This is a genomic window from Corallococcus macrosporus, from assembly GCF_017302985.1.
Taxonomy (GTDB): Bacteria; Myxococcota; Myxococcia; order Myxococcales; family Myxococcaceae; genus Corallococcus; species Corallococcus macrosporus_A.
This window is the reverse complement of record NZ_JAFIMU010000017.1, coordinates 342,104-457,446: the sequence shown is the minus strand read 5'-3', so window position 1 is coordinate 457,446 and position 115,343 is coordinate 342,104. Positions and strand designations below refer to the sequence as shown.

Below are 115,343 nucleotides of genomic sequence, written 5' to 3'. Positions count from 1 at the left end.
CGCTCATGCGCGCGGCGAAGCCCCGCAGCGCGTGCGCGTACACGAGGAAGGCCTTGCCGCCGAAGCGCTCGGTCAGGTTCCGCGCGACCACATCCGGCGTGGGCGCGGCGTCCCCTTCCCGGGGCTCCTTGAGCACGACGACGTACTCACCGGAGACCGGCTTCGCGACCGTGAGGAACTTCTCGCGCACCGGTGTCTGGACGGATGCGGTGCCACGGCAGGGTGTGTCATCGGGTGGCGGGATGGGATTGCCCGCGCTCTGGCACGCCGACAGCAGCAACAGCACGCAGGCGGACGCGACCGTCCGCGACAGGAGCTTCAGCGACATGGGTTCCCCCGGGGTGGCACTGACGCGGCCTTCCCAGTGGAGTAACGCCTTCTGACTCAAAGTGATTGATGCCCCGCGGGGCCGCGAAACGTCCGAAACCCCCACCCGAACCGCCGGCGCGCTGGCGCACCCGCCGTCTCTTCAGGGCTTCCGCCCCTGGCTTTCGGCCCAGTCGAGCACCCTGGCAAGCTCGTCCTGCCAGTAGAAGCCGGGAGGCAGGTCCGGCGCGATGACGCCGTCGGCGGTAGCCGCGCTCACATGGAACCGCGCCTGCTCGTAGCCTGGAGTGTGCAGGCGCTGAATCATCCGGATCAGCTCCACCGCGGGGAGGTTGTCCTGGGAGAAGAGTGACAGCAGGTCCGTGAGCCCATCGGCCCCCAGGAAGGACTCCAGCCCCAGGTCCGCCAGGGTCGCGCGGTCGCGCTGGAACTCCTCGCGCGCGTCATACTGACACCCCTCGGGCATGCGCCTCAATCCAGCGGGTGGGCGGCTCCGCGCAGCGTCTCATCGACGAGCGACACGGGAACGGACAGGGCCGCGGCCAGGCCCTGCAGCTCCATGAACTCCTCTTCCGCCACGTTGCCATCCGCGGCCGCCACCAGGGTGAGGTGTTGCAGCAGCCGGGCCCGCTCGGAGGTGGCCGCTTTCTCGCGCACCCGGGCCGCCACGTCCGTCAGCTCCCGCCGGGCGGCGTCGATGGAGGGCAGCACGCCGACGTGCTCGGAGCCGAGGAGCGCCGAGAGCGCCCGCAGCTCCCGCTCGGAAACGCCCTCGTGCGCGTGGGCCACCAGCAGTCCTCCCAGGAAGAGGGCCCGCCGCAGCAGCTCGGCGTGGGGGGACTGCTCTTCGAGGTAGGACGCGTCCATCTCCCGGAAGTCTCGCTCGATGATGGAATCCACTTCTTCGTCCGAGAGGCCCTCGCCCCCAGCGGCGCGGCCCACCAGCGCGCGGTAGGTCTTCGACTTCGAGAAGGCGACGACGGCGCGCACGCGAAGGGGACTGAAGGGGTGGGTGCTGAAGCAGTCCAGCGTGTCGTCGTCCTCGTGCGGCTTCGCGCGGGCCGAGGGCGCGGAGACGAGCGAGTCCACCTGACGCGAATACGCCTCCAGGTCGGGCTTCACGAAGCCGGAGGCAAGCCCGCTGGCCAGCTTGAAGAAGCCGCTGGCGGCGGCGTCAGGGTCCTTGCCACACAGCAGGCCGGCCCGGTCCGCGCTGACCTCGGCCGCCCGGCACCAGAGGTACAGCTTGAGGGCGGTGTGGCGTGGGACGATGACCCCCGCCGCGTCCTCGACGATGGCGGTGGCGGGCATGGGAATGGCGAAGTGCTCGAACGTCAGGTGGCCCAGTTCGTGCCCCATGACGAAGCGCAGCTCCGCCTCGGTGAACACCTCGATGAGCCGCGAGGAGAGGACGATGAGGGGATGACCCGACGGGTTGTAGACCGCCGAGGCGTTGATCATCGGGTCCGGCTTGACGAAGACCTCGACGGGCTTGTCGTAGCCAAGCACCTCCTTGCAGTCGGCCAGGGCCTCGGCGACCGCCGGAGCCATGGAGCGAGTCAGCCGCAGCGAGTTGGCGAGCAGCCGTCGCCGCGCGGTGAAGCCGAGCCCCGTGGTCACCTTGTCCACGCGCTGCAGCGCCCATTTGACGTCCTTGTCGGCCAGCAGTTCGGTGCGCAGCTTGCGGTCGAGGGTGGACTGGAAGGAGCTCGGATTCACGTTCGCCATGGCGCAGCTCCTGTCTAGCGGGCGTACTTCATGGAGAGCACGTCGAGCACCTTCTGCACGGTGCCGTCGTCGATCTCCAGGATACGCTGCATGGCGGTGAGCAGCTCGTCCTCCGTCTCGCTCACGTCCCCCGAGGCCATGGCCAGGTCCGCGGCAAGCACGAACGCCTTCTTGCGCACCCTCTCGCTGGAGAAGCCGGAGAGAGACTTCACGGACTCACGCAGGTTGGAGTAGCGGGCCACGAGCTTCCTGGCCTCGGCGTAGACGTCCTGGAACTGTTTGCCTTCGAACTCCGGCAGTTGGGTGAAGTAGGCCTCGACCGCTTCCACCTCGGCCTGGTCGAGGTACCCGTCGGCGCCAGCCATCAGGAGCATCGTGTGGAGCAACAGCACGTCGTCCGACGCCTTCTTGGCCGGAGCTTCGCTGCGGAACATGCTCAGAAGACCCATGGTTTTTCCCCCCGTTGGTATGGAATCCGCTTCCGGTGTGAAGCGAACGGGGAACAGGCTAATCGCAGCCGCCACGGAAGGTCCATGGGCTGACGGTCGCCACCGTCATTGTCCATGTTCAGTGGACCTTCCACAGACGGAGGGCTTCCTCCGCGATGATGTCTGGGTTCTCCTCCTGGAAGAACAGCTTCCCGCCCGGCACGAAGCGGATCCCCTGGGAGCCGGGGAACATGCGGTCGAGGTAGTGCGCGTCCTCGCTCGAGAAGAAGTCGTCGCTCTCCCCCCAGACGATGCGGACCGGGACGTGGGTGCGACGCAGCTTCGTCTCGATTCCCTCCAGCGGGTTGGGGAGCAGCGCCTTGTGGAAGGCATGGTACTGCGCCTGCCGCTTCGGTGAGCTCACGACGGGCGAGGCGTAGGTCTCGATGACCTCCTGGGTGAGGGTGTTGGGGTCCTGGAAGACAGCCGCGCCGAACGTCGAGCGGGCCATGGCCGGGTCGGTGAGCCACTCCGCGGTGGAGGCCGCGAGCGTCCCAGCGCGAGCCAGCTCAATGGCTGGCATCACCTTGGGCGGAGGGCTGTTCGGCTCGGTGTCGCAGTTCGTCAGGAGGAGCGTCCGGACCCGCCGCGGGAACCTGACCAGGAAGAGCTGGGCGACCGCGCCGCCGCTGTCACTGGCGACGATGTCGACCTGGGAGACGCCGAGCGAGTCGAGCAGGGCCGCGAGCATGTCCACCTGGTCGGCGGCGGCCAGCGACTGGGACTCGGGGACCTCCGAGGAGCCCAGGCCCATGAAGTCGGGAGCGATGCAGCGCCGGACGTCGCACAGCCGGTCGAACGCGCCGCGCCACTGGAAGCCATTGAGGGGCGCTCCGTGGAGGAACAGGGCCGCGTCGCCCGAGCCGCGCTCCACGTAGGCAATCTTTCCGAACGGGAGCGGAGCGAAGCGTCGCGCCGCGCGACAGGCCGCCGCGTCCGTTACCCGGGCCGCGGTGACGCCAGCCGTGGCTCCCGGGCATGAACGGATGATCTTCCGTGTTGCGGCCCGGCAGTCCCAAGGGGAAGGATTTCGCGATGACCGATCGACCCTCGTGCCACCCGAGCCTTCCGGCCGCGCTGGTGACGAGCCTTGGCCGGGGCGCATGCCGTTGCTCGACGTGCTCACGTCTCCGGTTCCGTCCGGGCGGTTCGACTCGCCGGTGGATGACCGCCATGTCCTCTGTCTGCACATGGGGGAACCGGTGCCGGTGACGTATCGCGTGGGGAATGCCGAGCGTCAGGGGGCGCGCCTCCACGGTCAGTTCTGCGTGGTTCCGGCGGGGTCGAGCACGCGGTGGACGTTGTCAGGCCCGGCGCGGTCGTTGCTCCTGCGGCTGACGCCCGCGCTGATGCGGGAGGCCGCGGAGTCCCTGGGGTTGGGGGCGCAAGGGGCGGCACTGGATCCGGCCATCCACATCCGGGACCCGCAGGTCGAGCGCATCGGCTGGATGATGCAGGCCGAGGACCACGATGGCTATCCGGGGGGAAGGCTCTTCGTGGACAGCCTGGCGACGGCGCTCGCCGCGCGGCTGGTCGCGACGCAATCCCACACGGGGGCCTCGGCGCCCAGGCGTCGCCACGCATTGCCGGCGTGGCGGCTGCGGCAGGTGGTCGAGTACATCGAGACGCACCTGGACGAGGACCTGACGCTGGCGGAGCTGGCCGGGGTGGCGGGGTTCAGCCTGTCTCACTTCAAGCCGCTGTTCAAACAGGCCACGGGGATGCCGGTGCATCGGTTCGTGATGGAGCGTCGCGTGGAGCGCGCGCGGCTGCGCTTGATGGAAGGGCGCCAGAGCCTGACGGAGATCGCGATGGAGGCGGGCTTCTCACACCCAAGCCACATGGCCCGCTGCCTGCGCCGCTTGCTGGGCATGAGCCCGACGGAACTCACCCGACGTCACGGAGAGAACGAACGATGAGCGATTCAGACTGTCTTGCCGAAGCGGAGCGGATCCAGCGGCTGCTGGCGGAGCAGGCCGCGCGGCATGACCGGGAGACCTCCCTGCCTGAAGAAGGCTTCGAGGCCATGGCCTCATCCCCGCTGAACACCGCGCTGCTGGAGGGGGCCTCGTGGCTGACCTTCGGGCGAATCGTCAGCATCCTGAGCCGGGGCAGCGCCTCCTTCGGCACGCTCTGGCTGATGCATCAGGGCTCGGGGCTCGCCTTCCTGGCGCTGCCGGAGCCCGCGCTGGTGGCCTCATTCAACGACAGGTTCCGCCAGGGAGCCTGGTTCGGCAACGCCCTGTCCGAGCCCACCAGCGGCAACATGTTCCTCATGCCCCACCAGGAGGCCCGCCGCGTCGAGGGCGGCTGGCGCCTGTCCGGGGCCAAGCGCTTCGTGTCGGGCAGCGAGCGGGCGGGCTACCTGCTCACCAATGCCGTGTGTGATGGCCAGCCCGCCTTCTTCCTCATCGACAAGGACGACTCCATCCGGGTGGAGGATGTCTGGGACACCCTGGGAATGCGGGCCACGCGCAGCCAGCTCCTGCACTTCCAGGACACCCTGCTGCCGGAGTCCCGGCGGCTGCGGCTGGATCCCTCCCAGCCCAACCCCATCGCCCTGGGCCTGCCGTGGATCTCCATCGGCATCGCCGAGGCGGCGCTGGCCTTCGCCATCTCCTACGCCCGGGAGCGCAAGCTGCCTCCAGAGAACCAGGCAATCGCACGGATGCAGTGGGTCCAGTTCTCGGTGGCGGAGATGAGCCTCCGGCTGGAGGCGGCGCGGGCGCTGGCCATGCGCGCGGCCATCGCCACGGATCAGCGCGAGCCGGACTTCCCCGTGCTGCAGATGCAGGCCAAGGCCGTGGCCAATGAGGCCGCCGTGGCCATCACCACCGCGGCCATGGAGCTCGCCGGAGGCTCGGGCTACATGCGGAGCCACCCCATCGAGCGCTACCTGCGCGATGCCATGAGCGGCCCGCTGATGGCCTGGTCTCCAGCGGTGATCCGCGACTTCCTCGGCAAGGCCCTGCTGGGGCTCCAGCCGCCACCGCCCCGGACCTGAGCCTCGGCCCACGACATGGCGGCCGTGGCGACCCCGGGCGCTCTTCGGCTAGGGTGCCCTCCGTCCCGGGAGCCCATGAGATGTCTTTGAAGCCACGTTCACTGTCTGCCTTTCTCGTTTGTTGCTGTCTGCTCATGGGCTTGGGGTGCGAATCCACTCCGGATGAGCCGACGCCCCTGCCGGACGCTGGCACGAGCGTGGATGCGGGAAGCGACGCGGGTCCGGATGCCGGTGTGGACGCGGGCCCGGACGACAACACGCCCGAGGGGCCCCCGCCGCCGGGCGTTCCGGAGGGCCACACGTTCCTGCGCCCGTCCGCGACGCGCGTTCACACCGTGGCGTGGACGGATCCCCAGGTCACGCTCCGCTTCGCCTTCCTGGGCCAGGCCGGGCGGCACTACGACTTCCTCGTCGAGGAGTACCAGCGGTGGATCATCCTGACGTTGAAGGACCCGTCCGGAGCCGTCCTCGAGCGCCGGGAAGGCGGCGTCGCGATTCCCCCCCTGACCACGCACTGGTCGGGGTTCACCCAGGAGGGCTTCTACACGCTGGAGGTCTCGACGGAGCCGTTCGAGTTCCCCCGGGACCTGGTCTTCCGCCTGGTGGATCAAGGGCCGGACGCGCACGGCGACCTGCTCGCCACGGCAGCCCCCTGGGCTCCTTCGGAGCAGCCCCTGATGGGACAGGGAGAGCACCCGGGGGAGCGCGACGTGTTCTCGTTCTCCACCGTGGCGGGCCACGTCTATTCACTGGGCTGCGACTTCTCGCACCCGGGCTGGCGGCTGTCCTTCTTTGATCCGGTCCTGAACTACTTCGTCAGCGAGGTGACCAACGCGAACGCCACGGAGCTGCAGGCCTCCACGGCCTTCAAGGCCCCGGCGGAGCGGTTCCTCGCCATCGTCCAGGCCAACAACTCCCTGGTGGCCCCGTCCCCTTCCGCCTACCAGTGCAGGCTGAAGGACGAAGGAGCGGACGACCACGGTGAGCGCATGGAGACCGCGACCGCGCTCCCCCAGGGGACGACGTCCATCGCGGGGCGGCTCGACTTCCGTGCGGACTTCGACGTCTTCGCGCTGAGCGTCCAGCCCGGACACCACTACCGCGCCACCTGCGACCCCGGCGCCACGCCCCCCGACTGCCGGGTCCTCACGGCGCCGCCGGGCGGCGAGTTCGAGGGGTTCAACGACATCGTCATGGCCTTCAAGGCGGAAGGGGCCTCCTACTACGTGGGGGTGAGGGGGGACGGAGTCCTGCGGGCGCGGTGGACGTCCGCCCCCTACACGCTCCGGTTCGAGGACCTGGGCCTGGACGACCATGGCGACACGCGGCAGACCGCGACGCCGATGACCGGACCGTCGCAGACCGTCACCGTGCACATCTCTGAATTCATCGACGAGGACTACCTCTCCTTCGAGGCCGTCGCCGGGGGGCGCTATCGCCTCAGCGGCGACTGGAGGGACACGTCGACCGGGGAGCAGCTGTTCTCGACGCTCTACGATGCGCAGGGGCGCACCATCCGGGCGCCAGGACAGCACGTCGGCTCGCGCTGGGTGAAGGAGTTCACGCTGCCCACGGCGGGGACCTACTTCTTCCGGATGAGCGTCGGCCTGCGAGAGAACCTCATCGACCACACGGTCCTCTTCGAGGCCCTGGACCCCTGACATGAACATGAATCAGCAGTGGCAATCTGTCCTTCTCCTGTCCGCCGGGCTCGTCCTCGGTGCGGGATGTGATTCCACGCCAGAGCCTCCGCCGCTCGTGCTCGATGCCGGCACGGACGCGGGGGCGGATGCGGGGACGGATGCGGGCGGGGACGCCGGTCCGGATGCGGGGAGTGAGCCGGAGCCTGACGCGGGGAGCTTCGCCTGCGCGGACGATGGGCCGGTCGGGGACGCGGGCGTGCCGGATGGCGCCACGCTGCTGACGCCCTCGGACGAGGTGCACACCCTCACCTGGCCGCCCGGAGGGGGCGTGCCGCTGCACTTCGCCTTCGTCGCCCGCGGATGCCGCCACTACGACTTCACGGTGGAGCCGGGGAGCCTGGGGTACTCGGTGGTCCTGCGGGACGCCGCGCGCACGCGGCTCGACTCCGCCGACCAGTACAGCGACGACCCCAGCTATCCCCCCAGCCCGCTGCACTGGTCCGGGCTGAAGCACGGCGCCGTGCACACGTTCTATCTGCTCCCGAACAACAGCCAGCCTCGCGTGCCGTTCCAGTTCCGCCTGGTGGACCGCGGACCGGACGACCACGGGGACCTGTTCCTCCGGGCGACGCCCTGGACGCCGTCGGAGAAGCCCTTCACGGGCTACAGCGAGCATTGGGGCGAGCGGGACCTGCTGTCGTTCGAGACCACCGTGGACCACGTCTACGCGCTCGGCTGCACCTTCCCGAACCCGTCCTGGGAGCTGCGGATCCTCGACAGCCAGCAGAAGGCCCAGGGCCGCGCGTATGACCCCAACGACCGGGAGACCGAGGGCGAAGCCCGCATCAAGTCCCTGGGAGGCACCTACGTTGCCTCCATCCAGGCCAACGCGTTCCTGGATCCGTCCCAGCCCTACACCTGCGTGCTGAACGACCTGGGGCAGGACGACCACGGGGACACCCCGGAAGCGGCCACCCCGGTGCCGGCGGGTACCGCGTCCGTGCAGGGGAAGATCCAAGCGCCCGGGGACCGCGACGTCTTCGCCCTGTCCGTCCAGCCCGGGCACCACTACCGGGTGTCCTTCACCCTGACGGGGCAGAGCCAGGGCTCGATCCAGGATGCGCCGCCGGGGGGCCCGTTCGGCACCCACCCCGCTTCCGCGGGCATCCCCACCTCGACGTCCTTCAAGGCGTCCCAGGCGACGCACTCCGTGCAGATGACGGGCTCGCCCGCGCTCAACTCGAAGTACGTGACGGGGAACTACACGCTCCAGGTGGAAGACCAGGGCCTGGACGACCATGGGGACACCCTGGACACGGCGACGCCCCTCCCGGACGGTCCCCAGACGCTGTCCTACCGGATCGCCAACGCCATCGACCACGACGTCTACACCTTCCAGGCCATCGCCGGACGGCGCTACCAGCTCGACTGTCCCTGGAAGGTGTCGGGCGCGAAGCACCGTCCGGATGTGGGCTTCCTCGACGCGAAGGGAACGCGCCAGGCGTACACCCTGGAGGAGCGGGACGACGTGCGCTGGCAGGCCGACTTCACCGCGTCCCAGAGCGCCACCTACGCGCTCGATTTCTCGGCGGGCTCCTTCACCTCGCCGGGGACGGTGCTGGGCGACATGGCCTGTCGCTTCGAGCCCCTGGACCCCTGAGGCGCACCCCGTCCCGTCAGCGCGCCTGCCGCAGGGGCAGCTCCACCACGAACGTGGCACCGGCGCCGAGCGCGCTCTCCACGCTGATGGTGCCACCGTGGGCGCGGACCGTCTCACGCGCGAGGTAGAGACCCAGGCCCAGCCCGCCGTAGTTGTACGCGGGCGCGGCCTGCTCGAACCGCTCGAAGATGCGCGCCTGGTCCGCGCGGTCCACCCCGGCTCCTCGGTCCTTCACCTCGAGCCGCGCGAAGTCGCCCGTCACTCGCGCACGCACCGTGATGGGGTGGCCCGCGCCGAACTTCATGGCGTTGAGGAGCAGGCTGGTGACGAGCCGTCCCAGGCGGGCGTGGTCCCACTGCCCCACCACCGCCTCCTCGAAGTCGAGTTCCACGGAACACCCCGTGGCCTTCAGCCGCTCCGCCAGGGCGTCCACCTGCTCCCGCACCAGGGTGCACAGGTCGAACGCGTCCAGCTCCAACGCCAGCGCTCCCTCCTTGAGCCGGGACACCTCGAGCATGTCGTCGGCCAGATAGGCGAGCCTGCTGACCTGACGCTCGAAGGTCCCGAGCAGGGTCACGAGCCGGCCCTCGGCGGGCGCTTCCGGCGCCCGCGTGCCCATCACCTTGCGGATCGACTGCACCTGGAGCCGCATGGCGGTGATGGGGGTCTTGAGCTCGTGGGAGGCAATGGCCAGGAAGTCGTCGCGCACGCGGACCGCTTCCTGGGCCGCCTGGTAGAGGCGGGCGTTCTCCAGGGAGATGACGGCCTGCGCGGCCAGCACCTCCAGGGTGAGGATCCGCTCGGACGTGAACGCCCCCGGGAGCTGGTTGTTCTCCAGGTAGAGCATGCCGGCGAGGTCCGCGTTCCGGACGAGCGGAATGCACAGCACCGAGTGCACGCGCAGCGAGGCGAAGTACGGATCCGAGGAGAAGGGGCTCGGCTGGGAGGCATCGTCCAGCAGGACCGGCTGCCGCATCCGCTGCACGTGCGCCAGGAGCGAGCCCGGAAGCTCGGCGCCGGGCGCGACGGGCTCTCCGAGGACGGAGACCTGGATGCCTGACTCCGTCAGCTGCGCCGTGACCCGCACGAAGGGATGCCCTCCTTCGAGCGTCATCAGGTAGCCCCGCTCCGCGCCCGCCTGCTCCAACGCGCTCCGCAAGAGCTTCTCCAGCAGCCGCGGCAGGACGATCTCCTGGGAGAGGACCTGTGACGCGTGCACCATCGCGCGCGCGTCGAGCTGCGCGGGCTCCGCGTACAGGTGATGCGGAAGCCCACGCGACAGGCGCTCCTTCATGCGCGGGTACAGCTGCTCCAGCTGGCGCAGCTTGGTCTCGGCGCCCCACTCCTGGTACGCGCGCCAGGCTTCCTCGAGGTAGGCGTCCGCGACGGTGCGCAGGCCGCGGGAATGGTAGAAGCGCGCGGCCAGCTCGCCCGCCAGCGCCGCGTATTGGATGAGGCCGCTCTCACGCGCGGCCCGGAGCGCCCGCTCGTAGTGCTCCGCGGCCTCCTCGGTGCGTCCGCTCCGCCGCGCGACCTCCGCCGTCACCAGCGCCTCGAAGGCGAGGAAGTTGGCGGGACAGAAGGCCGCCAGGTTCCCGAGGAAGGCGCGATGGCCTTCGAGCTCCGCCCCCCACTGCGCCTGCTCCTCCGCCGGTGCCACCTCTCCATGGGCCGCCAGGGTCAGGGCGACCAGGAAGACGGCATGGGCCTCACCGTACTGGCCCCGCTGGGCGACGATGAGGCCGGAGAGCTGTCGCGCTTCGGCGAGCGCGGCGGTGCGGTTGCCCAGGACGAGGTGGAGCTCCAGGCGACGGACGCGGTACCAGAAGCTGGCGAACGGCGGCTGGCGGCCCACCCGCTCGGCGAAGGCCGCATCCTCGAGCCGCTCCTGGGAAAGCACCGGAGGGCGGCCGCGCAGCGCCTGGGTGAGGCGCTGGACGACCTCGACACAGATGAGCAGCGGCTCGTTCCCGACGCCGCGGTTGAAGTCGGCGGCGGTGCGCGCCGCGCGGTCGACCTCTTCGAGCCGTTCGCCCGCGGCCAGCGCGAGCATGCAGCGGTGGGTGAGCCCGAGGCAGACGAAGACCACGTCTCCCGCCCGCCTTCCCGCGCGCAGGGCCCGCTCGACATAGGTGTAGAGGGAGCGCGGCGGCTCGACCCAGGAGAGGATCGCGACGCCCGAGACCAGGGACACCTTCGCCTCGTCCGCGACGAAACCGTGCCGCTCCACCAGCGTGAGCGCCACGCGGGCGATGCTGGCCGCCCGGGCGTACTGCTTGTGGGTGATGACCAGCTCGAAGCCGTAGGCGGTGAGCCCCATCGTGGACGCGGAGGTCAGTCCATGCTGGAGCGTGAGGATCACCATCTGGCACGCCACCAGGTGGTGCAGCTGCGGGTTGCTGAAGTAGGCCGTCGGCAGGAAGGAGGCCAGCACGCTCATGGCGGCCTCCATGTCCGGATCCCGCATGGGCGCCAGGCTGAGCAGCGCTTCGATGGCGTGCTCTCCAAGGAGCTGCTCCACGGTGCGATCCGCTTCCTCGAGTTGCTCCAGCGTGGGCTGGGGGCTCAGCGCGATGCCGTACTGGCGGAGGCAGGCACTGGCGCTGTCGATGGCGGAGCCCAGGGCGCCCCGGGTGGTATGAAGGTCGATCCACGCCCGGTAGGCGCTGGCGCGCTCGGTGGGTGTCCGCGCATGGGCCAGCAGGACGGTCAGCAGGCGCTCCGCCGTGTCCAGGTTGCCGGCGGACAGCTCGCTCTCGGCCTCCTCCTGGTGGAGGCCCTGGGCCAGCTCGTGATCCGCCGCCCATGGCTCCGGGGCGAGCAGCGCCTGGCCCGCCTGGAGGTAGCGCATCGCGCCGAGAGCGGAGGCGGTCCTGGCCCGCCTGGCGGCGAGCAGGTTGAGCCGGGCGATGGAGATGCGCTCCTCGCGCGCTTCAATCAGCTCGATGCCCTGGTCGAGCTGGGACACCAGGGTGAACACGCGCTCGGGCAACAGCCGCGGTGAGGTGTGCGCGAGCAGCCGGCGGCCGATGCGCAGGTGCGTGGCGGCGCGTACCTCGGGCGCGAGGAGCGCGTAGGCGGCCTGCTGCACGCGGTCGTGCGAGAAGCGATAGGTGCCGTCGAGGTGCGGGAGCAGCAGTCCCTCGCGCACCGCCTCGTCCAGCGCGACGCGCAGCGCGTCCTCCGCGAAGCCACCCGCCGCGATGAGCGATGGCAGCTCGACGGTCGCGCCCAGGCAGGCCGCGAGCGTGAGCGCTTCCTGCGTGAGGGCGGGGAGGCGCCGCAGCTTGCCGAGCATCAGCTCGATGACGCCTTCGCCCAGCTCCAGCGCGCGGATGCGATGGGCGCTCCACCGCCAGGCGCTCCGTCCGCGGTCGAAGGTGAGCAGGCCGTCGCGATGAAGCGCGGAGAGCAACTGGAGGGTGAAGAAGGGGTTGCCGTGGGTCTTCTCACAGACCAGCGCCGCCAGCGGAGCGAGGGCCCGTGGATCCGCGCCGAGCGTGTCGCCGATGAGCTGCGCGCAGTCCTCGCGCGGCAGCGGGAGCAAGGTGAGCTCCGTCACCCGGGTCTGGCCCTTCTGGAGCGCGTCCAGGGCGAGCGTCAGCGCGGCGGACGGCCCCCGGTCGCGGTCGCGGGAGGCGCCGAGGATGAGGAGGGGATGGGGTGCGGGGTGGGACGCGAGGTGCTGGAGCAGCCGCAGGCTGGCCTCGTCGGCCCACTGGAGGTCGTCGAGGAAGAGCGTCACCGGGTGCTCCTCGGTGAGCGCCTCCAGCAACTGCCGGAACACCTGGAGGAAGCGGCTCTGGGCCTCGGCGGGAGCCAGCGGCGCGACCTCTGGCAGCCGCCCGGTCACCTGGAGCAGCTCGGGGATGACGTCGGCGATCAGCTGCCCGCTCGCGCCGAGCGCTTCATCCAGACGCTCCCGCCACCGGGCCTTCTGGGATGCGTCCTCCGCGGCGAGCTGTAGGAAGAGCGGCTGGAACGCGCGGGTAAACGCGGCGTAGGGAGCCTCCTGCCGCTGGTCGAACTTGCCCGTCAGGAAGAGGCCCCCCTGGTCGAGGACCGTGGACCGGAGCTGGTTCACCAGGGACGACTTGCCAACGCCCCCCTCTCCCATCACCAGGACCAGCTCCGGGAGCTTCGTGGCCACCACCCGCCCGAAGGCCGCGCGCAGTTGCCCGAGCTCGGCCTCGCGAAGCGGGAGCAGCTGCGGTGTCCTCAGCAGTCCCAGCGCGTCGCTGGCGCTGAGGGTGAACGGCGCGATCCGCTGGTTCAGGGTCCATTGCTGGCGGCAGTTCAGCAGGTCAACGAGCAGTCCTTGCGCGGTCGGGTAGCGGTCCTCGGGCGCCTTCGCCAGCAGGCGCATCACCAGGTCCGACACCACGGCCGGGAGGTGGGGCTGAAGCTCCACGAGCGGCCGGGGCGTGCGGGCGAGGTGGCTGTGGATCCACCCGAGCGCGTCCTCGGCATGGAAGGGCAGCTGGCCCGTGAACACCTGATACAGGACGACACCCGCCGAGTAGAGGTCCGTGCGTGCGTCGAGGGGACGGTCCATGCGGCCTGTCTGCTCGGGCGACAGGTAGGGACCGCGCGCGGCGAAGGCGAAGTCGGCAAGCTGGACGCGGCCCGTCTCGGGATCGACGACCAGGTTCTCCGGACAGACGTCCTTGTGGATGACACCGTGGCCGTGGAGGTCGGTGAGCGCTTCGGCGATGCCGACCGCCAGGTTGAGCGCGCGGCCGAACTCCATGGGAGTCCCGAGCAGCTCGTCGAGGAATCGGCCTCCACCGTCCTCGGCCACCAGGGCGAAGTGATCGTCGGAAGTTTCCAGGGACAGCGTGCGCACCACGGCTGGCGAGTCGAGCTCACGCCCGAAGTCGAACGCGTGGCGGAGCTCCGCGAGCTCCCTGGGAGAAGGCTGCTGGGAGCGAAGCAGCGTGACGATCACCCGGCGACCGTCGGTGGACGCGCCCCGGTAGACGACGGCGCGCTCCCCCTGCCGCACGAGCGCGCCCAGGGTGTACCCGGGCAGCACGTCCATCTTCTCGTCCATCCTCACCTTCGCAGTATCGCGGTGTTGGAGGCGGACTGCAGTGATGAATCCCTGCCACTGCGCGTGCGCGACACTTCCGTGGAACGACGGCTGCTCAGGGAGCAGGGGGCCGGCGTCGCAGGGCCTCCGCGAGGCGGAGGTGCCCCTGGAACGCGCCGCTGCCCCCGGGCGTCTCGCCCTTCTCGATGGCATGGGCGAAGCGCACCCCGGCGTCCGCCTCCAGCCGCTCGAAGAGGCCTTGGACCTTTGGGTAGTCGCGGCGGTCCAGCACCTCGTGGTACCGGGTCCAGCGGGCAATGCCGATGAAGTAGGCATCCGCCAGCGTGCGGTGGTCGCCCAGCAGCCACGGCGAGTCGGCCATCAAGGTCTCCAGCTTCGCGTGCGCGGAGACCACCTTGCGCGCTCCCAGCTTCCGCAGCGCCTGCTTCTCGGACTCCGGCAGCTCCGCGTGCTCAAGCGCGTACCAGAGCGGCGAGAAGGCACTGAAGAAGGTCGTGTTCAGGTACGCGAGCATCTGGTTCAACCGGTCGAAGTCCTCGGTGCCCTGGGCGAACGACAGCCCGGTGCCCACGCCGCGCGCGCCCAGGTGGTTGAGGATGGCCATGCTCTCGCTGATGCGAGCCCCCGTCTCCGTCATCAGCGTGGGCGTCTCCGCGACGGGGTTGATCCGGAGGTAGTCCGCGGAGGTGACGTCCTCCGGCATGGCGATGCGGCACAGCTGGTAGGGCCGGCCCAGCCACTCCAGCGCGACGATGGAGCCAAACGAGCAGCCAGAGGGGACACCGTAGAAGAGGATGGGCAATGCCATGGTGAGGCTCCTGTCCGAAGCGGAAGGCGTGATGCCTTCGATGGAGACAAGATGGCCGTGGCAGCGCGCGCCGGGTAGACACTGGAACGCGAACACAAGGTCCACACCCGTGGACGATGAGGCGCGGCGCGTGAATCTCAACGACCTCCATTTCTTCGTCCAGGCAGTGGAGAGCGGTGGCTTCGCCGCGGCGGCACGGCGGCTGGGCATTCCCAAATCCACGGTGAGCAAGCGCGTGGCCGAACTGGAGGACGCGCTGGGCGCGCGGCTGATCCAGCGCACATCGCGGAGCTTCACGCTGACGGACGTGGGGAGGGACTTCCTGGACCATGCCCGCGCCGCCGTGCTGGAGGCGGAGGCCGCGGAGAACGTGGTGCGCCGCAGGCAGGCGGAGCCTGCGGGCGTGGTGCGGATCACCACGTCGGTGCCCACGGCGCAGTTCCGGCTCGCGGACCGTCTGCCATTGCTGGCGCTGGCGCATCCCAAGGTGCACGTGGAGCTTCACGCGACGGACCGCTTCGTGGACCTGGTGCAGGAGGGCTTCGACATCGCCGTGCGCAGCCACTTCGCGCCCCTGCCCGCCTCGGGCCTGGTGCAGCGCCGGCTCGGTGTGGATTCCACCATCCTGGTGGCGTCACCGGGCTACTTGTCCAGCCGGGGCAGGATTCGCAGGCCCGAGGACCTGAGCGAACACGACGGCCTGCTGACCAGCGCCACGGCCACGTCCTGGCGGCTGCGCGGACGGACGGGGGAGACGGTGACGGTGACGCCCCGGGCACGCATGACCGCCGACGAGTCGCAGGTGCTCTTGCAGGCAGTCACGGCCGGGCTGGGCGTCGTCTGTCTGCCGGAGACGTTCACCCGCGTGCACGAGGAGGCCGGGCGGCTGGTGCGGGTGCTTCCCGGCTGGACCGCGGGCACGGTGACGACGACGATCCTGACGCCCCATCGCCGGGGCCAGCTGCCCGCCGTGCGCGCCGTCATCGACTTCCTGATGGAAGGCGCCGGCGACGCGTGAGGGTTGTTACTGGCGGATCAGATCATGGACGGGCTGCCCATCCGGGCCCACGCCATCCAGCCGCACGAAGTCGACCGAGAAGGGCCAGGACGTCTTCACGAAGACGTGCTCCAGCCGGGAGACGCTGCTGCCCAGCTTCGTCCACGCGTGGACCTGGCACTTGCCGTCGACGCGCGCGGTGGTGATCTCGACGGGGCGCGAGGGAAAGGCCCGCAGGCGCACCCGCACCCGCCAGCCCTCCGGGGTGGCCTCCACCTGCTGCGGATCCTCCAGCCCATACACGGGCTGCTCGACCCCCAGCAGCTCCTCCACCTCCGAGGCCCCGCGCTCCAGCATCCGCCAGTACACCTGCACGGGACGCGCCCCCACGGGGCGGCAGGTCTCGTCCAGGCGCAGGGCGTAGTGGACCTGGTTCCGGTTCTCGCTCCGGGTCAGGAAGAAGGCGGACGGCGCTGGGGACGACGGCTCGGCCGCGGAGGCCAGGGTCGCGACGGTCGTCAGCGCGACGGCGGCGAGGTTGCTGAGCCTGGATTGAGAAAACACAGGGATTCCCCCTACATGGCGCGGTGACGCCAGTCCTCCGCGAGGCCGTATGGGGATGACGAACACCCCTGGCCCCCGGAACTGTCACTCACCCGGGACACTTATCACCGAACATGGCGCAGGCCACTTCGAGCCCCCCACGGCCTGGCTCGACCTGGCTGCGGGGCGCCAGACCACATGGCCGCCATCCCACTGCCGCGCATACGCTCCCCGCGATGAGCTCCCACACGCCACCGTCCCCTCCCCTCCGCCTGCCCTTGCCGCCCTTCACCCGCGAGTCCGCGGCGCTCAAGGCGCGCCTCGCGGAGGATGCCTGGAACAGCCGCGACCCCGAGCGGGTGGCCGCCGCGTACACACCCGACAGCCGCTGGCGCAACAGGGCCGAGTTCTTCTCGGGCCGCGAGGCCATCGTGGCCTTCCTGCGGCGCAAGTGGGCGCGCGAGCTGGACTATCGGCTCATCAAGGAGCTGTGGGCCTTCGACGCGCATCGCATCGCGGTCCGGTTCGTCTACGAGTGGCACGACAGCGCCGGGCGCTGGTACCGCTCGCATGGCAACGAGCAGTGGGAGTTCGATGCCAGCGGCTACATGGCCCGCCGGGAGGCGTCCATCAACGACGTGGACATCACCGAGGACGCACGCCTCTTCCACTGGCCCGCGGGGCCTCGGCCCGAGGGCCATCCGGGCCTCACCGAGCTCGGCCTGTAGCGCGAGCCGTCTGGGGCCAGCAGCAGCGTCCCCGAATCCCGGCCGAGGAGTCATGGGGCGCCCTCGCCGCGCTGGCGCCGGAGGTCGTGGGCCCCCGGCCACTGGCGGGGGCCCCGCTTCCTGCCTGATTCAGTCCGCTGAGCGTTGGCTCAGTTGCCGGCGTAGGCGGACATGTTGCTGCCCGGGTAGCCGCCAGTGCCGGACCAGGTGGCGGGCAGCGTCGTCAGGCCTGGCTGGACCTTGTAGGAGCCGGTCCCGCTCGTGTGGCGCCAGTAGATGTCACCGCCGCCGGAGGGACTGAGGACCGCCAGCCAGTACGTCGTGCCCGACGTCACCGCCTGTGACGTGATGGTGCAGGTGTTCCACGCGCCGGGCGTGACGGTCGTGACGGTGCAGGTGCGAAGCTGCGCGCCGGGCGTCCCGCTCCCATTCGCATACAGGCCGAGCCGGAGCGTGGTGGCCGTCGTCTGGGCATCCACGTAGAGGCTCAGCCGCGTGACGTTGCCGGTGGCGCTCGCCGTGTAGTTGAACGCCGCCGCGACGCCAGCGTTCTCGAAGTCGGCCGTCGTCAGCACGGTGCTGTTGCCGACCAGGGCGGTGGGTGCGGCGGGAGTCGTCGCGCTGGCGTTGGCCGTGTAGGCCGAGTTCCCCGCGGCGTTGGTCGCGCGGACCCGGTACCAGTAGCGGGTGCTCGCGGCACGGCCCGTGTCACTGAACGTCGTCACGTTGGCGCCCGGCGTCCCGACCTGGGCGAAGGTGCCCGGCGCCCCGGAGACGTCCGGCGCCCGCTCCACCAGGAAGCCGCTCTCGTTGGTCGAAGCATCCGTCCACGCCAGGTTGATCTGTCCCGACGACACCGCCGTCGCCGTCAGGCCCGTGGGCGCCGCGGGCACGGAGGTGGCGCTGTTCACGGTGATGGAGACCGTGGCGGAGTTGGTGCTGGCGGCGGGATTGCCCGTGTCCACGGCCACGGCGCGCACCGTGTGGCTTCCCTGGGAGGGATTGCTCCAGGTGCAGCCGTAGGGGCTGGTGGTGCTCGAGCAGATGAGCGACGTGCCGTCCGCGTAGAAGTCCACCCGCGCGATGCTCCGGCTGAAACCCACGCTGGCGGTCGCGGCCAGCGGCACGGAAGCCGGCGCCGTGTACGCAGCATTGGCGGAGGGAGACGTGAGGCTCACCGTGGGAGGGGTGGACAGCGTGAGGGGCACCGCGGCGGAGGTGGTGGCCTGGAGCGTGTCGTCAGTGGCCTTCGCCGTCACGCTGTGCGCGCCGTCCAGGAGCGAGCTGACGCCGCAGCTCACGGACGAAGAAGTGGGCGCATTCACCGTGCAGAGCAGCGTGGTGCCGTTGTCGAAGAACTCCACCTTCGTGAGCGTGCGGCCCAAACCCGCCGTGGCGGTGGCCTGGAGGTTCAGGTTCGCGGGCGCGGTGAAGTTGGCGTTGGCGGCCGGCTGGGTGATGGACACGGCCGGTGCGGTGGAGCTGCCCGCGGAGAGCCCATACATCGAAGCGCTGGACGCGCCCGAGTACACCGTGGAGCTGCCGAACGTGGGGCCCGGCAGCGCGGAGAGCCCCGTCGGCGAGTAGCGCATGGAGCCGCTGGGCAGGTCCATGTAGCGGAACACGCCGCCCCCGTTCGCGCCCAGCAGCGCCAGCCAGTAGACGGTGCCCGACGTGAGCGTCACCTGCGGCGAGGCGGTGCAGCCGTACCACTGCCCCGTCACCAGCGGCAGCGGATCCACCACCGAGGTGGTGCAGGAGGACAGCAGCGTGCCCGGAGCGCCCGAGGCATCGCTGTACACGCCAATGGACAGCGACGCATTGGCATTGCCCGGCGCCGCGAAGACCTTGAGCGTCCCCAGGGTCCCCGTGGCGACGGCGGTGTACTGGAAGGCGTTCACCGAGCCGCCGTTGTCGAAGTCGTTCTGCGTCCCCACGGTGTCGACGCCCACCAGCCGCACGCCACCCACGGAGGGGCTCACCGTGAAGCTCACCGGCGCGGAATTCGTGACGAGCGCCGGACTGCCATTGTCCGTCGCGCGGGCAAAGACATTCGAGTACGTGCCGGCCGTCGCGTTCCACGTGCAGGCCGTGCCGGTCGTCGTGAAGCAGAGCGACGTGGTGCCCTGGAAGAACTCCACGCGCGTGAGGGTCCGCCCCGCGCCCGCGCTGGCCGAAGCGCTGAGCGTCGTGCTCCCCGTGGGCAGCGTGGCGCCGGAGGCGGGACTCAGGATGCTGACCGTGGGCGGGCCGGCGACCGTGATGGCCACCGACGCTGAGCCGCTCTCGCCCAGGCTGTCCACCGCCTCCGCGCTCACGGTGTGGCTGCCATTGCCCAGGCTGCTCGTGGCCGTGCAGGTGACGGGGTTGGAGACAGGGGCGTTCACGGTGCAGAGCACGGTGGCGCCCGCGCGGAACGTGACGCTGGCCAGCGTGCGGCCCGAGGTGGGCGTGACCGTGGCGCCCAGGCTGAGCGTCGCGGGCGCGGTGAAGTTCTGCCCGGCGGAGGGCGCGGTGATGGCGACGGAAGGCGCGGTGGGAGGCGCCCCGGAGATGACGATGACCCCGCTGGTCGAATGGCGGATGCGGAGCGCGTTGTTTCCGGTGTCGAAGGTCCATCCGTCCGCGGCCAGGTCCGAGCGCTGCGACAGGGCGGTGCCGCCCGCCGTCACCGCAGAGGGGACGAAGGCGAGGCGCAGCACCTCCGTCGAGCTGGCGTCATAGGTGGTGTAGCGGACCTCGTTGCCGGGCCCGTACGTGACGCTCTTCACCACGGAGGTGGAGCGCAGCAGGTGGTTCTGTCCAGCGGGTGCCCAGTCCGGCTGCGCGCCCATGCCGATGACGAAGTGGCGGATGAAGTCACCCCAACCGTCCGTGAACCAGACGTTGTTGGGATACGGCCCGTCGATGGTGAGCCCGCTGTCACGCACCATGTACGTGGCCCAGTTGAACGCGCGGAAGGCCTTGTCCTTCGCCGTCGCGTCTCCGGTGAGCTCCGCGTAGCGCGCGTTCACGGCGGCGTACCGCGCGGTGTGGCTGCCCATCTTGTAGTGGAAGGCGTACTGCTCCTTGATGGGACGCGCGCCGAACTCCAGCGTGTCGCCGAAGTTCGTCTCGATGAAGGCGATGATGTTCTGCACGTGCGCCTGCCAGCTCGGGTCCAGCCCGGGGTTGTCCATCAGGAACTTGGCGGTCTCCCCGGGGACGAGCTGGTTCAGGTTGTTGGTGGCGTCCGAGCCCACGTCCTCGAAGTACTGGGTCCAGTTCTGCGTCGCGATGGGGCCATTGCTGCCCAGCAGCCACGCGAGGACGGTGGCCTGGGTGCTCTGCCATTGGGCCAGCTGCGTGCTGCTGTAGCCCGGCGCGCCGTTCAGCGCGCCCGCCTGTCCCAGCTTGATGAGTTCCTGGAACAGCTTGAGGGGCTCCACGACGTTGGACGCGTAGTTGTCCACGATGTTCGCGCCGGTACGCACGGCGTTGTCGGAGGCCCGCACGCGGTACGGCCACGGCGACACGGTGGCGGTCGGGGTGCGCAGGTGACTGGTGAGCTGATTGGCCGCGCGGATGGCCATGTCGCGGTAGGCCGTGTTGCCATTGAACTTGAAGGCCTGCACTGCGGCCCAAGCGAGCGCGCCCACCTTCTCCGGCTGGAGGTAGCCCACGCCGTCACCCACACCTACTGAACCGCCCGCCTGCGCGCCCGCGTACGTCAGCGTGCCGCTGGCACCGCTCGCGTAGGGCACATTCGACCAGTGGTCCCCCACGGCCGTCATGCCATGCGCCAGGTGCCAATCCAGCAGCGCCAGCGCGACGTTCCGCAGACGCGGGTCGTTCTTGTAGGGCGAGTACGCAAGGCCGGACTCAATGAGCATCGCGTTCAGGCCCGCGGGGTTGTGCGGCCAGCCCACCGGCTGACCCGCGGGAGAACACCCGGGTGCCGTGCCGCTGCAAACGTACGAGTACGCGTAGTAGGCCGGCTTGGCCACCGACGGGTTCGTGAGGTTGGACAGGTTCGGAAGCGCGAGCAGGTAGTTCTGATTCAGGTCCAGCACATAGTCATACGCGGCGGAGCTGCCCGGGTTCGAGGGAGGCGCCCAGGACAAGAGCTTTCCCGTGCCGTCGCACTGCGCGGCGTGCTGGTCGATGTTGCCACCGCCACTGCAAGCGAGCGCCTGACGCACGGAGGTGGGCTCGGGGGCGTCGGAGGGCGCGACACAGCGGGTTAGCAAAAGGAGGAGCGTGAGCGCTCCGGTGAGGGAGCGAACGGTCCGCTCCGGGAAATGGGCATGCATGGGGTGGGGATCCTTGGTGGGGCGCACAAACAGCACCGGCCCTGGAGATTGCTCTCTCCAGGGCCGGTGCATTATCGCCCGCGTCCGGTCGCCTGTTGCGTCAGGTCCGGGGCTAAACGACCGATCGTGATTCTCGAACGGTCTCAAGCTGCGCGTCGAGCGGAGGCGACGCGCAGCAAGGGGCTGGCGGACTTCTGGGTGTTTCGTGCGTCGAGGTAGGCGTCCACCTCGGTCATGAGCGCCTCCATCTTCTTGCAGCGATGGTTGCGGGTGACGTTGGCGTGCACGTCCCACCACACGCGCTCGATGCGGTTGCCCTCCGGGCAGTACGGCGGCAGGAAGTGCAGCACCAGCCGCTCACCCAGAGCCTCCAGCGCCTTCTGCGTCTTTTTGCTGGAGTGGGTGGCGGCATTGTCGAGGATGAAATGTAGGCGCTTCGCTCTGGGATAGGCGGCGTCCACGGCGCGCACCAGGTCGATGAAGAGCGCACTCGTCTTCTTCTCCCCCTGCACCCAAGTCATCCGGGCCGTGCTCGCATCCAGCGCCCCTGCCACGAAACGCTTCTGGTTGTTGCCGGGAGTGACGACCTCTCTGCGCTGTCCGGGCAACGTCCAGTCGGGGCCGATTTTCGGGTTGAGGTGCACGTCCATTTCATCCTCGAAAAGCACGGGCTCGTCGGGCCGGGCGAAGGCCGCACGGCATTTCAGCTGCCAGAGGCGCCGTCGACGTCGGCGCTCCGGCCAAGGGCAGCGCACCACGGGACGCGGACGCCTTCTGTGGGCTCCCACCGAGGCCAAGGCGCGTCCCATCGTCGCGGGCGAGACGCGTACCCGGCCTCGCCTCTGCACCTCACGCACCAGCAACTCGCGCGTCCACGTCGTGCGCCGCCAACCGGACTGCTGCGGCGTGCCTTCCAGCACCCGGCGCAGCGTCTGCCGAAATCGCTCGTCCACTTTGCGTGGCCCATTCTGAGCGCGCCTGTCCGAGAGGCCTTCTCGGCCTGACTTCTGGAAGCGCTGAACCGCGGACACCACCGTGGACGTGGCGCACAGCAACTGCCGCGCTGCTTGCGCCCGTGACTGACCACTGGCCACCTTCGCTACCGCCAGGCACCGCCGCAGGGTGAGCGGGCAGCCAGTCCTCTCTCCCCAGCGAATCAGCCGCCTGCGGTCAGGACATCGCAGGCGCAGCTGTTGCCTTCCCTGAGGCAGGGCTCGCTTCTTCATCCGGTTCTTGCGCACACAAGGCCGAACGGCGCGAGCTCCTGCCCCTTTCCTTCAGCTCCCAGCGCCTGCCTACCCTCCGAGCCGATCGGGATTCATGCGCGGTCGTTTAGCAGCCCAACTTGTTGCCGGTGCTCACGCAGAGCGGCTGGCGGAAACAACCTCATCATGTGCTCTCAGCGTGCACTACTGGCGCCTTTTGCCCAAAGCGGCGTGCGCCTGCCTTCACACCGCACGCAGGCGAACACGTCGAAGCCGAACGTCCTCCTCACCTGCCTGGGGGAACAGACGCGACCCTTTTGACACTCCAAGCAATACCGGAGAAACTTGAAATATGAGATTTCTAAATTTGTCCACCCTGACTGTGTCCTGCCTCGTTCTCGCCAGCCCTGCCCACGCGGCGCCTACACAGAACAAATTCGTCACCATCTTGTATGAGACGTGGGCGGACTATTGGCTATCGATTTTCGGGCCGACGAATGCGTGGTGCCAACTTCCAGCCCCCTACGACGCGAGCTGTCCTGTAGCGGATCAGTCGGTGGCGGAGTGCCCCTACTCGTCCTACCACTGGTGGGGCTCGCCCGCGCTGTTCAACGGGGACATCAACCAGTACCGATTCCGCAAGGCGGACGGCACCGCGAACAATGCGCTCATCGACAATCACGCGAGCCTCCTTGCCGCTGCCGGAATTGACTTCATCACCATCGACTACTCGAACAGCAACATCGGGGACTCGCGTTTCAACGATGCCACCAGCACATTGCTGATACGCTTTCGAGAACGGCTGGCTGCGGGCCAAGCCACACCAAAGGTGGCCTTCTTCAACTCAGGGGGCTCGCACTCGACCCTCTACAACACGTTCTACACGACATTTCCCGCCAGCCTCTTCTTCCACGTGGGCGGCAAGCCGCTCCTGATGTCCAATGACTGCACCGGAGCAACCCAGTTCACGTGCAAACCCATCGCAGGACTGCGAAACAGCACCGCCACTTGGTCGTTCAAGGAGCAAACGCCGCAGCCGTACTACTCAAACAACGGCTGGCCCGAGGAAATCTCCGTGGTGCCGGCGACCCAGGCGGAATACATGAACAGTTGCCGCGGCAATGCGGTGGGGCGCCGTGGCGGTGCCACCCTGGACGAGCAGTGGTCGAGCGTGACGGGCATCAACCCCACCTACGTCTTCGTGACCGGATGGAACGAGTGGGGCTCGCAGAACGTGAACACCGGCAGCTTGTCCAGCGTGTATCCGCGCCTGCGCCCGCTCCTGACCGACGAGTGGAATCCGGAGTTCTCCTCGGACTTCGAGCCGATGCATGGCGGACACGGCACCTTTTATTACGACCAGCTCAAGGCGAAGGTGAAGCAGTACAAGCGAAATGCTCCGAACTTCGTGCTCCGGAGCATCAGTTCGGGCAACTGGTTGTTCAAGTACTATGGGGGCGGCAACGACCTCGGGGGCTCGAACTTCACCACGACGTTCCCGTGGGCAGCCGGAAGCCAGTATCAGCCCATCACCGGCGACTTCGATAACGATGGATACAGCGACATCGCCGTGCGAGACGTGCGAAACGGCGTGTGGCACTTCGCGCGGCGAATTTCTCCGTATGCGTACTCGAACACGGTGAGCTTCACCTGGGCCGTGGGCGCGCACTTCCAGCCCCTCGTCGCCGACTTCGATAACGACGGGCGCACCGACATCGGCCTGCGTGACACCACAACCGGCGCCTGGCACTTCGCCCGCCAGGTGGGGCCCTACACGTACACGCACAACAACAACTTCACTTGGGCGGCCGGTGGAAACTACCAGCCCTTTATCGGGGACTTCGACCAGAACGGCCATACCGATATCGGGCTGCGCGATACCGCCAATGGCGCGTGGTACCTCGCGCACTGGATCACCCCCTACACCTATTCGAACGCGCTCACTTTCCCCTGGGTACCGGGTTCGAACTACCAGCCCATCACCGGCGATTGGGACGGTGACAACAGGCAGGACATCGGGATGCGTGATTCCACGACGGGATACATCTTCTTGCTCAACAACAGCGGGACGTTCTCCTTCGGGAACCAGGAAATCTACAGAGGACCCTCCGGCGGCGATTACCAGCTTCTCGTCGTGCCGAATTTGCCGAACGGGCCGTGAGCCCCGGCGCTGTCAAAGTGCAGGAGCGAGTTTGCTTGGGGCGCGGCGCTTCCCGAGCGAGGCGGGCGCTCGGTTTTTGGGGTGGAACTCCCAGGGGGCCGCGAGCGGATCACCCCTGGTGAGCCGCATGTGCCCTCAGTGTGCCCCTCCAGCGGGGATGAGAACGGGACCGCGACCTGCTTGGGTCATGCTTCGTCGCCCACTTGGTTTGAGGGAGGGCGTGCCCAAGCAGGGCACGGCACGTCCTCGGGGCCCCCGCTCGGATGCGGGAGCCCCGAGGCACGGCGGCCTACTTGCGCAGCTTGAACAGCAGCACGTCGGAGCGCCGGGACCGCGGCGTGTACCAGGTGCCGTCCATCTCGAGCGCCTCCTGCAGGCTGCCCGCCACCACGACGCCATCCGGGGAGGACGCCAGGTGGAGCGCATACGTGGACGTGAGCCCCAGCACGCGGACCCACCGGGACTCCAGCCCGGGACCGAAGGCCGCCAGCGTGGGCCGGGGCCGTTCATCCTGGCTCCAGCCGACGTCGCCCAACCCGACGAGGTTCCCCGCGCCGGACTGGATCGTCACGATGTTCCCGGCTCCGTCCACCACCATGTCCGTGAACCCGCCGTGCGCGAACTGCCGGAGGGCCACGTCCCCACCCGTAGCGGTGAGCACGCCCACGAGCGCGTCCCGGGTCCCTTCATATTCCTCTGGCTCGCGGCTGACGTACTGCTGCCCTGCGAACGACAGGTACCCATTGAAGTTCCCGGTGAAGGCGATGCGCTGGTCGGGCAGCACGCCCACGGAGGTCACCTCGCCGTACCGCATGCTCATCACCCGCGCCCAGCCGAATTCGCCTCCGACGCCATACCGGGCGACGAAGCCTCCGCGCTCCGCGACGGTGCCGCCACCGAAGTCGGTGTTGCTGGCCGCCTGACCGCCCACGATGACGCCCTCGCTGGCGTCCACGGCGACGCTGTTGGCCCGTGTGCCCACCAGGTTCGTCCCGACCAGCGCGCGCGACCAGAGGTGCGCGCCATCCCACTGGAGCTTCAGCACGTAGGAGTTCGGGTACGTGTCGTCGTACGGGAACGGCTTGCCCGAATACAGCGGCCCGTTGCCGAAGTCCGTGTAGCCCCAGAACGTGCCGACGACCACCGCGCTGCCATGCGCATCCGTGGCCAGGTCGAGCACCTCCATCGGGTTGTCGTAGTAGTTCTCCGGATCGCTCGGGTCACCGAACCAGGCCCGGAAGCCGCGCGTCCAGTCCACAGTGCCGTCAGGCTTGAGCTTCATCACCACCATGCCGGAGCCCTGGGGCAGCGGCCCCTTGCCCAGGTCCGGTGCCCCGTTGTAGCTGCCGGCGACCAGCACGTTGCCCACCGTGGTCACCACCACCTTCTCCAACAGCACCCCTGCCTGCGGGAAGGAGCGCGTCCACGCGATGCTGCCATCCGCACGGTGCAGGGTGACGGTGTGGCCTGACGGGGCGAGCGGGGTCCCCGTGCCGTAGAGCCGGGTGACGACCGCGAACCCGCCATCCGGCGCGGGCGCCACGTGCTGGGGAGTCTCCGCCTGCGCGCCGCCGTCCTGACGCACCCAGGCCGTGGTCCCCGAAGGCTTCGTGCCCCGGTACGAGCAGAACGGGTTGCTCTCATACGTGATGACCAGCCGGGGCGCGCCCCCGAGGATGTGGCGCTCTTCCGCGTCCGTGGAGACGAAGCCCACGCTGTTGGTGCTGTCCGGCAGCAGCGCGAACGCATACGTTCCGGAGGCCGTCACGGTGTTCGTCACGTCCAATTCCACCCACGAATCCCGCGCGACGGCACCCAGGTCCACCAGCGGCTCGCCCACTGTCGCCGGGCGGTGGTTCCAGTCCGTCGTCGCCCCGTCGAACGTCGACGCCCGGTAGAGCCGGGGCCCGTTGCCCGTGCCGTCAATGGCATACAGGCGCAGCGCCACCCGCTGGATGCGCTCCGGCCGCGGCTGGACGTCGAAGCGGAGGAAGGCCTCCGCGCGGGGATCCCCGTCCACCCGCAGCGAGGCGTGGTGCTGGAACTTCTGGTCCGGCGCATCCGCCGCGGCGTAGGTGTCGTGCAGCGCGCTGACGGGGACCTCGACATACTCCGTGCGAGTCAAACACGCGTCCGTCGGGGCCGTCTTCGCCGCGCCCGTCCAGACGAGCAGCCGGGGACGGAGCGACGCATCCGCGCTCTCCCGCGAATAGAACGTCACGCCGTCGCTGGAGGTCGGGTACAGCCCGAACGTCACGTCCCCGTTGCCACGCACCAGGTCCGTCACGTCGTAGTCCACCCAGCTCCCCGTCGCGAGCCCCTGCGCGTCCTCCACCGGGCTGCCCGTGCGGGCCGGCCGCGAGCTCCACGTGACGCTGGCCTCGCTCCACGGCAGCCCCGTCAGCGCGTACACGGCCGGGCCATCATCCGACCCCGAGCTCACGTACAGGCGCAGCACCGCGCGCTGCACGGCCTCCGTCAGCCCCTGCACCGGGAAGCGCAGGTAGGCCTCCTGCATGGGGGCGCTGTCCACCTTGAACGTCGTGGCGCCGCCATACGCCGTCCCTGGACTCTCCGCGTCGACGAACGTGTCGCCGCTCGCGGAGAACAAGACCGGCGCTCCGGAGAGCGTGAGCGGCGCGGGCGGCGGCGGTGGGTTGTCCTCGGCGGACTCCACGGTGAGGACGAGCTGCGGCTTGTACTCGAAGGACTCGCTCGAGCCGAACGTGAGGCTGTCCGTGCCCTTGGCCGACAGGAGCATGTCGACGCTGTAGTAGCGGCTGGGGATGTACATGCCCGACACGTCGAGCTCCACCCAGGTCCCGCTTCGCACGGGCCCCTCGCTCGAGGAGAGCCAGGCGTCGCTCCAGTCCGGCCGGGTGTTCCACGTCACGCTTTCGTCCCAGATGTGCACGCCCGGCGAGTCGTGCACGGTGACGCCCTGGGCCGCGTTGTTCATCGCGAACAGGCGCAGCCTCGCGGACGTCACCGTCCCAGAGACGGGGAGCGCGGCCCCGGAGAAGCGCAGGTACGTCAGCGCCTCGGGAGTTCGTGAGACCTTCAAGGTGGAGGAACCGCCGAAGCTCGTGTTCGGGGACGCGGCCTCCACATGCGCGTCCTCCGTGGGCGTCAGCACGACCGTCCGCGTCGTGAGCGCCGCGCGCTCCGTGCCGGCGGTTTCCGCCCCGGTTTCAGGTGAACCTTCTTCCCCTGTCAGTGGCGCTCCGCACCCACTCAGGGTCGCGAGCACCACTCCCATTCCCCACAACATCCCTGCGATTGTCATTCGTCTCACGCTGACGCTCCCTCTGGGACCACGAAGGGAGGACATGAGCAACGGTTGAGCCAGCCATTGGGGCTGTGGCTGCTCCCGGGGAGATGTTCAATGCCAGCCATTCATCCAGGTCCGCAAGGGGGACATCCTCCGCGGGAGCTGCTGTCGTGGTCCGCCCTCGCATCCCCGGGAGCATCCATGACGCAGTCCAGGACGGCCGTACTTGCGCTGATCATCACCCTCGCGCTCGCCCCCTCGGTGGCCACGGCGGGCCAGAGCGCCTCTACCCGCTGGGCGGCGAGCCGGGGTGACTTCCTCACCTGGCAGCTCAGCGGCGTGGCCCGCGCGGCGGATGGCTCGCTCCAGTTGCTTCCAGGCCAGTCCTGGTCCGGCACCGACCCCTACGGGCCGGGCGGCTACTACGGCGGCACCTATTACAACGGCGGCTCCTTCTTCCAGGGCGAGGCCACGAGCCCTATCGTCTCCAGCGCGTTCGGCTTCCGTGAGGCCATCGCCTCCTGGGAGGCCACCACGCCCACGGGCACCTGGGTGGAGACGCTCGTGCGTGTGCAGGTGGGCGGCGCCTGGACGAAGTGGTTCAGCCTGGGTGTCTGGGCTTCGGACGCCTCCACGGTGCAGCGCCACTCGGCGGACTCGCAGGCGGACACCGTGGCGAGGGTCTCCATCGACACGCTCGTCGTCACCGCGAAGAAGAGCGCCGCGACCGCGTGGCAGGTGAAGGCGCGGCTGTTCAGCGCGAACGGCGTGGCCACGCCCGTGCTGCACGCCAGCGCGCTCACCACCTCCACCTCGCCGGAGACACGGCCCACCGTGCCCGCGGGCAACCCGGCCCGCTGGAACCAGGTGCTCGCGGTGCCGCGGTGCTCGCAGATGGTCTACCCGGACGGCGGCGAGGTCTGGTGCAGCCCCACGTCCACGGCGATGGTGCTCCAGTACTGGACGGCGGACACGCGGGGCTGCGAGGCGAACGTGCGCGCGGCCGTCGCCGGTGTGTATGACTGGTATTACGGCGGTCACGGCAACTGGCCCTTCAACACCGCGTACGCGGCGGGCCAGGGCTTCCAGGCGCACGTGGCGCGCTTCACGAGCTTCGCGCAGTTGGAGCCGTGGCTGTCCGCGGGAGTGCCCGTCATCCTCAGCGTCGCGTGGGGCAAGGGTGAGCTGACCGGCGCGCCCATCCCCTCCACCGCGGGCCACCTCCTCGTGCTCGCGGGCTTCGACGCGGTGGGCAACCCCGTGGTGAACGACCCGGCGGCCGCCAGTGACACCGCCGTGCGGCGCACCTACTACCGCTCGGAGCTGGAGCCGCTGTGGCTCTCGCGCTCCGGAGGCACCGCGTACCTCGTCTACCCCCGGGACTGGCCGGTGCCCGCGCTGTAGGTCTTTCAAGGCGATTCCGCCTCCGAAGGACTTTTGTCGCGGATCCGCGCGCCGGTTCCAATGGCGCGCGTCATTTTATGCCACGCTTATATTTCTGATATTCCAGCTACTTCTGAATTTCCTCATTTAAGCGTGGTCATGGCTAGACTGCGGCCCTCATCCAACGGGGTATCCGCATGGCCATGGCAATGATTCCGGAGCGCGTGGGGAGCCGCGCCACCTTCCTGATGGTGTCGTTCCACGGGAAGGGGAAGATGAAGGGCCACCTGCTGCGGGTGCTGGATCAGGCCCGGGAGCTGGTCGCGCGGGGGCACCGGGTGCTGGTGTTCACGGACGGCGATGCGCGGGAAGAGGTGGAGGCGGCCGGAGCGGAGCTGGTGCCCTACCAGCGCTACCGGGAGATTGGCGAGCGGATGACGCACGCCAGTGGCACCCTGCCCTGGTGGGCGAAGCGCTCGCGGGTGCTGTACATGCAGCACATGCTGCGCAGCTTCCGCAACGCGTGGCTGGACAGCGCTCGCGACTACGCGCAGGAGCTGGAGCCGGTGCTGCGCGACGAGCGCGTGGACTGCGTCGTCTACGACTTCTTCTCCGTGGGCGCGGGCTACGCGGCGGAGCGGGTGGGCATCCCGTCGGCCAGCCTCTGCAATGCGGGAGGCGCCATCGACGCGGCGGGGCTTCCGCTGCTCATGCGCAAGTGGGCCCTGGGCCGGTGGGTGAGGAAGCACGTGCCCGGGCTGGCGCATTGGCTGATGGACCGGGTGCTGCCGCTGAGGCGCGTGCGCAAGGAGTTGGGGTTGCCTCCGCGCGCCACGAAGCAGGCGGAGTTCTTCCAGGCGCTCGCGTCACCCCAGCTCAACATCCCCATGGTCCCCGCGGGCTTCCTGGAGGGCATCCCCCTCCGGGACCACCAGTTGCTCTCCGGGCCCATCGCGTTCGACGGGGGCGCCAGCGAGGACGCGCCGCTGGGGCTGCTGCCCGGCACCGTGCTCGTCAGCACGACGACCGTGGGTGGGGATCGCGGCCTGCTGGGCAAGGTCCTGAAGGCGGTGGACCCCATGGGGGTGCCGGTGCTGGCCACGTCCGGGGACAGCAAGATTCCAGAGGGGCTGGGCGCCCATGTGCGGGTGGAGCGCTTCGTGCCGCACGAGCAGGTGTTCCCGCATGTGGCGGCGGTCATCACCCACGGCGGCTGGGGCACGGTGGGGCGGGCGCTCCGGCACGGCGTGCCGATGCTGATCATCCCGCTCTTCTCCGACCAGCCCCTCAACGCGCACCTGGCCCACGAGCAGGGATTGGCCTACCACCTGCCCTTCGCCCAGGCGACCCCGGAGGCCATCCGCGAGCGGCTGCAAGCGCTGCTGTCGGACCACGCGCTGCACGCGCGGCTGAAGCAGGTGTCCGCGGAGCTGCGGGCACGGCGGACAGAAGCCCCGGCGTCCGATGCGCTGGAACAACTGGCGCTCGGTGAGCGGCGCTTCCTGGCCCCGGCCAGCGTGCCTGCGCCCGCCCCCGACGCCCCGCTGCCAGCGGACTACCTGACGACGCGGACGGCGGGGAACACGCGGCTCACATCGCAGCGGTAACCGTAGGGCGTCGGACCACCATCAGCAGCGCGGGCCCATCCGGGGTGTCCAGCGTCCGCACCGGCTGGAACCCTGCCTTCGCATAGGCCCGGATGGCGCGGGCGTTGTCCGGCGAGGGGTCCGTCTGAACCTTCGTCACCGCCGGGTCCAGGAACAGCTTCGCCACGAACTGAGCCACCAGCCGCGTGCCCAGCCCCCGTCCCAGGTCCTCCGGGTGCGCCAGGTACTGGTCGATGCCGCGCGCCCCCGGGTCCCGCTCCTCGCGCCACCACGCGGGCTCCGCGCGCATGACGTCATAGGCCTGGAGTGACGCGCTCGAACTGGAAGCGCGCATCCGAGGTGGCGTCGGTCGTCATGCGGCCCATTTCTCCCATGCTTTGGAATCGATTATGGAGACCGCATGAGCCCTCCGGACCATCCGCCCCTCGACACCGTGGCCATTGTCGCCAGCGTGAAGACCACTGCTGAAAAGACCTGGAAGGAGTCCGTGGATACGGAGCGGGGAAACCCAGCCGACGCCGGGTTCATCAGCTGGAGTACCCGCCTCAGCGATCCGCTTCCCATGACGTGGCCCCTCGTGGAGCCGGCGTTTGCCTTCTACGCGTACGCCAGGGGCATGAATCCCATGCGCCTGCGGGACGGAGAGTTCGTCGGCCCCACCTGGGCCCGGATCACCTGGTCGGCGAAGGGCCAGAAGCCGGAGCTCACGCGCCTGGACACCCGGCTTGCGTCTCACGGGGTCCAGGGCGTGCGGCCGCTGAAGAAGGAGGAGATGGAGGCGCTGAAGGTGAAGCCGCTCGACTTGCTCCTGGGCCCGCGGACGAAGGCCGCGGATCAGCAGCTCAAGGCCTACTACTGCCTCCAGCGCTCCGTCGGAAACATCCCCCCGGAGGCAGTCACCGCCCATGCCGCGTTCTTCACGTGGCTGGACTGCAAGCCCTAGTCTTTCGCGCGAGTCAGCGCTTCAGCCACATCGGCTCGCCGGGGCACAGCCGGCAGCGCGCTTCACCGTTGGCGCAGGAGGTCGCGCAGGACGGGAGCACCGCGCGGGCCGAGCTTCCGGCGCGGTACAGCAGGTCCTGGTACGCGATGGAGCCCACGATGGGGTGCATGCTCTGGAACTGCACCACGGTGGCTCCCGAGCGCTTCAGCCGGAAGGCCGGCGTCCCCACCGCCAACGCCGTCCGGATGGCCTGCACGCCGCCCGCCGTCTTGTCCTCGCCGTAGGTCGTCGTGCCCTGCGTGATTTCAAGCCGGCCCGCCGACGTGAGGAAGCCCACCAGCTCCACCTCATTCGTCGCCGGGCACCCTGCCCTGCACACCGCGAGGTTCGCGGACGTCTGGGTCGCCGGCGCGAGCGACGCGCTCTGGATGCGGTGGTTGTAATACAGCACGTCGCGCTCGATGGTCGGCCGCGTGCCCGTCTTGAACCACTGGATGTAATACGCGGTCATGTCGTACGCGGGCCACTGCTTCCCCGTCGACGGCCGGATGTTGTGGTGCTCGTGCTGGTCGTTCCAGGTGACGATCTGGACTTCGTCCAGGCCGTCGGCGATCACATTCTCCCAGATGGAGCGCAGCGTCAGCGAGTTGCGCGCCTCCCAGAAGGCCTTGTCCTTGGGCCGGTAGTCCTGGCTGCTCATCGGGTGGATCCACGACTTGCCGTACCCGGCCGCCTTCGTCTTCAGGCTCCCGGAGTACCCGGACGTCGTCGTCACCGGGACGGCCGTCCCCCACCCCGCGTAGGCATCGCCCACGGTCTTGTACTCCTCGAAGAGCGCCGTGCTCCCCGTGCCCAGGAAGACGGGCACCACGTACAGGCTCATGCCCAGCTCCGTCGACGCGCGCTGCTTCACGGTGGCATAGAACGCCGCCGTCCGGCCCTGCGCGGCGGGGTTGAACAAGCCAACGACATACTTCCCATCCGGCCGCCGCAGCAGCGCCGTGTAGTTCTTCATCTGGCCCAGGATGCGAACCATCAGGTCCTGGTCCCCCGCCTGGCTCCCCGTGCCCAGGATGGTCATGTCGAAGTTGGGGATGATGTCGAAGCCGCCAGCCTGCGAGGCCGCGTCGGCAATCGTCTTCGCCCGCGTCCACACCGCGCCGTTGTTCACGTCGCTGTCGGTCCACAGGTTCAGATAGAAGCCGTCGATGCCAATCCTCGCCGCGAGTTCAATCTCGTCCTTCGCGTCGCGAAGCCGCCAGTCCGTCTCCGTGCGGGGCAGTCTCGGGAGCGGCCGCTCGCGCATCATGCCGCCGTAGGCCGCGTGGGTTCCGCCCTCGCCGTTCACCGCGATGTAGTTGCGCTCGTAGTAGTCATTGGACGTCGGGTTGGTGTTGTCCATGGACACCGGGTAGTAGTGCCAGTGCGCGTACACCCGCTTCGCCGAAGCCCGCAGCGTGGTGCGCGGTACCGCGGTGAACGGCCACTCACACGGGCCACAGTCCGGCCCGCAGTCGACTCCCGTCTCCGTGCCGTTGCGCACCCGGTCCGAGCAGGTCGCGGCGGGCGTCACGCTCAGCGGGAAGCTGGACTGGTTGTCGCTCTCGTGGGTCTCCGCCGGCAGCCGGTTGATGTCATCCACATGCGCGAGGAGCGTGTGGGTCCCCGACGCGGCCGGCGCGGTCCACACCTTCGTCCCCGACGGGCCGGAGTTCGCGGTGAGCGTGACGCTGCCCCCTGGAGCGATGGAGCTCGTGTACGTGTCCGACCACGACACCTGGGTGCCATTCACCCAGAAGGAGAGGCCGTGGACGATGCCCGCGGGCGTCGCGACGTTCCCCGCGTTCTTGATGGTCGCGCTGAAGGTGACGGCACTGCTCGGGACCACCGTGGTCGGGCTCACGCCCGTGACGACGAGGTTGTAGCCGTCCACGAGCGCATCCTGCTGTGACGCCAGGGACTCCTGGAGCGACTCTCCGCCACAGCCCATCCACACCGCCAGCAGCCCCAGGGACAGGGCCTTCCACGCGCTCTTCGAGTTGTGCATCGCCGGGTGCATCCAGAAGCTCCGTTCCATGAGCAAGCCGGCTCATTGTCTGGGCAAGGCGGAAAGGGTTGCGTCGGGAACGGTGATGGCCGCGCCCTTTCCGCCCGCCCGTTCGAAAGTTCTACCTATGTCGCACGCGGCGACCCGAACCATCGGGTCAGGGCCTCACGCAGGCCCTGGTCCGTTCCCTCCCCGACCCACGCGACGTGTCCGTCCGGTCGGATCAACACCGCGACAGGCGCCGTGACCGCGCCGAGCACCGGAAGCTCCCACGCTCCCGCGTAGCGAGCAGCGACCCGCTGAACCCGGTCCGCCCAGGGCGTGATGTCGAGCGTGCCGGGCTCGCCCAGGTCGAGCAGCACGGGCCGCGCGCCGTGCAACAGATGGAACACGCGCCGCGGGCCATCCGGGGTGGTTACGTCGAGGTCCGGCATGCGGCGCCCGAGCAGCGGGTGTCCGGTGCCCAGGTCGTAGTGGATGTCCAACCCAGACATCATCGCCGCGTACTGCTTGCGGGGGGCGTCCATCTTCAACAGCTCGGACAGCGTCTCGCGCACGGCGTCCATGCGCGCATCCCCCCGGCTCAGCGCGGTCTGCGCCATGGTCTTGCGCAGCGCACGGGCCGCGACGGGGTGCCGCTCGGCCTGGTACGTGTCCAACAGGCTCTCCGGCGAGACGCCGCGCACGACCTGGGCCAGCTTCCATCCCAGGTTCACGGCATCCTGCACGCCGAGGTTGAGTCCCTGCCCGCCCATCGGCGAGTGCACGTGGGCCGCGTCGCCGGCCAGGAGCACCCGCCCGTTGCGGTAGGACGCCGCCTGCCGAGTCATGTCACTGAACCTCGAGAGGTACGTGGCGCCACGCAGGCCGAAGTCCGTCCCGTAGAGCGCGACGAGCCCCGCGCGCAGGAGCTCGAGGGTCGGCGCCTCGCCCGTGACGACCTGCTCCTCTCTCAGCACGACGCCCACGCGTCCACCCTCCGCCGGGCCCATGGCGTAGGTGCCCTTCTCATCCCTGCGGATGCCGAACGCGGGCGTTCCGGTCATTTCGACCTCGGCGATGAGGTAGCTGATGGACGCGTCCCATCCGGGGAACTCGATGCCCGCCGTCTTGCGGACGAAGCTGCGTCCGCCGTCGCACCCGACGAGGTACTTCGCCCGCAGCGCACGTCCGTCGGACAGCGTGACGTCCACGCCCGTGTCGCCCTGCGCGAAGCCCGTCAGCTCGCACCCTCGGTAGACGGGCACCGCCAGCTCACCCACCCACTCCGCCAGGATGCGCTCGAAGTGCTCCTGCTTGAGCGCGAGCCCGTGGTTGTGCCGTGTCGGGAAGTCGCTGAGGTCCAGGGGTGCCTGCCCGAACGCGACGTTCTGGACCGCCTGCCCTTGCGAGGTGAAACGCTCAGCGACACCCCGTTGGTCGAGCACCTCCAGGCTGCGCGCGTGCAGCCCGCGGGAGCGCCAGCCGATGACGTCCTGACTGCCGCGCCGTTCGACAATGGCCACGTCCACCCGCGCCAACGCCAGCTCCGCCGCCAGCATCAGCCCGGTCGGGCCCCCTCCCGCAATCACCACCGCGTGCTGCGTCCCCACGTCCGTGTGCATCTCAGCCTCCCGTTCCTGGGTCGAAACGGGCGATGGTGGAGCATGACCGGGGGGGCTTGCGGCAACACCCGGGTTCTGGCATTTGCTGGCAGTGGAGAAGAGGTCCGCTACCGGGAGTAGATCCCTTGCAGGAACCTTCTCAGCCCGTCGACGACCCCCTTGCGGACATTCGCGTGGTAGAAAGAGTCCTTCTCGAAGTGGGGAGACAGACGTCTCCGCGCTTCCGGAAGGTGGTGAAAGGGTATCGAGGGGAAGATGTGGTGGGTCATGTGGTACTGGGTTCCCACCGGACAGAAGAGCAGAGTGCTCAGACCTCTCTCTTCAATCTCGACACACTCCGCGATGTGCTCATCCCACGGGATGGGAGCGTCCCCCAGGCTGAAATACTTGTGGGTCACCGCGAGGGCCCGGATGCCGTTGACCCCGCCCACGCAGGTGATGATCGACGCCCAGACGACGATGGCGCTCCAGTGAAGCCTGCCCGCCAGAACGAAGAGCACCAGGGCCCAGAGATAGACAAAGGTGACCATCTCCTGAAGCGACCAGGACTTCAGCTCGGACGCATCCTCGCTGATCCGACGCGCGAAGCGGGACTTCATCCCCATGAAGGAGGCCTCCCTCAGCACCAGCCGCCGGAGCCTGGAGTGGAGGTAGCTGACGGGCGTCAGGAGGCAGAACCGGAGGATGCCCAGGTAGGGGAGGAAGAGATTCATCCCCAGGAATTCGATGAGGCCCAGGGTCGGGGCCTTCTTGAAGTTGATGTACTCCGGGTCCAGGCTCGTTCCGTACTTCCGTGAGTGATGGTCCAGGTGGTTGTCACCGTAGATGAAGGCCGGAATCGCAAACAGGCCTCCTACGAGGATGTTCCAGGCCCAGAAGAACGAGCCGAACCTCCTTTGATCCAGGTGGGCAAGCTCATGGGTGAACGTCACGGCGTGGTAGACGCAGATGACGGAAGCAAAGAACACACAGCAGAACACGAGGTCGAACCGGAGGCTGTTCGCCCTGTGCAACAGAAAGCCCAGGGAGGCCCAGGACAGCAGGGTCGCCAGGAGGAAATAGCTCCAGAACACCCGCATGTCGGGCTCCAGGAGATCACTCAAAAGCGGCTTCAATTCCTTGAATCGGATTTCGCTCACGGCTTGCTCACGGCTGGATTTCGGGGGAAGTGGCGTCAGGACCAGGCCAGGGCAGGCACGGAACGGGACGGCCGGGAGGGCGCCATCGGCTGCGGGAGCACGAAGGGCAGCACCGAGCCCAGGTGTGCCCGCTCTTGCGGACCAAGGGCTGCAATGACATCCGGGCGCAGCCGGGTCAGGTGCGCCACCGCTCGCGCCCGAGTGCCCTGGAAGCGCTCCAGGAAGTCTGGCTCCGCCGGGAACTGGAAGCCGGGTTCCTCCCGCACAATATAGAAGTGATAGGGGTTGGAGAGAGAAGGACGGGAGCCAAAGCGTTGCAGCATCTCACGCGGGGCGTCCTTCACCCGCAGCCGCAGGCAGATGGCCTGGGCCTTCTCCGACAGTCCCTGGTACCTGCGCTGATTTCCCACGCGCTCGACCGGGAAGAAGCTGCGATACAGCACCTCCACGTCGGGATGGACGGTCAGCAGCATGTCGTCCACGCCCAGCAGGGCCGCGGTCCGGTACACCATCTTGTTGAGCAGTTGCACCACGCCCACGCTCCGGTGGCGGCGGGTGATGCACAGCGCCCCCACCTCCGCCAGCTTCCGCCCCTGGGCCCGCAGTTGCCCCAGCACGTCCGCGAAGGTCTTGTCCGAGGGGATTCCCAGCGGGGAGTCCACATGCAGTGACACCGTTCCCACCACCTCGTCGGCGACCTTGGCCACGAGGATGACCGTCGAGGGGAGCAGCAGGTGCGGCGTCACCTGCACGCCCTCGGGGCGCGGGGTGATCAGCCCACGGTGCACGTAGCCTTCATGGAGCACCCGCGCGGCGGCCTCCAGCTCCGCGGGGCTCTCCGCCACCTTGACGCTCACGCACGTCAGGCTCGCGGGGTCGATGCGGGAGAGCGAGCGGACCAGCCGCCCCTGCATCTCCTGGGGAAGCCATCGTAGACATTGACGGACGAGATGTTTCATTGCCGGCCCGTTGAGCAAGTCCTGGACCACCCAGAAATCACGCGAACACTCCCGCAGGGCTTCACACTGCGTGTTGGACTTGACAGCGCGCGAGCCGTGGACAGTTCCCCACAGTCTGTTGGGCAATGCCTACGCACGCCGGATGCGAAGCCATGATTTTTTCATTGCACTCCGCGCGCCCCAATGCATCTTTAGACAGACACCTCCGCGCGTGCCGCCGCAAGTGATTGCGACCCTGCCGCGTCCCCCACTCCGCCAGCTCACGGGTCCACTGCCATGTCTCTCGCTTCTTCCACCGCCCTGTCCTCGCAGACCCTGGAAGCCCTGGCCGGAATCGTCGGTCCGCAGTGGCTCCGCACCGGAGAGGAGGCAGGGAAGCGGGGCACGAGCACCACGTCCGTGAGCAGGCGTGTCCCCGCGGTGGTCTTCCCCGCGTCGACGCGTGAGGTGGTTGCCCTGGTGGAGCTGGCCAACGCGCAGGGGCTGGCGCTGTACCCGGTGAGCACCGGCCGGAACTGGGGCTACGGCTGCGGGGCGCCCGTGCGGGATGACTGCGTGGTGGTGGACCTGTCGCGGATGAACCGCATCGTGTCGCTCGACGCGGAGCTGGGGCTCGTCACCGTCCAGCCCGGGGTGACGCAGGGGATGCTGAGCCAGTACCTCCGGGAGCACCGGCTGCCCTTCCTGGTGCCTGTCACGGGGGCCGGCCCGGACTGCAGCCTGCTGGGCAACGCCCTGGAGCGCGGCTACGGCATCACCCCGCATGCGGACCACTTCGGCGCCATCACCCGGCTGGAGGCGGTGCTCCCGGACGGCTCGCTGTACCGGTCCGCGCACGGGGACCTGGGGGGACAGCGGGTGGACCAGGCCTTCAAGTGGGGCGTTGGCCCGTACCTGGACGGACTGTTCTCCCAGAGCAACCTGGGCATCGTCACCGAGCTCACCTTCGTGCTCGCCCGGAGGCCCGAGCACCTGGAGGCCTTCTTCTTCTGGGTGCGCGACGACGCGGGGCTGGAGGACGCGGTGGGCGCCATCCGAGAGACGCTGCGGGACCTGGGCGGGGTGGTGGGCGCCATCAACCTCCTCAATCCCCAGCGCGTGCTGTCCATGGTCGCGCCCTACCCGCGCAACCGGGTGCCGCGCGGGGACGTGCTCTCCGCGGAGCTGCTGTCCGAGCTGTCCTCCCAGCATGGCGTGGCGGCGTGGACGGGCACCGGAGGCCTGTACGGCACGCGCGAGGTGGTGCGCGCCGCGCGGAGCACCATCCAGAAGAGGCTGGGGCGGGTGGCGCGTCGCCTCGTGTTCATGGGGGCGGACCGGGCCCGCATGCTGAGCCAGTGGGTCCCCCGGCTGCCAATGGGACTCGGCGCGAAGCTGTCGCCGCAGGTGCGCACCCTGTCCAACGTGATGAGCGTGCTGGAGGGCGTTCCCACCCAGATGGCCTTGCCGCTGGCCTACTGGAAGTCAGGCCGGCGCCCGCCGGAGGGCGTGCCGCTGAATCCGAACGCGGATGGCTGCGGGCTGCTCTGGACCTCTCCGCTCGTCCCCATGATGCCGGAGCTGGTGCGCACCTACGTACGGACCGTGCGGGAGGTCACCGCGAGGCACCGCCTGGAGCCGCTCATCACGCTCACCTCGCTGTCCGACCGCTGCTTCGACAGCTCCATCCCGCTGCTGTTCGACCGGGAGGATCCGGACGAGGCCGCCCGCGCGCTCGCCTGTCAGCAGGAGTTGCTGGACACCTGCCGCCGCGAGGGATTCCTGCCCTACCGCGTGGGAACCCACACCATGCGCTGGCTCGCGGAGCAGGCGCCCCAGGCCTGGCGGCTCACGGAGAGCCTCAAGCGCGCCCTGGACCCGCGCCAGGTGCTCGCGCCGGACCGGTACTCCGGCGTGTAGTCCACCGGGACATGGGCCCCCGCGCTTCCTCGAGGGGGTATCCCGGCAACGTCTCAGGCTTCATCCTGGCGGCCCCACGAAGGAGCCTTGATGCGTTCGACCTTGCTGAAGTCCTGTCTCACGGTGTTGTTCTTCTGCGTCACCGCCTGCGGTGGAAGCCCAGGACCCCAGACGCCTGCCGCCGTGGACGTGGGCGAGCACGTCCAGTCCGTGCTGTCTCCGCCGGCACCACCCACCAGCGGAAACATCGTGGACAGCACCGCGTACCTGGGCCCGGTGTCCCTGCCCGGTTCGGTGCAAGCCCAGTTCACCACCGGTCCCCAGGCGTTCTCCTTCAGCTTCCAGGCCCCCGCCGGCAAGACGCTGCGGCTGGAGGTCACGCACCTGGGCAGCTCCATGTACCTGGACACGGGCCTCTTCGTGTACGGCCCCAGGGACGCGGCCGGCAGCTACGGCACCACCCCTGTCGCCCAGGACGATGACTCCGGTTATGGGCAGCTCAGCAAGATCGCCACGCTCACGCTCGCCCAGGGCGGCGAGTACCTCGCGGTGGTGAGCACGGGCACTGGCGCGGGCAAGCGGTTCCGTTTGGAGCTGGGCGATCCCGCGTCGGCGCCAGCCAGCTACACGCTCCGCCTGGGCGAGGAAGCACTTCCGCCTGACATCTACGCGCTGGAGCGCGAGGCCTACTGGGGCTGTGATGGCGGCTGTGACGGCGAGCTGCACGTCTACGCCTTCCCGTGGAGCTACGCGGGCGAGCCCACGCTCGCCATGGCCACACGCACCGCCCAGGTCCAGCAGATCATCGCGGACTCCTGGCTCTCCCCCACTGGCGTCATTCCGTACGCGGACCTGGAGCCGCGCATGGAGATCGCCTACCAGCGGCTGCACCCGGCGCTGCTCTCCACCTACGGGAACGGAACGGAGGACGTGCAGGTCGCCACGTACGAGAGCGGCTACGGCGGCGGCATCTTCCGCCTCTTCGTCATCCTCTTCCCCCAGTCCCACAAGGTCGTGACGCTCTGGCAGGACCACTGGCTCTAGCCATCGGCTCCGGGCATCGGGATTCTTCCACGCCGCGGAAGAGTCCCTGCCGGGCGGTGGGTATTCAGTCAGCGGACGCCACCTCATACATCTCTCCTCGTCGCCCATTCCAGGGCGGACGGCGGCACTTCGGCTCGCCGTAGCAGCGAGGAAAGCTCATGAACTCCCACCAGAAGGTCGCCATCATCACGGGCGCGTCGCAGGGCATCGGGGCCGGGCTCGTCGAGGGTTACCGGGGCCGCGGCTACCGCGTCGTCGCGACCTCCCGCGCCATCAAGCAGGGCAGCGACCCGGAAGTGCTCACCGTCGCGGGCGACATCGGCGATGCCTCTACCTCCGAGCGCGTGGTCCAGGAGGCCCTTGCGCGCTTCGGGCGCATCGACACGCTGGTCAACAACGCCGGCATCTTCATCGCCAAGCCGTTCACGGACTACACGGCCGACGACTTCACCGCGATGCTCAAGACCAACCTCGGTGGCTTCTTCCACCTCACGCAGCGCGCCCTCGTGCAGATGGTGAAGCAGGGCTCCGGCCACATCGTCAGCATCACCACACCCTTCGTGAACCAGGCCATCACGGGCGTTCCGACGGGGCTCGCGAACCTCACCAAGGGCGGCATCAGCTCCGTGACCCGCGAGCTCGCGGTCGAGTTCGCCGGGAGGGGTATCCGCGTCAACGCCGTCGCCCCGGGCTTCATCAAGACCCCCATGCACGCGCCGGAGTCCCACGCGTTCTTCGCCACCTTGAACCCCGCGAAGCGCATGGGCGAGGTCAGCGACGTCACGGATGCGGTGCTCTACCTCGAGGGTGCCAGCTACGCGACGGGAGAGATCCTCTACGTCGACGGCGGCCAGAACGCCGGGCGCTAAGGGAGCCTGCCATGCCCATCGTCACCATCCAGGTTACCCGTGAGGGCTCCGGCCCCGGCCGGAACTCCGTCACTCCCGAGGAGAAGGCCCGCCTGATTGCAGGCACCAGCCAGCTCCTGCTCGACGTGCTGAACAAGCCCCTCGACGCGACCTACGTCATCATCCAGGAGGTCGAGCTGGAGGACTGGGGCTGGGGCGGCTTGCCGACGCGGGAGTTCCGCAAGCGGCGCGCCGCGGGCAAGCCGTGAATCCGCACGGTTCCCGTCAGCCCGGGAAGGACTGGGCCTGCACGGACAGCCTCGAGAACTCGGCGCGCAGGCGTGGCACCGCGAAGTCCATGAAGGCGCGGACCTTGGGCACCGAGCTGCGCCCCTGCGGAGTGAGGAGGTGCACCGGGAGCGCGGACGGCTCGGCGTTGCGCAGGAGGACCTTCAGCGAGCCATCCTGGACGCGCTCCGCCACATGGTACGTGTAGAGCCGGGTCACGCCGTGGCCGGCCACCGCGGACGCGAGCGCGGCCCGCACGCTGTTGACCACGAGCCGCGGCTTGAAGTGCACGGAGCGGGAGACGGCACTCCCGGCGGCTGGCGGAAACACCCACGCATCGTGCCCGAAGTGCGTCGTGGTGATGATCCGGTGCTCGCCCAGGTCCGCCGGCTCGAGGATGGGCGGACGCCCCGCGAGGTAGCGCGGCGAGGCCACGACGACCCGCTTCACGTCGCCCCCGACACGGACGGCGACGAGGGAGGAGTCGGGCAGCTCGGCGACGCGCAGCGCGACATCGATGCCTTCCTCGACGAGGCTGGCGTACCGGTCGAGCAGGACGAGGTTCACCGAGACCTCGGGGTAGGCCTCCAGGTAGGCGTCGAGGATGGGCCGAAGGAGCTCCTCGCCGCTGATGGGTGGCGCGCTGAGGGTGAGCGTCCCTCGCGGAGCGACGCGCTCGCCCGCGGCGCTCAGCTCGGCCTCCTCGAGATCCGCCAGGATGCGGCGGCACGCGGAAGCATAGCGCTCACCTGCCTCGCTGAGCTTGAGCGTGCGGGTGGTGCGGTGCAGCAGCTCGGCGCCAATGTGTCGCTCCAGCAACGCGATGGCACGGCTCACGGCAGCCGGCGAGCGCGAGAGCCGGCGTCCGGCGCCCGCCAGGCTGCCCTCGTCGAGCGCCGCGACAAACACCTTCATCGCCTCGATGCGATCCATGTCCCCTCTTCCATGAGGGCCCCTGCGGCGAGCCGGGTGACGGTGTACCGCAGGTCACCCCGGGCCCTCCACGCCAGCTTCGCCATGCTCTGGAGTAGGGTGCGCTCCATGTCGCTCCCTCTCGTCCACATCTACTGCGACGGCGCCTGTTCGCCGAACCCGGGCCTGGGAGGCTGGGGGGCCATCCTCATCGCTCCCGAGCGCAAGGACTACCGCAAGGAGCTCCAGGGCTCGGAGGCGGACTCCACCAACAACCGGATGGAGTTGACCGCGGCGCTCCTCGCGCTGAAGGCCCTGAAGATGCCGTGCCGCGTCCAGGTCTTCACCGACTCGAAGTACGTGTGCAACGCCTTCGAGGCGAAGTGGCTGGACACATGGCAGGGCAATGGCTGGCGCACGTCGGGCAAGAAGCCCGTGTCCAACGCGGACCTGTGGCGCGAGCTGCTGGAAGCCGTCCGCGCCCATCAGGTGACCTGGCACTGGGTGCGAGGCCACTCGGATGACGTGGAGAACAACCGCGCGGATGCGCTGGCCGTGGCGGCCCGGCTCGAGCTGGCGGCCCGGCGCGGACGGTAGGGACCGGGTTCGAGCCCCAGGGGCAGCGGACACGGCGGACTAGGGAGCCGCGGGCGCGGGCATCACCTCTTCCGGCGTCGTCGCCATGGTGAAGCCATCATGGTAGATCGAGGCCGTCTGCGGGATGGTCGCATCCCGGTAGTAGCCGAGCTGGAGGTAGCCCCCCGTGTCTGGGAAGCGCGTGGCGATGTTGCGCATGGGCACCACCAGCTGGCCGTTGTAGTACAGCTCGATGAAGCCGACATTCGGGTCGGACGACCACTTCACGTGCATCACGAAGTCGTTCCACTGATCCCGGTGCACCGGCTCCTGCCACAGCACCTCGCCCGAGCTTCCTCCGACGCGCATGTTCATCGTGTCGTTGGTGACGAAGAACTCGAGCGGCGGGGAGCCACAGCAGCCGTCATGGTGCCATTGCGTGAACACCTGCCACCGCGGTGAGCTGGGGAAGTCCTGGGGGAACAGGGTGCTCCACTTGTAGTAGAACTCGGAGCCGTCCGGCTCATAGGTGCCTTGGACCAGCTCGTTGCGATTGCCGCTGGCGTTGATGGGTTTGTCTCCCTGCTGGACGGTCACCTTCAGCGCCTTGTTGCCATCCCGGACAAGGTCGCCCTCCACCTGCATGCGGTCCGGGGCGACAGCCCAGGCCTCGCTGTACTGAGACAGGTCGCCAGTCTCGAAGTCTCCCTTCCAGACAACGGAGGCCTGGGCAACGAAGGGTACCAGGAGCGCCAGGGGTGCGAGTTTCAGGAGTCGAAGCATCTTGGTCCTTTTGTCCGGGGGTTGAAGAGGACAGACAAAGGAAACCCGCCCGTGCTTCCCGCTGGCTCGCGCGCGCGGTCAGCGGACCGCCCCAGCAGTCGCCTCTCCTGGGTGCGCAGCAGGGCCAGCCGTCCGCGCGTCCGCCCGCACAGCGGTAGCCCCAGGAGGAAGTGGGCCAACCGCCAGCGAATCCGGATTCGCTACCCATCCACGGACTTCGCCCGGTCATGGGCCTGAGCCCGGTGCCAGAGGATGTCCCCACCCGGTCCTACGACGGCGTGCCCTTCACTGCCGACAGGCTCCTCCTTCCCGTCGCACAGGAAGTCGATGCCCGCGGTGTCCCGCGCCGGGACCTTCGCGAGGAAGCGCTCACCGGACGCGCCGCGCCCGACGATGACGCCGAACCTCGGGCTGCCGTCCCGTTCGTACAGCACCGTGTACGTCTCGATGCGGCCGGGGCCGGTGAAGTCCTCCACGAATGGAGGGACGGGGCCACGCGCGGCGTCTGCTTCCGCCTGGTGCTCGAAGGACTGCGGGAGCGTTCCGGCGGGCTGCGGCTCGCGCGTGAGCACAAGGCTGTGATTGTGCGTCGCGAAGCCGCCGTTGCCGAAGAGCAGGCCGTGACGGCCCTGCTCGCGCAGCCGCTGCACCATGCTGACCACCGCGTGGCTCATGTAGTTGGCGATGGGGCCACCACCGAACGTGAGGCCGCCGAACACAGTGGCGGGCTTCTCCAGCGGCCAGCCCAGCACCCTGCGCGCCATCTTCGGCACGCATGGGAAGCAACTGTAGAGCTCCACGAAGTCCAGCGCGTCGACGGTCAGCCCGTTCAGCTCCAGCGTGCGGCGTAGGGAGACGGACATGCTCGGTGAGCGTGCGTAGCCATCCCGCGCGAGGAAGTCCTCCGGTTCATGCGCCGCCACGCCTCGCCCCACGTACACGAGGCGGTCCTCGGGCACGCCGTGCGCCAGGGCCTTCGCCTGGCTGGTGACGAGAAACCCCGCGCCTTGGTTGACGGCGCTGTTCGCCACCATCCGCTTGCAGTACGGAAACGCGATGGGCCGGTTGGACGGCGAGGGCGTCACAATCTCTTCCACGGACAAGGGCTCGCGGATCCACGCGCCAGCATTGCCCGCGGCGACCTGGGAGAACCGCGACCAGATCTCCCCGCTCTCCCGCTGCGCCTCCGCCAACGTCTGGCCATACGCCGCGCGGCCCGCGTTCTCATACAGAGGATAGACGTCGACCGGCGAGTTGAGGCCGTAGCGCTTCCGGTAGGCCGCGTGCGCCTTGACTCCAATGCGGGTCGCGGCGTTGTGCGCGGACGGGGCATCTCCAGCAGCCAGGGCCGCTCGCCGGGATGCGGTGCGCAGCGCCTCGCCGCCCACGACCGCCGCGACCTCCGCCGCTCCAGAGGCAATCCGGTTGGCGGCTTCGTGGAGCAGCCGCACCGGGCTGTCGCCATTGGCTTCCGCTGTCTGTTCGTGGAAGCGCGGCCGAGCGCCCAGGCGCTGCGCCAGTGCGAGTGGCAATGGGCCCATCTGGCGGAACGAGAGCTGATCCACCACCGCCAGCGAATCCAACCGGGAGAGCCAGCCGCCGCCCGCGTCCGCGTCCGCCGCTCGCAGCGCGGCCTCCATCAAGCCCAGCGAATCCAGGCCCGTCAGCGGATCCTCGGGCCGGTCGTTGATCTGCCCCACGCCCACGACGACGGGAATCCGGTTCGCGTCCTTCATGCCCTGGCTCCTCCCACACGGCAGCCTCCGCGGTCAATGCGCCAGCGGCAGCGGTTATTACCCGGATAAAATTGACGCCAACTTCTACCCGGATAATATCCCGCCATGCCCTCCCCTTCCGTCACCTGGACCGCCTTCGCGGGCCAGCGCCTGCTTGCCTCCGGGTCTCCCGCCGAGGTCGTCACCGCCGCCAAGGGCGCGCTCGACGCGGGCGAGTCCGAATCGCTGCTCCTCTTCGATGACGCCACGGGGCGGACCGTGGACTTCCACCTGCGCGGCACGCTGGAGCAGGTGCTCGCCCGCCTCCAGCCCTCGCCGGATCCCGCCGCTGAGTCCTCCGAGCCCCGAGGCCCCGGCCGCCCCAAGCTGGGCGTGGTGGCCCGGGAGGTGACACTGCTGCCTCGCCACTGGGAGTGGCTGTCCGAGCAACCCGGCGGCGCGTCCGTGGCCTTGCGCAAGCTCGTGGAGGCCGCTCGCGCGAGCAGCGGGGATGCTGACCGTGTCCGCCGTGCCCAGGCCGCCACGGACCGCTTCATGACCACGATGGCCGGCAATGCCCCGGGTTACGAGGAGGCCGCTCGCGCGCTCTACTCGGGCGACCGCACCCGCTTCAACAAGTGGACCCGGGGCTGGCCGGGCGACATCCGCGACTGCGCCCGCAGGCTCGCCGCCCCTGCCTTCTCCAAGGAGGCGCCTTGAACCACCAGTGGGTGCTGAAGTCGCGTCCCCACGATGAAGTCTCCGACGCCTGCTTCGAATGGCGTCAAACGCCGGTGCCCACCCCGGGCCCCGGCGAAGCGCTGGTGCGCGTCGTCTGGCTTTCCATCGAACCCACCCAACGCACCTGGCTCAATCCCCACGCGACCTACATCCCGCCCGTCGAGCTCGGCGAAGTCATGCGCGGCGTGGGCGTCGGGCAGGTCATCGCGTCCCGCTCGGAGCGGCTGGCCGTCGGCGACTGGGTGGCGGGCATGACGGGCTGGCAGGAGTACGCGCTGGCCGGTGACGCGGGCCTCTTCGGCTTCAACAAGGTGCCGGACGGCATCGACCCCAAGGCCATGCTGTACCTCTACGGCGCCAGCGGGCTGACCGCCTGGATTGGCATGACCGACGTGGCCCGCGCGGCCCCCGGCGAGACCGTCCTCGTCTCCGGTGCCGCGGGCAGCGTGGGCTCCATCGCAGGTCAGGTGGCTCGGCTCCGGGGCTGCCGGGTCATCGGCATCGCGGGCGGGCCCCAGAAGGCCGACTGGGTGACCCGCGTTGCCCGGTTCGACGCGTGCATCGACTACAAGTCCGAGGACGTCCGGACGCGACTCCAGGCCCTGACGCCCAGGGGCGTGGATGTCTTCTTCGACAACGTGGGCGGGCCCGTGCTGGAGGCGGCGCTGGACCAGCTCGCCGTGCGCGCCCGCGTGGTGCTCTGTGGCGCCGTCTCCTCCGGCTACAAGGACCACGACTACGGCGCCACGCCGCGCAATTACATGCAGCTGGCCTTCAAGCGGGCCCGCATGGAGGGCTTCATCTTCCTGGACCACGTCGCTCGCTTCCCCGACGCCTTTCGCGAGCTGTCCACCTGGGCCGCGCGCGGTGAGCTCGTCCTGGCGGAGACCGTCGCGGAGGGACTGGAGCAGGCCCCTTCCGCCCTGCGCGGCCTCTTCGAGGGCCGCAACCTGGGCAAGCAACTGGTCCGCGTCGCCGCGCTTCCTTCGCCGCGCTAGCGTGCGGTCTCCACCTCACGCCCGGAGCCTCGGATGAAACTCCAGACCACGCTGACCACCGTCCTCGCCCTCGCCACGGGCGTCGCGGAAGCGCGGGACCCCGCGCAAGACGAGCGCGAGCTGCTCAAGGTCGAGGCCGCGCTCTGCCGCGCCTTCGAGACCGCTGACGTCGCCACCCTTCGCAAGAGCCTGGACGCGCGCTTCACGCTCACCGACTCCAAGGGCACCGTGACGGACCTGGAGCAGAACCTCGCGGAGGTCGCGAAGAAGGACCCCGTCTATGAGGTCTTCCGCAACCACCACCAGAAGGTCCGCCTCTACGGCGACGCCGCCGTCGTCACCGGCATCACCACCCTCAAGGGCCACTCCGGCAAGACGCAGTTCGAGGGCGACTACCAGTTCACCGACACGTGGGTGTACCGCGACGGCCAGTGGAAGCTCGCCGCGAGTCACGCGACGCGCCTGTCCAAATAGCGGGATTCACGCCGCCGTGGCCACGTCCTCGGAGACCGGGGCCTCCTGCTCGTACAGGCCCTGGCGGCGCTGGTCGAGCCGGACCTGGACCTCCTTGATGAGCTGCACGCTGAGGTAGGCCACGGCCACGGCGCAGACCGAGGACACCAGCCCCACCATCTCGGCGGTCGTGGGGTCGACCTCGCCAGGCTTGCCGGCCAGCATCCTGCTCTCCACCCGCTCCAGGATGCGCGCCGCGACGTTCACACCCCACCACAGTTGCAGTGGGAGCACCGCGACGAACGACATTCCCCCCAGCCGCTCCGCGATGTCCCGCATCACGTGATACGGCTTCACCCAGTTGACGAGCGGGATCAGCCACATCCAGACCGCTCGGGCAGGACTCATCCCGATGTCCTCTCCCAGGGCCTTGAGCTGCCGGACCACGCGGTGGACCCACATCAGGAAACACACCAGCGCGGCGATGGTGACGCTGCCACCCAGGATCAACATGCCATTCGCGGCAAGAGACAGCCGCTCCCCCTTGAGCTCGGGAAGCAGCAGGAGGTTGAAGAGCAGGCCCAGCAGCGACGCGCCGCCGGAGACGTACTGTGTCACCGTGGCCCGGCGCGCCCGCGCCCGAGAGTCCGGCACCTCCAGCGCCGAGAGCCGCGTGCACTCACGGCATCGGCCGTCGCCGCCCTCGCACGACGCGCACGCGTACCTCCCACACCGCGCACAGGTGCGCACCGCCTCCCGTTCGGGATGCTGCGGACACATGGGCTGCGATGCGACGTCCCCCTCGGCGGCGTTGAGCATGAGAGGGATTAGGGCCCGCCTTCAATCCTTCGTCAATCCCACCACCGGGAGGAGACTGGCCCCCAGCCTCCGGAGTCCTTCCGGGACGCGCGCGGCGGGAATTCCGCCATAGCCCAGCACCAGCCCCGGCCGGGCGCGCGGCCCCGCGAAGTACCGCGAGAGGGTGACGAGCCCGACCCCCGCCGCCCGAGCCCTCGCCACCGTCTCCCGCTCCAGCGCCATCCCCCCTTTGCGGAACGTCGCGCTCAGGTGCAGGCCCGCCACGGAGGGCACCACCTCGAGCCAATCACCGCAGTGGCGCGCCAGCCCCTCCGCAACGCGCTCGTGCCGCGCCTCGTACTCCCGCCGCATCTTGCGGATGTGCCGCGCCAGCAGCCCGCTGTCGATGAAGCGCGCGAGCGCGGCCTGCTCCGCCACCGGGCTGTGCCAGTCCATCACGCGCCGGGCCCACCGCAGCTCCCGCTGGAGCGACGGCGGCGCGACGAGGAACCCCAGCCGCAGCATGGGGACCATCACCTTCGAGAACGACCCCACGTAGAGCACCCGCCCGGAGCGGTCCATCCCGTGCAACGTCTCCAGGGGCCGCCCGCCGAAGCGGAACTCGCTGTCGTAGTCGTCCTCAATCACCACCGCGTCCCGCCGCTTCGCCCACTCCAGCAGCGCGGCCCGGCGCGCGGGGGACATGGGCATGCCCAGTGGAAACTGGTGCGAGGGCGTGACGTAGACGAGCCGCGCGGCGTCCGGCAGCGCCGACACGTCCAGCCCTTCCGCGTCCACCGGGACGGGCACGACACGCGCACCCAGCGACTGGAACACCTGCCGCGCGGGCGGATAGCCCGGCTCCTCCACGGCGACGCAGTCTCCCGGCTCGATGAGCACCCGGCCCACCAGGTCCAACGCCTGCTGCGCGCCGTTGGTGACGAGCACGTCCTCCGGCTCCGCGCGCACGCCACGCGCGATGCCCACGTGCCTCGCGACCGCCTCCCGCAGCCCCCGGTGTCCCGCCGCGTCCACGTAGCCCCGGGGCAGCGCGGCGGGCCGCAGCTGGCGCGCCACCAGCCGGCGCCAGGACTCGAAGGGGAAGCCCGAGACGTCCGGGCTGCCCACGCCAAAGTCATACGCGGTGGGCGCCAGCGGCACGGGCAGGTCCGGCAGCGCGCGCCAGAAGGCCCGGGCTCGCAGCGGCACCAGCGCCTCCCTGCGGCCTCGCGGCCTGGAGGCGGCTCCCTGGACGAAGCTGCCCGCCCGCGTGCGCCCCGCGATGAGGCCCTCGGCGGTGAGCCATTCATACGCGACGCTCACGGTGTTGCGCGCCACGTCCAGGCGCAGGGCCAGCTCGCGGGTGGGCGGCAGCCGCTCGCCGCGCCGCAGGCGTCCGTCGAGGATGGCGGCCCGCAGTCCCCGGTAGATCTGCCCCGCCAGGTCCCGGCGGCCCTGGAGCTCCACGTGGAAATCCATGCCCCATCCTCCCACGGATTGGCCCAATGGAATTCGTCAATCCTGGCCCCATCACCGGTCCATCGCGGGGACACACTCCTCCCATGACTTCACCGAACTACGCCTCCCATCCCATCGACCCTGAACGCATGCCGTGGATCCCCATGGGCCGGCCCGGGCTTGCGTTCAAGCCGCTGCGCTTCTTCCGCGACGGCAGCGGCTGGATGTACCTCTTCCGCCTGGAGCCCGGCACCGTCATCCCCCAGCACCGCCACGTCGGCGAGTCGCACGCCTTCAACCTCTCCGGGCGCCGCCAGCTGCTCGACACCGGAGAAGTGATTGGCCCGGGAATGTATGTCTATGAGCCGCCCGGCAACGTCGACAGCTGGAAGGTCGTGGGCGACGAGCCCGTGGTCCTGTTCATCAACGTGAAGGGCGCCATCGAATACCTGGGCGAGGACGGCCAGGTGCTCAAGAGCGTGTCGCCCGCGGACCGGCTGGAGACGTACCGCCGCTGGTGCCAGGAGCACGGCGCGGAGTTCCTTGCCACCTGCGAGTAACCCGAAGAAAGGGATTGCCACCCGCCGAGCACGTCGGGCAGGAGGAACGGGCACCCTCCCACGAAGGAAGCGCCCGTCCATGCCTCCCAGGCCCACCGCACCGCCCCAGCTCCAGACGGCCCCCGCGCCGCTCCGCGAGTTCGTCGACACCCTGCTCACGCTCGACGTGGAGGAGCCCTGGGCCGAGCTCGACGGGGTGAAGCAGGGCGGCCCCGCGCCGTGGCGCCCGCCCAATTCCTACACCCTCGTGAAGGGGCCCCTGGAGCTCGACGGCAACATGCTCGTCGAGTTCGCCGGGCAGGACCAGGGCGTCCTCGTCGTGTTCGGCGACGTCACGTGCCAGAACCTCTTCGTGGGCGCCGGCTTCTCCTTCGTGTGCACAGGGACGCTGCGCGTACGCGAGGCCCTGGTCGCGCGCTCCCCGGACAGCGTCACGTACGCGGCCGGCGTGGTGGAGGCCGAGCTTGTCGACTCCGGCTCCGGCGCGTGGCTCACCCTCTTTGGCGACGCGTCCCAGCTGCACGCAAAACATCTCACGCACTACGTGATGAACGGCCGCACGGTCATCAAGTCGCAGAAACCTCCGGACCTGCGCACGCTCGTCGTCCCGGAGGTGCTCGACACGGAGGAATGGGACTCGCTCTCTCCGGAGGAGCAGGCGGACGAGGCGCCCGAGGTCCTCATCAAGCTCGACGCGCGCGCGGTCTGGAAGCGTCTGGCGAGCGGCGCGAGCCTCTTCCTCGCCCCTAAAAATGTCAGACACGCTTGCTAGTGTTCTCCTCATCCGACGGCCGGCAACGACAGACTTTCGCCGCCCCGGACGCAACACTTTCTCAACAACCGAGGAGCAGACCTTGAAGCGTCTTGCATGGAAGGCTTTCGCCGCGGCGTGGCTGACGTGTGCCCTGACGGGCTGCGGTGCGGAGATGGAGCAGGGCCCGGAAGCGGAGAAAGGCCCCCCGCCGGAAGAACAGGTGCAGGCCCTGGCCAGCTGCACCGGCAACATCGCCCTCACCCCCAACGTGGCCGTCACCGGCATCAGCGCGAACGCGGGCGAGTGGTCCTGCACGTACACGCTGTACGTCGCGTCCGCGAACAGCAACCTGACCTTCACCACCACCGGCGGCTCGGGCGACGCGGACCTGTACGTGAAGTACGGCGCGGAGCCGACGTCCGGGGTGAATGACTGCGTCTCCAACGGTGGCAGCAACGCGGAGTCCTGCTCCATCACCGGCTCGCAGGTGGGCACGTATTACGTGAAGGTCTACGGCTACGCGGCGTTCAGCGGCCTGAGCCTGAAGGCGACGTCCACGCCGTCCGGCCCGACGGGCTGCACCAGCAGCACGACCCTGACCAAGGACGTGCCCCTGAGCGGCATCAGCGCGGACGCGGGCAACTGGTCCTGCATCTACAAGCTCTATGTCCCCACCGGCGCCACCACCGTGACGTTCAACACCACCGGGGGCAGCGGCAACGCGGACCTGTTCGTGCGCCGGGAGGGCTCTCCCACCGAGACGGTCTACGACTGCAAGTCGGCCAGCTACTACGGCACCAACCAAGAGACCTGCTCCCTCCCCGTGTCGTCCTCGGGCATCTACTGGGCGCGCCTGTACGGCACCGGGTCGTTCTCCAACGCGAGCATCACGGGGACGTACACCCTGTCGGGGGGACAGCCGGGGTGCACGACCACCAGCCCGCTCGGCAACAACACCCCCACGTACGGCCTGAGCGCGCCGCCGGGAGGCTTCTCCTGCGACTACACGCTCGAGGTCCCGACGGGGGCCACGAAGGTCACCTTCAGCACCTCCGGCGGCTCTGGCGCCACCGCGCACCTCTACGCGAAGCGTGGCAGCGCGCCCACCCTGTCTTCGTATGACTGCGTCGGCGCCTCGGGCGGCGCCGTCAACAACAACCAGACGTGCTACGTGGACAACCCCACGGCGGGCACCTGGCACGTGCGCGTGTACAACGCGTCCTCGTCCGGGACGCTCGCCAACGCCTCCCTGCGCGGCGTCTACGTCACCGGCGGGACCAATCCCAATCCCCCCACGGGCGTGCTGACGCTCGGGCAGACGGTGACGGGCCTGTCCGGGGCCCAGGGCTCCGTGCGCTACTGGAGCATCAACGTGACGGACACCTCGAAGTTCCTCACCGTGAGGACCAGCGGTGGGACCGGGGATGCGGACGTGTACGTCAAGGAGGCCATCCGGCCGGACACCACGTCCTATGACTGCAAGTCCGGCAATGGCGGCACCACGGAGACGTGCCAGACCTACGTCCTCAGGACGGGCACCTACTACGTGATGATGCACGGCTACGCGGCCTACAGCGGCGTGTCCATCACGGCCACCCTCGAGAACTGAAGTGTGAAGCAGTGCCCGGCCCCCAGGTGATTTCTTCCCTCGGGGCCGGGGTTGGGGGAACACTCCGGCCCCATGAGCGCTCGGCGGTTCGACGTGGTGGTCCTCGGCTCCGGTCCCGGCGGTGAAGGGGCCTCGATGAAGGCGGTGAAGTCCGGCCGCAAGGTGTGCACCGTGGAACAGGGTGCGCTGGTGGGCGGGGCCTGCACGCACACCGCCACCATCCCCTCCAAGGCGCTGCGCCACGCCATCCAGCGGCTCTTGGACGTGCAGCTGGACCACCCGGAGCTGCGGGCGGAGCTGGCCCGGCACACCACCTTCAAGGACATGATGCGCAAGGCGACCAACGTCGTCTCCAAGCAGGTGCAGCTGCGCACCACCTTCTACGAGCGCAACCGGGTGGAGCTGGTGGTGGGCCGCGCGAAGTTCCGGGACGCGCACACGGTGGAGGTGACGGAGCCGCGCGGCTCCGTGGAGCTGCTCACCGCGGACGCCTTCGTCGTCGCCACGGGCTCCCGGCCCTACCGGCCCGCGGGCGTGGACTTCCGCCACCCGCGCATCTTCGACTCGGACACCATCCTCAAGCTGAGCGAGTCCCCGCTGTCGATGATCATCTACGGCGCGGGCGTCATCGGCTGCGAGTACGCCTCCATGTTCCGGATGCTCGGCGTGAAGGTGGACCTGGTGAACACGCGCGACCGGCTCCTGTCCTTCCTGGACGACGAAATCTCCGACGCGCTCTCCTACCACCTGCGCGAGCAGGGCGTGCTCATCCGCCACCAGGAGGAGATGGTGTCGGTGGAGCCGCACGACGACAGCGTGGTGCTGCACCTCAAGAGCGGCAAGCGGCTGAAGGCGGACGTCTTCCTCTGGGCCAACGGCCGCTCCGGCAACAGCCAGGACCTGGGGCTGGAGGCGCTGGGCATCGCGGTGGACTCGCGCGGATGCATCCAGGTCAACGACGGCTACCAGACGTCCGTGCCCCACATCTACGCGGTGGGCGACGTGGTGGGCGCACCGTCCCTGGCGAGCGCCTCCTATGACCAGGGCCGCTTCGCCGCCACGCACATCGTGGAGGGGCGGATGGAGCACAAGCTGGTGAAGGACATTCCCACCGGCATCTACACCAGCCCGGAAATCAGCAGCCTGGGCCGCACCGAGCGCGAGCTCACCCAGGCGGGCGTCCCCTACGAGGTGGGCCACGCGTTCTTCAAGAGCCTGGCGCGCGCGCAAATCACCGGACGCACCGTGGGCATGCTGAAGCTGCTGTTCCACCGGGAGACGCGCGAAATCCTCGGCATCCACTGCTTCGGGGACAACGCGTCGGAGATCATCCACATCGGCCAGGCCATCATGGCGCAGGACTGGCCGGGCAACGGCATCGACTACTTCATCAACACGACCTTCAACTACCCCACCATGGCGGAGGCGTACCGCGTGGCGGCGCTCAACGGCCTCAACCGGCTGTTCTGATGAAACACGAAGGGCACCGCGGGCGAGGAAGCCCACGGTGCCCCGGGTGTGTCACGTCAGGCGGTGACTAGTAGCGGTAGGTGTCCTGCTTGTACGGGCCGCTCTTCTGCACGCCGATGTACTGCGCCTGCTCCGGGGTGAGCTCCGTGAGCTGGGCGTTGAGCTTCTTGAGCTGGAGGCGGGCGACCTTCTCATCCAGGTGCTTGGGCAGCACGTACACCTTGCCCACCTGGTACTTGTCGCTGTGCGAGTACAGCTCGATCTGCGCGATGGTCTGGTTCGCGAAGGAGCTGGACATCACGTAGCTGGGGTGGCCCGTGCCGCAGCCCAGGTTCACCAGACGGCCCTTGGCCAGCAGGATGATGCGCTTGTTGTCCGGGAAGATGACGTGGTCGACCTGGGGCTTGATCTCCTCCCACTTGTACTGCTCCAGGGAGGCGACCTCGATCTCGTTGTCGAAGTGGCCGATGTTGCAGACGATGGCCTGGTCCTTCATCTTGGCCATGTGCTCATGGGTGATGACGGACTTGTTGCCCGTGGCGGTGACGAAGATGTCCGCCTTGTCCGCGGCGTAGTCCATGGTCACGACGCGGTAGCCCTCCATCGCGGCCTGGAGCGCGCAGATGGGGTCGATTTCGGTCACCCACACCTGGGCGGACAGCGCGCGCAGGGCCTGCGCGGAGCCCTTGCCCACGTCGCCGTAGCCCGCGACGACGGCGATCTTCCCGGCCACCATCACGTCCGTGGCGCGCTTGATGCCGTCCACCAGGGACTCACGGCAGCCGTAGAGGTTGTCGAACTTGCTCTTCGTCACGCTGTCGTTGACGTTGATGGCGCGGAACAGGAGCGTGCCCTTGTTGGACATCTCCTGGAGGCGGTGCACGCCCGTGGTCGTCTCTTCCGTGACGCCCATGATCTTCGCGCTCTTGCGCGAGTACCAGGTGCCGTCCTCGGCGAGCTTGGCCTTGATGGAGGCGTACAGCTCGCGCTCCTCCTCGCTCTGGGGGTTGGCGATGACGGAGAGGTCCTTCTCCGCGCGCTTGCCCAGGTGCATGAGCAGCGTGGCGTCACCGCCGTCGTCGAGGATCATGTTCGGACCCTCGTGGTCGCTGCCGGCGGGGCCGAACTCGAAGATGCGGTGGGTGAAGTCCCAGTACTCCTTGAGGGACTCGCCCTTGTGGGCGAACACCGGGGTGCCGGCCTCCACCAGCGCGGCGGCGGCGTGGTCCTGGGTGGAGAAGATGTTGCACGAGGCCCAGCGCACCTGCGCGCCCAGCGCCTGGAGCGTCTCCACCAGCACGGCCGTCTGGATGGTCATGTGCAGGGAGCCGGTGACGCGCGCGCCCTTGAGCGGCTGCTGCTTCGCGTACTCCTCGCGGATCGCCATGAGCGCGGGCATCTCGCTCTCGGCGATGCGGATCTCCTTGCGGCCCCAGCTGGCGAGCTTGAGGTCGGCGATGGCGTAGTCGTGATTCTGCTGCTTGGTAACCGCGGTCATGGTGTGGCTCCGGATCCAGGTGGCGCGCCGTGCTGGCAAGGGGGAGGCATTGGCCCTGGAAAGGCCGCCTCACCCTCGCAAGAAACGCGTACAGGTGAGCGCCGTTGGGTCATTCGGCTTCGAGCCTGGGGCCGGGAAGGCCTCGCAACGCTCCTCGAAGTCGCGGGGGAAACTACGGGAAGGCGCCGTGAATTTCAAAGGTCATTTGGCGCTCGCCGGGCCGCCCCCAGGTCGCATGTAGGAGTGGGCGGGAGGACACCCGCCCACTCCCACGCCCCAGGCCCATCCTGGCAGGCTGGGGCCCCATGACGGACCTCATCCTCACGGGTGCTTCACGTGGAATCGGGCATGCGCTGGCCCTGGCGCTGGCGTCGAACCGGGAGCAGCGGCTGCTGCTCGTGGCCCGCGACGCGGACCGGCTCCAGGCGCTGGCGGCGGACGTGGAGCGCCGTGGCGGACAGGCGCTCGCGGTGCCGGGCGACCTGGGGACGGTGGAGGGGGCGCGGAAGCTGGGCGAGCGCCTGGCGGAGCTCGTCACGCCGGGGGCGACGCTCGTGCACAACGCGGGGCTGTGGCCGTCGGAGCGGGTACTCAACGAGGACGGGTTGGAGACGTCGTTCGTCACCAACCACCTGGGGCCGCTGGTGATGCAGCGCTCGCTGCTGGAAGCCGGCCGGCTGCGGCGCATCCTGGTGGTGAGCGGAGGCCTCCTCGTCATGGGCCGCTTCGATGCCGCGCGCACGCCCACGGGCGAGGACTTCTCCAGCCTCCGCACCTACTGCAACACCAAGCTGTGCTTCGCGCTGGCCATGCGCGACGTCGCCGCCGCGCACCCGGAGGTGGACGTGGTGGTGCTCCACCCGGGCGTGGTGCGCACGGACCTGGCCGCGCGGCCAGGGCTCGTGGGCTGGCTGCTGTCCCAGGTGAAGCGCGCGTGGGAGCGCCCGGAGGTCTGCGCCGCCAGGCTCGCGCGCATCCTCCAGCGGGAACGCTGGTCCCCTCCGGGGGATGCCCGCTGGCTGATGGAAGAAGCCGAGCAGCCGTGGCCCGACGTCACCCGGAACGAGGCCACGCGGCAGGCCCTGCGCGACACCACCGCGCGGCTGCTCGCGTCGCGCTGACGGACAGCCCTGCCCGTGGAGGCCTGTCACCTCTTCGGGCCCCTTCCGCGTGAGGGCGTGGCCAGCTTCCTTCGTGGGAGGCACGCCATGCAGGAGCCGTCACATCCACTGAAGCAGGCGGGCTCCGTGCCGTGGCATGCGCTGCCCCCGGAGGCCGTGCTGGAGCGGGTCTCCAGCACGCCCCAGGGACTGACGGAGGCGGCGGCGCGGGAACGGCTCGCGCGCCATGGACCCAACGTGATGGAGCGCTCACGGCCCGACAGCGCGTGGAAGCTGCTGTGGCGGCAGATCGACAGCCCGCTCATCTGGGTCCTCATCGCTTCCGCGGGGCTGGCCATCCTGCTGGGCAAGGTGACCGACGGACTGGTCGTGGCCGCCGTCGTGGTCCTCAACACGTTCATCGGCTTCGTGCAGGAGTACCGCGCGGGACGGGCCATCGAGGCCCTGAACCACATGGTGCCGGAGACCGCGAACGTGCTGCGGGACGGACACCCCGTGGCGCGGCCCGCCGCGGAGCTGGTCCCCGGTGACGTCGTGCAGCTCGTGTCCGGCGACCGCGTGCCCGCGGACCTGCGCCTTTTGCGCTCGCGCAACTTCCAGGTGGAGGAGGCCGCGCTCACCGGCGAGTCCGTTCCCGCCAGCAAGCACGTCGCGGCCGTCGCCGGGGACGCGGAATTGGGGGACCGGGCGAGCCTTGCGTTTGGCGGCACGCTGGTGACGTCCGGCACCTCCACCGCCGTGGTGGTGGCCACCGGCGGCGCCACGGAGCTGGGCCGCATCTCCCACCTCATGGAGCAGGCCGCGGACCTGAGCACGCCGCTCACGCGCGAGCTGGCCCGGCTGGGCCGCATCATCTCCGCCGGCATCGTCGTGCTGTCCGCCGTGCTGCTGGGGGTGGGGGTGTTCCGGGGCTATGCGTTCAGCGATGCCGTGCTGGTGGCCATCACCCTGGCGGTGGCCGCCATCCCGGAGGGCCTGCCCGCCATCGTCACCATCGCGCTGGCCATCGGCGTGCAGCGCATGGCGGCCCGCCGCGCCGTCATCCGCAAGCTGCCCGCCGTGGAGACGCTGGGCAGCACCACCGTCATCTGCACCGACAAGACGGGCACCCTCACCCGCAACGAGATGACCGTGCAGGCGCTGTGGACCTGGCGCGGGCACTACGCGCTCACCGGCGTGGGCCACACGCCCACGGGACAGCTCCTGCGCAACGGGCACCCCGTGGGCGAGCTGCCCGGGGACGTGCACGCGCTGCTGCTCGCGGGCGTGCTCTGCAACGAGGCCGACCTCCAGCCGCGCGAGGGACGCTGGGGCATGACGGGCGACCCCACGGAGGGCGCGCTGCTCTTCGCCGCGGAGAAGGTGGGCCTGGGCGTGACGGAGCCGCGCGAGCGCCATCCCCGCCTGGACGCCATCCCCTTCGAGTCCGAGCACCAGTTCATGGCCACCCTCCACGCGGACGGCACGGAGCACCGCGGCGAGCTGTTCCTGAAGGGCGCGCCGGAGGTGGTGCTGCGCCGCTGCGGGCCGGGGACGGACCGGGACGCCGTGTTGATGGAGGTGGAGCGCATGGCGCGGCAGGGGCTGCGCGTGCTCGCGTTCGCGCGCAAGGGCATGCCCCGCGCGGACGCGCTGCGGCCCCAGGACGTGGAGGACGGCTTCACGCTGCTGGGCCTGCAGGGGATGATCGACCCGCCCCGCGAGGAGGCCGTGGCCTCCGTGAAGGGCTGCCACGCCGCCGGCATCCGCGTGAAGATGATGACCGGCGACCACCTGGGCACGGCGGAGGCCATTGGCCTGCAGCTGGGCATCCACTCCCCGGGCCACCCCGGCCTCACGGGCGCGCACCTGGCCACCATGAGCGACGCGGAGCTGGCCCAGGCGGTGAAGGACACGAACGTGTTCGCGCGCCTGGCCCCCGAGCACAAGCTGCGGCTGGTGCGCGCGCTCCAGGCGGAGGGGCACGTGGTGGCCATGACGGGCGACGGCGTCAACGACGCGCCCTCGCTCAAGCAGGCGAACATCGGCGTGGCCATGGGCATCACCGGCACGGCGGTGTCCCGCGAGGCCGCGGACCTGGTGCTGACGGACGACAACTTCGCCACCATCGTCGCCGCCGTGGAGGAGGGCCGCCGCGTCTACGACAACCTGGTCAAGTCGCTCGCCTTCGTGCTGCCCACCAACCTGGGCCTGGCCCTCATCCTCATGCTGGGCGTGACGTTCTTTCCCTTGCAGGAGTCGGGCGGCGTGCGCGAGCCGCTGCTGGCCATGCGCCCCACGCAGCTCTTGTGGATCAACCTGGTGGCCACCGTCACGCTGGCGCTGCCCCTGGCCTTCGAGGCGAAGGAACGCCACGTCATGCGCCGCCCGCCCCGCGCGCCGGACGCGCCCGTGCTGAGCCACTTCGTGGTGATGCGCACCGGGCTCGTCGCGCTGCTGATGGCGGCGGGCGCCATCGGGCTGTTCCTCTGGGAGTTCGCGCGCCAGGGCGGCACCCGCGCGGCCCCCGGTGAGTGGGCCCTGGCCGAGGCGCGCACCATGGCCGTCAACACCGTGGTCAGCTTCCAAATCTTCTACCTGTGGCTGTGCCGCACGCTGACCGGCTCCACGCGCGAGGTGGGCTTCACCAGCAACCGCACCGTGTTCGTGGGCATCGTGGCGCTGGTGGTGCTCCAGGCCGCCTTCATGTACGTGCCCTTCTTCCAGCGCATCTTCGGCTCCGCGCCGCTGTCGCTGGGGGACATCGCGCGGTCGGTGCTGGTGGGCGCGTGCGTGCTGCCCGTGGTGGGCCTGGAGAAGTGGCTGCGCTCCCGGCGTCAGCAAGAGGGGCGAAGCGTGGGCGCCACCTGAGGAAGGGAGCCTGGCGTGTCGCTCCTCACATCCGTCGTCCGCCCCGCGCCCCACGGCCCGCCCCCAGCGAGGTACTGGAACCAGCCGCTGCCGGCGTTGCTCTCCAGCCTGGAGACCTCCGCGGAGGGGCTGTCCGCGGCGGAGGCCGCACGGAGGCTGGAGGCGGCCGGCCCCAACGCGCTGGAGACCGCCCGGAGGCCGTCGCGGCTGCGCGTGCTCGGGTCGCAGCTCAAGAGCCCGCTGGTGTTCCTGCTCCTCATCGCGGCGTCCATCTCCGCGTTCACCGGGGACTGGACGGACGCGGTCATCGTCGTGGCCATCGTGCTGGGCAGCGTGCTGCTGGGGTACTCGCGCGAGTACAAGGCGCAGGTCACGATTGCCCAGCTGCGCCAGCGCGTCACCCCGCACGTGAAGGCCCTGCGGGAGGGCCGCCCCGTCACCGTGCTGCTTCCCCAGGTGGTTCCGGGGGACGTCGTGCGCCTGTCCGCGGGGAGCATCGTGCCGGCGGACGCGCGCCTGCTGGAGGCCACCGACCTGTTCGTCAGCCAGGCGGTGCTGACGGGGGAGAGCTTCCCCGTGGAGAAGCGCCCCGGGCAGGCCGCGCCGGATGCTCCGCTCGTCGCGCGCGACAACTGCGTCTTCCAGGGCACCCACGTGCGCAACGGCACCGGCACCTGCGTCGTGGTGGCGACGGGCCGCGACACGGCCCTTGGCGACATCGCCCGGCGCCTGTCGCTGCGCGCGCCGGAGACGGAGTTCGACCGGGGCATCCGTCACTTCGGCTACGTGCTGCTCACGACGATGGCGGTGATGGTGCTGGGAGTCCTCGCGGTGAACTCGCTGCTGGCGCGTCCTCCGCTGGAGTCCCTGCTCTTCGCCCTGGCGCTCGCGGTGGGGCTGAGCCCGGAGCTGCTGCCCGCCATCCTCAGCGTGAACCTCTCCGCGGGCGCCCGGGTCATGGCGGAGCGGGGCGTGCTGGTGCGCAGGCTGAGCGCCATCGAGAACCTGGGCAGCATGGACGTGCTCTGCACGGACAAGACCGGGACCCTGACGGAAGGCGCGGTCCGCCTGACGGGGGCCTACGCCCCGGACGCGGCGCCCTCCACGGCGGTGCTCGGGCTGGCGGCCCTCAACGCGGCGAACCAGACGGGCCTCTCCAACCCGCTCGACGTGGCGCTCCTCCAGGCGCACCCGGGCGCGCCCGCGCGGAAGCTGGGAGAGATTCCCTACGACTTCGTGCGCAAGCGCCTGTCCGTCGTCGTGCGCCAGGAGGCGGAGCCCCGGCTCATCATGAAGGGGGCGTTCACGCAGGTCGTGGAGGCTTGCGTCCAGGTCGCGGGCAGGGGCCCGCTGGACGCGCGGCTCCAGGCGGAGCTCCAGGCGCGCGTCGACGCCTGGGGACAGCAGGGCCTGCGCGTGCTCGCCGTGGCCTCGCGCCCCATCGAGGCGCGCGAGCGCTACACGCGCGAGGACGAGCAGGCGCTGACGTTCGAGGGGTTCCTGGCCTTCGTGGATCCGCCGAAGGAGGGGGCGCGCGAGGCCATCCAGGCGCTGTCGCGGATGGGCGTGGCCATCAAGCTCATCACCGGCGACAGCCAGCGCGTCGCCGAGCACGTGGCCCGGCAGGTGGGGCTTGGCACGCAGCGGGTGCTCACGGGCCGGCAGCTGCAGCGGATGCGCGACGAGGCGCTGTGGCACCAGGCGGAGAAGGTGGACCTCTTCGTGGAGGTGGACCCCACGCAGAAGGAGCGCATCCTGCTGGCGTTGAAGAAGCTGGGCCACGTGGTGGGCTTCCTGGGCGACGGGGTGAACGACGCGCCGGCAATGCACGCGGCGGACGCGAGCCTGTCCGTGGAGCACGCCGCGGACGTGGCGCGGGAGGCCGCGGACTTCGTGCTCCTGGAGCGCCACCTGGACGTCGTGCGGCGCGGCATCCAGGAGGGGCGCAGGACGTTCGCCAACACCCTCAAGTACGTCCTGACGACGACGAGCGCGAACCTGGGCAACATGCTCAGCATGGCGGCGGCCACCCTGCTGCTGCCCTTCCTCCCCATGCTGGCGGGGCAGATCCTCCTCAACAACTTCCTGTCGGACATCCCGGCGGTGGGGCTGGCCGGGGACAGCGTGGATCCGGAGCTGGTGGAGCGGCCCCGGCGCTGGAACATGCGCTTCCTGTCGCGCTTCATGGTGACCTTCGGACTGGTGAGCGCCGTCTTCGACTTCCTCACCTTCGCCGCGCTGAGGTGGCTGTTCCACGCGGGCCCGGCGCTGTTCCGCACCGGCTGGTTCGTCGAGTCCCTGCTGACGGAGCTGGTGGTCGCGCTGGTGGTGCGCACGCGCCGGCCCTTCTGGCGCAGCCGGCCGGGCACGCTGCTCTTCGCCTCCACGTGCGCCGTCATCGCGCTGACGTTCCTGATTCCCTTCCTGCCGTTCGCGGGGGTGCTCGGCTTCGTGCGGCCCCCGGGCGCACTGCTCTGGGGCGTCGTCGCCATCACCGGCCTCTACGTCGCCGCCACGGAGCTGACGAAGCACGCCTTCTACCGCCGCGTCCCGGGCTGACCCGCGGGCGCGTCCAGGCGTTCGAGCAGGTCCACCAGCTCCGAGAGGTGGCGCACGGCGGTGTAGTGGACGCGCACGTGTTCGTGGGCCTGGGTCCCCAGGCGGGACGCGAGGACGGGGTCCTCCAGGAGCCTGCGCACGCAGGCGGCGAACGCCGGCAGGTCCCCGGGGTCGCGCACGAGCAGGCCGTCCACCTCGTGGCGCACCTGGTCCTGGAGGCCGCCCACCGCGCTGGCCACCACGGGGCGGGCCTTCCACATGGCCTCCGTGATGGTGAGCCCGAAGCCCTCCCGCAGGCTCTTCTGCACCACCACCGCCGCGTGACGCTGGAGCGCGTTGACGATGGCGGCGTTCTCCTCCGGGTCCACCATGGGCAGGCTCGCCAGGTGCACGCGCTGGCGCAGGAAGCGGGGCTGCTCGCGCCAGACGCAGATGACGCTCTCGAGCGTCGCCGCCGCCTCCGGATCATCCGCGACGGACGTCACCGACGGCCCGGCCAGGACCAGCTCCGCGCGCAGGCCGGGCGACTCCCGCAGCAGCAACGCGAAGCCCCGCAGCACCCCCACCGGGTCCTTCAGCGGATCCCAGCGGGAGACCTGCACCACCAGCGGCGCCGTGGGGTCGGGCGCCGAGCCCAGCCGCACGATGTCCGCGCCCCGCGACACGCGGGCCGGGACCCCGTCCGTCCGGGTGAAGACGGGCTCGGCGGCTTGCGGCGCCAGGGCCACGAGCCCGGTGTGGCCCAGGATGGCGCTCGCGGCCCGCGGCGACATGGGCTGGTTCTTCACCGCGAAGATGTCGATGGAGGGCGGGATGATGACGGAGCGGTCCGCGAGCAGCGGCGGTACGTAGGCGGCCCGGGAGAAGACCGCGAGCCTCGCGGCGGCGAGCCCCGGCGCGAGGAACGCCCACGCCCGCGCCACCTCCTCGCCGGGGGTGTCACACCCGATGTGGCAGCGCCAGACCACGCGCGCGCCCGCCGCCGCCAGCGTGGGCGCGAGCCCCGCGGTCTGCGGGTCGTGCAGCAGCACCACGTCCCCCGGCCGCACCAGCACGAGCAACTCCTCCGCGTTGTCGCGGAGCACCTCGTCGTAGCAGGCCCGCTCGGCGGGCCCCAGCGGTGAGCCGTCCCCGCGCGAGCCATGCAGCGCGTGGTGCAGCCGCTTGGTGACGCGGAAGAAGGCGGGCGTGCCCTCCAGCACCATCCAGCGCGTGTCCACGCCCGCGCCGCGCCCATAGGCGAGCATCCGGGGCAGCATCTCCGCCACGCCGCCGCCCCGGGCCGTGGAGTTCACGTTCCAGAGGGTGCGGCCCGCCAGGCGGTCCCGGGAGCGCTCCGCGCTGGCCTGGAGCCCCTCCCACTCCGCCCCCGTGAGCGCCGGCCGGAAGCACTCCAGCGAGCGGGCCTGCACGTGGACCTCGAAGGGCTTGAGCATGGGGGCACCGTCACGGCAGCGCGAGGTGTTTGACCACCAGCACCGGCCGGCGGCTGCGGGCCACCACCTCCTGGGCCACGGACCCGAGCACCGCGCGGCGCACGCCCGTCCGGCCGTGCGAGCCCAGGCAGAAGATGTCCGCGCCAAACCGCTCCGCCGCCTGGCAGAGCGTCTGCGCGGCGTGGACGCCCGACAGCAGCTCCACCCGGACGGTGATGCCCCGGCGCTCCGCGTCGCCGGGAATCAGGGCCTGGAGCTCGCGGCGCACCTCCTCCTCGTCCCCCATGTCGCCCAGTGTCACCGCGGGCCAGAAGTCCGCGTAGACGACGGGGAGGGGGGACTCGATGACGTGCGTCAGGATGAGCTCCCCGCCCCGGGGCAAAAGCGACAGGGCATGGGGGATGGCCAGGTTCGCCAGCGGCGAGAAGTCCGTGGAGACGAGCACGCGCCGGATGGACGGGATGTCCATGGACACCGGGGCCTCCCGAGGTCCCGCGACCGGCACGCACGCGACCGCCGCCACCGGCGCGGCCTGGAGCGAGGGCAGCGAGACCGAGCCCCGCCGCAGCCGCCGCAGCCCCCGGCGCTGGTGGGTTCCCAGGAGCAGCAGGTCCGCCTTCGCCTCCTGCGCGAGCGTGCCGAGCGGCTCCACGACGCTCCCATAGCCCAGGTCCAGCCGGAGCTCCGCCCGGGGCTCGCCGATGCGCTCGAGGCGCTCGCGCAGGTCGCGCGTCAGGACGGACTCGATGCCCGCCGGCCCCTCGTCCGCGCGGTACAGCCCGAGCCGGCCGTACTCCGTGGCGGGGTTGTAGACGTGCGCGACCGTCAGTTCGACGGGCCCCACCCGGCGCAGCTCCGGAAGCCAGCGCAGCGCGACCTCCGCGCTCCGGGAGAAGTCATCCCCCACGGTGACCCGCAGGGGGCGCTGGCCCTGGCACCACTCGAGGAAGGGCGCGGCCAGGCGGACCATGAGGAACGGACAGTGCGCGGCCTGCGCGACGCGCGCCGGAACACTGCCCAGCCGCCAGCGCTTCTCCGAGCGCCAGCCCAGCGCCGCCGTGACCATCATCCGCGCCTGGAGCTGGTCCGCGTGCGCGACGAGCACCTCGTCCGGCATGCCCATGAGCACCCGCGGCTCCACGGTCAGGCCCTCGCCGCGCAACGCGGCGGCCTCGGCTTCCAGCCGCTGTTCGAGGTCGGTGATGGCGCCGCCGCGCTCGGCCGGCCAGTCACGCCGGAGCATCCCGGGCTCCGCGACGTGCACGAGCGACAACGGCTCGCCCGTCTTCCTCGCGAGGGCGGCCGCGACACGGACCCCTTCCTGGGCATGCTCCGAGAAATCGGTTCCGACGACGATGGCCATGCCCGCCCCCATGCATCCGGGGCCTCGCTCTCCGGGTTCATGCAGGAGGCCCCCAACGAGCGGAACGTTGGGGCCGGGCCTCGCGGGGACAAGGGGCCACGAGGGAGGGGCAGGCGCGGGCCCTCACCCCGGGGCGGGCACCGCGGGGGCCTGCCCGGCCCCGGGAGCGCCGGGCGGCATGGGGAAGAGCAGCTCCAGGTGGTACACGCCGTCCTCGCGGCGGCTGCGCACGGGCAGTCCGCTTTCGTGGAAGACGGCCATCATGGACGTGTTCGTCACCAGCACGTCCGCCTGGAAGCCGGGAAGGCCCCGGGCCATGGCGGCCTCGCGGATGCGCCGCATCAGCAGCGTGCCCACGCCCCGGCCCTGCCAGTCGTCCCGCACCACGAAGGCCACGTCCCCCAGCCGCGTGGCGGGGTCCACGAGGTAGTGCACCTCGCCCACCACCTCGTCCGTGTCCGGCGGGCACGCGACCAGGGCCAGGGCGTCCTGGAAGTCCAGGTCCACCAGCCGCTGCATCTCCTCGTGCGGGTACGCCTTGCGGAAACCCATGAAGCGCCGGTAGCCGCTCTCGCTCGACAGGCGGTACAGCAGGTCCTGCAGGGCGCGCTCGTCGGTGACGCGCGCGGGACGGACCACCAGCGCGTCGTGGGACAGCGTGTGCTCCAGCCGCGCCTCCGCCCAGGGATAGCGGGCGCGGGGCACCACCTGGTCCGGCAGCACCCAGCGGCGGGCCTTGGCCGCGGCCATCAACTCCGCCCGGAAGTCCGGGTGGGCGATGGCGACCAGCGCGAGCGCGCGCTCGCGGATGCTCTTGCCCCAGAGGTCCGCGACGCCGAACTCCGTCACCACGAAGTGCACGTCGCCCCGGCTGGTGACGACGCCGGTGTCGGGCGCGAGCGCCCCCTGGATGCGGCTCACCGCTCCGCCCTTCGCCGTGGAGGGCAGCGCGATGATGGCCCGCCCGCCGGCGCTCTGGTTCGCGCCGCGGATGAAGTCCACCTGCCCGCCGATGCCGGAATAGAAGCAGCCGCCCAGCGTGTCCGCCGCCACCTGCCCGGTGAGGTCCACCGCCAGGGCGGCGTTGATGGCGACCATCCGCGCGTTGCGCGCCACCACCGCCGGGGCGTTGGTGTCGTCGCTGGGGCGCATCTCGATGGCGGGGTGGTCATGCGCCCAGGCGTAGAGCCGCTGGCTGCCCATGATGAACGACGTGACCAGCTTGCCCGGCAGCCACGTCTTGCGGCGCCCGGTGATGACGCCCGCCTCCACCAGGTCCATGACCCCGTCGGAGAGCATCTCCGTGTGGAGGCCCAGGTCGTGATGATTCACGAGCGCCGCCAGCACCGCGTCGGGAATCCTGCCGATGCCCGACTGCAGCGTGGCGCCGTCCGGGATGAGCCGGGCGACGTGCTCGCCGATGCCGCGGGACACCGCGTCGGGCGGCTCGGGGTGGACCTCCAGCAGGGGGCGCGCCACCGGCACCAGGTGGTGGATGCGGCGCACGTCCAGGAACGAGTCCCCGTGCGTGCGCGGCATGTCCGGGTTGACCTCCGCGATGACGAGCGAGGCGGCGTCCACCGCGGCGCGCACGATGTCCACGGAGACGCCCAGGCTGACGTAGCCATGGACGTCCGGCGGGCTGACCTGGATGAGCGCCACGTCGATGCGGATCCTCCGGCTCCGGATGAGCTCCGGGATTTCGGAAAGGAACACCGGCATGAAGTCCGCTCTCCCCTCCTGCACGGCCTGGCGCACGTTGGGCCCGATGAAGAAGGCGACGTGGCGGAAGCGCCCGGCCTGCGCGGGCTCCACGTAGGGCGCGGGCCCCAGCGTCAGCAGGTGCACCACCTCGTTGTCCGCCAGGAAGGCACCGCGCTCCACCAGGGCCCGCACCAGCGCCACCGGCTCCGCCGCCCCCGAGCCGATGAGGATGCGCCTTCCCGGCGGGACGTGGACGAGGGCCTCCTCGGCCGTCACCACCCGGTCCGCGTAGCGTTGGGTCCAGTCCTGGAGCGCGTGCATACCCGTCCGGATAAGCATGGTGCGCGGCATCCGCGCACCGGCGGCGGATGAAGCGCCAGCCCCAGGGCCCGCCAGTGCGCGGGGGAAGCGCCGGCCCCAGGTTGGAAGGAGCGCGGACGCACCGGCCCGGAAGCCTTCCGCGCCAGGAGCCCCAGACCATGGACCCGTCCCTTCCCGCAGAGCCCGCTCCCCAGGCACCGCGCCCCCAGCCGGTTCCGCTCCCGTCCATCCTCTATTTCGATGCCCTGTCCCGCGAGGACGTGGCCCAGGCTGGAGGCAAGGGCGCCAACCTGGGAGAGCTGACGCGCGCCGGGCTGCCCGTGCCGCCAGGCTTCGTCATCACCGCAGCCGCCTTCCATCACGCCATGGAGCCCGTGCGCGCCCAGCTGCGAGAGCTGTGGGAGCGCGTGGACCCGGACGACTCCCGGTCGCTCGCGGAGCTCACGCAGTCGCTGCGCGGCCTGGTGCTCCAGGCGCCCCTGCCGGACTGGCTGCACACCGACATCCTCGCAGCCTACCACCGGCTGTGGGAGTGCACCGCCGTCGCGGTGCGCTCGTCCGCCACCGCGGAGGACACGGCCACCACCTCCTTCGCGGGCATGCACGAGTCGTTCACCAACGTGGCGGGCGATGACGCGCTCATCGCACGCGTGCGGGCGTGCTGGGCCTCGGCCTTCGCCCCGCGCGTGGTGGCCTACCGCAAGGCCCAGGGGCTCACGCAGGTGCCGGAGATCGCCGTGGTGGTGCAGGCCATGGTGGACTCGACGCGCTCGGGCGTCCTGTTCACCGTGGACCCGGCCAGCGGCGACCGCGGGCACCTGATCATCGAGGGGGCCTTCGGCCTGGGAGAAGTCGTCGTGGGCGGACAGGTGGAGCCCGACACCTACGTCGTGGACCGCGCGGGGCCCCGCATCCTGGAGGCCCGCGTGGGCGTGAAGGCCTTCCGGCTGGTGCGTGAGGGCGTGGGCCGCGAGCGGCGCGAGGACCTGCCGCCGGACCAAGCCCGCGCGCGGGTGCTCACGGACGTGCAGGTGCTGGAGCTGGCGCGCCTGGGGCTGCGCGTGGAGCGCCACTACGGCGCGCCCCAGGACATCGAGTGGGCGGAACAGGACGGGAGGTTCTACCTGGTCCAGTCGCGTCCGGTGACGACCGCGCTGGAGGGCGCCACGCAAGCCGACACGCCCGCCGCCCCCGTCGCCCCCAGCGATAGGACGCTCGTGTCCGGGCTGGGCGCGTCTCCCGGCACCGTGTCCGGCCGCGTGCGCGTGCTGCGCGACGCCCGGGAGGACTCGCGGCTGGAGGCAGGGGAGATCCTCGTCGCGCCCATGACGTCCCCGGACTGGGTGCCCACGCTGCGGCGCGCGGCGGCGGTCGTCACCGACAGCGGCGGCATGACGTGCCACGCGGCCATCGTCAGTCGGGAGCTGCGCAAGCCCTGCGTGGTGGGCACGCGCACCGCCACGAAGGTCCTGCGCGACGGGGAGGAGGTCACCGTGGACGGCGCCGCCGGCACCGTGCGCGAGGGCCGTGCCCCGGAGGCACCGTCCGGCGTCACGGTGGGCGCGCCGGCCCGGAAGGAGGCCGCGCGCACGGGTGAAGCCGCCGCGCCCGAGGCGCTGGGAACGCGCCTCTACGTGAACCTGGCCCTGCCTGGGCAGGCCGAGGAGGCGGCGGCGCTCCCGGTGGACGGCGTAGGGCTGCTGCGGGCGGAGTTCATGCTCACCGAGGCGCTGGGCGGCGTGCACCCGCGCAAGCTCATCGCGGAGGGCCGCGGCCGCGAATTCGTCGAGCGGATGTCCGGCGCGCTGCTCTCCATCACCCGCGCCTTCCGGGGCCGCCCGGTGGTGTACCGGACCACGGACTTCCGCACGAACGAGTTCCGGGGGCTGGAGGGCGGAAGCGACTTCGAGGCCACCGAGGCCAACCCGATGATTGGCTTTCGCGGCTGCTACCGCTACCTGCGCGAGCCCGAGGTGTTCCAGTTGGAGCTGGAGGTGCTCGCCCGCGTGCGCGAGGAGACCCCCAACCTGCACCTGATGATTCCCTTCGTGCGGACGAAGTGGGAGCTGGAGGCGTGCCTGGAGGCCGTGGACACGAGCGCGCTGGGACGCCAGCGCGGGCTGGAGCGCTGGGTGATGGCGGAGGTGCCCTCCGTCGTCTACCGCATCCCGGAGTACGCGCGGATGGGCATCACCGGCGTGTCCATCGGCTCCAATGACCTCACGCAGCTCATGCTGGGCGTGGATCGGGACTCGGAGCTGTGCGCGGAGCTCTTCGACGAGGAGGACGCGGCGGTGCTGGACGCCATCGTCCGCATCATCCGGGCCAGCCGGGAGGCGGGCATCACGTCGTCGCTCTGCGGCCAGGCTCCGTCCAACCGCCCGGCCTTCGCGGAGCACCTGGTGCGCGCGGGCATCACCTCCCTGTCCGTGGACCCCGGGGCCGTCGCCGCCACCCGGGCGGTCGTCGCGGCGGCGGAGCGGCGGCTGCTGCTGGAGGCCGCGCTGCGCCGGTAGGGCGCGCCTCACGCGTGCGCGCTGGCGTGCGCGTCCGCGGCCTCCGCCACGGGCAGCGTGAAGAAGAACGTGCTCCCCGCGCCGGGCGCGCTCTCCACGCCGACCTGGCCCCCGTGCGCCTCCACCAGCCCCTTCACGATGGCGAGCCCCAGCCCCGCGCCCTCCTTGCGCTTCGGCCCGGCCTGCCAGAAGCGCTCGAAGATGCGCGGCCGGTCCTCCGCCGCGATGCCGGGGCCCGTGTCCGTCACCAGGAAGCGGACCTGGCCCGCCTCCGGCTGGACGCGCAGCAGGACGTGGCCTCCCTCGGGCGTGAACTTGAGCGCGTTGCCCAGGAGGTTGGAGAGGATCTGCGACAGCCGCTCCGGATCCGCCAGGACGCGGGGCACCCCGTCCGGCACGTGGGCCTGGAGCCGTAGCGACCGGGCCTCCGCGAGCCCCCGGTGCTGCTCCAGCGCTTCCTGGATGAGCGACGCCACCTCCAGCGGCTTGCGCTCCACCGGCAGGATGCCCCCGTCCATCCGGGCCACGTCCAGCAGGTCCTGGATGAGCCGGTTCGCCCGCTGGACCGACTTCTGGAGCGTCTCCAGGCGGTGCCGGGCACCATCGCCTTCGGGCAGGTCCTTGCGCAGCATGCTCGCGCTCAGCTGGATGACGTTGAGCGGCGCGCGCAGGTCATGCGCCACGACGCGCAGCACCTCCTCGCGCATGCGGATGGCCTGCTCGGAGCGTTCGTACAGGCGGGCATTGTCGATGGCGAGCGCGGCGCGGCGGGCCAGCTCCTCCGCCTGGGCCAGCTCGCGGGCCCCGTAGCGGCGCCCGGACCCGGAGGTCGCGAGCAGGATGACGCCCAGGTTCCGGTCCCGGCTGCGCAGCGGCACGAGGATGGCCGACCGGGGCTCTAGTGCGCGCAGCTGCTCCAGGTGCCGGGCATCCACCGCGGCCGCCTCGAACACCTCGGGCGGGACCTCTGGCAGCAGCAGGGAGCGTCCCGTGCGCAGCACGGAGGCGGTGACGGGGTCCGGCGGGCGGGGCTCCTGCCCGTACGCCGCACCCAGCGTCCGCAGCCGCTCCGCCATCCACGGGTCCTCGGCCGCGCTCTCCACGTGATGGAGGCGTCCGCCCGCGTCCAGGCAGGCCACCACGCACCAGTCCGCCAGCACCGGTACGGGGAGCCGCGCCACCGTGGCCAGTGTCGTTCGCGACGACAGCGACGCCGCGAGCCGCGGCCCCACGTCCGCCAGGAAGCGCCAGGCCTGCTCCAGCTCCTGACGCTCGGTGATGTCCTGCATCTGCGAGATGAAGTGGAGCGGTCTGCCCTCGGCGTCGCGCACCACCGCGCCCCACAGGAGGATGGCGATGCGCCGGCCGTCCTTGCGCAGGTAGTGCTTCTCCCGCTGGAAGGACGTGAGTTCGCCCCGGCGCATCCTCGCGGCGTTCTCCTGGTCCAGCGCCAGGTCCTCCGGCGCGGTGAGGTCCTGGAAGGACCGGCTGAGCAACTCCTCGCGGGAGTAGCCCACCAGCTCGCAGAGCGCCGCGTTCACGTGGAGGAAGCGTCCGTCCAGGCCCACCAGGGCCATGCCGACGGGAGCGCCCTCGAACGAGGTGCGGAAGCGCGCCTCGCTCAGGCGCAGCTGGTCCTCCGCCTTCCGCCGCTCGCTGATGTCCCGGAGGATGACGGTGAGCAGCAGCGTGCCGTCCACGTCCAGCCTGGAGATGCTGGCCTCCGCGGGGAACCGCTCTCCACCCTTGCGCTGGCCGACGATGGGCAGCCGCTCGCCCATGTGCCGGGACGTCACCGGGCCCCGCATGAAGTGCCGCACGTGCCGCGCATGGATGTCCCGGAGGCTCTCGGGGAGGAGGATGTCCAGCGGCTGTCCCAGGGCCTCGCTCGCGGGATGGCCGAAGATGCGCTCGGCGCTCTCGTTGAACAGGATGATGCGCTGCGAGGCGTCGACGGAGATGATGGCGTCCGCGGCGTGGGTGACGATGCCGCCGAAGCGCGCCTGTGACAGCCGCAGCGACTGCTCGGTCCGCCGCCGGCTCGCGTCCAGGCGTGAGAGGGCGTTCGCGTTCCAGAGGGCCACGGCGAGGAACGCCGCCATCGTGACGAGTACGAAGAGCGTGCTGCCCTCGGTGGTCCCATAGAGCCCCAGCCGCTCTCCCAGGAGCCGGGCCGCGCCCGCCGTGGGCACGACGACCAGGACCGCGAGCAGCAGCCGCCGCGCCGAGTGTCCCCCGAGGTCCTCGCGCAGCAGCGTGCCCATCACGCCCTGCTCGGGGTGGAGGGAGAGCAGCCCCCATGCAAGCAGCAGCAGGGCCAGCGACATGGGAAGCCATGGCGCCCTGGAGACCTCCGGCACGGTGTTCAGGGGAGGCAGGCCGAACCAGTGATGCTGATACAGCCCCCCGAGCAGCTCCCACGCCGCGAGCATCGCGGCGCACGAGGCGAGCCACCGCGCCGGGGACCTTCCCCCCCGCGTGCGCACGTTGAGGCTCCAGAGCGACAGCCCCGTGAGCACCAGGCACAGCCCGCCGCCAACCGACTCCCGGGTGAGCGCCACGCCCCCCATGACCCCGGCCACCGTCGCCAGCCCCCGTCCCGCGGCCCGCCTCCCCGCGTGCGCGTCCCGAGGGTGGAGCAGCCAGAGCGCGCCGCCCGCGAAGATCAGTCCCCCCGCGGACCAGGGCGCCGCACGGTCCGGAGGCCAGGAGGAGGACAGGGCCCACCCGCCCCACAGGAGCACGCCCACCAGGAGCGCGAACGCGCTTGCGACAGGGACGAGCCACGCGACCATCCGCGCGAAGCGGAGTGTCCCCTTCCGGGGAGAGGGGGCGGGCCGGATGACGAGAGGCGGACGCGTCATGAGGACCCCGGGATCATCGCGGGCCGTCCGGGCCGCCACGACGGCGCCCGGGACAGGCCATCCCGCGCCCCTGGCCACGCGAGCAGCAGGGGCACCAGCGCGGCGGCGACGGCGACCATGACCCGGACGCCGTCCCGGGCATGGAGCGGATGCAGGCCCACGAGCGCGGCCAGCGCGGGCACCTGGATGAGCAGCGCGGAGAGGCCCAGCGTCAGGGCACAGACCCACCGCGCGGTGCGCGTCCGGAGCCGGGTGAGGACGGCCGCGAACACAGCGCTCGCGAGCGTGAGCGAGGCCATCGCCACCGCCCGTGCGCGCTCGACGTCCTGTCCCTCCGCCAGGCACCGCGCGTAGGCCCAGACGAGCCCGCATGCCATCAGCCCGCCCACGCCCGTGAGCAGGAGCCACTCGCGCCAGGAGAAGAAGCGCGCCGCGGGCCTGACGCTCACGCGGGTGAGGCGCCCGGGCCGCGCGGCCGCCTGGAAGGCCAGCATCGCGGTGGGATGGATGATGAGCTCCAGCCACACGATGTGGATGGGCAGGTACAGCAGCGGCTGTCCCCAGAGCGGCAGCAGCGCCGCCGTGCCGACCAGCGGGATGTGGACGAGCAGCAGGTAGAGAAAGCAGCGCTGGAGGTTGGAGAAGAGCTGCCGGCCCTCCGCGATGGCGCGGACCAGCGTGCCGAAGTCGTCGTTCAGCAGGACGATGGAGGACGCCTCGCGAGCGCTGCGCGTCCCCCGCTCCCCCATGGCGATGCCCACGTCCGCGGCCTGGAGCGCCGGCACGTCGTTCACCCCGTCCCCCGTGGCGGCCACCACCTCGCCCTGTCTCCGCAGCGCCTTCACCAGCGCGTACTTCTGCGCGGGTAGCGCGCGCGCCACCACGTCCACGGGGGGCACCGTGCCGGTGTCCGCCAGCCGTGCCTCCAGGGCCGCGCCCGTGAGCACCTGTGGATTTTCGCCCCCCAGCCCCAACCGCCGGGCGACCGCGAGCGCCGTCCGGGGATGGTCCCCCGTCACCATCACCGTGCGCAGCCCCGCGTCGCGGCACTCCCGCACCGCCGCCTCCACGCCCGCGCGCACCGGGTCCTCGCAGGCCACGAGCCCCACGAAGTCCAGGCCCTGCTGGGGCTCGCCGCCATGCCAGTGCGCCGCGTCCAGCGTCCGGCGGGCGCAGGCGATGACCTTGTGGCCCTCGCGCGCGAGCGCGTCCACACGCAGCGCCCACTCCCGCGCGGCGTCCGGGGAAAGCGCGCACAGCTCCAGCACCCGCTCGGGCGCGCCCTTCACCGCGGCGAGCAGCGTCCCCGGCCCCTGGCGCACCACGGCGGTCTCGCGCTGGCGCTCCTCGGTGAACGGGAAGGTGGCTTCACGGGCGGGGCCGGGCAGCCCCGGCAGCTCGCGTGCCCCCGCTTCCAGCAGCGCCACGTCCAGGGGGTCCTTCCCCTCCTCTCGCGACGCCAGCACCGCGGTCCGCAGCAGCGCTTGCGGCGAGGTCCCGGGTGCCGGCAACAGCCGCGTCACCCGCAGGAGCCCTTCGGTCAGCGTGCCCGTCTTGTCCGAGCAGACGCAGCTCACCCGGCCGATGTTCTCCACCGAGACGGACTGCCGCACCAGCGCCTGCCGCCGGGCCAGCCGGTACACGCCCGCGCCCAGGAAGAACGTCAGGGCCACCGGGAACTCCTCGGGCAGCGCCGCCACGCCGAGCGTCGCCGCGCTCAAGAGCGCGTCCAGCCACCCGAAGCCCTGGCGCCAGCGGACCAGTGCCAGCACCGCGCAGAGCGCGCCCGCCACGCCCACCAGCACCGCCACCAGGTGGGCCACCGCGTGCTGCAGCGGCGTGCGGGCCCGGGCCTCCTGCCCCGCCGAGCGGATGATGCTCCCATACAGCGTCTCCGCCCCGGTGAAGACGACGCGCACCCAGGCCGTCCCGGTGAGAAGCCGCGTCCCAGCGAGCCCCCAGTGCACCGTGTCCACCGCGGGCTCGGCGCCGGGCGGGAGGCGCTCCAGCGGCCGCTTGCGCACGGGCAGCGACTCGCCGGTGAGCGGGGACTCCTCGGCCTGCAATCCCTGTCCCCGCACGACCAGGCCATCCGCTGGGAACGGGCTCCCTGCGTCCACGCGCATCAGGTCGCCCGGCACCACGTCGCGCGCCGGCACTTCTGCTTCGACGCCATCGCGCAGCACCGTGGCGCGCTCGGCCAGGCGGCCGCGCAGGCCTTCGGTGGAGGCCTGGGTCCGGTGATGAAGGAAGACATCCATGCCGAGCAGCGGGACGAGGGCCAGCAACATCACCACGCCCTCCACGTGCTCCCCCAGGGCGAAGTACAGGGCGCTGGTGCCCACGAGGAACCAGAGCATCGGGTCGCGCGCGGCGTCGCGCAGGCTCTGGGCGGGCGGGTGGAGCGACGGGCCCCGCACGTCGTTGAGGCCGTGACGCGCGCGACGCGCCAGCACCGCTTCCGCCCCCAGGCCGCGTGCGTCTTCCCAGCCCGGAGGCAGGCGATTGACTGGCACAAGGACTCTCATGACGCCCCCGGAAGAAGCTGGGGTCCTGCACGGGCGTCGGCAATGCACCCGGCCCCCGAGAGCCTGTCCGGACGCGAGTGCTCCCGGCACATGGGCTCGCGCCGCCGGGAGGGGCGCCCGGCCGGGGGCCTCTTGCGAACGCCGTCCGGCCGCTCCACGCATGACGGAGGACTTCGCCCGGGAGGGCGCGGATGCGGATCCTCATCACCTACGGGAGCAAGCTGGGCGGGACCCGGGAGATCGCCGGTCAGCTCGCCAGCGGCCTGCGCGCCGCGGGTTTGGACGCGCGGGCGCTCCCCCCGGAGGAGGTCGACGACGTGCGGGCCTACGACGCCGTCATCGTCGGAGGCGGGCTCTACGCCGGCCGCTGGCACCGGCGGGCCCGACGCTTCGTGCACCGGCACGTGCAGGCCCTGCGCGAGCGGCCCGTGTGGTTCTTCTCCAGCGGCCCGCTCGACGACTCGGCGTCCCGGGGGAACGTGCCGCCCACGACCCAGGTCCGGGCCCTCATGGAGCAGGTGGGCGCGCGGGGGCACGTGACCTTCGGAGGAAGGCTGGAGCCCGACGCCCGGGGCTTCATTGCCCGCGCCATGGCGCGCGAGCACGCGGGGGACTGGCGGGATCCGGAGCACGTCACCCGGTGGGCGCACAGCGTGGCCCTGGAGCTGAGGGACGCCGCGTTCCTGGAAGCGCCGCGATGACGACGCGGGCCACCGGGCATGCGCCGCGCCCGCCGCCCCTTCCGGGTGCCTGCCGCGCGTTCGCGATGCCTAGCGTTGCGGAGGGGCTGACAAGGAGAGGCCATGACCATCGCCTGCGCGACCAACTTCTCGGACACCGCCCGGCACGCGTGTGACACGGCGGCGCTCCTGGCCCGGCGGATGAACGTCCCGCTGTGCCTGGTGCACGTGCTCACCGGGAACCTGGTGCGGACCTTCGGGGACTCCATCTGCGAAACCGCCCGGACCACGCTGCGGGACGAGCGCGACCGGTTGCGCTCCACCGGCGCCCAGGTGGACTCCGTGCTCCTCACGGGCGAGCCCGAGGAGGCGCTGCGGGAGCTGGTGGAGCAGCGCGGCATCCAGTGGGTGGTGGCCGGCGCACCGCGCGTGGACACGCCCTTCCGGGGCCTGGGGGGCACGGGCGACCGGATGGCGCAGCGGCTGGAGGTTCCCTTCCTGGTGGTTCGCGAGGGCACGGGGCTGGACGCGTGGGCGCGAGGAGAGCGCCCCCTGCGGGTCATGCTGGGCGTGGACCGATCCAGACCCTTCGAGGTCGCCCGGGAATGGGTGAAGGCGTTCGCGGCGCTCGGGCCCCTGGAGGTGGTGGGGGGCCGCGTCGTCTGGGTGGGCACCGAGGCGGAGCGGCTGGGGCTCGCGCATCCGCACAGCTACAAGGACATCTCCCCGGAGCTGCGGGAGGCGCTGGAGCACGAGTCGGACTCGCTGCTGGAGCCCCTGCGCGCCGCGGGCCTGCGGGTGCGGTCGCGGCTGGAGCCGGGGCTGGGCCGCATCGCGGACCACCTCATCGCCCTCGCGACGGAAGAGCAGGTGGACCTGCTGGTAGTGGGCACCCATCAGCGCAGGGCGATCGCGAAGCTGTGGAGCGTGTCCCAGTCCGCCCGTCGCCTGGCACCCATGTCGGTGGTGAGCGTGCCGGTGCGCGCGGGCGAGCAGGGGCTGGAGGAGGAGCCGCCCCGGGTGCGGACGGTGCTCGCGACCACGGACTTCGGCGAGGCCGGCGACCGCGCCATCGCCTACGCCTTCGCCATCACGCCCCCGGGCGGCACCGTGCACCTGCTGCACGTGGAGCCCTCGGAGGCGACGCCCGAGGAGCTCCAGGCGGCGCGGCATCAACTGGAGCTGCGCGTGCCGACCCCGGAGCATGACGGGCGTCACAAGGTGGAGCTGTCGGTGCTCAAGGGCGATGACGTCGCGGGGGTCATCACCCAGGCGGCGGAGCGCCACTGCGCGGACCTGGTGTGCCTGGGCACGCACGGCCGCACGGGGGTGAGCCGCATGGTGCTGGGCTCGGTGGCGCAGCAGGTGATGGCCCGCAGCGACCGGCCCGCGGTCACGGTGCGCATGCCGCGCGCCTGAAGACAGACGAGGTGACACATGAAGGCGACCGTGTTCCGGGGCCCCCAGAAGGTGGGCGTGGAGGACGTGGAGAAGCCGAAGGCGGGCGCGGGCGAGGCCGTCGTCCGGGTGACGCTCACCACCATCTGCGGCACCGACGTGCACATCCTGCGCGGCGAATATCCGGTCCAGCCGGGCCTCACGGTGGGCCATGAGATGGTGGGCGTCATCGACGAACTGGGGCCGGGCGTGACGGGCTACCAGGTGGGCCAGCGCGTGCTGGTGGGCGCCATCACGCCATGCGGCCAGTGCCGGGGCTGCCTCTCCGGACACACGTCGCAGTGCGGCCACGGCGAGGGCCTGCAGGCCATGGGCGGCTGGCGGCTGGGCAACACGATGAACGGCGTGCAGGCGGAGTACGTGCGCGTGCCCTTCGCGCAGGCGAACCTGGCCCCCATTCCGGACGAGCTGCTGGACGAACAGGTGCTGCTGCTGGCGGACATCGCGTCCACCGGCTTCAGCGGCGCGGAGTCCGGCGGCGTGAAGCTGGGAGACGCGGTGGTGGTGTTCGCGCAGGGGCCCATCGGCCTGTGCGCCACCGTGGGGGCGCGGCTCATGGGCGCGTCGCTGGTGATTGGCGTGGACGGGGACGAAACGCGCCTGGCCATGGCGCGCAAGCTGGGCGCGGACGTGGTGTTGGACTTCCGCAACCAGGACGTGGTGGCGGAGGTGAAGCGGCTCACCGGCGGTGGCGTGGACGTGGCCATTGAAGCGCTGGGCACGCAGCAGACCTTCGAGAGCGCGCTGCGCACGCTCAACCCCGGCGGCACGCTGTCCAGCCTGGGCGTGTACTCCGGCAAGCTCCAGCTGCCCTACGACGCCTTCGCCGCGGGGCTGGGGGACCACCGCATCGTCACCACGCTGTGCCCGGGCGGCAAGGAGCGCATGCGGCGCCTCATGGCGCTGGTGAAGGCGAAGCGCGTGGACCTGACGCCGCTGTTCACCCACCGCTTCGCGCTCAAGGACATCCGCGACGCGTATGAGCTGTTCAGCCAGCGCAAGGACGGCGTGCTCAAGGTCGCCATCCGGCCTTGAGCACGCCGGGGGTGGCTACCGGGGCGCGAAGGTGCCTTCGGAAAGGGCCCCCCTGGCCGCCCCGTTACTGCTGGCGAGCTGCGCTTCGCCCAGTTGGAAGGAGGTCGGAACCAGGAGCGGGTAGCCGTCCGCGTCCGCGCCGACGGTGAGCATTTGCAGACGCAGGTCGAGCCCCGCGCCTGGCTCCGGCGCTGGGGCCACCGCAGCAGGCGCTCTGGGAGTCACTCTCGGCTGAGGGTCGCACCCTCTCGAGCAGCTCGCGGCAACCGGTCGCCCGCGCAAGGCAGTGGTGCGCCTGAAGCGCGACGTGCAGGCCTCCTTGGGGGCCTCCTTCACCGTCCAGGGAATGTCGCAAGGCCCTCCTGGCCCACCACCTCCCCCGGCCTTCGCCCGCAACAGGGCTCCCATGCCGCCTATGCTCTCCCGTAGGGCGGGTCGGTGAGCAGTACGTCGACGGATTCAGACTGGAGTCCGGCCAGGGCGTCGCGGCAGTCAGCGTGGACCAGGGTGATGGTGTCGGTCTGGAAGTAGGGCTTCACTCTGGGGGCCTCGTCGGGGACGTGGCGCGGGGTCGCACCACGCGCGCGTGTGGTGCGTGCCGAATGCCGACGCGTCGGGGCCGCGCGTCCTACCCAACAGGGCCGCCGCACGCCCACGACTTCACTTGCTGCTTTCGCCGTGTTGTCATGGATTGCCCATGACGGACCCTTTCCTTCCGCGCTGTATCGCGAGCGCAGCCGCGCTCCTCGCCCTCGTCGGCTGCGGTTCGGCCACCGTCGGCGGAGGCGGAAGCCCGGCGCGCGCGAAGTGGGTCGGGTCCGTCGTCAGGACGCCGGACGGCGGGCAGGTCCGGACGACCATCTACTACGGCCCCTGGCAGTGCAGCGCCGCGTTCTTGTCGCGCTGCGAGTCGAAGTGCGCGGCGCAGGGCTACCCGCTCATGGGCTGCATGTGGCTCGCCGACATCAAGGGCGACTGGCAGGGTCGCTTCCTGTTCATGCCCGCCGAGGCCGGCGGACGCCTCGCCATCACGCACTGCTGTTGCGACTACCCGACAGTCGTCAACCCAGAGAGCCTGCGGAAGGTGTGGTCACGCTCACGCCTTCGCTTCCGTGAGGAGTGGGCGGAGGAGCTTGGCACCTGGCCGAACACAGCGGGACGCGCGTGGCCCGGGCACCACATTCGCGACTTCCTCCACGGAGGAGATCCAACGGCGCCGGGGAATATCCTCCCTGTTCCCGACGACGTGCACACCACCATCAACGCCGAGTACCCGGCCTGCTACGCGCCTGGAGGGAAGTGGCTGGCGCCCGGCCCTGAGCGCCCGTACGCGGATTGAGCGAACAGCCATGCCCACGACGATGCAGCGCCTTCTGGCAGAGATTACCCAGCACCACTTCCCACGCCGGCCCGCGAGGCCGGCGCAGATCGCGGCGTTTGAAGAGCGCGTGGGCTGGAAGCTCGATGAGGATCTCCGCGCCTTCTACCTGCACTGCGATGGAGCCGCGCTCTTCAAGCCCTGGCCAGACACCAACTTCTGGATCCTCCCCCTTGATCAAGTGCGCCGCGGACGGGTGGTCATCCAAGGACGAGACGAGGATGCCAACGGGCCACCAGATTGGTACGCGCTTGTGGACCTTCAGGATACGGACTTCGTCTTGGTGGACGTTTCCCAGGGCCAGGGCCCCTACCCCATGCGCGACGGTTACCACGGAACGTTTCCGGATCTCACCTATACGAAGATCATCGCGAGGTCGTTCGGGGAGTTCCTGGAGAAGGCCCTGGCTAGCGGCGATGAGCTCTTCTGGCTGGCCGATTGATTGAGAGCATCCGTAGTGGCGGCATGAAACTTCTGACTGCCCTCGCCGTCCTCCTCGTTGCTCCAGCCGCCTTTGCTCAGTCCTCTGTGAGGCAGGAAGCGCGGCCCAGTGCCAGGATGGTCGGACGGTGCGGCCGAACAGCGTCCACGTGTCCGACAGCAAAGACCCCGAAGCCCCAACCTGTGAGTGCGTCAAGTCGAGTGGTTCGAAGAAGTAGATGAACCACAGCGAAGCGGCCCGTCCCAGTTCCCCGGGGCGGGCCGCATTACTTCAAACCGAACGTGTACCGGATGCCCGCGCCAGCCATCCGCTCACGCGGGTTCCCCGCAGCGGCAGCGTCGGGCGAGGAGGAGGCACCCTCCGCAGGGGCGGCAACCGTAGGCAGTTTCGGGAGGCGTCAGCGCGCTCCGAGGCTGGACTGGGCCGGGTTGCCGTGCAGGACGTTCGCAGGAGATGTCTTCTCGTGCCCAAGGTGCGGAGGCCCGCGACGGGTGCTGGCATACCTGACGCAGGGCGCCGTCATCCGGCGCCTTCTCCATCACCTTCAGCTGCCCGAGCAGCCGCCGCGCCTGGCTCCGGCGCAAGGCATTGGTGCGCCTGGAGCGCGACGTGCAGGCCTCCTTCACCGTCCAGGGCATGTCGCAAGGCCCCCCTGGTCCACCACCTCCCCCGGCCCTCGCCCGCAAAGGGCTCCCATGCCGCCGATGCGCCATCTTCAAAGCCATCCGCGCACGTGGACCAGTTCACCGTGGAGACGACGACATGACCTTTGCGCTCCAACCCATCAAGGATGCGTGTGTCGCCGCAGTTCGTGAGCACTCAGGGTGGACGGTCGCGCTTGGGCCGGGGCGCGGCTCGCGAACGTCCTTCCAATGGGCGATTCCTCTCGTCAGCCAACTCAACCCCTCACCGGAAGTGCGGGCGATGAAGCGCACAGGCTGAACCTCTCACGACAACTGCCTTGACGCTCACCGTGTTGAGTCATCAACGGAAGTGCCATTGCCATTATGCGTTGCCTCGTCTCCTGCCGGAAGCTGAGGCCTCTCCTCGGCGTGGCCTCCAGGATTCATGGCAAGCACTCGGAGCGCTGACATGAAGCAACAGGCAAGTGTGGGCACCACGCGGATTCTGGAGCCTTCGCCTCTCTTGAAGGGGGGCCTCGCGCTCCTTCGTTGCCAGGGGCCGGTCCTGTGCCTTCTGCTGTTCCTCTCAGGCTGCATTCACTGTCCAAAGCCACGAACCATCCGACCTACCCACCTCTGCGATGTGCAGGGCTCAGGCGCCTCGTATTGCGTCCCCACGGCAGAATTCATTGACGCATTTCGGGATGCCCCCACGCGCCGCGATCTAGAGGAGCTACTCGACAACCTCGCGGTCCCCGCAAGTGACCTGGCCGAACTTCTACCGCTCATCTCCATCAAGTGTGGACCCAACTTCTTGGGCGTCCGTTCCATTGGTGTAAGAGACAACCCCGAGACCGTCGCGATGCAGATATGCGACGAGATGCTGGATGATGTCATTGACAATAAGTTTACCCCGCCACAGCCGGGCGGCGGCGTTCCGGCCCCTATAGACATCCCCCCCTATTCGGACGTGGTCGCCGCCATCAAGCACCAGATGGATGTTTGGATCTCCAGCTGCGGTGCCTCGGGTCCTGGATCCACCGTCGCTATCGGCTGGGGGCCGGTGCTCACCCAAATCTTTGATTTGGCGAAGAACGTCTTTTCGAACTGGATCTATGACTACCTGAAAGAGGACAAATCCCCCGGCGAGACTCGGCCCGGGCCCGACACCGACACTCCCGGCCACTGGGAAGCACCTGTCCGAGAATACTCTTTCGCGTATAAAGGCACGATCACCAGCGTAAAGCAGACCGGTAGCGAAGACGTTTCGTTCATCGTCAACGCCAACGGCTCCACGACAAAAGTCCAGGTGAGCCGGAGCGAGGAAACAAGAACCATTACAGACACGAAAACTGGTGAGAAAACTTCCAAGACCACTGGCATTGAGGTCAAGACCGTCACCCCGCCCGATGGGAGCAAAACTGTTACGACGACGACAACTGACAGGACTATCGACGCCTCGGGAAAGGTCACTGAAAAAGGGAACATCCAGACAGAGAAATTCGCCGCAGATGGGTCGCTGATTTCCTTTGAGGTCTCGCCTCGAACGCCGACGTTATCTCCCCGGGTTGGCGGCGACTGCCGTGATGGGGGAGGCGTATGCAGTTCGTCTTGCAGCCAAATTCGAGGGTGGTGGGAGCTTTTCAGCCAGGCTTGTGATGCCGCGCACTGGGAGTCGTATCCGTGCAAAGCATATATTGCAGCTCAAAATCCGTTGTGCCTCGACCCCGCCATCATGATGCCCGATCCAGCAGGGGATTATGTTTGCGGCGGCGGCCTTTCGGATGAGGAGACTCGGGAGGCACAAGTGGCTGCCTGTGCTCTGCGCGGGGGGCTGATGTTGTTTGTGGAGGGACACGATGTCTGCAGAATGCGGCAAGCCCGCCCACCGCGGGAGGAGGGACCTTATCCAGGAGTCTGCAACAGCCCCTACGCCTACATGAGTCCAGACTCTTGCATCCTAGACGTCCCCATTGAGCCAAAAGAGATACCTTGGCCCGTGGACCTGCCACGGCCTCGCCCCGGCAACCCATTCCCAATCGACGTGCCCAAACGCGACTGAGTTCGTCAGGCGGTGAATGTCAATGAGGATGACGTCGGGTTCAGCACTGTCGTGGTGCTGCGATTACGGCAGCCCTCGTCAGCGGACCGCGGGGCGCGGGCGAGTGGCCCAGCGCGAGCAGGGCGCCCACCACCGAGCCCGCCGAGGTGCCGAGGAGGAAGTCCGCGCCCGAGACGTCGGCCCCGCGCTCGGCCAGCCCGGCCAGCAGCCCCGACTCCCAGGCCAGTTCCCGAGGTCCACCGTGGACCGGCCGCGACTGCATACCGCCGGGGCGCCCGCGTCGACACGTCGGTCGACACACGTCGACGTGACGAAAGTCCGTCGGCCCGGCATCCCTCCGAGCGAGTTCCCTCGGAAGACGGGGCCGCGAGGCGCGGCATGGGCGTTGCTCTACGTCCGGGAGCACGCGGCGGCGGGGCACTCCGCTCCGTCCCGCGCGAGCACCTCCCCCTCACCTCCCCAGGAGCCCGTCATGCCTGTCCCGGCCAACCCCACCCTGCCGACGTCCAACCCGAACTCGCTGTACACCACCATCGTCAACACGACGCCCAACACGCTGAACGTCGTCATCAGCACGCCCGACTCCACCCAACTCCTGTCGCTCTCCAACAACGGCGTGCTCGGGCCCGCGGGCTCCGCGACGGACACGGTCACCGTGATGTCCCAGTACTACGGCGACAACACCGTCAACATCGGCCTGTTCGACCCCAACTACTCGGAGAGCGCCTCCGTCGCGTCGTTCTTCGCGCACCAGCATGACGAGACCGGCTACCGGAACCCCGTGCCCTGGGCCGACACCTTCAACTTCGTGGATGGCTACTACTTCGTGGGCCAGCCGTCGGCGCAGCAAGGTCAGCTCAAGGTGACCCTCGGCCGCAACAGCACCGCGAAGTAGCGGCCCGCAGCGTCCTCGGAGGGGCGTCAGGGATTGCCGGGGTGCGCCTCGAGCACCGGGGCCTGGGACAGCGGCACGAAGGTGGGCGTGAGCTGGTAGGCGGCGTTGACGTTGAGGTCCGGCAGCCGCTCCCAGGTGCCCGTCACCCACATCGTCGCGCCCATGCCGACCGTGTCGAGGAAGCGCAGGAACTCCTCGCCGTCCGCGTTCCAGGCCGCGGCGTCGCCCGGCTGGGTGGCGGAGTTGGGCCAGCCGTACTCGCCGATGAAGCCCTGCGTGCCCTGCGCGGCCACCCAGTCCGTGAACTTCTTCACCCGCGCGATGCTCAGCTGGCCCACCGTCGCGTAGCCCAGGCTCTTCGCGTGGGTGAGCTCCACGGCGTGGGAAGCGTCGTACTTGCCGCCGCCGTTGTAGGCGTCATCGAAGTAGATGTGCGCGTGATACATGATGTTGTTCATCGGGTCGGACACCCACTTCTGGGGATGGTTCTCCGGCCAGCGCTCCGCGGAGCTGTAGGAGTAGCCCTCCACCATCAGCAGCTTGCCGTCCCCCGCGTCGCGCAGGGCGGACACCGCGGCCTGCGAGTACTTCTCCCAGACCCGCGCGGGCCACGCCTCGCCGGACTGCGTGCCCTGGGCCACGTGGTCCACGTAGAAGACGAACGGCGCACTACCGTCGTTGCCGTCCACGATGAACTCCACGGACACGCCCTGGTTGTTCGTCCACGCGTCCGCCGGGGGCTTGAAGTACACGCGTGTGTCCACGCCCTGGGTCACCGCGAAGGGCTCGCCGTAGCGGGTCTTGTAGGCGCTGTCGATCATCACCATGCGCGCCCGCACGGCCGAGCCGGGCGTGGTGGTGGGCACGAAGACCTTCGCCTGGAAGGTGGGGCCGTCGGAGGAGGCGGCTCGCTTCACCGTCGCCACCACCCGGGCGCCCAGCACCACGGTGCTGGCGTTGGCGATGGCGGGAGTGGTGACCTTCAGCGAGCCCTGGTTGTTGCGTACCACGCGGCTCACGGTGGTGTTCGTCGTGTCGCGGCCCACCCAGCCCTCCACGCCGGCCTCGAAGCTCGCGAAGGCGACGGGGTTGGAGAAGGTGCCCTCCACGTACGGCAGGTCGTGGGGCTCGTTCATCAGGTCATAGGCATACACGGCGCTGTACGCCGCCGGGCTGGCCCGGATGGCGGCGGAGATGCGCCGCCAGGCGTCCGCGTACTGCGCCTCCGTCGGAGCGCCCGCGCCGCCGAAGGGCCGCTGCACGCCGCCGGAGGTGAAGCGCGCGTAGTTGTGCATGTCCACGATGACGCCCAGGCCCGCGGTCTTCGCGTGCTCCAGCGTCTCCATCAGGTAGCCCAGGTAGGCGGTGTTCAGCGCGCCGCCTGGCACCGGCTGGAGGCGCTCCCAGATGAAGGGCACGCGCACGACGGTGTGGCCGCGCGCCTTGAGCTGCTGGAGGGATTCCAGGGACGTCTTCGGGTAGGTGGTGCCGTAGGTGCCCGGCAGCACGCCGCCCGCGTTGCCCAGGTCCATGATGTTGATGCCGCGCACGAAGCGCTTCTCGGGCACGCCGTCGACGTGGAAGGTGTAGTTGGAGACCGTCTTCGCGACGTCCAGGTAGACGACGGTGCCCGAGGCGTTGGTCGCGCGGGTGACCCACGCGTAGTCCCCCGTCACCAGCGTGGCTGGGATGACGTAGCCCCAGGTGTATTGCCTGGACTCGCCCGCCGCGAAGGCCTGCCCCGTCACGGTCTTCGTGTAGACGGCGGACGGGGAGATGATCCCGTCCGCCGAGTACCGCCGCACCTGGAAGGACACGGTGACGCCGGAGACGGCCTCCGGGGACTGCATGGCCAGGGTGAACTGGACCGTCTGGCCCGCGGACACCGTCCGGGGCGCCGTGCTGGCGCCCCGGTTCACGAACGTCAGCGCGCTCGCGGACAGCGGGAGCGCCAGCAACAGCAGTGCGACGGACAGCAGGAAACCGCTTCGTGCCTTCTGAGTCATCCGCGGGCCTTCGTGAGCTGACACCCCAGCGTGTCGGCCCACGTCATAGACCGCGGCTTCCGCCAGGGGCTACCGCGGCGCGAAGGTGCCGCTGCTCAGCGGACCGGAGACGCTCGGCGAGTTGAGGGCGGAGAGCTCCGCGAACCCGCTGTTGAAGGCCGTGGGCTGCAGCAGCGCGTAGCCGTCCGCGTCCACGCCCAGGTTGAGCTGCGAGGGCTCGATCTCGAAAGAGACGCCCCGCTCCAGGTTCTCCAGGCGGATGGGTTCCACGACGGTGCCGGACGGACCGGAGGTCTCGATGCGGAGGTTCATCACGCGGCCCTGGAGCGCGGCGACGAACTGCTGCTGGAAGGCCGTGCCGGTGGCGCCGCCGAACTGCACGGTCACGGGCGCGGTATCGATGGTGACGCGCTTGCGGCCGAACTCCACCGACCGCGTGACGGTCGCGGACTCGAAGCTGATGGCGAAGGGAATGCTCTTGCCGGCCAGCTCGTAGAAGACGTCCTGCAGGCCGGGCGAAGGCGGCGGACGGGGCGCGAACTGGACGGTGCCGGTGATCCAGCCGCCGGAGTCCACGCCGATGCCCACGTTCGCGTTGCCGTCCTCCGGCACCTTGAACAGGAAGCGCACCGGGCGCGTCTCGCCCTCGCCCAGGGTGAACGTCATCGGGTTCGGCGACACCAGCGTGGCGGGCACCGCGACGCCCGGGGCGTCCGTGCGCTCCACGTGCCAGTCACCGTTCATCTGGATGGAGTACGTCCCGGCCGTGAGCGGCAGGCTCACCGACTCCGCGGACGTGTCCGTGATGGTGGCGTTCTGCGGTCCCGTGATGGCGAACGTCGCACCCACCAGCTTGTAGCTGCGCCCCGCCGACGTCGACACGAGCGGCAGCTCCAGGAGCCCCTCGCCCTCGTGAATCACGGGCTTCGACGGCTCGGAAACCTCACCACACGCGACCGCCAGCAGCGCAATCGCTCCCACGAACCACTTCAGCATTTGCATGGACTCCCCTCTCATGAAGGCAATGACAAGACTTTCAACGATGCATGACCCGACGTCAGTGCCAGGTGCTACCGCGGCGCGAACGTACCGCTGAGGATCTGACCGCTGATGCTTCCCCCGCTGAAGGTGGCAAGCGTCACGAACCCCTCCTCGATGGCCGCGGACTGCAGAAGCGGAAAACCGTCCGCGCCAATGCCAAGGCCGGGCGCTCTCAGAACAATGCTGACCCCGATGCCCCGCTCCAGGTTCTGGAGGGTGATCGGGCCCACGACCACGCTGGAGATGGTGTAGGGCTCCATGAAGAAGCTCATCGACTGGCCCTGGAGCGCGTCAGCGAACTGCCGCTGGAAAACCGCACCGGTCGAGCCCCCGACCTGGAACGCCACGGGCCCCGTCTGGACGCTGACGCGCTTGAGATAGCCGTACTCAGTGGACCGCGTCACCGTCGATGACTCGTAGCTGATGACAAAGGGAACGCTCTTGCCGCCCAGGTCGGCGAAGAGGTCCGGCGGGCTTCCGGGCGGGGATGGGTCGCGGGGCCCGAACTGGAGGGTTCCGGTGATCCAGCCGCCGGAGTCCACGCCGATGCCCACGTTCGCGGAGGCCTCCCCCGGCACCTTGAACAGGAAGCGCACCGGGCGCGTCTCGCCCTCGCCCAGGGTGAACGTCATCGGGTTCGGCGACACCAGCGTGGCCTGCACCGTGACACCCGGCGCGTCCGTGCGCTCCACGTGCCAATCGCCGTTCATCTGGATGGAGTACGTCCCGGCCATGAGCGGCAGGCTCACCGACTCCGCGGACGTGTCCGTGAGGGTGGCGTTCTGCGGTCCCGTGATGGCGAACGTCGCACCCACCAGCTTGTAGCTGCGCCCCGCCGACGTCGACACGAGCGGCAGCTCCAGAAGCCCCTCGCCGTCGCGAATCACCGGCGTGGACGGCTGGGAAACCTCGCCGCAAGCGAGCGCAAACAGCGCGACCGCGCCCACGAACCACTTCAGCATTTGCATGGACTTCCCCCTCAGGAAGGCGGTGACGATAGGATTTTGAACAATCAACGGTCAAGACAGACGAACCCACACGCGCAATCACAGTCATGCCCGGCCGGTGCGTGCATCCTGCGGTTCATGAGTGACACCCCTGCCGCCAAGACCGCCGACCTCTGCGACGCCCACGCGGGAACTCCGCACTTCCAGGTGGCCGAGCCTGGATTCCAGGACTACGGCGGACACCGGAGCTTCTCCGGCCCCATCAGCACGGTGCGCGCGCCGGAGGACAACTCGCTGGTCCGCAAGGCATTGGAGGAGCCCGGTCAGGGCCGCGTGCTGGTGGTGGATGGCGGAGGCAGCCGGCGCTGCGCGCTGGTGGGGGACGTGCTCGCGGCGCTGGGCCAGAAAAACGGCTGGGTGGGCGTGGTGGTGAACGGCTGCATCCGCGACGCGGAGGAGGTGAGCCGCACCGCCATTGGCGTGAAGGCGCTGGGCACGCACCCGCTCAAGAGCGGCAAGCGCAACGAGGGCCAGCGCGACGTGGAGGTGCGCTTCGCGGGCGTCACCTTCATTCCCGGTCACCACCTCTACGCGGACGCGGACGGCATCGTCACGGCGGAGAAGGCGCTGCGCTGAGCTTCTTGCGCCCCCCGCCGGGCCACACCGAGCGCAGCGTCCCCGCGATGGTGCGCAGCGCTTCCGCCCGGGGGTGCCCGGGACGCCACGCCAGCACCAGCGTCCTGCCCGGCCCCGGCGGCGCGAAGGGCCGCACCACCAGTTGCTCCTGCCGGTTCTCCATGCGCACCGCGAGCTGGGGCAGGAGCGTGACGCTGCCGGACGCCATCACCATCTGCGCGAGCGTCGTCAGGCTGGTGGCGCGGAAGTCCACCTCGCGCGCACCCACGCGCGTGCACAGCGCCAGCGTCTGGCTGCGGAAGCAGTGCCCGTCCTCCAGCAGCAGCACGTCCTCGTCGTCCAGGTCCGCGAGCCGCACCTGCTTCTTCTTCTCCAGCGGGTGCCCCGGCGGCGCCGCGACGACGAAGGGATCCTCCGCGATGACCGCGTGCTCCACCTGACGCCCCAGCTCCGCGTCCAGCGCGAGCAGCGCCGCGTCCAGCCGGCCCTCGTCCATGTCGCGCATCAGGAGCGCCGTCTTCTCCTCGCGCAGCCGCAGCTTCAGCTTCGGGTAGTGCTTCACCAGCGCGGGCACCACCTCCGGCAGCACGTAGGGCGCCACCGTGGGGATGGCCCCCAGGTGCAGCGGCCCAGCGAACGGGTCGCCCATCCGCGCCGCCGCCTTGAGGATGTCCTCGGCCTCCGTGAGCACCCGCCGCGCCCGCGCCACCAGCTCCGTGCCCTGCGGCGTGAGCAGCACCCGGCGCGCGTCGCGCTCGAAGAGCTTCACGCCGAGCACCGACTCCAGCTGCTGGATCTGCGCGCTCAGGGCCGGCTGGGAGACGTGGCACCGCTCGGCCGCCCGCCGGAACCCCAGCGTCTCCGCCACCGCCACCAGGTACTCCAGTTGCCGCAGGGTGATGTCGTTGAGCGAGGCCATAGGCCCTGCCTATCACTCCCATCCAAACGATGTCTTGGCCCAATCACCGGGACCTCTCTACCTTTCCCAGCGTCGAAGCCCCCTGAAGGCCCCACGCCAAGGAAAGCGTCCATGTCCCAGCGTCCCACCCTGACCACCGAAGCCGGCGCTCCCGTCTCCGACAACCAGCATTCCCAGACGGCCGGCCCCAACGGCCCGGTGCTGCTGCAGGACCACCACCTGCTGGAGAAGCTGGCCCGCTTCAACCGCGAGCGCATCCCGGAGCGCGTGGTGCACGCGGTGGGGTCCGGCGCCTACGGCACCTTCGAAGTCACCCAGGACATCACCCGCTTCACCCGCATGAAGGTCTTCAGCGCGCCAGGCAAGAAGACGGAAGTCTTCCTGCGCTTCTCCACCGTGGCGGGCTCCAAGGGCGCGCCGGACACCGCCCGTGACCCGCGCGGCTTCGCGGTGCGCTTCTACACGGAGGACGGCAACTGGGACCTCGTGGGCAACAACACGCCGGTGTTCTTCTTGCGTGACGGCATCAAGTTCCCGGACTTCATCCACTCGCAGAAGTACGACCCGTACACGAACTGCCAGGAGCCGGACAACGTCTGGGACTTCTTCTCCCACTCGCCGGAGGCCACGCACCAGTTCACCTGGCTCTTCGGCGACCGGGGCATCCCCGCGACGCTGCGGCACATGGATGGCTTTGGCTCGCACACCTTCCAGTGGGTGAACGCGAAGGGCGAGCGCTTCTGGGTGAAGTTCCACTTCAAGACGGACCAGGGCATCCGCACCCTCACCACCCCGGAGGCGGAGGCCCTCGGCGGCAAGGACCCGCAGCACCACCAGCGGGACCTGTACCAGGCCATCGACCGGGGCGAGTTCCCGTCGTGGACGCTCAAGGTGCAGGTGATGCCGGAGGCGGACGCGGCGAACTACCGCTTCAACCCGTTCGACCTCACCAAGGTGTGGCCGCACCAGGACTACCCGCTGATGGAGGTGGGCCGGCTCACGCTCAACCGCAACCCGGAGAACTTCTTCGCGGAGGTGGAGCAGGCGGCCCTGGACCCGGCGCACTTCGTGCCCGGCATCGGCCCGTCCCCGGACCGGATGCTCCAGGCGCGCCTGTTCGCGTACGGCGACGCGCACCGCTACCGGGTGGGCATCAACAGCACGCAACTGCCGGTGAACTCCCCCAAGGGCGTGAAGGGCGGCGCGCGCAACTACGGCCGTGACGGCGCCATGCGCTTCGACGGCAACGGCGGACGCGGCCCCAACTACGAGCCCAACAGCTTCAACGGCCCCGCGCAGACGGACGAGTCCTACGGCACGGGCTACGCGGTGAGCGGCATGACGGGCACCTTCGTCCACGGCAAGCACGCCGAGGACACCGATTACGTGCAGGCCGGCGCCCTGTACCGGCTGATGGACGAGGCGGCGAAGGCGCGGCTGGTGGAGAACCTCTCCGGCAGCCTGGCGCAGGTGCGTCGTGAAGACATCATCACGCGGGCCATCGCCCACTTCCGCGCGGCGGACGAGGAGTATGGTTCGCGCATCGCCACCGCCGTCCAGCAGAAGCGCCGCGCCCGCTAGGAAGGAATGCCGACCATGAGCTCCCCCAACGACACAAAGAACGCCGCTCCGCCCTCCGCCGACGACGCCGCCGTGATGGATTTCGTGAGGAGCGCCTTCGCGGTGGTCCGCTCGGGGGACGCCGGGAAGCTGCGCGAGCTGCTCGACGCCGGGCTCCCCGTGGGCGTCCGCAACGAGCGGGGCGACTCCCTGCTGATGCTGGCCAGCTACCATGGCCACGTGGACGCGACGCGCCTGTTGCTGGAGCGCGGGGCGGATCCGGAGCAGCCCAACGACGCCGGGCAGACGCCGCTGGCCGGCGCGGCCTTCAAGGGCAACGAGGCCATCGCCTCGGTGCTCCTGAACGCGGGCGCGAACGTGGATGGCACGGGCCCGGATGGCCGCACGCCGCTCATGTTCGCGGCCATGTTCGACAAGGTGGAGATGATGGAGCTGCTCATCCAGAACGGCGCGAACGCGAAGGCGAAGGACGCCGACAAGCGCACCGCGCTGGACTACGCGCGCTCCATGGGCGCGGCGCGAGCGGCGGACCGGCTGGCGCCGAAGCCCTGAAGCCTCTCAAGGCCCCACGCGCTTACGCGTTCGTGTGGCCCCAGGCGTTCTCGGCGGGCCGGCCGTCCCCGCCCCGGGCCGTCCCCTCCTCCACCCAGGAGGTGATGGCCTCCACGATGTGCCCGGCGTCGATGCCGGCCGCGTCCAGCAGCTCCGCGGGCTTGCCGGAGCCGGGCATCTTCGTCACCGCGAGGCGCGTCACCGCGGGCAGCGGTTCGCGGTCGCCGGTGAAGGCCTCCAGCACCGCGTCCGCCAGGCCGCCTTCCGCCCAGTGGTCCTCCACCACGAGGATCCGCCCCTGCGTCTCGCGCGCGGCCTTGCGCAGCGTCTTCGCGTCCACCGGCTTCACGGAGTACAGGTCGATGACGCGCACCGCGATGCCGTCCTTCTTCAGCGACTCGTGGGCCTTGAGCGCTTCGTGCAGCGTGATGCCGGCGGCCACCACCGTGGCCACGTCGTCGTCCGACTGGCGCACCACCTTGCTGCCGCCAATGGGGAAGGCCTCCGTCGCGGGGTAGAGCACGGGCGTCTTCTCGCGCGTGCTGCGCAGGTAGGTGATGCCCTGGCGCTCCACCACCTGCGCCAGCAGCTTCGCGGTCTGGTTGGCGTCGCTCGGGTAGAGCACCGTGCTGCCGCCCACCGCGCGCATCATCGCCAGGTCCTCCAGTGCCATCTGCGACGGCCCGTCCTCGCCAATGGACACGCCCGCGTGGCTGCCGCACAGGTGCACCGTGGCGTTGGAGATGGCCGCCATGCGGACCTGGTCGTACGCGCGGGACAGGAAGGCCGCGAAGGTGCTGACGAAGACCTTCTTGCCCAGCACGCCCAGGCCCACCGCGCTGGACACCATGTTCTGCTCCGCGATGAACATCTCGAAGTAGCGCTTCGGGTGCGCCTTCTGGAACTCGTTCGCGTACGTGGAGTTGGACACCTCCGCGTCCAGCGCCACCACGTCCGGCCGCGCGTTGCCCAGCGCCAGGAGCGCGTCGCCGTACGCCTTGCGCGTGGCCTCCTTCTGGCCGACCTCGTACGTGGGAAGCTGGAGCGGCGCGGGTTTGTCCTGCACGGTGGCCTTCAGCGCCTGGGGCTTCTTCACCTGGATGCGGACGTTGCGCTCGCCGCCCAGCTCGCGGATGGCGTCCTTCGCCTTGTCCTCCGGCAGCGGCTTGCCGTGCCAGCCATCCTGGTTCGCGATGAGCGAGGAGCCCTGCCCCTTGCGCGTCTTGCAGATGAGGCAGGTGGGCTGGCCCTTCTTCGCCTGCGCCTCGGCGAAGGCGCGGTCGATGGCGTCCAGGTCATGGCCATCCAGGGTGACGGCGTTCCAGCCGAAGGCGCGGACGCGGGCCGCGTAGGCCTCCAGGTTCCAGCCCAGCTCCGTCTCGCGGCTCTGCCCCAGGCGGTTCACGTCGATGATGGCGCACAGGTTGTCGAGCCCGTAGTGGCTGGCCTTGTCGAACGCCTCCCACACGGAGCCCTCCGCCGTCTCGCTGTCGCCCATGAGCACGTACGTGCGGAAGGGCAGCCCGTCCAGGCGCGCGCCCAGCGCCATGCCCACGCCCACCGCCAGCCCCTGTCCCAGCGAGCCGGTGGCCACGTCCACGAGCGGCAGCACGTGCGGGTTCGGGTGGCCCTCCAGGCGGCTGCCGAACTTGCGCAGCGTGAGCAATTCCGCGTCGTCGATGGCGCCCGCCGCCTTGAAGGCGGAGTAGAGGACCGGGCAGGCGTGTCCCTTGGAGAGCACGAAGCGGTCGTTGTTGGGGGCCCTGGGCTGCTGGAAGTCGAAGCGCAGGTACTTCTGGAAGAGCACGGCCATGATGTCCGCCGCGGACAGGGACGAGCTGGGGTGGCCCGAGCCCGCGGCCGTGGTGCAGCGGATGCTGTCGACGCGCAGCTGCGCCGCGAGGTCCGCCAAGGTGTCCGCCATCGTGTCGCTCCGGGTTGGGGGTGTGCCCGGGTACTGTGTTGACTGCCCTGGCTTGCGAGAAGCGCTGCCCCCCGCTGGCCCTGTTCGCAGGCAGAATCCGCGAGTGCCTGCCCGCCCGGCCGGACGTGGAGGGCGGGCCATGCGCAACTTAAGGGAACGCCATCCGGGAGCCTCGTGCCCCCGCCGGGAGAATCCATGAATCCGCTGCGACAGCTCGCCGAGTTCGGCCAATCCGTCTGGGTGGACAACCTCCAGCGCAGCTACATCACGAAGGGCACGCTGAAGAAGTTCATCGAGGAGGACGGGCTCAAGGGGCTCACCTCCAACCCGACCATCTTCCAGAAGGCCGTGTCGGGCAGCGACGACTACCAGGACCTCTTCGACGCGGCGAAGGGCAAGGGCCTCGGCGGCAACGACCTCTACGAGCAGCTGGCCGTGCGCGACGTGCAGGGCGCCGCGGACATCCTGCGCACGGTCTACGACGCGACGAAGGGCCAGGACGGCTATGCGTCGCTGGAGGTGTCGCCCCGGCTGGCGCTGGACACGAAGGGCACGCTGGAGGAGGCGCGGCGGCTGTGGAAGACGCTGGCCCGGCCCAACGTGATGATCAAGGTACCGGGCACGGTGCCGGGCGTCCCCGCCATCGAGCAGCTCACCTCCGAGGGCATCAACGTCAACGTGACGCTCCTCTTCAGCCAGGAGCGCTACCGGGAGGTCGCCGAGGCCTACGTCGCCGGCCTGGAGAAGTTCGCCGCGTCCGGCGGGGACGTGAGCCGCGTGGCGAGCGTGGCGTCGTTCTTCATCAGCCGCATCGACGCCATCGTGGACAAGGAGCTGGAGAAGAAGCAGAAGGCCGGAGCCACGCCCGAGCAGCAGAAGGCGATGGAGGGGCTGAGCGGCAAGGTGGCCATCGCCAACGCGAAGCTCGCCTACCGCGCCTTCAAGGAGGTCTTCGGCAGCGCGCGCTGGAAGGCGCTCGCGGCGAAGGGGGCGAAGGTGCAGCGCGTGCTCTGGGCGAGCACCAGCACCAAGAGCCCGAAGCTGCGCGACGTGCTCTACGTGGAGGAGCTCATCGGCCGCGACACGGTGAACACCATGCCCCCCGCGACCATCGACGCGTTCCGGGACCACGGCAAGGTGCGCCCCAGCCTGGAGGAGGACCTGCCCGCCGCGGAGGCGACGATGCGCCAACTGGAGGCGGCCGGCATCTCCATGAAGACGGTGACGGACGAGCTGGCCACGGACGGCATCCGCCTGTTCTCCGAGTCCTTCGACCAGCTGCTCTCCGCGGTGGGAGAGAAGCTGAAGAAGACCTAGCGGTCGCGGTCCGGGAGGCCCCGGGAACACTCCCACCTCCTCCCGGTGCCCGTTGGAAGGCAATGCCCCGCACCCCACCCTTCCGGCCGTTCCGGGCCGGAAGGAGAAGCGCATGCGTGTCGGGAGTTGGGGTGCCCTGCTGGGGCTGGCGATGGCGGGCTGTGGGGGCGTCCTGGAGGATGCGGACGCGCGGCGGGTGGAGGCCCAGGCGTGTCCCCCCGGGGTGGCGTCGCGGGTGCGCGTCGTCATTCCTCCCGGCGCGCCCCTGGGCAGCGAGGTGACGAACCTCACGGACGCGCAGGGCACGCTCTACTTCGCCACCCAGCTGCGCGACGGCAGCGCGGCGCTCTGGCGCAGCAACGGCACGGAAGGCGGCACCGTCCCGGTGAGGACGTTCGCGGCGGAGCCGCTGGGCTACCCCCGGCTGTCGGACATGGTGGCGGTGGGCAGCCGGGTCTTCTTCCTGCTCAACACCGTGGCCACCGGCACGGAGCTGTGGGTCAGCGACGGGACGGCCGCGGGGACGCGGCTGGTGGAGGACCTCACGCCGGGGATGGCCGGCTCCGCGCTGCTGCGCCTCACCGAGGTGAACGGCCGGCTGGTGTTCTTCCGGCTGACGGCCGCGACGCCGACGGAGCCCTCGCGCACGGAGCTGTGGCGCTCGGACGGGACGGCCGCGGGGACGCTGCGGGTGCGCAACTTCGGCGCGAACCCGGGGCTGGACTACAGCACGCTGAAGGTCGGGGGCGCGCTGCTCTTCTTCCTGGTGCAGGAGACGGGCACCACGCTATGGCGCACCGACGGCACGCTGGCGGGCACCACCGCCGTCAAGCGGGTGGACGCGGGCCCCACGTTCATCCTCGACGTGGGCCACGCGGGGGACCAGGGGCTGTTCCTCCTGCTGGATGGAACCAACTACGAGGTGTGGAGGACGAATGGCACCGAGGCGGGCACGGCCCGGCTGGAAGCGTTCGGCCGGTACACGCGGCTGCTCGGGGCGCTGGGCTCCAACGTCTACCTCTGGTCCGAGGACGCGGCCACGCGGCGGCTGAGGATTGACCGGCTCGCGCTGGCGGGCGGGGGCAAGGCGCTGGTCACCACCCTGCCCAATCCGTACGCGGATCAGGAGTTCGCGACGCCCTATGTGCAGACGTCGGCCGTGTCGGGGAACGGGCTCTACTTCTCCATGGCCATCAACAGCCCGGGCCCGTCGCCGCTGGACGTGTCGCTGTGGGTGACGAACGGCACGGCGGCGGGGACGCGCGACCTCTTCCGCCAGCTCAGCCGCAGCGACGAGTACCTCTCCCCCATCTTCGCCACCGGCACGGGCGTGGTCCTCTTCTCCGGTTCGCCCGAAGGCGGCACCACCGAGCCCTGGTTCACCCGGGGCACCGTGGCGACGACGGGACAGCTCGCGGACGTCCAGCCGGGGTCCGGGGGCTCGTCGCCCGAGGGATTCACGCGCTCGGGCAGCCGCGTCTATTTCAGCGCGACCGACGACACGCTGCGTCCGCAGCTCTGGTCCGTGCCGGCGTCCTTCACTTGCCCGGCGGGCTTCGACAACCTGCGGTGACAATGACAGACACCCACAGTGCCTCCGCGTCCCTGGCCACGCATTGAGGACACGGAGCACGGACTGGTAGAACGGTCCCCCGTACCGAAGGGGGAGTGGAAATGCCGTTCCGTGGGGCCGTCTGGTTTGTCCTCGTCATGCTTTCAGTCGCCGTGGGATGCGGCGATCCAGGCGTCTCACCGCTGCCGCCCGAGCCGCCAGTCCGCGACGCGGGCGTGACGGACGCGGGCCCTGACGACGATGCCGGCGTCCTGGACGCTGGCACCTCCGACGATGCGGGCACCGGCGACGCGGGCACCGCCAACGATGCAGGTACCTCCGATGCGGGCACCTCGGATGCGGGCACAGCCGACGACGCGGGCACCGTTGATCCGGGCGACCCGGATGCGGGCACGGCCGACGATGCCGGCACTTCCGACGACGCGGGGACGGCTGACGATGCCGGCACCTCCGACGATGCCGGCGTCGTGGACGGGGGCACGGTCGCGGAGGTCCCTTCACCGCCCGAAGCAGTGATGGCGATGAGCGGGGACGGTACCGTCCGGGTGTTCTGGATGCCGGCCGAGGACAACGGAAGCCCGCTCACGGGCTACACCGTCACGGCCTCACCGGGCGGCGCGTCGGAGACGGTCGCGCCGGACGTGCTCGAAGCCCAGCTCACGGGCCTCACCAACGGGACCGCGTACACGTTCACCGTGGTGGCCATGAACGCCGTGGGCCCCTCCACGCCGTCCCAACCCTCCGAACCGGTGACGCCCGCGGGCAGGCCGGGAGCACCCTCGGGAGTGGTCGCCACCGCGGAGGTGCGCGGTGCGACGGTGTCCTGGACCGCCCCTGAAACGAACGGCAGCCCCATCACCGGCTACGCCGTGGACGTCCAGCCCGCCGTGGAGGGCGCGAGCGTCGACGTCACGGGACAGCAGGCCCACGTCACGGGCCTGGCCAACGGCACGGCCTACACCTTCACCGTGCGCGCCTCGAACGCCGCGGGAGAAGGGCCCGCGTCCACTGCGTCCACGGCCATCACCACGCCGGACGTGCCGGGAGCCCCGCTGGACCTGTCCGCGCAAGCGGAGGACGGCGCCACCACCGTGTCCTGGAGCGCCCCCACCTCCGACGGAGGCAACGCCCTCACCGGCTACACCGTGACGCTCCAGCCGGGCGACGTGACCCAGACGCTGCCCTCCACCCAGACCCAGACGCACTTCACGGAGCTGACCAACGGCACTGCGTACACGCTGCACGTCGTCGCGCTCAACGCGGTGGGCACCGGCCCCGAGGCGACGGAGACGGTCACCCCTGTCGGTCCTCCAGCCGCGCCGACGGACGTCGTGGCGGTCGCGGGCGCCGGTCAGCTCACGCTCACGTGGACCGCCCCCACCTCCAACGGTGGCTCGCCGGTGACGGCCTACCGGGTGACACCTTCCGTGGCCGGCGTCGCGGGCGCGGCGGTCACCGTGGGACCGCAAACCCAGGCGGTCCTCACGGGCCTGCCCCGAGGAACGACGTACACGGTGACGGTCGCCGCCGTGAACGCCGTGGGCACCAGCGCGGACTCCCAGCCCTCCGCCGAGGTGACGACGCCGGACGTGCCCGGTGCGCCCCGGACGCCGCTCGCCACCGCGCTGGGGAAGGGCCGGGTCCGCGTGGACTGGGCGCTCCCCGAATCCGACGGTGGCAGCGCCCTCACCCGCTTCTCCGTGCGCGCGAGTCCCGGCGGCAGGACGGTGAACGTGGCGGGCAGCGCCACGTCCGCGATCCTCTCGGGCCTGGAGGGTGGCACGCACTACACCTTCACCGTCCAGGCCACCAACGCGGTGGGAGACAGCGAGCTGTCGCCCGCGTGTGACGCGACCACGCCCTGCGGCCTGTCGCTGGGCGGCTGGCCGAAGCTCCCGGTCACCGGCGTGAACGCGGTCGCCGCCGGGGACTTCAACGAGGACGGCCTCCCGGACCTGGGCATCACCCAGTCCAGCGGCGTGGCCGTGATGGTGGGAGACGGCGTCGGAGGCTTCACGCGCCAGACGCCCCTCACCGTGAACACGGCCACGACGCAGGACCGGGCCCACGCCGCGGACTTCAACGAGGACGGCCACCTGGACCTCCTCTTCCTGAGCTCCATCTCCGGCACCACCACTGTCAGCATCGCCTTCGGCGACGGGAAGGGCCGGTTCACGTCGCGCAAGAACCTGGACATTCCCGTCGTGCAGAGTGTCCTGGCCGTGCTGGACTTCAACGATGACGGGCGCCTGGACCTCGTCGCGCCCAGCTCCACGAGCACGGTCATCAGCCTGTTCCCCGGCGACGGCACCGGAGGCTTCGGGCCCCGGCAGGACGTGCCCTTCCCGGAGGCGCCCCGCGCGGCCACGATGGGGGACTTCAACGGGGACGGCCGGCAGGACCTGTTCGTCACGCACAACACCTTCTCCGCCACGGTGCTGCTCGCGGACGGGGCCGGCGGCTTCCAGCCCGGACAGGTGCTCCAGACGGAGCTGTATGCCACCCAGCCCCGGAGCGTGGACCTGGACCGCGACGGCAAGCTCGACGTCGTGTTCCTCAACCAGGGCGCGACGTCGCTCGGCGTGGCGATGGGCGATGGCACGGGACGCTTCGCGGCGCCCATGAGCTTCCCGGTCGCCGATGCGCCCGGCAGCCTGGAGCTCACGGACGTCGACGGTGACGGCCACGAGGACGCCGTGGTGACCCACGGCAAGACCGTCATCACGGTGCGCCTGGGGGATGGCACGGGCGGCTTCCCCGTGCGCAAGGACCTGCCCACGCTGGAGTCATCGCACGGCGTGGCGGTCGGCGACTTCGACGGGGACGGCCACAGGGACATCGCGGTGGCGAGCACGAGCGACGGGCTGTCCCTGCTCAAGGGCCGCGGCCAGGGAGCGTTCCTGACGAGGCTCGACGTGGCCGCCGTCCCGAGCCCTGCCTGGACGGCGACGGGCGACTTCAACGGAGACGGTGTGCTGGACCTCGCGGTGACCTCCCGCGACAGCGCCGGGGTCGCCGTGAAGCTGGGAGACGGCCAGGGCGGCTTCGGCGTCAGCCGCAACCTGAGCACCGCGTCCATCCCGAGCGCCGTCGTGGCCGTGGACCTCAACCAGGACGGCAAGCTGGACCTCGTCACGGCCAACCAGAACGGGACGCCGGGCCCCACGCTCAACGGCAACGTCACCGTGTGGCTGGGCAATGGCCTCGGCAACTTCGCCCGGAAGGACTTCACGACGGGCCGGGTGCCCATGGCGCTGCTCGCCGAGGACTTCACCGGCGATGGACGGGTGGACCTCGTCACCGCGAACAACGCCGACAACACCGTGAGCCTGCTGGCAGGGGATGGCTTCGGAGGCTTCGCGGCCGCCGTGACCACCGACGTCGCGACCCTGCCCATCGCGCTCGCCAGCGCGGACCTGGACGGGGACGGACGCAAGGACCTGCTGCTGGTCAGCTACGACGGCACCGTCGAACCCGAGCGCAACCTGGGCGGCGGCACCTTCGCGCGTCAGCCCTCCGTGTCGGTGGGCAGCCGGCCCCGCGCCATCGCGCTCGCGGAGTTCAACGGCGACGGGCGCGTGGACGCGGCTGTGGCCAACAGCAACGGCAGCAGCGTCAGCGTGCTGCTGGGCACGACGCCGTGGGGCCTGACCGTGGCGCAGACGCTCACCACGGGGAACACGCCCCAGGGCGTGGCGGCGGCGGACTTCGACGGGGACGGGAAGGTGGACCTCGCCGTCTCGCACAACAACGCCGCCAGCGCGGCCCATTACGTGCGCGTGTTCCCGGGCACCGGCACGGGCAGCTTCGGAGCGCCCGTGGACTTCTCCACCACGAGCAGCGTCTCCGCGCTGACCCGCGCGGACGTCAACGGAGATGGCCGTGAGGACCTCATCACGGCCAACTCCGGCCGTCACTACGTCAGCGTGTTCCTCAACTTCTGTCTCTAGCCAGCCCGCCGCGCCTACCGGTAGGTATCCAGGTAGGCGCGGTGGCTGTTGGAGAACTCGAAGTTCGTGAACGCGTCCCAGTTGATGGACCAGGTCATCAACCCCTTGAAGCCGGGGTAGCCGCCGGCCTGGCGCAGCACGTAGGTGCCGCCGAAGGCCTGGCCCTTCATCAGGTAGTCCAGCGCCTTCTGCACGTTCGCGGGCGTGGTGTAGCCCCCGCCCGCGGCCTGCGGCGAGGACGGCAGGCCGATGACGACCTGCTCCGGCCGCAGCGCGGGGAAGACGGCGCTCGCGTTGCCGCCCACCGGGAAGCCCTGGAGCAGCATCTCCGCCATGGCCACGTGGAAGTCCGGCGTGGACTGCGCGTAGGCGCGGCCGTCCAGCGCCATCACGGTGCCGGTGTTGTAGTGCTGCACGTGCAGGTACGTGAGCCGGTCGCGCAGCGCGTGGATGACGGGGAGGTAGGCGCCCCACGGGCCGCCGTAGGCCGCGTAGCCGCCCTGCACGTAGGCCGTCTCCGGCGCCATGGTGAGCAGGAAGCCCGACCCGTTGTCGTTGAGCAACTGCCGCGTGCCCGCGATGAGGTTCTGGATGCGCGGCGTGGTGGGGTTGCGGAAGTCGCTGTCCCCGGCGCCAAGCGCCAGCGACGCGCCCTCCAGGTCCAGGTCCAGCCCGTCAAAGCCATACGTGTGGATGAGCCCCTGCATGCTGGTGACGAAGGCCTGCTTCGCCGCCGCGTCGTCCAGGTGGATGGTGCCGTTGGCGCCGCCCAGCGAGATGAGCACCTTGCGGCCCTGCGCCTTGAGCGCGGCGATGTCCGCCTTGAACTCCGCCACGGTGGCGTTGTACGGCGTGAAGCCCATGGTGCCCGACGGCGCACCCGCCACCGGCTCCGCGAAGGCGACCTGGATGACGTTGAACTTCGACGACACGTCGCGCAGCCGGATGTTCGTGGAGCCGTTGTCGAAGTTGTGCCAGTAGCCGACCAGCACCTTGCCGCCGGAAGGCGCGGTGGTGCCCGTCGTCACGGCGACGCTGTTGCTCGCGGAGGACCGGTTGCCGGCCGCGTCGCGCGCCTTCGCGGTGAACGTATAGGTGGTGTTGGCTGAAAGCCCCGTCACGGTCGCGGTGGTCGTGGTGCTGGTGGCCGCCGCGCTGGTGCCGCCGTTGACGAAGATTTCGTACCCGGTGACGCCCACGTTGTCGCTGGACGCGTTGAACGCCAGGGACACGCTGGAGGCCGTCACGCCGGTGGAGCGCAGGGAGCCGGGCGCGGTGGGGGCCTGGGTGTCGGCCGGGGGGCGCGCGGGCGTGGTGGTGCTGAACGCCGCGCTCGCCGCGGAGCGGTTCCCCGCCGCGTCGCGCGCCTTCACCGTGAACGTGTAGGCCGTGTTCGCGGCGAGCCCCGTCACGGTGGCGCTCGTCGTGGTGGAGGTGGCGGAGGCGGCCGCGCCGTTGTTGACGAAGACCTCGTAGCCGGTGACGCCCACGTTGTCCGTGGACGTGCTCCAGGTCAGCGACACGCTCTCGTAGGTCTTGGACGGCGAGGTGACCCCAGAGGGAGTGCTGGGGGCCTGGGTGTCGGCGGGAGGAGGCGTGCCGGTGCGCTCCAGCCACAGGGCGAGCACGTTGGGTGGCTCCCAGCCCACCAGGGACGTATGGGACTGCCGGCAGTCGTAGCCCTTGCCGCCATAGGACGCGATGTCGCCCACGGTGTACGCGACGCCCGGGGCCCAGGCGCCCCGGTCTGCGGCCAGGGCCAGGGTGGGCAGGAGCAGCAGGAGCACGGCGAGGGCCGCGCGGGATGAGGAACGAGGGGGATGCATGAGGGGAAAAGCCTCCCGGAAAAGGGGTCCGGCAGGCAGGGAGGCAGCGACCCGGCGATTCGGGTCAAACCCAGGTGAGGGAGTACGCTGCGAGGCTGGCCCCGGAGTCGCTCCCATGCCCGTCATCCTCAAGTGCCTGCTGTGTGGCTCACTGTTCGACCGCGATGTGTACGCGTACTGCCCGCAGTGTGGTGGCGCGCAGACCCAGCCGGCCTTCAAGGTGGACTACAGCGGCACGGGCTACACGCCCAAGGGGACGGGCGGCAGCACCAGCAGCCCTCCGCTGTCGAGCCCCTTGCCTCCGCCTCCGCCCACGCCGTCGCCGTTCCACCTGCTGCCGTCCCCGCCGCAGCCGACCTTCACCTTCTCCTTCGGTCCGCCGTCCTCGCCCGGGGGGCCGCCGCCGACGCCTTCGACGTTCTCCTTCGGCTCCCTCCCGAGCTTCTCCTTCGGCACCTCCTCCACGAGCAGCCCTCCCACGACCCGCCCCAAGTCGAAGCGCTTCACCCACCAGCTCGTCATCGCCGTGCTGACGGGCACCGGGGACTCGGCCATCGAGAACATCGCGAACGACCTTCAGAGCAAGCACCCGGACATCTCCAGCCTCGTCCACATCCACCTTCGGGCGGGAGATCCCTTCGACGCTTCCACGCACAGGCTCATGGCGATCTCCACCAGCGCCAAGGCGGCCATCCAGAACGCTACCAAGCCCGAGAACCAGACCGAGAACGCGGCGACGGTGGAGAAGGTCTTCCGCATCAACCTCAAGAAGGCCGCCTGCCGGCTGTATCTGGTGGCACACGGCGACGACGGCTTCAACTTCGCGGGTCTCTCCGGCTCCGTCATGGCCGCCCTCATGAAGAACACGGTCCTGGGGGCCAACCCCATCACCTGCATCAGCGTGGTGAGCTGCTATGGCGCGGGCTACATCCCGCCGCTCTACAACAAGGACCAGTCGAAGGAAGAGAACGAGAGCCGGCTCGACGCGGCCCGAAGGGCGCCCATGGACAAGAACGCGTTCGCGGCGGTGTTCCACCGCGAGCTCAAGCGCTTCGGCCTCGTCACGGAGGTGCTGGCGCGCCGGGCGAACATCACCACGGCGGGTGCCTCCCGGAACTTCCGCAAGGAGACGCGCTTCGACCCGGGCTTCAGCATGGTCGACGCCTCCGCGCACAAGGCCCCCTGGTCGAAGTTCCGCTTCTACTGGGAGGGAGAGCAGCAGAAGGTGGCGCCCGTCTATTCCGACGGAGACACCAGCACCTGGCCGCAGGACCTGGCCTGATCCGCCCTGTCCATGGGTCCGAGGCGATGGCCGGGCTCGCGTTCCGGAACGACCCGCGCGTGACGGCCCCTGTCCTGTTCTGTGAACAGGGGCTGTTCACACGAGAGGACAGTCAGTTCGCCGAACCGCAGTGGCTGTTCCGGTAGTCCCCGGTGAAGGCGCCCAGGGCGGGCTTCGTCTTCGACAGCTTCCACAGCGCCTTGCCGAAGTCCGTCAGGTTGGTGGGCGTGGTCCAGTTGTCCACCGCGTGGAACTGGCCGGAGGTGGTGAGGAAGAACGTGTCATCCCAGTTCGGGTTCGCGTGCCACCCGATGATGCCGACCCCGTAGGTGGGCGCGTTGTTGAAGGCCACCATGCTGCCCGCCTTCAGCCGGGGCACGTCCGCGTCCGTCTTGTTCCAGCCCGTCTCCCCCACGATGAGCGCCAGGTTCTTGGCCTGCACCGACTTCACGTACGACACGAACTCCGCCGAGTGCACATTGCTGCCGCCGGCCTCCGCCCACGCGTTGTAGACGTGGATGGAGAAGAGCGTGTTGCACTTGCCGTCCGACAGCTGCGGCCCGTACGTGGGGATGAGGTTGCCCGGCACGCCCCAGCGGTTCCACTCCTGCCCCGCGACGCCACCGTCGATGACGACGACGTTCTCCGCGCCCGTGTTGCGCACCGCCGCTCGCAGCGTCCCCAGCACGCTCAGGTAGTCCGTCACCGCCTCGCCCCAGATGGGCTCGTTGAGGAGGTTGAACCAGACGTAGGTGTTGTTCTTGTACTTCTGCGCCAGCGCCGCCCAGGCGTCGCGGGTCTGCGCCAGCTTCGTGGCGTCCGTCTTGCCACCGCTCCACACCTTGTCGTGGAACTCGAGCATCACGACGATCTTCTTCGACGTGAACGCCTGCACGATGCGGTCGATCTTGTCGAAGTTCGGCTTCGACGTGTCGCCGGACACCAGGCCGTAGGTGTTGTACTCCGGGTGCGCCAGCTGCGCGCCGTTGATGCGCACGATGTTCCAGCCCCACTTCACGGCGGCGTCCGCGCGGTTCTCCGTGTCGCGCTGGAAGAAGTCCCAACCGTCCAGGTTGGCGCCCACCGGGTAGAATTTGTTGCCGCTGGGGCCCACGATGTCCTTGCCCACGATGTAGAAGCGGCCCGTGGGATTGGGCGTCGCGGTGGCGGCCTGCTCCACGTCGGCGGCCTCCGGCGCGGGAGTTTCCAGCTCGGGCCCACCGCACGCGGTGAGGCCACAGGCCAGGAGGAGCGACCACTTCAGGGGGCGGAACATGCGTCTGCCTTTCGGGGGATGAGGGGGCCTCAGGGGTTCGTCACGGCACAAGGCAGGTTCCGTGCCACGCCCCCTCCGCCCCTTCGGCGGCGGAGGCGACACACCCCAGCCGCTTCAAAGCCTGCTCATTTCACGCCAGCCGTCACTTCGCGAGTCCCGCCAGCGTGCCTGTTAAGGTCCACGCCATGCAGCAGGCACCGAGCCTCGATGACTTCGTCCTCCTCAAGCGCCTGGCGTTGGGCGCCATGTCGGAGGTGTTCCTCGCCGAGGTGAAGGGCGGCGTGGGGCCGGACCGGCTGGTGGCGCTCAAGCGGATGCGGCCGGAAGTGGCCGGAGATGACGCATGGGTGAGGCAGTTCCTGGACGAGGCCCACCTCTCCGCCCTGCTCCACCACCCGGCGCTCGCGAGGCTGAGGGCCTTCGGGCAGCAGGACGGGCTGTTGTTCCTCGTGTTCGAGTACGTCCACGGCCTCACGTTGGCGCAGCTCCTGGAAGCACGCCGCGCCGCCGGGCTGGGCCCCCTGCCATGGCCCCAAGCGGTGCGCATCGCGCTGAGCGTGGCGGAGTGCCTGGCCTACCTGCATCCGTTGCGAGGACGTGACGGACAGCCGCTGGGCCTCATCCACCGGGACCTCCATCCCGGCAACGTGATGCTCTCCGACACCGGCGCGGTGAAGCTGCTGGACCTGGGCATCGCGCGCCGAGCAGGGCGGCTCACCGAGACACAGCCCGGACAGGTGAAGGCCCGGCTGGAATACGCCGCGCCCGAGCAGCTCCGCGACGAACCACTGGATGCGCTGACGGACGTGCACGGTCTGGCATTGACGCTCCATGAACTGCTCACGGGAGTGGCACCGCTACGGAGGGACACGCCGGCCGCCACGATGGACGCGGTGTTGACGGAAGTGCCACGCAAGCCGGGCGGAGTGCCCACGGGACTCCAGAAGGCGGTGACGGCGGCGCTGGCCAAGGCGCCATCGAAGCGCCCTTCCCTGCTGGAGCTGCGCACGGCATTGAATCAATCCCTGCACGCCGGGGCCCCGCTGGTGGGCCAGCCAGAGCTAGCGGAACTGGTGTCACCGTTCCTGCCAGGTGCCGGACGGCTCCCCTGGGAACCGGACCACTCGCGAGAAGCCGCCACCGCCACGCTCACCGGCAAGCCCACGCGCACGAAAGGCTGACGATTCCCGGCGCGACGCGGCCATCCGTCATGGCGCGGCTCCGGTCCTGCTGCACGGCTCATCGCTGCCGGGCCACACGCTCGGCCCAACCTTCAAGGTGTGACACTTCTCGGGCGGACTCGCCTCCTCCGCCACCTCCGAGACTCCGATACGCTCGGCGCCGTCCTTCAAACCGTAACGCTTCGCGGATGTCCCCACCTCCGCCCCATCGAGGAACCGACACGCTCTACCCGGGCCGTCAAAGCGTGACACGTCGCGGACAGACCCACCTCCTGCGTACCCGCCGAGGAGCCGACACGCTCAGCCCGGCCTTCAAGGCGCGACACATCGCGAACGACTGCACCTCCTCCGTCGTCTCCAAGGAGCCGAACCACTCAGTCCCAGCCTTCAAGGCGTGGAACATTGAGGACAGTCCCATTTCCTCCGCCTGCCAAAGCGGCGACATGCTCGACCCCTGCCTTCAAGTCGTGACACGTCGCGGACAGACCCACCTCCTCCGTGCCCGCTGCGGAGCCGACGTACTCCGCCCTAGCCTTCAAGTCGTGACACGTCGCGGACGGTCCCAGCCCCACCGCCTCTGTGTACGACAACGGGCCGACACACTCGGCTCCTGCTCCTCAAGGGTTAACGCCTCGCGGACGGACTCGACTCCTCCGCATCCTCCAAGGAGCCGACACGCGCTGCCCTTCAACGCGTGACGCTTCGCGGGCGCTTCGCTTCATCCGCGCTCTGCGAGAGCTGACACCCCAGGCCCCGGCCCTTGAGGGCGTGACGCTTCGCAAGACGGCTCCGCATCCTCCACGCCCTTCGCCAGGTGGACGGTGTCAGCCTCCAGCCTTCAACCCGTAGCGGTGGAGCAGGCCGTGGACGTGGCTGCGCGCCAGTCCCGCCGTGCGCGCGACCTCGGAGATGTTGTTGTCGCACTTCGCGAGCAGCGCGGTGAGGTACTCGCGCGTGAAGGCCTCCACCATGTGCTCCTTGGCCTCCTTGAAGGTCAGCGCGCTCAGGTCCTTCGTCGCGGCCACGGCGCTCACCGGCTTCGAGTCCGGCAGCTCCACCTCTCCCGCCGCGAGGACGCGGTGCACGAAGTTGCGCAGCTCGCGCACGTTGCCCGGCCAGTCGTAGCCCACCAACCGCTGCACCAGCGCATCCGTGAGCGGGAAGTCCGGATGGCCCGCCTGCTCGAAGACGTGCCGTGCCAGCAGCGGAATGTCCTCCGCCCGTTCCCTCAAGGCGGGGACGCGCACCGGCACCACCGCCAGCCGGTAGTAGAGGTCCGCACGGAAGCGGCCCGCCGCCACCTCCGCCTTCAGGTCACGGTGCGTGGCGGCCACCACGCGCACGTCCACGTCGCGCGCGGCGTTGTCCCCCACGCGGCGCACCGTGCCCGACTCCAGCACGCGGAGCAGCTTCGGCTGGAGCTCCAGCGGCAGCTCTCCCACCTCGTCCAGGAACACCGTGCCGCCGTGCGCGTTCACGAGCTGCCCCTGGCGGTCGGCATGCGCCCCGGTGAAGGCGCCCTTCGCGTGACCGAACAGCTCACTCTCGATGAGCGAAGGCACCACCGCGCCGCAGTCCACGATGACGAATGGCTTCGCCGCGCGAGGCGAGGCCTGATGCAGCGCCTCCGCGAGCAGCTCCTTGCCAGTGCCCGTCTCGCCCAGCAGCAGCACGGAGAAGGCGGAGCGAGCGGTGCGCTCCAGCACGCCGAAGAGTCGCTGCATGGCGGCGCTCTGTCCCAGCGCGCGGCCAAAGGACGTGCGGGGCGCGGAAGTCCCGGCCTCGTCGCTGGCCTCCGGCAGCACGAGCAGCGTCGTCTTGCCCAGCGTGAAGCGGGCCTCGCTCGCGACCGTCACCTCGTGGACACGCACGCCCAGGGACCACGTGCCGTTGCGAGAGCCCACGTCCCGCACCCGCACGCCCTCCGGCCGGGCCTGGAGCTCCAGGTGCACGCGCGACACGGTCGGGTCGCTCAGCTTGAGGCCCCCTTCGACCTGGGTGCCCACGAGCAGCGTGCCTTCGAGGAGGACGTCCCGTCGCGCGTCGGGGCCCGTTTCCACCACCACCCGGAAGCGGGGGCCATGGGGTTCAGGTCGCCCCTCCGCCAGGGCACCAGGGGAGAGCGGCTCGGTGGAGGAAGCACCCATGGGTTATGGCAACATAGGGCCGCCCATGGCGCTCCACAAGCAACCCTCACCGTGCGCCACCTGTGGGCTGCCCCTTCCGTTCGCGGGCGCGCCTTGCGCGGAGTGCACCGTCATCACGCAGCACGCGGGCGAGGCCGGCTGGACCGCGCGAACGTCGACGCGCCCGCCGCTCAAGACAGGCGATCTGCTGGAGGGCAAGTGGCGGCTGGAGGAGCTGTTGGGCGCGGGAGGCATGGGTCAGGTGTACCGGGCGCTGGACGTGGCGCTCGAGCGGACCGTGGCCATCAAGCTGCTGCACGAAGCGCTGTGCGCGGATCCAGAGAGCGTGGCGCGCTTCGAGCGGGAAGCCCGCGCGATGGCGAGGCTGGAGCATCCGCACATCACGCCCATCCACGCAGTGGGTCAGGAGCGTGGCCGGCCCTTCATCGTGATGAAGCACCTGGAGGGAATGTCACTCGCCCGTTACCTGAAGTCGGTGCCGGGGCCGCTGCCCGTGGCGGAGGTGCTCGCACTGGCGAGGCAGGTGTGCGCGGGTTTGGACTTCATCCACCAGCGAGGCTGCGTGCACCGGGACATCAAGCCCGGCAACGTCTTCCTGTCACCCGGAGGGCGAGCGACGCTGCTCGACTTCGGCATCCTCTGGGAGCACCGGGGCGAGGAGGCCACCCGCAGCGGCCTGCGGCTGGGCACGCCCAGCTACATGGCGCCGGAGCAGGCACGGGGTGAGCCCGTGGACGGGCGAGCGGACCTGTACTCACTGGGCCTGGTACTGCTGGAGATGCTGACGGGCCTGCCGCCATCGAGCACCTGTCGGCTGCTAGGCGAAGGCCCCCGTCACGCGGCGCAAGCGCTCCGTGAGCAGGCGCCATGGCTGTCATTGCCACTGGCGAAGGTGCTCGTGCAGGCCACCGCGATGGATCCAGAGCAACGCCAGTCAGGAGCGCTGGCGCTGCTGACGGCAATGGAAGAAGCCGCACGGGTGAGCGTGGAGCAGCCAGCGGCGACTGCCCCCAAGAGAGCAACAGAGCAGCACGAGAAGCGCTGGCGTTCGCGCCTGCTGACGGCGCTAATTGGAGCGGCCGTAGGTGCGCTGTTGTTCGGAACGCTGGCGCTCCGGCAGGAAGCCGCGCAAGACACCGCTGCGGCACTCGCTACCCCCGCAGCGATGTCAGCTCACGTGGGCGACAGCACCGCGCCCGGGCCATCCGTTGACGGTCGCACCGCTGCGATATCTGCCCGCGAGGCACGAGGAAGCAGCGCCGCAACCGGGCCTGCCGCGGAGGCTCCGGTGGGCACCGGCGCCATCACGGCAACTGCGCCTGGGGACCGCGACAGCAAGACGGCGGCGGAGGCTACCGTGGTCAACCGAGCCATCACAGACGCTGCACCTGGGAACCGCGACAGCAAGACGGAGACTGAGCCCACGTCGCACGCGGGAAGTGGCACCGTCATGAAGCCGGCGGCGCTGGGGCCCAGCACCGCGCCAGGAAGTATGAACGGCATCGAGCAGGAGACGCCGGCACCGGTCATCTCGGCGGCAGGACGCCCTTCGGGGAAGGCTTCGACGGGACACACCGATCCCGCCACGAAAGCACCGCTCCGCAGGAGCAGAAGCCAGTCCCGGCCGCTGACGGCCAGCGCGAAGCAGCCCTCCACACAGGCGCCGGCTCGCGGCGAACTGCGCGTGGTGACGGTGCACGAAGGCAAGACGGTCTGGGCAGACGTCAGCGTGGACGGCAAGCACCTGGGCGCGACGCCCCTTTCCTTCGACCTTCCCGAAGGACGGCACGCCGTCCGAGTGGAGCGCGACGGCTTCCATCCGGAGCAGCGGCAGGTGAGCATCGTCCCAGGCACCAAGTCCGTGGTCCGCATCGAGCTGCGTCCATGAGCGCGCCCCAGGTGATGGTGTCCTTGCTGCTCGCCGCCGCGGGCCCCGCGGTGGAGAACCGCGACCTGGAAGCCGCGCTGCAGTCCCTCTCCGAGGCGGACTTCGAGGCCGCGCTCGCCCACATCGAAGCAGGGCTCCGGCAAACCCGCGACGAAGCACAGACCGCGCAACTGCGCCTTGTGCAGGGCGAGGTGTACGCGGCACTACGCCAGTACGCCCAGATGGAGACCGCCTTCGCCCGAGCACTCGAAGCCAACCCCGACGCCCGCCTGGACCCGCAGCGAGTCCAGCCCACCGTGGTCGCCCTCTTCGAAAGCCTGCGAGGGCGCCTCCAGGGCACGCTGGCCATCGAAGTCGACCCCGCCGGAGCAGAGGTACGGCTCGACGGACGGCTGCTGGGACAGGCACCCTGGAAGGGCCCAGTCCCCATCGGCACCCATACGCTAGAGGTCGGCCCGACCCTGACGCCCCTTCAGGTCAAGGTCCACACAGACCAGACCGAGCAGGTGCGAGTCGTCCTGCCAGCGGCACCCGCCACGCAGCCCGCCTTCTTCTCCTCGCTCGCGTTCAGCGCGCAGCTGCGGGCCGCCTTTGGGTTGTCCCCGTCCTCCGGAGCCGGACTGGAAGCCGGTGCGCGCCTCTCCGGGACGTATGTCTTTGGGGAACTGAACGCCACGGCCGGAAGCCGTTTCGGAGCCGCCCTCCGCCTGGGCACCCAGGCCCCGCGACTCCTGGGCCCCGTGACCCTCTCCCTATCCCTGGATGGCTATGCCGTGGGCGGCCCCGCGCTGTTCGGCGGCGGCCTGTCCGCGGGCGCGAGCCTGCCCCTCTCCACGAAGTTCGACGTCTTCGCGGAACTGAGCGGACGCTGGATACCGTCCAGCACGGACTATCAGGGCACGCACCTGCTGGGCGTCACCGGACTGCGCTTCACGCCGGGCGGACAGGCAGGCCGCTAGAGGCCCATTGATGCATCCGGCAAGGAATGCCCGGCGAGGGGCGGAGAGCAGTCGCTGCTTACGAAGCAGGTGGTGGCCCCAAGGAATAGGTCACGAAGCGCCAGACGCGCAGAGCCCACCGGCCCAAGAAGCCCCAGGTGCCGCCCGTTTCTCTCCGCGAGTCAGAGGGAGGAGGCGTGGGCTGGAGGGCCTCTTCCGGACAAGAAGCATCCCAATCAGACCGGTTGCCCAAGGCCTCGCCCATCCCCTGCGCACAGGAGTGCTCGGCCTCGGGTTCGCTTGGGGGGAGCACTGAAGCGGTTGGGAAACACGGTGTCCCCTGGTCCGGCTCCACGGAGGGAAGCGGTTCATGAGGGCCAGGCGGCCCCGCAAGGGCCGCAGAGTCATCGGTGGCTGAAGCCGGTCGGGCAAGGCCCTGCTCCTCGACGCAGGGCTCTTTCACAAGCGGCTCATCGCACCTGCTGACAGTCGATGAGGCATCGGAGCAGCACGTCTGGGCATGCGGAGCTTCGGGGAACACAGGCTCCTGGGGAACAGGAGCAAAGGCGTCCAGCATGCCCTCATCGCACGCCTTCAGCAGCGCCGGCAGTTGGTGCTGGAGCGTCCGCACATCGCGCTCGCCGAGGGCGTGCATCGCGCAGCGGGCCCACTCGCGCAGGGCGTCTCCGCCCATGAAGGACAGCAGCCGGGCCGCGTTTCCTCGCAGGGCCCGTTGCAGTGACTGGATGAGGAGCAGATGCCCGGGACGCGCAGCCGCATGGGCCGCCAGCCGCAGCAACTCGAATTCCAACTCCGCGCAGCGAGCACCGGGCTCCCAGCGCGCCGCGTCCGAGAGCGCGTAACAGATGGACTCCAACTGGCCCACCTGCGACGCGGAGGCCTTCGTGCAGCAGTCGGCCAGCAGCTCCACCAGCACCTGACGCTTGAGGCTGAAGAAGCCCTCAAAAAGCCGCCGGCCCTCCTCGGTGTGCCGGTGATGCAGCGCAAGGCCCAGGTTCTCCAGTGTCAGTGACTCGCCCAGCGCCACCGCGCGCGTCTTGCGCCCGGGGTGCTGCACCACCAGGCCTCGCGCCGCCAGTCGCCGGAACGCCTCGCGCACGGTGCCCCGACAGCACTTGAACTCACCCGCCAACTTCTCTTCCGAGGCGAACTGCCCCCGCGGCAGCATCCCCAGCGAAATGTAGCGCTCGAGTTGCTCTTCCACGTACGCCACGCGTCCCACCCGCTCCATCACCGTCCTCCTCCTCACCCACGCCACGCGCATCCAACCACAGGGGTCTGACATGGACGCGCCGGCCCACCGTCCTCGTGGACGTCCGCCCCTGGGCGCCCCACGCCACAAACCTGTCCGACTGTCGGACAGGTTTGCACAAAGCGCTCCCAACCAGCCGGGACCTGACATGGACGCGTGGACCTACCGTCCTCGTCACCTGTTGGGACAGCGCACTCTTGGGGCCGGGCGGCAAGAGCTTGTCCGACAGTCGGACAGGTTCGCGCAAAGCGCTTCCGGCCAGGCGGGACTGATATGGCCGCGAGGGCCCATGGTCCTCGTTGTGTTTCGGGACACCGGGCCCTCTGCTGTGGCGACCTATCTGGCTCGCCTGCGACGGAGCCAGATGCCCAGGAGTGCCGGCAGCGCCAGGACGGCTCCCGGCGCGGAGGTGCATCCCAGTTCCGTTGTCCATGGCCCGCCGCCATCGGCGTCTGACGGCAGCGCTTCCACGTCCACGGTCAGCGACGCGGGAAGGAAGTCCGCGTGCGATGCCTGCCACGTCACCGTCCCCGCCGGTCCTTGGGGCCGGAAGTACATGCGTCGCTCGGAAGTTCCTGTCGGCAGGCGCACTCGCGTCACCGGCGAATCACAGTCCTTCTCCGTGTGGAATCCGCCCTTGTCGCCCTCCACTGCCAGCGACACGTCGGTGTCGTATGGCGCAGGCGCGAGCGTCCCCGTGGAGGACGCTCGCAGTGACAGGTCCACCGCGAGGCAGTCCTTCGCCCCTTCCGCTTCCGGCCGGCGCAACTCCAGACGGCTGGCCATGGGCGCGTCCGAAACGCGCACGTCGTCGAAGTCCAGGAAGCCCGTGAAGGTGCCCGTGTCGCTCCACGGCTCGCCCACCACCACCTTGTCCACCTTGTTTGCGTCATCGCGCAGGTCCAGTCCGGTCAGCCCTGGGCCCTGCTCGATGCCGTCCACCCACAGCCGGGCCTCCGCGGCCGCGGTCCCCATTCCCCGGACGCGCAGCTCGACGAGTGACCAACGCTCCGCCTCCACCTTCGCTCCGTGAAGGCTCACATAGGTCCGACCGGAGCCGTTGCGCAGCGCCAGCTCCCAGGCGGGCCCCGGTGCCAGCAGACGCAGTTCCACCAGCGCTGGCAGCCCCTGCATGACCACCGCGCTCCCCACCGCCCCCACGTCCCGCATGCGCAGCCAGGTGCGCATGTGGACCTCCGACGTCAGCGCGGTCACGTTGGCGTTGATGCTGGCCTGGGAGCCCGACGCCGTGGCTCGGTCCACCACCGTGAGCCCATACCGCCCCCGGTGCGCTCCTGCCGCCCCGCTGGTGAACGTGTTGGTCCCCACCATTCCCGAGTCGTCCCACCGTCCCGGCGGCGTGTCCTCGGGGAGCAGCGTTCCCGTTTCGAAGTCGTCCGCGAATCCCTCGGACGCATGGGCGGACATGAACGGCAGGAGCAGACAGCCCGCCAGCACCCCACCCCAGACCCTGGCCCTTCCCGCACGCATCGGCATGAAGTCTATCAGCATGACGTGTGGGAAGGGCCCCGGTCCTCCGCCTAGCGGAACACCGTCAGGTCCACGCGGTCCGCGTTGAGCGTGTACCCGGAGGATGCCGCGTTCTTGCGGCCCGACACCTTGACGGTCAGCGTGTGCGTCCCGCCGGTCAGCACCGCGCTGGTCCACAAGAGCTTCTGCTCCTGGCGCGTGGCGGAATAGAAGTCCACGTCCACCGCCGTGCCCCCGTCGATGGACACCGACGCGATGCCGTGGTGCGACGCCACCGAGCCGTACAGCTTCGCCTGCGTGCCGTTGAAGCGCACCACGTAGGTGGCGTTGGTCGCCGCGGAGAAGTGGTCATCGCTCTGGAACTTGCCCGTGCCGGTGCCTGCTTCCCAGGTGCCCGTGTACTCGAACTGCTCCAGGCCGGTGCCCACCACGCTGTCGTTGAGCTGGACCGTGGTCGTCGTCTGGCTCGCAGCCGTCACCGACACGGCGGTGCTGGTGCCCACGTTGTTGGCCGCGTCATACGCCTTCACCACCAGCGAGTGCGCCCCGGCGGTGGCGGCCCAGGGGAAGGAATAGGGCGAGGTCGTGTCCTCGCCCACCTTCTGGCCGTCCACGTGCAGCTCCGTCTTCACCACGCCGATGTTGTCGCTGGCCGTCGCCTGCACCGTCACGTTCCCCACCGCCACCGTGCCGCCGGTGGGCTGGGTGATGCTCGCGGTGGGCGCGGTGGTGTCGCCCTGCGTCGCCGTCGTCACGTCCACGCGGTCCGCGTTGAGCGTGTACCCGGACGACGCGGCGTTCTTGCGGCCCGACACCTTGACGGTGAGCGTGTGGGCTCCGGACGTCAGCGTCGCGCTGGTGAAGAGCAGCTTCTGGTCCTGGCGCGTGGCCGAGTAGAAGTCCACGTCCACCGCCGCGCCGCTGTCCACGGACACGGTCGCGATGCCGTGGTGCGATGCCACCGAGCCGTACAGCTTCGCCTGCGTGCCATTGAAGCGGACGACGTAGGTGGAGTTGGTGGTGGCGGAGTAGTGGTCATCCCCCTGGAACTTCTCCGCGCCCGTGCCGGCCTCCCAGGTGCCCGCGTACTCGAACTGCCCGGTGCCCGTGCCGACCGTGTTGTCATTGAGCTGCACGGTGTTGCCCGTGGGCGGGGGCGGCGTGGACGGCAGGGGGAAGTCCTTGATCATCGGCATCATCGGGTCGTCCGGCCCGAAGGTCAGCTCGCAGCCGGAGGGAGTGACGGGGCTCCAGTTCCAGACGAGCACCGCGGCCGCTCGGCCGGAGATGTACTGCTGAAACTTCTGGCGCATGGCGTCGCGGCGGGCCGTGCGCGACGTGCGGCACCCGCTGAGGCCGGAGATGATGCCCGTCTCTCCGATGATGAGCGGCTTGTTCAGCCCGTCCATCGCGCGCAGGGCCGGCGCGAAGTGCGGCGACACGATGGTGTTGCCGTTGTTGTAGTCGTAGTCGTACTCGTGCAGCGAGCCCACGTCGATGTTGGGCAGGTTGTGGATGTCCTTGAAGCCCGCCTCGCCGCCGTAGGCCCAGGGCGCCCACGAGCCGGAGCCGACCAGGTGGTTCGGGTCGATGCCCTTGATGGTGGTGCTGACGTCGTTGAAGAACGCCTTGATGGTGGCGTTGTCCGCGTCACCGGGCTCGTTGAGCAGTTCCCACATGCCCACCGCCGCGCTGTTCTTGAACTGCGTGACGACCTGACGCACCCAGGGCAGGTAGCTCGTCTTGTAGCCGCTGGCGTACCACAC

General features: G+C 70.0%; 81 protein-coding genes and 1 riboswitch (2 of these 82 running past the window's edge). Of the genes, 43 read left to right on the top strand and 38 right to left on the bottom strand.

Features of this window, described 5'->3' with window-relative positions; all coding sequences use genetic code 11:
* The 5 genes from JYK02_RS38185 to JYK02_RS38165 all read right to left on the bottom strand — a co-directional run.
* Positions 1 to 328 carry the beginning of a S8 family peptidase gene (locus JYK02_RS38185; protein WP_207057887.1) on the bottom strand. The gene continues 953 nt to the left of window position 1, outside the view, so only the first 328 of its 1,281 coding nucleotides appear in the window; the start codon lies at positions 326 to 328; its stop codon lies beyond the left edge, outside the window.
* A 141-nt stretch (positions 329 to 469) separates the two neighbouring features.
* Complete coding sequence (locus tag JYK02_RS38180) at positions 470 to 793, bottom strand: hypothetical protein (protein WP_207057886.1); 324 nt, start codon at positions 791 to 793, stop codon at positions 470 to 472.
* Between the two features lie 5 nt (positions 794 to 798).
* On the bottom strand, positions 799 to 2,055 hold the full coding sequence (locus JYK02_RS38175; RefSeq protein WP_207057885.1) for a M48 family metallopeptidase: 1,257 nt from the start codon (positions 2,053 to 2,055) through the stop codon (positions 799 to 801).
* A 14-nt stretch (positions 2,056 to 2,069) separates the two neighbouring features.
* The gene (locus JYK02_RS38170) at positions 2,070 to 2,489 is read right to left on the bottom strand and encodes a tellurite resistance TerB family protein (RefSeq protein ID WP_207057884.1); all 420 of its coding nucleotides are present in this window, start codon (positions 2,487 to 2,489) and stop codon (positions 2,070 to 2,072) included.
* Positions 2,490 to 2,622: 133 nt separating this feature from the next.
* Positions 2,623 to 3,417 carry an alpha/beta fold hydrolase gene (locus tag JYK02_RS38165; protein ID WP_347402681.1) on the bottom strand — a complete coding sequence of 265 codons (795 nt, stop codon included), beginning with the start codon at positions 3,415 to 3,417 and terminating at the stop codon, positions 2,623 to 2,625.
* 229 nt (positions 3,418 to 3,646) lie between these two features.
* Between JYK02_RS38165 and JYK02_RS38160 the strand changes: the two genes are divergently transcribed.
* From JYK02_RS38160 to JYK02_RS38145, 4 genes are all read left to right on the top strand, one after another.
* On the top strand, positions 3,647 to 4,462 hold the full coding sequence (locus tag JYK02_RS38160; protein ID WP_207057882.1) for a helix-turn-helix domain-containing protein: 816 nt from the start codon (positions 3,647 to 3,649) through the stop codon (positions 4,460 to 4,462).
* On the top strand, positions 4,459 to 5,547 hold the full coding sequence (locus JYK02_RS38155; RefSeq protein WP_207057881.1) for an acyl-CoA dehydrogenase family protein: 1,089 nt from the start codon (positions 4,459 to 4,461) through the stop codon (positions 5,545 to 5,547). Before JYK02_RS38160 ends, JYK02_RS38155 begins: the two co-directional genes overlap by 4 nt.
* 134 nt (positions 5,548 to 5,681) lie before the next feature.
* Positions 5,682 to 7,208 carry a PPC domain-containing protein gene (locus JYK02_RS38150; RefSeq protein WP_207057880.1) on the top strand — a complete coding sequence of 509 codons (1,527 nt, stop codon included), beginning with the start codon at positions 5,682 to 5,684 and terminating at the stop codon, positions 7,206 to 7,208.
* A 1-nt stretch (position 7,209) separates the two neighbouring features.
* Positions 7,210 to 8,850: a hypothetical protein gene (locus JYK02_RS38145; RefSeq protein ID WP_207058385.1), complete on the top strand. Its 1,641-nt coding sequence runs from the start codon at positions 7,210 to 7,212 to the stop codon at positions 8,848 to 8,850.
* Between the two features lie 16 nt (positions 8,851 to 8,866).
* Here JYK02_RS38145 and JYK02_RS40680 read toward each other — a convergent pair whose 3' ends face one another.
* Complete coding sequence (locus JYK02_RS40680; protein ID WP_207057879.1) at positions 8,867 to 13,903, bottom strand: AAA family ATPase; 5,037 nt, start codon at positions 13,901 to 13,903, stop codon at positions 8,867 to 8,869.
* 94 nt (positions 13,904 to 13,997) lie between these two features.
* Positions 13,998 to 14,711, bottom strand: coding sequence for a glutathione S-transferase family protein (locus JYK02_RS38135; RefSeq protein ID WP_207057878.1), 714 nt, complete (start codon positions 14,709 to 14,711; stop codon positions 13,998 to 14,000).
* Between the two features lie 130 nt (positions 14,712 to 14,841).
* Between JYK02_RS38135 and JYK02_RS38130 the strand changes: the two genes are divergently transcribed.
* Entirely contained in the window at positions 14,842 to 15,729 is an 888-nt protein-coding gene (locus JYK02_RS38130; protein WP_207057877.1) for a LysR substrate-binding domain-containing protein, read from the top strand.
* Between the two features lie 6 nt (positions 15,730 to 15,735).
* Here JYK02_RS38130 and JYK02_RS38125 read toward each other — a convergent pair whose 3' ends face one another.
* On the bottom strand, positions 15,736 to 16,272 hold the full coding sequence (locus JYK02_RS38125; RefSeq protein ID WP_347402680.1) for a DUF4833 domain-containing protein: 537 nt from the start codon (positions 16,270 to 16,272) through the stop codon (positions 15,736 to 15,738).
* Between the two features lie 215 nt (positions 16,273 to 16,487).
* On the opposite strand from JYK02_RS38125, the gene JYK02_RS38120 reads away from it, so the two are divergent.
* Positions 16,488 to 16,979 (top strand): DUF1348 family protein, encoded by a 492-nt coding sequence (locus tag JYK02_RS38120; protein ID WP_207057876.1) that lies wholly within the window; start codon positions 16,488 to 16,490, stop codon positions 16,977 to 16,979.
* Between the two features lie 149 nt (positions 16,980 to 17,128).
* Here JYK02_RS38120 and JYK02_RS38115 read toward each other — a convergent pair whose 3' ends face one another.
* Complete coding sequence (locus JYK02_RS38115; protein ID WP_207057875.1) at positions 17,129 to 21,271, bottom strand: Ig-like domain-containing protein; 4,143 nt, start codon at positions 21,269 to 21,271, stop codon at positions 17,129 to 17,131.
* 143 nt (positions 21,272 to 21,414) lie between these two features.
* Positions 21,415 to 22,497 carry an IS630 family transposase gene (locus JYK02_RS38110; RefSeq protein WP_431603473.1) on the bottom strand — a complete coding sequence of 361 codons (1,083 nt, stop codon included), beginning with the start codon at positions 22,495 to 22,497 and terminating at the stop codon, positions 21,415 to 21,417.
* A gap of 346 nt (positions 22,498 to 22,843) precedes the next feature.
* On the opposite strand from JYK02_RS38110, the gene JYK02_RS38105 reads away from it, so the two are divergent.
* Positions 22,844 to 24,637: an FG-GAP repeat domain-containing protein gene (locus tag JYK02_RS38105; RefSeq protein ID WP_207057874.1), complete on the top strand. Its 1,794-nt coding sequence runs from the start codon at positions 22,844 to 22,846 to the stop codon at positions 24,635 to 24,637.
* A gap of 289 nt (positions 24,638 to 24,926) precedes the next feature.
* Here the strand turns inward: JYK02_RS38105 and JYK02_RS38100 are convergent, their stop codons facing one another.
* Entirely contained in the window at positions 24,927 to 27,773 is a 2,847-nt protein-coding gene (locus JYK02_RS38100; RefSeq protein WP_347402679.1) for a DUF7594 domain-containing protein, read from the bottom strand.
* Between the two features lie 336 nt (positions 27,774 to 28,109).
* Here JYK02_RS38100 and JYK02_RS38095 point away from each other — a divergent pair, with 336 nt between their 5' ends.
* Together JYK02_RS38095 and JYK02_RS38090 are read left to right on the top strand one after the other, a co-directional pair.
* Positions 28,110 to 29,312 carry a peptidase C39 family protein gene (locus JYK02_RS38095; protein ID WP_207057873.1) on the top strand — a complete coding sequence of 401 codons (1,203 nt, stop codon included), beginning with the start codon at positions 28,110 to 28,112 and terminating at the stop codon, positions 29,310 to 29,312.
* 176 nt (positions 29,313 to 29,488) lie between these two features.
* The gene (locus tag JYK02_RS38090) at positions 29,489 to 30,898 is read left to right on the top strand and encodes a glycosyltransferase (RefSeq protein WP_207057872.1); all 1,410 of its coding nucleotides are present in this window, start codon (positions 29,489 to 29,491) and stop codon (positions 30,896 to 30,898) included.
* Here JYK02_RS38090 and JYK02_RS38085 read toward each other — a convergent pair.
* Complete coding sequence (locus JYK02_RS38085; protein ID WP_207057871.1) at positions 30,882 to 31,232, bottom strand: GNAT family N-acetyltransferase; 351 nt, start codon at positions 31,230 to 31,232, stop codon at positions 30,882 to 30,884. The two genes, JYK02_RS38090 and JYK02_RS38085, sit on opposite strands and share 17 nt — an antisense overlap.
* Before the next feature lie 228 nt (positions 31,233 to 31,460).
* Here JYK02_RS38085 and JYK02_RS38080 point away from each other — a divergent pair, with 228 nt between their 5' ends.
* Positions 31,461 to 31,841 carry a hypothetical protein gene (locus JYK02_RS38080; protein ID WP_207057870.1) on the top strand — a complete coding sequence of 127 codons (381 nt, stop codon included), beginning with the start codon at positions 31,461 to 31,463 and terminating at the stop codon, positions 31,839 to 31,841.
* 13 nt (positions 31,842 to 31,854) lie between these two features.
* Here JYK02_RS38080 and JYK02_RS38075 read toward each other — a convergent pair whose 3' ends face one another.
* From JYK02_RS38075 to JYK02_RS38060, 4 genes are all read right to left on the bottom strand, one after another.
* Positions 31,855 to 33,918 carry an endo-1,3-alpha-glucanase family glycosylhydrolase gene (locus JYK02_RS38075; protein ID WP_207057869.1) on the bottom strand — a complete coding sequence of 688 codons (2,064 nt, stop codon included), beginning with the start codon at positions 33,916 to 33,918 and terminating at the stop codon, positions 31,855 to 31,857.
* Between the two features lie 95 nt (positions 33,919 to 34,013).
* Entirely contained in the window at positions 34,014 to 35,492 is a 1,479-nt protein-coding gene (locus JYK02_RS38070) for an FAD-dependent monooxygenase (RefSeq protein ID WP_207057868.1), read from the bottom strand.
* Between the two features lie 107 nt (positions 35,493 to 35,599).
* Entirely contained in the window at positions 35,600 to 36,631 is a 1,032-nt protein-coding gene (locus tag JYK02_RS38065; protein WP_207057867.1) for a fatty acid desaturase, read from the bottom strand.
* A gap of 35 nt (positions 36,632 to 36,666) precedes the next feature.
* Entirely contained in the window at positions 36,667 to 37,590 is a 924-nt protein-coding gene (locus JYK02_RS38060; protein ID WP_207057866.1) for an N-acyl amino acid synthase FeeM domain-containing protein, read from the bottom strand.
* Between the two features lie 276 nt (positions 37,591 to 37,866).
* Here JYK02_RS38060 and JYK02_RS38055 point away from each other — a divergent pair, with 276 nt between their 5' ends.
* The 4 genes from JYK02_RS38055 to JYK02_RS38040 all read left to right on the top strand — a co-directional run bounded on the left by JYK02_RS38055 (position 37,867) and on the right by JYK02_RS38040 (position 41,650).
* Positions 37,867 to 39,489 carry an FAD-binding oxidoreductase gene (locus tag JYK02_RS38055; protein ID WP_207057865.1) on the top strand — a complete coding sequence of 541 codons (1,623 nt, stop codon included), beginning with the start codon at positions 37,867 to 37,869 and terminating at the stop codon, positions 39,487 to 39,489.
* 90 nt (positions 39,490 to 39,579) lie between these two features.
* The gene (locus JYK02_RS38050) at positions 39,580 to 40,533 is read left to right on the top strand and encodes a hypothetical protein (RefSeq protein WP_207057864.1); all 954 of its coding nucleotides are present in this window, start codon (positions 39,580 to 39,582) and stop codon (positions 40,531 to 40,533) included.
* A 158-nt stretch (positions 40,534 to 40,691) separates the two neighbouring features.
* Positions 40,692 to 41,402 (top strand): SDR family NAD(P)-dependent oxidoreductase, encoded by a 711-nt coding sequence (locus tag JYK02_RS38045; protein WP_207057863.1) that lies wholly within the window; start codon positions 40,692 to 40,694, stop codon positions 41,400 to 41,402.
* A gap of 11 nt (positions 41,403 to 41,413) precedes the next feature.
* The gene (locus JYK02_RS38040; protein ID WP_207057862.1) at positions 41,414 to 41,650 is read left to right on the top strand and encodes a tautomerase family protein; all 237 of its coding nucleotides are present in this window, start codon (positions 41,414 to 41,416) and stop codon (positions 41,648 to 41,650) included.
* A gap of 16 nt (positions 41,651 to 41,666) precedes the next feature.
* Here the strand turns inward: JYK02_RS38040 and JYK02_RS38035 are convergent, their stop codons facing one another.
* Positions 41,667 to 42,602: a LysR family transcriptional regulator gene (locus tag JYK02_RS38035; protein WP_207057861.1), complete on the bottom strand. Its 936-nt coding sequence runs from the start codon at positions 42,600 to 42,602 to the stop codon at positions 41,667 to 41,669.
* A gap of 108 nt (positions 42,603 to 42,710) precedes the next feature.
* Here JYK02_RS38035 and rnhA point away from each other — a divergent pair, with 108 nt between their 5' ends.
* Complete coding sequence (rnhA, locus tag JYK02_RS38030; RefSeq protein WP_207057860.1) at positions 42,711 to 43,178, top strand: ribonuclease HI; 468 nt, start codon at positions 42,711 to 42,713, stop codon at positions 43,176 to 43,178.
* Between the two features lie 39 nt (positions 43,179 to 43,217).
* Here rnhA and JYK02_RS38025 read toward each other — a convergent pair whose 3' ends face one another.
* A complete protein-coding gene (locus JYK02_RS38025) occupies positions 43,218 to 43,940 on the bottom strand; it encodes a polysaccharide lyase (RefSeq protein ID WP_207057859.1) in 723 nt (240 codons plus the stop codon).
* A 200-nt stretch (positions 43,941 to 44,140) separates the two neighbouring features.
* Positions 44,141 to 45,676, bottom strand: a complete 1,536-nt coding sequence (locus tag JYK02_RS38020; protein ID WP_207057858.1) for an acetyl-CoA acetyltransferase — start codon at positions 45,674 to 45,676, stop codon at positions 44,141 to 44,143.
* A gap of 105 nt (positions 45,677 to 45,781) precedes the next feature.
* Between JYK02_RS38020 and JYK02_RS38015 the strand changes: the two genes are divergently transcribed.
* Genes JYK02_RS38015 through JYK02_RS38005 form a run of 3 tightly spaced genes read left to right on the top strand, consistent with a single transcriptional unit; the run spans position 45,782 to position 47,868 of the window.
* A complete protein-coding gene (locus JYK02_RS38015) occupies positions 45,782 to 46,375 on the top strand; it encodes a DUF2239 family protein (protein ID WP_207057857.1) in 594 nt (197 codons plus the stop codon).
* Positions 46,372 to 47,394: an NADP-dependent oxidoreductase gene (locus JYK02_RS38010; RefSeq protein ID WP_207057856.1), complete on the top strand. Its 1,023-nt coding sequence runs from the start codon at positions 46,372 to 46,374 to the stop codon at positions 47,392 to 47,394. Before JYK02_RS38015 ends, JYK02_RS38010 begins: the two co-directional genes overlap by 4 nt.
* Before the next feature lie 33 nt (positions 47,395 to 47,427).
* A complete protein-coding gene (locus tag JYK02_RS38005) occupies positions 47,428 to 47,868 on the top strand; it encodes a nuclear transport factor 2 family protein (RefSeq protein WP_207057855.1) in 441 nt (146 codons plus the stop codon).
* Positions 47,869 to 47,874: 6 nt separating this feature from the next.
* Here JYK02_RS38005 and JYK02_RS38000 read toward each other — a convergent pair whose 3' ends face one another.
* On the bottom strand, positions 47,875 to 48,666 hold the full coding sequence (locus JYK02_RS38000; RefSeq protein WP_207057854.1) for a DUF4328 domain-containing protein: 792 nt from the start codon (positions 48,664 to 48,666) through the stop codon (positions 47,875 to 47,877).
* 21 nt (positions 48,667 to 48,687) lie between these two features.
* Entirely contained in the window at positions 48,688 to 50,124 is a 1,437-nt protein-coding gene (locus JYK02_RS37995; RefSeq protein ID WP_207057853.1) for a PLP-dependent aminotransferase family protein, read from the bottom strand.
* 83 nt (positions 50,125 to 50,207) lie between these two features.
* Between JYK02_RS37995 and JYK02_RS37990 the strand changes: the two genes are divergently transcribed.
* From JYK02_RS37990 to sthA, 4 genes are all read left to right on the top strand, one after another.
* Positions 50,208 to 50,663, top strand: coding sequence for a cupin domain-containing protein (locus JYK02_RS37990; RefSeq protein WP_207057852.1), 456 nt, complete (start codon positions 50,208 to 50,210; stop codon positions 50,661 to 50,663).
* 79 nt (positions 50,664 to 50,742) lie between these two features.
* Positions 50,743 to 51,435: a hypothetical protein gene (locus JYK02_RS37985; protein WP_207057851.1), complete on the top strand. Its 693-nt coding sequence runs from the start codon at positions 50,743 to 50,745 to the stop codon at positions 51,433 to 51,435.
* Positions 51,436 to 51,517: 82 nt separating this feature from the next.
* The gene (locus tag JYK02_RS37980; protein WP_207057850.1) at positions 51,518 to 53,026 is read left to right on the top strand and encodes a PPC domain-containing protein; all 1,509 of its coding nucleotides are present in this window, start codon (positions 51,518 to 51,520) and stop codon (positions 53,024 to 53,026) included.
* 72 nt (positions 53,027 to 53,098) lie between these two features.
* Positions 53,099 to 54,496, top strand: coding sequence for a Si-specific NAD(P)(+) transhydrogenase (sthA, locus tag JYK02_RS37975; protein WP_120549589.1), 1,398 nt, complete (start codon positions 53,099 to 53,101; stop codon positions 54,494 to 54,496).
* A 67-nt stretch (positions 54,497 to 54,563) separates the two neighbouring features.
* Here the strand turns inward: sthA and ahcY are convergent, their stop codons facing one another.
* Complete coding sequence (gene ahcY, locus JYK02_RS37970) at positions 54,564 to 55,994, bottom strand: adenosylhomocysteinase (RefSeq protein ID WP_207057849.1); 1,431 nt, start codon at positions 55,992 to 55,994, stop codon at positions 54,564 to 54,566.
* Between the two features lie 89 nt (positions 55,995 to 56,083).
* Positions 56,084 to 56,156: riboswitch (S-adenosyl-L-homocysteine riboswitch) on the bottom strand.
* Between the two features lie 143 nt (positions 56,157 to 56,299).
* Between ahcY and JYK02_RS37965 the strand changes: the two genes are divergently transcribed.
* The 3 genes from JYK02_RS37965 (at position 56,300) to mgtA (ending at position 62,524) form a co-directional block, all read left to right on the top strand.
* On the top strand, positions 56,300 to 57,115 hold the full coding sequence (locus JYK02_RS37965) for an SDR family NAD(P)-dependent oxidoreductase (protein ID WP_207057848.1): 816 nt from the start codon (positions 56,300 to 56,302) through the stop codon (positions 57,113 to 57,115).
* A gap of 87 nt (positions 57,116 to 57,202) precedes the next feature.
* On the top strand, positions 57,203 to 59,965 hold the full coding sequence (locus JYK02_RS37960; RefSeq protein WP_207057847.1) for a cation-translocating P-type ATPase: 2,763 nt from the start codon (positions 57,203 to 57,205) through the stop codon (positions 59,963 to 59,965).
* A gap of 15 nt (positions 59,966 to 59,980) precedes the next feature.
* On the top strand, positions 59,981 to 62,524 hold the full coding sequence (gene mgtA / locus JYK02_RS37955; RefSeq protein WP_207057846.1) for a magnesium-translocating P-type ATPase: 2,544 nt from the start codon (positions 59,981 to 59,983) through the stop codon (positions 62,522 to 62,524).
* On the opposite strand, the gene JYK02_RS40675 is transcribed toward mgtA, so the two are convergent.
* The 3 genes from JYK02_RS40675 to JYK02_RS37940 all read right to left on the bottom strand — a co-directional run bounded on the left by JYK02_RS40675 (position 62,503) and on the right by JYK02_RS37940 (position 67,366).
* Positions 62,503 to 63,960, bottom strand: a complete 1,458-nt coding sequence (locus JYK02_RS40675; RefSeq protein WP_207057845.1) for a glycosyltransferase — start codon at positions 63,958 to 63,960, stop codon at positions 62,503 to 62,505. The genes mgtA and JYK02_RS40675 overlap by 22 nt on opposite strands.
* Positions 63,961 to 63,970: 10 nt before the next feature.
* Positions 63,971 to 65,323, bottom strand: a complete 1,353-nt coding sequence (locus tag JYK02_RS37945) for a universal stress protein (RefSeq protein WP_207057844.1) — start codon at positions 65,321 to 65,323, stop codon at positions 63,971 to 63,973.
* Between the two features lie 123 nt (positions 65,324 to 65,446).
* Complete coding sequence (locus tag JYK02_RS37940) at positions 65,447 to 67,366, bottom strand: bifunctional acetyl-CoA hydrolase/transferase family protein/GNAT family N-acetyltransferase (RefSeq protein WP_242589628.1); 1,920 nt, start codon at positions 67,364 to 67,366, stop codon at positions 65,447 to 65,449.
* Positions 67,367 to 67,506: 140 nt separating this feature from the next.
* On the opposite strand from JYK02_RS37940, the gene ppsA reads away from it, so the two are divergent.
* Entirely contained in the window at positions 67,507 to 69,864 is a 2,358-nt protein-coding gene (ppsA, locus tag JYK02_RS37935) for a phosphoenolpyruvate synthase (protein WP_207057843.1), read from the top strand.
* Between the two features lie 8 nt (positions 69,865 to 69,872).
* Here ppsA and JYK02_RS37930 read toward each other — a convergent pair whose 3' ends face one another.
* Entirely contained in the window at positions 69,873 to 72,728 is a 2,856-nt protein-coding gene (locus JYK02_RS37930) for a PAS domain S-box protein (protein WP_207057842.1), read from the bottom strand.
* On the bottom strand, positions 72,725 to 75,244 hold the full coding sequence (locus JYK02_RS37925) for an HAD-IC family P-type ATPase (RefSeq protein WP_207057841.1): 2,520 nt from the start codon (positions 75,242 to 75,244) through the stop codon (positions 72,725 to 72,727). The genes JYK02_RS37930 and JYK02_RS37925 overlap by 4 nt, the downstream gene beginning before the upstream one ends.
* A 203-nt stretch (positions 75,245 to 75,447) precedes the next feature.
* On the opposite strand from JYK02_RS37925, the gene JYK02_RS37920 reads away from it, so the two are divergent.
* The 7 genes from JYK02_RS37920 to JYK02_RS37890 all read left to right on the top strand — a co-directional run bounded on the left by JYK02_RS37920 (position 75,448) and on the right by JYK02_RS37890 (position 83,829).
* A complete protein-coding gene (locus JYK02_RS37920; protein WP_207057840.1) occupies positions 75,448 to 75,957 on the top strand; it encodes a flavodoxin domain-containing protein in 510 nt (169 codons plus the stop codon).
* Positions 75,958 to 76,059: 102 nt separating this feature from the next.
* Positions 76,060 to 77,355 carry a universal stress protein gene (locus tag JYK02_RS37915; RefSeq protein ID WP_207057839.1) on the top strand — a complete coding sequence of 432 codons (1,296 nt, stop codon included), beginning with the start codon at positions 76,060 to 76,062 and terminating at the stop codon, positions 77,353 to 77,355.
* Positions 77,356 to 77,373: 18 nt separating this feature from the next.
* Entirely contained in the window at positions 77,374 to 78,429 is a 1,056-nt protein-coding gene (locus JYK02_RS37910) for a zinc-binding dehydrogenase (protein WP_207057838.1), read from the top strand.
* 697 nt (positions 78,430 to 79,126) lie between these two features.
* On the top strand, positions 79,127 to 79,768 hold the full coding sequence (locus tag JYK02_RS37905; RefSeq protein ID WP_207057837.1) for a hypothetical protein: 642 nt from the start codon (positions 79,127 to 79,129) through the stop codon (positions 79,766 to 79,768).
* Between the two features lie 10 nt (positions 79,769 to 79,778).
* Complete coding sequence (locus JYK02_RS37900) at positions 79,779 to 80,249, top strand: SMI1/KNR4 family protein (protein ID WP_207057836.1); 471 nt, start codon at positions 79,779 to 79,781, stop codon at positions 80,247 to 80,249.
* 1,437 nt (positions 80,250 to 81,686) lie between these two features.
* Positions 81,687 to 82,934, top strand: a complete 1,248-nt coding sequence (locus JYK02_RS37895; protein ID WP_207057835.1) for a hypothetical protein — start codon at positions 81,687 to 81,689, stop codon at positions 82,932 to 82,934.
* Between the two features lie 472 nt (positions 82,935 to 83,406).
* Positions 83,407 to 83,829: a hypothetical protein gene (locus JYK02_RS37890; protein ID WP_207057834.1), complete on the top strand. Its 423-nt coding sequence runs from the start codon at positions 83,407 to 83,409 to the stop codon at positions 83,827 to 83,829.
* Positions 83,830 to 83,855: 26 nt separating this feature from the next.
* Here JYK02_RS37890 and JYK02_RS37885 read toward each other — a convergent pair whose 3' ends face one another.
* The 3 genes from JYK02_RS37885 to JYK02_RS37875 all read right to left on the bottom strand — a co-directional run bounded on the left by JYK02_RS37885 (position 83,856) and on the right by JYK02_RS37875 (position 87,844).
* On the bottom strand, positions 83,856 to 85,835 hold the full coding sequence (locus JYK02_RS37885) for a glycoside hydrolase family 5 protein (protein ID WP_207057833.1): 1,980 nt from the start codon (positions 85,833 to 85,835) through the stop codon (positions 83,856 to 83,858).
* A 69-nt stretch (positions 85,836 to 85,904) separates the two neighbouring features.
* On the bottom strand, positions 85,905 to 86,837 hold the full coding sequence (locus tag JYK02_RS37880; protein ID WP_207057832.1) for a hypothetical protein: 933 nt from the start codon (positions 86,835 to 86,837) through the stop codon (positions 85,905 to 85,907).
* A 68-nt stretch (positions 86,838 to 86,905) separates the two neighbouring features.
* Positions 86,906 to 87,844 (bottom strand): hypothetical protein, encoded by a 939-nt coding sequence (locus JYK02_RS37875; RefSeq protein WP_207057831.1) that lies wholly within the window; start codon positions 87,842 to 87,844, stop codon positions 86,906 to 86,908.
* 117 nt (positions 87,845 to 87,961) lie between these two features.
* Here JYK02_RS37875 and rraA point away from each other — a divergent pair, with 117 nt between their 5' ends.
* Positions 87,962 to 88,459, top strand: a complete 498-nt coding sequence (gene rraA / locus JYK02_RS37870) for a ribonuclease E activity regulator RraA (protein WP_207057830.1) — start codon at positions 87,962 to 87,964, stop codon at positions 88,457 to 88,459.
* On the opposite strand, the gene JYK02_RS37865 is transcribed toward rraA, so the two are convergent.
* Positions 88,434 to 89,378, bottom strand: a complete 945-nt coding sequence (locus JYK02_RS37865) for a LysR substrate-binding domain-containing protein (protein WP_207057829.1) — start codon at positions 89,376 to 89,378, stop codon at positions 88,434 to 88,436. The two genes, rraA and JYK02_RS37865, sit on opposite strands and share 26 nt — an antisense overlap.
* 111 nt (positions 89,379 to 89,489) lie before the next feature.
* Between JYK02_RS37865 and JYK02_RS37860 the strand changes: the two genes are divergently transcribed.
* Positions 89,490 to 90,959 carry a catalase gene (locus JYK02_RS37860; protein ID WP_207057828.1) on the top strand — a complete coding sequence of 490 codons (1,470 nt, stop codon included), beginning with the start codon at positions 89,490 to 89,492 and terminating at the stop codon, positions 90,957 to 90,959.
* A gap of 15 nt (positions 90,960 to 90,974) precedes the next feature.
* Complete coding sequence (locus JYK02_RS37855) at positions 90,975 to 91,511, top strand: ankyrin repeat domain-containing protein (RefSeq protein ID WP_207057827.1); 537 nt, start codon at positions 90,975 to 90,977, stop codon at positions 91,509 to 91,511.
* 22 nt (positions 91,512 to 91,533) lie between these two features.
* On the opposite strand, the gene JYK02_RS37850 is transcribed toward JYK02_RS37855, so the two are convergent.
* Positions 91,534 to 93,435, bottom strand: a complete 1,902-nt coding sequence (locus JYK02_RS37850; protein WP_207057826.1) for a transketolase — start codon at positions 93,433 to 93,435, stop codon at positions 91,534 to 91,536.
* Between the two features lie 195 nt (positions 93,436 to 93,630).
* On the opposite strand from JYK02_RS37850, the gene tal reads away from it, so the two are divergent.
* The 3 genes from tal (at position 93,631) to JYK02_RS37835 (ending at position 100,275) form a co-directional block, all read left to right on the top strand.
* Positions 93,631 to 94,752: a transaldolase gene (gene tal, locus JYK02_RS37845; protein WP_207057825.1), complete on the top strand. Its 1,122-nt coding sequence runs from the start codon at positions 93,631 to 93,633 to the stop codon at positions 94,750 to 94,752.
* A 112-nt stretch (positions 94,753 to 94,864) separates the two neighbouring features.
* Positions 94,865 to 96,325 carry a hypothetical protein gene (locus JYK02_RS37840; RefSeq protein ID WP_207057824.1) on the top strand — a complete coding sequence of 487 codons (1,461 nt, stop codon included), beginning with the start codon at positions 94,865 to 94,867 and terminating at the stop codon, positions 96,323 to 96,325.
* Positions 96,326 to 96,462: 137 nt separating this feature from the next.
* Positions 96,463 to 100,275: an FG-GAP-like repeat-containing protein gene (locus tag JYK02_RS37835; RefSeq protein ID WP_207057823.1), complete on the top strand. Its 3,813-nt coding sequence runs from the start codon at positions 96,463 to 96,465 to the stop codon at positions 100,273 to 100,275.
* A gap of 14 nt (positions 100,276 to 100,289) precedes the next feature.
* On the opposite strand, the gene JYK02_RS37830 is transcribed toward JYK02_RS37835, so the two are convergent.
* A complete protein-coding gene (locus JYK02_RS37830) occupies positions 100,290 to 102,101 on the bottom strand; it encodes a fibronectin type III domain-containing protein (protein WP_207057822.1) in 1,812 nt (603 codons plus the stop codon).
* A 115-nt stretch (positions 102,102 to 102,216) separates the two neighbouring features.
* On the opposite strand from JYK02_RS37830, the gene JYK02_RS37825 reads away from it, so the two are divergent.
* A complete protein-coding gene (locus JYK02_RS37825; RefSeq protein ID WP_207057821.1) occupies positions 102,217 to 103,383 on the top strand; it encodes a hypothetical protein in 1,167 nt (388 codons plus the stop codon).
* A gap of 112 nt (positions 103,384 to 103,495) precedes the next feature.
* Here the strand turns inward: JYK02_RS37825 and JYK02_RS37820 are convergent, their stop codons facing one another.
* On the bottom strand, positions 103,496 to 104,659 hold the full coding sequence (locus JYK02_RS37820) for a glycoside hydrolase family 5 protein (RefSeq protein WP_207057820.1): 1,164 nt from the start codon (positions 104,657 to 104,659) through the stop codon (positions 103,496 to 103,498).
* 185 nt (positions 104,660 to 104,844) lie between these two features.
* Between JYK02_RS37820 and JYK02_RS37815 the strand changes: the two genes are divergently transcribed.
* Positions 104,845 to 105,840 (top strand): serine/threonine-protein kinase, encoded by a 996-nt coding sequence (locus JYK02_RS37815; RefSeq protein WP_207057819.1) that lies wholly within the window; start codon positions 104,845 to 104,847, stop codon positions 105,838 to 105,840.
* A gap of 824 nt (positions 105,841 to 106,664) precedes the next feature.
* Here JYK02_RS37815 and JYK02_RS37810 read toward each other — a convergent pair.
* On the bottom strand, positions 106,665 to 107,987 hold the full coding sequence (locus JYK02_RS37810; protein ID WP_207057818.1) for a sigma 54-interacting transcriptional regulator: 1,323 nt from the start codon (positions 107,985 to 107,987) through the stop codon (positions 106,665 to 106,667).
* On the opposite strand from JYK02_RS37810, the gene JYK02_RS37805 reads away from it, so the two are divergent.
* Complete coding sequence (locus JYK02_RS37805) at positions 107,986 to 109,875, top strand: serine/threonine-protein kinase (protein WP_207057817.1); 1,890 nt, start codon at positions 107,986 to 107,988, stop codon at positions 109,873 to 109,875. The genes JYK02_RS37810 and JYK02_RS37805 overlap by 2 nt on opposite strands.
* Positions 109,872 to 110,834 (top strand): PEGA domain-containing protein, encoded by a 963-nt coding sequence (locus tag JYK02_RS37800; protein ID WP_207057816.1) that lies wholly within the window; start codon positions 109,872 to 109,874, stop codon positions 110,832 to 110,834. The genes JYK02_RS37805 and JYK02_RS37800 overlap by 4 nt, the downstream gene beginning before the upstream one ends.
* Before the next feature lie 58 nt (positions 110,835 to 110,892).
* Here the strand turns inward: JYK02_RS37800 and JYK02_RS37795 are convergent, their stop codons facing one another.
* From JYK02_RS37795 to JYK02_RS37785, 3 genes are all read right to left on the bottom strand, one after another.
* Positions 110,893 to 112,065 carry a FadR/GntR family transcriptional regulator gene (locus JYK02_RS37795; RefSeq protein WP_207057815.1) on the bottom strand — a complete coding sequence of 391 codons (1,173 nt, stop codon included), beginning with the start codon at positions 112,063 to 112,065 and terminating at the stop codon, positions 110,893 to 110,895.
* Between the two features lie 357 nt (positions 112,066 to 112,422).
* Positions 112,423 to 113,583 (bottom strand): hypothetical protein, encoded by a 1,161-nt coding sequence (locus JYK02_RS37790; RefSeq protein WP_207057814.1) that lies wholly within the window; start codon positions 113,581 to 113,583, stop codon positions 112,423 to 112,425.
* Between the two features lie 44 nt (positions 113,584 to 113,627).
* A protein-coding gene (locus tag JYK02_RS37785) for an Ig-like domain-containing protein (protein WP_207057813.1) crosses the window boundary here: on the bottom strand, positions 113,628 to 115,343 show its 3' portion. The gene runs 450 nt beyond the window's last position; only the last 1,716 of its 2,166 coding nucleotides appear in the window; its start codon lies beyond the right edge, outside the window — the gene reads right to left on this strand; its stop codon occupies positions 113,628 to 113,630.

What these genes read in the sequence shown, in the direction of transcription:
- JYK02_RS38180 (WP_207057886.1), bottom strand. Translation starts at nt 793, where the DNA reads ATGCCCGAGGGGTGTCAGTATGACGCGCGCGAGGAGTTCCAGCGCGAC.
- JYK02_RS38175 (WP_207057885.1), bottom strand. Translation starts at nt 2,055, where the DNA reads ATGGCGAACGTGAATCCGAGCTCCTTCCAGTCCACCCTCGACCGCAAG.
- JYK02_RS38170 (WP_207057884.1), bottom strand. Translation starts at nt 2,489, where the DNA reads ATGTTCCGCAGCGAAGCTCCGGCCAAGAAGGCGTCGGACGACGTGCTG.
- JYK02_RS38160 (WP_207057882.1), top strand. Translation starts at nt 3,647, where the DNA reads ATGCCGTTGCTCGACGTGCTCACGTCTCCGGTTCCGTCCGGGCGGTTC.
- JYK02_RS38155 (WP_207057881.1), top strand. Translation starts at nt 4,459, where the DNA reads ATGAGCGATTCAGACTGTCTTGCCGAAGCGGAGCGGATCCAGCGGCTG.
- JYK02_RS38150 (WP_207057880.1), top strand. Translation starts at nt 5,682, where the DNA reads ATGGGCTTGGGGTGCGAATCCACTCCGGATGAGCCGACGCCCCTGCCG.
- JYK02_RS38145 (WP_207058385.1), top strand. Translation starts at nt 7,210, where the DNA reads ATGAACATGAATCAGCAGTGGCAATCTGTCCTTCTCCTGTCCGCCGGG.
- JYK02_RS40680 (WP_207057879.1), bottom strand. Translation starts at nt 13,903, where the DNA reads ATGGACGAGAAGATGGACGTGCTGCCCGGGTACACCCTGGGCGCGCTC.
- JYK02_RS38135 (WP_207057878.1), bottom strand. Translation starts at nt 14,711, where the DNA reads ATGGCATTGCCCATCCTCTTCTACGGTGTCCCCTCTGGCTGCTCGTTT.
- JYK02_RS38120 (WP_207057876.1), top strand. Translation starts at nt 16,488, where the DNA reads ATGAGCTCCCACACGCCACCGTCCCCTCCCCTCCGCCTGCCCTTGCCG.
- JYK02_RS38115 (WP_207057875.1), bottom strand. Translation starts at nt 21,271, where the DNA reads ATGCATGCCCATTTCCCGGAGCGGACCGTTCGCTCCCTCACCGGAGCG.
- JYK02_RS38110 (WP_431603473.1), bottom strand. Translation starts at nt 22,497, where the DNA reads ATGAAGAAGCGAGCCCTGCCTCAGGGAAGGCAACAGCTGCGCCTGCGA.
- JYK02_RS38095 (WP_207057873.1), top strand. Translation starts at nt 28,110, where the DNA reads ATGACGCAGTCCAGGACGGCCGTACTTGCGCTGATCATCACCCTCGCG.
- JYK02_RS38090 (WP_207057872.1), top strand. Translation starts at nt 29,489, where the DNA reads ATGGCCATGGCAATGATTCCGGAGCGCGTGGGGAGCCGCGCCACCTTC.
- JYK02_RS38085 (WP_207057871.1), bottom strand. Translation starts at nt 31,232, where the DNA reads ATGCGCGCTTCCAGTTCGAGCGCGTCACTCCAGGCCTATGACGTCATG.
- JYK02_RS38080 (WP_207057870.1), top strand. Translation starts at nt 31,461, where the DNA reads ATGACGTGGCCCCTCGTGGAGCCGGCGTTTGCCTTCTACGCGTACGCC.
- JYK02_RS38075 (WP_207057869.1), bottom strand. Translation starts at nt 33,918, where the DNA reads ATGGAACGGAGCTTCTGGATGCACCCGGCGATGCACAACTCGAAGAGC.
- JYK02_RS38070 (WP_207057868.1), bottom strand. Translation starts at nt 35,492, where the DNA reads ATGCACACGGACGTGGGGACGCAGCACGCGGTGGTGATTGCGGGAGGG.
- JYK02_RS38060 (WP_207057866.1), bottom strand. Translation starts at nt 37,590, where the DNA reads ATGAAACATCTCGTCCGTCAATGTCTACGATGGCTTCCCCAGGAGATG.
- JYK02_RS38055 (WP_207057865.1), top strand. Translation starts at nt 37,867, where the DNA reads ATGTCTCTCGCTTCTTCCACCGCCCTGTCCTCGCAGACCCTGGAAGCC.
- JYK02_RS38050 (WP_207057864.1), top strand. Translation starts at nt 39,580, where the DNA reads ATGCGTTCGACCTTGCTGAAGTCCTGTCTCACGGTGTTGTTCTTCTGC.
- JYK02_RS38045 (WP_207057863.1), top strand. Translation starts at nt 40,692, where the DNA reads ATGAACTCCCACCAGAAGGTCGCCATCATCACGGGCGCGTCGCAGGGC.
- JYK02_RS38040 (WP_207057862.1), top strand. Translation starts at nt 41,414, where the DNA reads ATGCCCATCGTCACCATCCAGGTTACCCGTGAGGGCTCCGGCCCCGGC.
- JYK02_RS38035 (WP_207057861.1), bottom strand. Translation starts at nt 42,602, where the DNA reads ATGGATCGCATCGAGGCGATGAAGGTGTTTGTCGCGGCGCTCGACGAG.
- rnhA (WP_207057860.1), top strand. Translation starts at nt 42,711, where the DNA reads ATGTCGCTCCCTCTCGTCCACATCTACTGCGACGGCGCCTGTTCGCCG.
- JYK02_RS38025 (WP_207057859.1), bottom strand. Translation starts at nt 43,940, where the DNA reads ATGCTTCGACTCCTGAAACTCGCACCCCTGGCGCTCCTGGTACCCTTC.
- JYK02_RS38020 (WP_207057858.1), bottom strand. Translation starts at nt 45,676, where the DNA reads ATGAAGGACGCGAACCGGATTCCCGTCGTCGTGGGCGTGGGGCAGATC.
- JYK02_RS38015 (WP_207057857.1), top strand. Translation starts at nt 45,782, where the DNA reads ATGCCCTCCCCTTCCGTCACCTGGACCGCCTTCGCGGGCCAGCGCCTG.
- JYK02_RS38005 (WP_207057855.1), top strand. Translation starts at nt 47,428, where the DNA reads ATGAAACTCCAGACCACGCTGACCACCGTCCTCGCCCTCGCCACGGGC.
- JYK02_RS38000 (WP_207057854.1), bottom strand. Translation starts at nt 48,666, where the DNA reads ATGCTCAACGCCGCCGAGGGGGACGTCGCATCGCAGCCCATGTGTCCG.
- JYK02_RS37995 (WP_207057853.1), bottom strand. Translation starts at nt 50,124, where the DNA reads ATGGATTTCCACGTGGAGCTCCAGGGCCGCCGGGACCTGGCGGGGCAG.
- JYK02_RS37990 (WP_207057852.1), top strand. Translation starts at nt 50,208, where the DNA reads ATGACTTCACCGAACTACGCCTCCCATCCCATCGACCCTGAACGCATG.
- JYK02_RS37985 (WP_207057851.1), top strand. Translation starts at nt 50,743, where the DNA reads ATGCCTCCCAGGCCCACCGCACCGCCCCAGCTCCAGACGGCCCCCGCG.
- sthA (WP_120549589.1), top strand. Translation starts at nt 53,099, where the DNA reads ATGAGCGCTCGGCGGTTCGACGTGGTGGTCCTCGGCTCCGGTCCCGGC.
- ahcY (WP_207057849.1), bottom strand. Translation starts at nt 55,994, where the DNA reads ATGACCGCGGTTACCAAGCAGCAGAATCACGACTACGCCATCGCCGAC.
- JYK02_RS37965 (WP_207057848.1), top strand. Translation starts at nt 56,300, where the DNA reads ATGACGGACCTCATCCTCACGGGTGCTTCACGTGGAATCGGGCATGCG.
- JYK02_RS37960 (WP_207057847.1), top strand. Translation starts at nt 57,203, where the DNA reads ATGCAGGAGCCGTCACATCCACTGAAGCAGGCGGGCTCCGTGCCGTGG.
- JYK02_RS40675 (WP_207057845.1), bottom strand. Translation starts at nt 63,960, where the DNA reads ATGCTCAAGCCCTTCGAGGTCCACGTGCAGGCCCGCTCGCTGGAGTGC.
- JYK02_RS37945 (WP_207057844.1), bottom strand. Translation starts at nt 65,323, where the DNA reads ATGGCCATCGTCGTCGGAACCGATTTCTCGGAGCATGCCCAGGAAGGG.
- JYK02_RS37940 (WP_242589628.1), bottom strand. Translation starts at nt 67,366, where the DNA reads ATGCTTATCCGGACGGGTATGCACGCGCTCCAGGACTGGACCCAACGC.
- ppsA (WP_207057843.1), top strand. Translation starts at nt 67,507, where the DNA reads ATGGACCCGTCCCTTCCCGCAGAGCCCGCTCCCCAGGCACCGCGCCCC.
- JYK02_RS37930 (WP_207057842.1), bottom strand. Translation starts at nt 72,728, where the DNA reads ATGACGCGTCCGCCTCTCGTCATCCGGCCCGCCCCCTCTCCCCGGAAG.
- JYK02_RS37920 (WP_207057840.1), top strand. Translation starts at nt 75,448, where the DNA reads ATGCGGATCCTCATCACCTACGGGAGCAAGCTGGGCGGGACCCGGGAG.
- JYK02_RS37915 (WP_207057839.1), top strand. Translation starts at nt 76,060, where the DNA reads ATGACCATCGCCTGCGCGACCAACTTCTCGGACACCGCCCGGCACGCG.
- JYK02_RS37910 (WP_207057838.1), top strand. Translation starts at nt 77,374, where the DNA reads ATGAAGGCGACCGTGTTCCGGGGCCCCCAGAAGGTGGGCGTGGAGGAC.
- JYK02_RS37905 (WP_207057837.1), top strand. Translation starts at nt 79,127, where the DNA reads ATGACGGACCCTTTCCTTCCGCGCTGTATCGCGAGCGCAGCCGCGCTC.
- JYK02_RS37900 (WP_207057836.1), top strand. Translation starts at nt 79,779, where the DNA reads ATGCCCACGACGATGCAGCGCCTTCTGGCAGAGATTACCCAGCACCAC.
- JYK02_RS37890 (WP_207057834.1), top strand. Translation starts at nt 83,407, where the DNA reads ATGCCTGTCCCGGCCAACCCCACCCTGCCGACGTCCAACCCGAACTCG.
- JYK02_RS37885 (WP_207057833.1), bottom strand. Translation starts at nt 85,835, where the DNA reads ATGACTCAGAAGGCACGAAGCGGTTTCCTGCTGTCCGTCGCACTGCTG.
- JYK02_RS37880 (WP_207057832.1), bottom strand. Translation starts at nt 86,837, where the DNA reads ATGCAAATGCTGAAGTGGTTCGTGGGAGCGATTGCGCTGCTGGCGGTC.
- JYK02_RS37875 (WP_207057831.1), bottom strand. Translation starts at nt 87,844, where the DNA reads ATGCAAATGCTGAAGTGGTTCGTGGGCGCGGTCGCGCTGTTTGCGCTC.
- rraA (WP_207057830.1), top strand. Translation starts at nt 87,962, where the DNA reads ATGAGTGACACCCCTGCCGCCAAGACCGCCGACCTCTGCGACGCCCAC.
- JYK02_RS37865 (WP_207057829.1), bottom strand. Translation starts at nt 89,378, where the DNA reads ATGGCCTCGCTCAACGACATCACCCTGCGGCAACTGGAGTACCTGGTG.
- JYK02_RS37860 (WP_207057828.1), top strand. Translation starts at nt 89,490, where the DNA reads ATGTCCCAGCGTCCCACCCTGACCACCGAAGCCGGCGCTCCCGTCTCC.
- JYK02_RS37855 (WP_207057827.1), top strand. Translation starts at nt 90,975, where the DNA reads ATGAGCTCCCCCAACGACACAAAGAACGCCGCTCCGCCCTCCGCCGAC.
- JYK02_RS37850 (WP_207057826.1), bottom strand. Translation starts at nt 93,435, where the DNA reads ATGGCGGACACCTTGGCGGACCTCGCGGCGCAGCTGCGCGTCGACAGC.
- tal (WP_207057825.1), top strand. Translation starts at nt 93,631, where the DNA reads ATGAATCCGCTGCGACAGCTCGCCGAGTTCGGCCAATCCGTCTGGGTG.
- JYK02_RS37840 (WP_207057824.1), top strand. Translation starts at nt 94,865, where the DNA reads ATGCGTGTCGGGAGTTGGGGTGCCCTGCTGGGGCTGGCGATGGCGGGC.
- JYK02_RS37835 (WP_207057823.1), top strand. Translation starts at nt 96,463, where the DNA reads ATGCTTTCAGTCGCCGTGGGATGCGGCGATCCAGGCGTCTCACCGCTG.
- JYK02_RS37830 (WP_207057822.1), bottom strand. Translation starts at nt 102,101, where the DNA reads ATGCATCCCCCTCGTTCCTCATCCCGCGCGGCCCTCGCCGTGCTCCTG.
- JYK02_RS37825 (WP_207057821.1), top strand. Translation starts at nt 102,217, where the DNA reads ATGCCCGTCATCCTCAAGTGCCTGCTGTGTGGCTCACTGTTCGACCGC.
- JYK02_RS37820 (WP_207057820.1), bottom strand. Translation starts at nt 104,659, where the DNA reads ATGTTCCGCCCCCTGAAGTGGTCGCTCCTCCTGGCCTGTGGCCTCACC.
- JYK02_RS37815 (WP_207057819.1), top strand. Translation starts at nt 104,845, where the DNA reads ATGCAGCAGGCACCGAGCCTCGATGACTTCGTCCTCCTCAAGCGCCTG.
- JYK02_RS37805 (WP_207057817.1), top strand. Translation starts at nt 107,986, where the DNA reads ATGGGTTATGGCAACATAGGGCCGCCCATGGCGCTCCACAAGCAACCC.
- JYK02_RS37810 (WP_207057818.1), bottom strand. Translation starts at nt 107,987, where the DNA reads ATGGGTGCTTCCTCCACCGAGCCGCTCTCCCCTGGTGCCCTGGCGGAG.
- JYK02_RS37800 (WP_207057816.1), top strand. Translation starts at nt 109,872, where the DNA reads ATGAGCGCGCCCCAGGTGATGGTGTCCTTGCTGCTCGCCGCCGCGGGC.
- JYK02_RS37795 (WP_207057815.1), bottom strand. Translation starts at nt 112,065, where the DNA reads ATGGAGCGGGTGGGACGCGTGGCGTACGTGGAAGAGCAACTCGAGCGC.
- JYK02_RS37790 (WP_207057814.1), bottom strand. Translation starts at nt 113,583, where the DNA reads ATGCCGATGCGTGCGGGAAGGGCCAGGGTCTGGGGTGGGGTGCTGGCG.